General features: G+C 65.9%; 108 protein-coding genes, 1 tRNA gene and 2 pseudogenes (2 of these 111 running past the window's edge). 26 read left to right on the top strand and 85 right to left on the bottom strand.

What is annotated here, in order from left to right; translation table 11 throughout:
* The 7 genes and pseudogenes from FHU31_RS22930 to FHU31_RS22900 all read right to left on the bottom strand — a co-directional run.
* Positions 1-243: the 5' portion of a hypothetical protein gene (locus tag FHU31_RS22930; RefSeq protein WP_167161184.1), read on the bottom strand. 156 nt of this gene lie to the left of the window's left edge; the window shows 243 of its 399 coding nt (coding positions 1-243); the start codon lies at positions 241-243; the stop codon falls past the left edge of the window.
* A gap of 83 nt (positions 244-326) precedes the next feature.
* A complete protein-coding gene (locus tag FHU31_RS22925; RefSeq protein WP_208411145.1) occupies positions 327-1328 on the bottom strand; it encodes an ABC transporter ATP-binding protein in 1002 nt (333 codons plus the stop codon).
* A gap of 312 nt (positions 1329-1640) precedes the next feature.
* A complete protein-coding gene (locus FHU31_RS22920) occupies positions 1641-2480 on the bottom strand; it encodes an alpha/beta hydrolase-fold protein (RefSeq protein WP_234901626.1) in 840 nt (279 codons plus the stop codon).
* A gap of 105 nt (positions 2481-2585) precedes the next feature.
* Positions 2586-2696 (bottom strand): annotated as a pseudogene (locus tag FHU31_RS31640) (CAP domain-containing protein); the annotation flags it as partial.
* 2 nt (positions 2697-2698) lie between these two features.
* Complete coding sequence (locus FHU31_RS22910) at positions 2699-3445, bottom strand: hypothetical protein (RefSeq protein WP_167162726.1); 747 nt, start codon at positions 3443-3445, stop codon at positions 2699-2701.
* Positions 3446-3568: 123 nt separating this feature from the next.
* Positions 3569-4612, bottom strand: coding sequence for an LLM class F420-dependent oxidoreductase (locus FHU31_RS22905; RefSeq protein ID WP_167163011.1), 1044 nt, complete (start codon positions 4610-4612; stop codon positions 3569-3571).
* A 34-nt stretch (positions 4613-4646) separates the two neighbouring features.
* Entirely contained in the window at positions 4647-5222 is a 576-nt protein-coding gene (locus tag FHU31_RS22900) for a TetR/AcrR family transcriptional regulator (RefSeq protein WP_167162724.1), read from the bottom strand.
* 117 nt (positions 5223-5339) lie between these two features.
* On the opposite strand from FHU31_RS22900, the gene FHU31_RS22895 reads away from it, so the two are divergent.
* The gene (locus FHU31_RS22895) at positions 5340-6389 is read left to right on the top strand and encodes a phosphotransferase family protein (protein WP_167162723.1); all 1050 of its coding nucleotides are present in this window, start codon (positions 5340-5342) and stop codon (positions 6387-6389) included.
* 9 nt (positions 6390-6398) lie between these two features.
* On the opposite strand, the gene FHU31_RS22890 is transcribed toward FHU31_RS22895, so the two are convergent.
* Positions 6399-7061 (bottom strand): TetR/AcrR family transcriptional regulator, encoded by a 663-nt coding sequence (locus FHU31_RS22890; protein WP_167162721.1) that lies wholly within the window; start codon positions 7059-7061, stop codon positions 6399-6401.
* Positions 7062-7297: 236 nt separating this feature from the next.
* Between FHU31_RS22890 and FHU31_RS22885 the strand changes: the two are divergent.
* Positions 7298-7810: pseudogene (locus tag FHU31_RS22885) on the top strand (CAP domain-containing protein); the annotation flags it as partial.
* Positions 7811-7825: 15 nt separating this feature from the next.
* A complete protein-coding gene (locus tag FHU31_RS22880; protein WP_167162719.1) occupies positions 7826-8602 on the top strand; it encodes a maleylpyruvate isomerase family mycothiol-dependent enzyme in 777 nt (258 codons plus the stop codon).
* A 28-nt stretch (positions 8603-8630) separates the two neighbouring features.
* Here FHU31_RS22880 and FHU31_RS22875 read toward each other — a convergent pair whose 3' ends face one another.
* The 4 genes from FHU31_RS22875 to FHU31_RS22860 form a co-directional block, all read right to left on the bottom strand.
* A complete protein-coding gene (locus tag FHU31_RS22875) occupies positions 8631-9482 on the bottom strand; it encodes a PaaI family thioesterase (RefSeq protein WP_167162717.1) in 852 nt (283 codons plus the stop codon).
* 68 nt (positions 9483-9550) lie between these two features.
* The gene (locus FHU31_RS22870; protein ID WP_167162715.1) at positions 9551-10840 is read right to left on the bottom strand and encodes a protoporphyrinogen/coproporphyrinogen oxidase; all 1290 of its coding nucleotides are present in this window, start codon (positions 10838-10840) and stop codon (positions 9551-9553) included.
* A 56-nt stretch (positions 10841-10896) separates the two neighbouring features.
* Complete coding sequence (locus FHU31_RS22865) at positions 10897-11166, bottom strand: cytochrome C oxidase subunit IV family protein (protein WP_167162713.1); 270 nt, start codon at positions 11164-11166, stop codon at positions 10897-10899.
* Positions 11166-11774, bottom strand: a complete 609-nt coding sequence (locus FHU31_RS22860) for a cytochrome c oxidase subunit 3 (RefSeq protein ID WP_167162711.1) — start codon at positions 11772-11774, stop codon at positions 11166-11168. Before FHU31_RS22860 ends, FHU31_RS22865 begins: the two co-directional genes overlap by 1 nt.
* Positions 11775-11932: 158 nt before the next feature.
* Here FHU31_RS22860 and FHU31_RS22855 point away from each other — a divergent pair, with 158 nt between their 5' ends.
* The 6 genes from FHU31_RS22855 to FHU31_RS22830 all read left to right on the top strand — a co-directional run bounded on the left by FHU31_RS22855 (position 11933) and on the right by FHU31_RS22830 (position 19067).
* Positions 11933-13087, top strand: a complete 1155-nt coding sequence (locus FHU31_RS22855) for an acyl-CoA dehydrogenase family protein (protein WP_167162709.1) — start codon at positions 11933-11935, stop codon at positions 13085-13087.
* 7 nt (positions 13088-13094) lie between these two features.
* Positions 13095-14510, top strand: coding sequence for a phosphotransferase (locus tag FHU31_RS22850; protein WP_167162707.1), 1416 nt, complete (start codon positions 13095-13097; stop codon positions 14508-14510).
* Positions 14511-14565: 55 nt separating this feature from the next.
* Positions 14566-15216 carry a TetR/AcrR family transcriptional regulator gene (locus FHU31_RS22845; RefSeq protein WP_167162705.1) on the top strand — a complete coding sequence of 217 codons (651 nt, stop codon included), beginning with the start codon at positions 14566-14568 and terminating at the stop codon, positions 15214-15216.
* Positions 15217-15290: 74 nt separating this feature from the next.
* A complete protein-coding gene (locus FHU31_RS22840; protein ID WP_167162703.1) occupies positions 15291-16442 on the top strand; it encodes an acetyl-CoA C-acetyltransferase in 1152 nt (383 codons plus the stop codon).
* A 3-nt stretch (positions 16443-16445) separates the two neighbouring features.
* Complete coding sequence (locus FHU31_RS22835) at positions 16446-17597, top strand: acyl-CoA dehydrogenase family protein (protein WP_167162701.1); 1152 nt, start codon at positions 16446-16448, stop codon at positions 17595-17597.
* Positions 17598-17795: 198 nt separating this feature from the next.
* On the top strand, positions 17796-19067 hold the full coding sequence (locus FHU31_RS22830; RefSeq protein WP_167163007.1) for a cytochrome P450: 1272 nt from the start codon (positions 17796-17798) through the stop codon (positions 19065-19067).
* A gap of 79 nt (positions 19068-19146) precedes the next feature.
* Here the strand turns inward: FHU31_RS22830 and FHU31_RS22825 are convergent, their stop codons facing one another.
* The 16 genes from FHU31_RS22825 to FHU31_RS22750 all read right to left on the bottom strand — a co-directional run bounded on the left by FHU31_RS22825 (position 19147) and on the right by FHU31_RS22750 (position 35654).
* The gene (locus FHU31_RS22825) at positions 19147-20334 is read right to left on the bottom strand and encodes an acetyl-CoA hydrolase/transferase C-terminal domain-containing protein (RefSeq protein WP_263988118.1); all 1188 of its coding nucleotides are present in this window, start codon (positions 20332-20334) and stop codon (positions 19147-19149) included.
* An 11-nt stretch (positions 20335-20345) separates the two neighbouring features.
* Positions 20346-21938 carry an FAD-dependent oxidoreductase gene (locus tag FHU31_RS22820; RefSeq protein WP_167162699.1) on the bottom strand — a complete coding sequence of 531 codons (1593 nt, stop codon included), beginning with the start codon at positions 21936-21938 and terminating at the stop codon, positions 20346-20348.
* Between the two features lie 73 nt (positions 21939-22011).
* Positions 22012-22197: a ferredoxin gene (locus tag FHU31_RS22815; RefSeq protein WP_167162697.1), complete on the bottom strand. Its 186-nt coding sequence runs from the start codon at positions 22195-22197 to the stop codon at positions 22012-22014.
* The gene (locus tag FHU31_RS22810) at positions 22197-23597 is read right to left on the bottom strand and encodes an aldehyde dehydrogenase family protein (protein WP_167162695.1); all 1401 of its coding nucleotides are present in this window, start codon (positions 23595-23597) and stop codon (positions 22197-22199) included. Before FHU31_RS22810 ends, FHU31_RS22815 begins: the two co-directional genes overlap by 1 nt.
* Positions 23598-23604: 7 nt before the next feature.
* On the bottom strand, positions 23605-24396 hold the full coding sequence (locus FHU31_RS22805; RefSeq protein ID WP_090364194.1) for a coniferyl-alcohol dehydrogenase: 792 nt from the start codon (positions 24394-24396) through the stop codon (positions 23605-23607).
* A gap of 13 nt (positions 24397-24409) precedes the next feature.
* Positions 24410-25669 (bottom strand): cytochrome P450, encoded by a 1260-nt coding sequence (locus tag FHU31_RS22800; protein WP_167162693.1) that lies wholly within the window; start codon positions 25667-25669, stop codon positions 24410-24412.
* Positions 25669-27204, bottom strand: coding sequence for an acyl-CoA synthetase (locus FHU31_RS22795; RefSeq protein WP_167162691.1), 1536 nt, complete (start codon positions 27202-27204; stop codon positions 25669-25671). Before FHU31_RS22795 ends, FHU31_RS22800 begins: the two co-directional genes overlap by 1 nt.
* A gap of 3 nt (positions 27205-27207) precedes the next feature.
* On the bottom strand, positions 27208-27612 hold the full coding sequence (locus FHU31_RS22790) for an SCP2 sterol-binding domain-containing protein (RefSeq protein WP_167162689.1): 405 nt from the start codon (positions 27610-27612) through the stop codon (positions 27208-27210).
* Between the two features lie 221 nt (positions 27613-27833).
* The gene (locus FHU31_RS22785) at positions 27834-28544 is read right to left on the bottom strand and encodes a hypothetical protein (RefSeq protein ID WP_167162687.1); all 711 of its coding nucleotides are present in this window, start codon (positions 28542-28544) and stop codon (positions 27834-27836) included.
* A gap of 139 nt (positions 28545-28683) precedes the next feature.
* A complete protein-coding gene (locus tag FHU31_RS22780) occupies positions 28684-29499 on the bottom strand; it encodes an HpcH/HpaI aldolase/citrate lyase family protein (RefSeq protein WP_167163003.1) in 816 nt (271 codons plus the stop codon).
* Positions 29496-30818, bottom strand: coding sequence for a phytoene desaturase family protein (locus tag FHU31_RS22775; RefSeq protein ID WP_167162685.1), 1323 nt, complete (start codon positions 30816-30818; stop codon positions 29496-29498). Before FHU31_RS22775 ends, FHU31_RS22780 begins: the two co-directional genes overlap by 4 nt.
* 30 nt (positions 30819-30848) lie before the next feature.
* A complete protein-coding gene (locus FHU31_RS22770; protein ID WP_167162684.1) occupies positions 30849-32009 on the bottom strand; it encodes an acyl-CoA dehydrogenase family protein in 1161 nt (386 codons plus the stop codon).
* Between the two features lie 2 nt (positions 32010-32011).
* A complete protein-coding gene (locus tag FHU31_RS22765; protein WP_167162682.1) occupies positions 32012-33223 on the bottom strand; it encodes an enoyl-CoA hydratase-related protein in 1212 nt (403 codons plus the stop codon).
* Positions 33213-33665, bottom strand: a complete 453-nt coding sequence (locus FHU31_RS22760; RefSeq protein WP_167162680.1) for a MaoC family dehydratase — start codon at positions 33663-33665, stop codon at positions 33213-33215. Before FHU31_RS22760 ends, FHU31_RS22765 begins: the two co-directional genes overlap by 11 nt.
* 19 nt (positions 33666-33684) lie before the next feature.
* Positions 33685-34650: a DUF7064 domain-containing protein gene (locus tag FHU31_RS22755; protein ID WP_167162678.1), complete on the bottom strand. Its 966-nt coding sequence runs from the start codon at positions 34648-34650 to the stop codon at positions 33685-33687.
* Positions 34644-35654, bottom strand: coding sequence for a phosphotransferase family protein (locus FHU31_RS22750; protein WP_167162676.1), 1011 nt, complete (start codon positions 35652-35654; stop codon positions 34644-34646). The genes FHU31_RS22755 and FHU31_RS22750 overlap by 7 nt, the downstream gene beginning before the upstream one ends.
* Before the next feature lie 180 nt (positions 35655-35834).
* On the opposite strand from FHU31_RS22750, the gene FHU31_RS22745 reads away from it, so the two are divergent.
* Positions 35835-36857 (top strand): MBL fold metallo-hydrolase, encoded by a 1023-nt coding sequence (locus FHU31_RS22745; RefSeq protein WP_234901552.1) that lies wholly within the window; start codon positions 35835-35837, stop codon positions 36855-36857.
* On the opposite strand, the gene FHU31_RS22740 is transcribed toward FHU31_RS22745, so the two are convergent.
* The 13 genes from FHU31_RS22740 to fabG all read right to left on the bottom strand — a co-directional run bounded on the left by FHU31_RS22740 (position 36854) and on the right by fabG (position 50028).
* Positions 36854-38563, bottom strand: a complete 1710-nt coding sequence (locus tag FHU31_RS22740; RefSeq protein ID WP_167162674.1) for a class I adenylate-forming enzyme family protein — start codon at positions 38561-38563, stop codon at positions 36854-36856. The genes FHU31_RS22745 and FHU31_RS22740 overlap by 4 nt on opposite strands.
* On the bottom strand, positions 38560-40161 hold the full coding sequence (locus FHU31_RS22735) for a class I adenylate-forming enzyme family protein (protein WP_167162672.1): 1602 nt from the start codon (positions 40159-40161) through the stop codon (positions 38560-38562). Before FHU31_RS22735 ends, FHU31_RS22740 begins: the two co-directional genes overlap by 4 nt.
* A gap of 8 nt (positions 40162-40169) precedes the next feature.
* Positions 40170-41030 carry an SDR family oxidoreductase gene (locus FHU31_RS22730; RefSeq protein ID WP_167162670.1) on the bottom strand — a complete coding sequence of 287 codons (861 nt, stop codon included), beginning with the start codon at positions 41028-41030 and terminating at the stop codon, positions 40170-40172.
* 85 nt (positions 41031-41115) lie between these two features.
* Complete coding sequence (locus tag FHU31_RS22725) at positions 41116-42318, bottom strand: acetyl-CoA acetyltransferase (RefSeq protein WP_167162668.1); 1203 nt, start codon at positions 42316-42318, stop codon at positions 41116-41118.
* Positions 42308-43663 (bottom strand): OB-fold domain-containing protein, encoded by a 1356-nt coding sequence (locus FHU31_RS22720; protein ID WP_167162666.1) that lies wholly within the window; start codon positions 43661-43663, stop codon positions 42308-42310. The genes FHU31_RS22725 and FHU31_RS22720 overlap by 11 nt, the downstream gene beginning before the upstream one ends.
* Entirely contained in the window at positions 43663-44868 is a 1206-nt protein-coding gene (locus FHU31_RS22715; RefSeq protein ID WP_167162664.1) for an acetyl-CoA C-acetyltransferase, read from the bottom strand. The genes FHU31_RS22720 and FHU31_RS22715 overlap by 1 nt, the downstream gene beginning before the upstream one ends.
* Positions 44865-45119, bottom strand: coding sequence for a hypothetical protein (locus FHU31_RS22710; RefSeq protein WP_167162663.1), 255 nt, complete (start codon positions 45117-45119; stop codon positions 44865-44867). Before FHU31_RS22710 ends, FHU31_RS22715 begins: the two co-directional genes overlap by 4 nt.
* A gap of 9 nt (positions 45120-45128) precedes the next feature.
* Positions 45129-45662: an aromatic-ring-hydroxylating dioxygenase subunit beta gene (locus FHU31_RS22705; RefSeq protein ID WP_167162661.1), complete on the bottom strand. Its 534-nt coding sequence runs from the start codon at positions 45660-45662 to the stop codon at positions 45129-45131.
* Between the two features lie 5 nt (positions 45663-45667).
* Entirely contained in the window at positions 45668-46936 is a 1269-nt protein-coding gene (locus FHU31_RS22700; RefSeq protein ID WP_090364166.1) for an aromatic ring-hydroxylating oxygenase subunit alpha, read from the bottom strand.
* Positions 46933-47718 carry an enoyl-CoA hydratase/isomerase family protein gene (locus FHU31_RS22695; RefSeq protein ID WP_167162659.1) on the bottom strand — a complete coding sequence of 262 codons (786 nt, stop codon included), beginning with the start codon at positions 47716-47718 and terminating at the stop codon, positions 46933-46935. Before FHU31_RS22695 ends, FHU31_RS22700 begins: the two co-directional genes overlap by 4 nt.
* A complete protein-coding gene (locus FHU31_RS22690; RefSeq protein WP_167162657.1) occupies positions 47715-48518 on the bottom strand; it encodes an enoyl-CoA hydratase/isomerase family protein in 804 nt (267 codons plus the stop codon). Before FHU31_RS22690 ends, FHU31_RS22695 begins: the two co-directional genes overlap by 4 nt.
* On the bottom strand, positions 48515-49285 hold the full coding sequence (locus FHU31_RS22685; RefSeq protein ID WP_167162655.1) for an enoyl-CoA hydratase/isomerase family protein: 771 nt from the start codon (positions 49283-49285) through the stop codon (positions 48515-48517). The genes FHU31_RS22690 and FHU31_RS22685 overlap by 4 nt, the downstream gene beginning before the upstream one ends.
* Positions 49282-50028, bottom strand: coding sequence for a 3-oxoacyl-ACP reductase FabG (gene fabG / locus FHU31_RS22680; RefSeq protein ID WP_167162653.1), 747 nt, complete (start codon positions 50026-50028; stop codon positions 49282-49284). The genes FHU31_RS22685 and fabG overlap by 4 nt, the downstream gene beginning before the upstream one ends.
* 114 nt (positions 50029-50142) lie before the next feature.
* On the opposite strand from fabG, the gene FHU31_RS22675 reads away from it, so the two are divergent.
* On the top strand, positions 50143-50940 hold the full coding sequence (locus FHU31_RS22675; protein ID WP_167162651.1) for an SDR family NAD(P)-dependent oxidoreductase: 798 nt from the start codon (positions 50143-50145) through the stop codon (positions 50938-50940).
* A gap of 5 nt (positions 50941-50945) precedes the next feature.
* Here the strand turns inward: FHU31_RS22675 and FHU31_RS22670 are convergent, their stop codons facing one another.
* Genes FHU31_RS22670 through FHU31_RS22625 form a run of 10 tightly spaced genes read right to left on the bottom strand, consistent with a single transcriptional unit; the run spans position 50946 to position 61412 of the window.
* Positions 50946-51530 (bottom strand): Rv1363c family protein, encoded by a 585-nt coding sequence (locus FHU31_RS22670; protein ID WP_208411144.1) that lies wholly within the window; start codon positions 51528-51530, stop codon positions 50946-50948.
* Positions 51531-51569: 39 nt separating this feature from the next.
* Positions 51570-52154: an Rv1363c family protein gene (locus FHU31_RS22665; protein ID WP_167162649.1), complete on the bottom strand. Its 585-nt coding sequence runs from the start codon at positions 52152-52154 to the stop codon at positions 51570-51572.
* The gene (locus FHU31_RS22660) at positions 52118-53593 is read right to left on the bottom strand and encodes an MCE family protein (RefSeq protein WP_167162647.1); all 1476 of its coding nucleotides are present in this window, start codon (positions 53591-53593) and stop codon (positions 52118-52120) included. The genes FHU31_RS22665 and FHU31_RS22660 overlap by 37 nt, the downstream gene beginning before the upstream one ends.
* Positions 53594-54679 carry a virulence factor Mce family protein gene (locus FHU31_RS22655; protein WP_409371252.1) on the bottom strand — a complete coding sequence of 362 codons (1086 nt, stop codon included), beginning with the start codon at positions 54677-54679 and terminating at the stop codon, positions 53594-53596.
* A 50-nt stretch (positions 54680-54729) separates the two neighbouring features.
* Positions 54730-56013: an MCE family protein gene (locus tag FHU31_RS22650; protein ID WP_167162644.1), complete on the bottom strand. Its 1284-nt coding sequence runs from the start codon at positions 56011-56013 to the stop codon at positions 54730-54732.
* Positions 56010-57371, bottom strand: a complete 1362-nt coding sequence (locus tag FHU31_RS22645) for an MCE family protein (protein ID WP_167162642.1) — start codon at positions 57369-57371, stop codon at positions 56010-56012. Before FHU31_RS22645 ends, FHU31_RS22650 begins: the two co-directional genes overlap by 4 nt.
* On the bottom strand, positions 57368-58396 hold the full coding sequence (locus FHU31_RS22640; RefSeq protein ID WP_167162640.1) for an MCE family protein: 1029 nt from the start codon (positions 58394-58396) through the stop codon (positions 57368-57370). Before FHU31_RS22640 ends, FHU31_RS22645 begins: the two co-directional genes overlap by 4 nt.
* Before the next feature lie 49 nt (positions 58397-58445).
* Positions 58446-59843 carry an MCE family protein gene (locus tag FHU31_RS22635; protein WP_167162638.1) on the bottom strand — a complete coding sequence of 466 codons (1398 nt, stop codon included), beginning with the start codon at positions 59841-59843 and terminating at the stop codon, positions 58446-58448.
* Between the two features lie 4 nt (positions 59844-59847).
* Positions 59848-60687 (bottom strand): ABC transporter permease, encoded by an 840-nt coding sequence (locus FHU31_RS22630; protein ID WP_167162997.1) that lies wholly within the window; start codon positions 60685-60687, stop codon positions 59848-59850.
* Between the two features lie 14 nt (positions 60688-60701).
* Positions 60702-61412 (bottom strand): MlaE family ABC transporter permease, encoded by a 711-nt coding sequence (locus tag FHU31_RS22625; protein WP_208411315.1) that lies wholly within the window; start codon positions 61410-61412, stop codon positions 60702-60704.
* A gap of 494 nt (positions 61413-61906) precedes the next feature.
* On the opposite strand from FHU31_RS22625, the gene FHU31_RS22620 reads away from it, so the two are divergent.
* Positions 61907-62365 (top strand): nuclear transport factor 2 family protein, encoded by a 459-nt coding sequence (locus FHU31_RS22620; RefSeq protein WP_167162634.1) that lies wholly within the window; start codon positions 61907-61909, stop codon positions 62363-62365.
* A gap of 27 nt (positions 62366-62392) precedes the next feature.
* Here the strand turns inward: FHU31_RS22620 and FHU31_RS22615 are convergent, their stop codons facing one another.
* The 3 genes from FHU31_RS22615 to FHU31_RS22605 form a co-directional block, all read right to left on the bottom strand.
* Positions 62393-63400, bottom strand: coding sequence for a MaoC family dehydratase (locus FHU31_RS22615; protein ID WP_167162632.1), 1008 nt, complete (start codon positions 63398-63400; stop codon positions 62393-62395).
* 84 nt (positions 63401-63484) lie between these two features.
* Positions 63485-64681: an acyl-CoA dehydrogenase family protein gene (locus tag FHU31_RS22610; protein WP_167162996.1), complete on the bottom strand. Its 1197-nt coding sequence runs from the start codon at positions 64679-64681 to the stop codon at positions 63485-63487.
* A 71-nt stretch (positions 64682-64752) separates the two neighbouring features.
* Positions 64753-65376 (bottom strand): TetR/AcrR family transcriptional regulator, encoded by a 624-nt coding sequence (locus FHU31_RS22605; RefSeq protein ID WP_167162630.1) that lies wholly within the window; start codon positions 65374-65376, stop codon positions 64753-64755.
* A 212-nt stretch (positions 65377-65588) separates the two neighbouring features.
* On the opposite strand from FHU31_RS22605, the gene FHU31_RS22600 reads away from it, so the two are divergent.
* Positions 65589-66167: a hypothetical protein gene (locus FHU31_RS22600; protein ID WP_167162628.1), complete on the top strand. Its 579-nt coding sequence runs from the start codon at positions 65589-65591 to the stop codon at positions 66165-66167.
* A 66-nt stretch (positions 66168-66233) separates the two neighbouring features.
* Here the strand turns inward: FHU31_RS22600 and FHU31_RS22595 are convergent, their stop codons facing one another.
* The 3 genes from FHU31_RS22595 to FHU31_RS22585 form a co-directional block, all read right to left on the bottom strand.
* Complete coding sequence (locus FHU31_RS22595; RefSeq protein WP_167162626.1) at positions 66234-66446, bottom strand: CsbD family protein; 213 nt, start codon at positions 66444-66446, stop codon at positions 66234-66236.
* A gap of 370 nt (positions 66447-66816) precedes the next feature.
* The gene (locus FHU31_RS22590) at positions 66817-69555 is read right to left on the bottom strand and encodes a cation-transporting P-type ATPase (RefSeq protein WP_167162994.1); all 2739 of its coding nucleotides are present in this window, start codon (positions 69553-69555) and stop codon (positions 66817-66819) included.
* A gap of 120 nt (positions 69556-69675) precedes the next feature.
* Positions 69676-70428 carry a DUF899 domain-containing protein gene (locus FHU31_RS22585; protein WP_167162624.1) on the bottom strand — a complete coding sequence of 251 codons (753 nt, stop codon included), beginning with the start codon at positions 70426-70428 and terminating at the stop codon, positions 69676-69678.
* A gap of 92 nt (positions 70429-70520) precedes the next feature.
* On the opposite strand from FHU31_RS22585, the gene FHU31_RS22580 reads away from it, so the two are divergent.
* Positions 70521-71255, top strand: coding sequence for an MgtC/SapB family protein (locus FHU31_RS22580; RefSeq protein WP_167162622.1), 735 nt, complete (start codon positions 70521-70523; stop codon positions 71253-71255).
* On the opposite strand, the gene FHU31_RS22575 is transcribed toward FHU31_RS22580, so the two are convergent.
* Positions 71231-72679 (bottom strand): MFS transporter, encoded by a 1449-nt coding sequence (locus tag FHU31_RS22575; RefSeq protein WP_167162620.1) that lies wholly within the window; start codon positions 72677-72679, stop codon positions 71231-71233. The genes FHU31_RS22580 and FHU31_RS22575 overlap by 25 nt on opposite strands.
* 45 nt (positions 72680-72724) lie before the next feature.
* Positions 72725-74896, bottom strand: coding sequence for an excinuclease ABC subunit UvrB (uvrB, locus tag FHU31_RS22570; protein WP_090364208.1), 2172 nt, complete (start codon positions 74894-74896; stop codon positions 72725-72727).
* An 80-nt stretch (positions 74897-74976) separates the two neighbouring features.
* Here uvrB and FHU31_RS22565 point away from each other — a divergent pair, with 80 nt between their 5' ends.
* Both FHU31_RS22565 and FHU31_RS22560 read left to right on the top strand, forming a co-directional pair.
* Positions 74977-75480, top strand: a complete 504-nt coding sequence (locus tag FHU31_RS22565) for a ribonuclease FAU-1 family protein (RefSeq protein WP_263988122.1) — start codon at positions 74977-74979, stop codon at positions 75478-75480.
* 11 nt (positions 75481-75491) lie between these two features.
* Positions 75492-76037 carry a hypothetical protein gene (locus FHU31_RS22560; protein ID WP_167162619.1) on the top strand — a complete coding sequence of 182 codons (546 nt, stop codon included), beginning with the start codon at positions 75492-75494 and terminating at the stop codon, positions 76035-76037.
* A 7-nt stretch (positions 76038-76044) separates the two neighbouring features.
* On the opposite strand, the gene coaE is transcribed toward FHU31_RS22560, so the two are convergent.
* From coaE to rpsA, 3 genes are all read right to left on the bottom strand, one after another.
* Positions 76045-77208, bottom strand: coding sequence for a dephospho-CoA kinase (gene coaE / locus FHU31_RS22555; RefSeq protein WP_167162617.1), 1164 nt, complete (start codon positions 77206-77208; stop codon positions 76045-76047).
* Between the two features lie 30 nt (positions 77209-77238).
* Positions 77239-78465, bottom strand: coding sequence for a zinc metallochaperone AztD (gene aztD / locus FHU31_RS22550; RefSeq protein ID WP_208411312.1), 1227 nt, complete (start codon positions 78463-78465; stop codon positions 77239-77241).
* Positions 78466-78585: 120 nt separating this feature from the next.
* Positions 78586-80028: a 30S ribosomal protein S1 gene (gene rpsA / locus FHU31_RS22545; protein ID WP_090364112.1), complete on the bottom strand. Its 1443-nt coding sequence runs from the start codon at positions 80026-80028 to the stop codon at positions 78586-78588.
* A 151-nt stretch (positions 80029-80179) separates the two neighbouring features.
* Here rpsA and FHU31_RS22540 point away from each other — a divergent pair, with 151 nt between their 5' ends.
* Positions 80180-81334 (top strand): PrsW family intramembrane metalloprotease, encoded by a 1155-nt coding sequence (locus FHU31_RS22540; RefSeq protein ID WP_167162612.1) that lies wholly within the window; start codon positions 80180-80182, stop codon positions 81332-81334.
* A 10-nt stretch (positions 81335-81344) separates the two neighbouring features.
* Here the strand turns inward: FHU31_RS22540 and polA are convergent, their stop codons facing one another.
* Positions 81345-84005 carry a DNA polymerase I gene (gene polA, locus FHU31_RS22535; RefSeq protein ID WP_208411310.1) on the bottom strand — a complete coding sequence of 887 codons (2661 nt, stop codon included), beginning with the start codon at positions 84003-84005 and terminating at the stop codon, positions 81345-81347.
* Positions 84006-84051: 46 nt separating this feature from the next.
* Positions 84052-84942 (bottom strand): LysR family transcriptional regulator, encoded by an 891-nt coding sequence (locus FHU31_RS22530; RefSeq protein ID WP_167162608.1) that lies wholly within the window; start codon positions 84940-84942, stop codon positions 84052-84054.
* Between the two features lie 71 nt (positions 84943-85013).
* Between FHU31_RS22530 and FHU31_RS22525 the strand changes: the two genes are divergently transcribed.
* Positions 85014-86135 carry an FAD-dependent monooxygenase gene (locus tag FHU31_RS22525; protein WP_167162606.1) on the top strand — a complete coding sequence of 374 codons (1122 nt, stop codon included), beginning with the start codon at positions 85014-85016 and terminating at the stop codon, positions 86133-86135.
* The gene (locus FHU31_RS22520) at positions 86132-86803 is read left to right on the top strand and encodes an alpha/beta fold hydrolase (RefSeq protein WP_167162604.1); all 672 of its coding nucleotides are present in this window, start codon (positions 86132-86134) and stop codon (positions 86801-86803) included. The genes FHU31_RS22525 and FHU31_RS22520 overlap by 4 nt, the downstream gene beginning before the upstream one ends.
* A gap of 5 nt (positions 86804-86808) precedes the next feature.
* Here the strand turns inward: FHU31_RS22520 and FHU31_RS22515 are convergent, their stop codons facing one another.
* Positions 86809-87192: a hypothetical protein gene (locus FHU31_RS22515; RefSeq protein ID WP_167162602.1), complete on the bottom strand. Its 384-nt coding sequence runs from the start codon at positions 87190-87192 to the stop codon at positions 86809-86811.
* A gap of 182 nt (positions 87193-87374) precedes the next feature.
* Between FHU31_RS22515 and FHU31_RS22510 the strand changes: the two genes are divergently transcribed.
* From FHU31_RS22510 to FHU31_RS22500, 3 genes are read left to right on the top strand one after another with little or no spacing between them, the layout of a single operon-like run.
* On the top strand, positions 87375-87812 hold the full coding sequence (locus tag FHU31_RS22510) for a Zn-ribbon domain-containing OB-fold protein (RefSeq protein WP_167162600.1): 438 nt from the start codon (positions 87375-87377) through the stop codon (positions 87810-87812).
* Complete coding sequence (locus tag FHU31_RS22505; RefSeq protein ID WP_167162598.1) at positions 87809-89008, top strand: lipid-transfer protein; 1200 nt, start codon at positions 87809-87811, stop codon at positions 89006-89008. Before FHU31_RS22510 ends, FHU31_RS22505 begins: the two co-directional genes overlap by 4 nt.
* Positions 89009-89011: 3 nt before the next feature.
* Positions 89012-89233, top strand: a complete 222-nt coding sequence (locus tag FHU31_RS22500; RefSeq protein ID WP_167162595.1) for a DUF167 domain-containing protein — start codon at positions 89012-89014, stop codon at positions 89231-89233.
* On the opposite strand, the gene FHU31_RS22495 is transcribed toward FHU31_RS22500, so the two are convergent.
* The 11 genes from FHU31_RS22495 to FHU31_RS22445 all read right to left on the bottom strand — a co-directional run bounded on the left by FHU31_RS22495 (position 89223) and on the right by FHU31_RS22445 (position 100025).
* Positions 89223-90818, bottom strand: coding sequence for an ATP-binding protein (locus FHU31_RS22495; RefSeq protein WP_208411142.1), 1596 nt, complete (start codon positions 90816-90818; stop codon positions 89223-89225). The two genes, FHU31_RS22500 and FHU31_RS22495, sit on opposite strands and share 11 nt — an antisense overlap.
* Before the next feature lie 125 nt (positions 90819-90943).
* Complete coding sequence (locus FHU31_RS22490; protein ID WP_167162592.1) at positions 90944-92263, bottom strand: sensor histidine kinase; 1320 nt, start codon at positions 92261-92263, stop codon at positions 90944-90946.
* Positions 92245-92664, bottom strand: coding sequence for a response regulator (locus FHU31_RS22485; RefSeq protein ID WP_263988120.1), 420 nt, complete (start codon positions 92662-92664; stop codon positions 92245-92247). The genes FHU31_RS22490 and FHU31_RS22485 overlap by 19 nt, the downstream gene beginning before the upstream one ends.
* Before the next feature lie 32 nt (positions 92665-92696).
* Positions 92697-93371, bottom strand: coding sequence for a response regulator transcription factor (locus FHU31_RS22480; protein WP_167162590.1), 675 nt, complete (start codon positions 93369-93371; stop codon positions 92697-92699).
* 96 nt (positions 93372-93467) lie between these two features.
* Positions 93468-93974: a hypothetical protein gene (locus tag FHU31_RS31265; protein WP_208411339.1), complete on the bottom strand. Its 507-nt coding sequence runs from the start codon at positions 93972-93974 to the stop codon at positions 93468-93470.
* A gap of 140 nt (positions 93975-94114) precedes the next feature.
* Positions 94115-94864, bottom strand: a complete 750-nt coding sequence (locus FHU31_RS22470; protein WP_167162588.1) for an ABC transporter ATP-binding protein — start codon at positions 94862-94864, stop codon at positions 94115-94117.
* The gene (locus FHU31_RS22465; RefSeq protein WP_167162585.1) at positions 94851-95687 is read right to left on the bottom strand and encodes an ABC transporter ATP-binding protein; all 837 of its coding nucleotides are present in this window, start codon (positions 95685-95687) and stop codon (positions 94851-94853) included. Before FHU31_RS22465 ends, FHU31_RS22470 begins: the two co-directional genes overlap by 14 nt.
* On the bottom strand, positions 95684-96874 hold the full coding sequence (locus FHU31_RS22460) for a branched-chain amino acid ABC transporter permease (RefSeq protein WP_167162583.1): 1191 nt from the start codon (positions 96872-96874) through the stop codon (positions 95684-95686). The genes FHU31_RS22465 and FHU31_RS22460 overlap by 4 nt, the downstream gene beginning before the upstream one ends.
* Positions 96871-97908: a branched-chain amino acid ABC transporter permease gene (locus FHU31_RS22455; protein WP_167162581.1), complete on the bottom strand. Its 1038-nt coding sequence runs from the start codon at positions 97906-97908 to the stop codon at positions 96871-96873. Before FHU31_RS22455 ends, FHU31_RS22460 begins: the two co-directional genes overlap by 4 nt.
* Before the next feature lie 95 nt (positions 97909-98003).
* Positions 98004-99215 carry a branched-chain amino acid ABC transporter substrate-binding protein gene (locus tag FHU31_RS22450; protein ID WP_167162579.1) on the bottom strand — a complete coding sequence of 404 codons (1212 nt, stop codon included), beginning with the start codon at positions 99213-99215 and terminating at the stop codon, positions 98004-98006.
* A 198-nt stretch (positions 99216-99413) separates the two neighbouring features.
* Positions 99414-100025, bottom strand: coding sequence for a two-component system response regulator PdtaR (locus tag FHU31_RS22445; protein WP_167162577.1), 612 nt, complete (start codon positions 100023-100025; stop codon positions 99414-99416).
* A 117-nt stretch (positions 100026-100142) separates the two neighbouring features.
* On the opposite strand from FHU31_RS22445, the gene FHU31_RS22440 reads away from it, so the two are divergent.
* Positions 100143-100219: transfer RNA gene (locus FHU31_RS22440), tRNA-Leu, on the top strand.
* Between the two features lie 61 nt (positions 100220-100280).
* Here the strand turns inward: FHU31_RS22440 and FHU31_RS22435 are convergent.
* The 9 genes from FHU31_RS22435 to FHU31_RS22395 form a co-directional block, all read right to left on the bottom strand.
* The gene (locus FHU31_RS22435) at positions 100281-102389 is read right to left on the bottom strand and encodes a cellulase family glycosylhydrolase (RefSeq protein WP_167162575.1); all 2109 of its coding nucleotides are present in this window, start codon (positions 102387-102389) and stop codon (positions 100281-100283) included.
* A gap of 733 nt (positions 102390-103122) precedes the next feature.
* Positions 103123-105099, bottom strand: a complete 1977-nt coding sequence (locus FHU31_RS22430) for a glycosyl hydrolase 53 family protein (protein WP_167162573.1) — start codon at positions 105097-105099, stop codon at positions 103123-103125.
* Between the two features lie 981 nt (positions 105100-106080).
* Positions 106081-106572, bottom strand: a complete 492-nt coding sequence (locus tag FHU31_RS22425) for a Dps family protein (protein ID WP_167162571.1) — start codon at positions 106570-106572, stop codon at positions 106081-106083.
* Between the two features lie 47 nt (positions 106573-106619).
* The gene (locus FHU31_RS22420) at positions 106620-108371 is read right to left on the bottom strand and encodes a DUF2339 domain-containing protein (protein ID WP_167162569.1); all 1752 of its coding nucleotides are present in this window, start codon (positions 108369-108371) and stop codon (positions 106620-106622) included.
* A gap of 44 nt (positions 108372-108415) precedes the next feature.
* Positions 108416-109108 carry a response regulator gene (locus FHU31_RS22415; RefSeq protein WP_167162567.1) on the bottom strand — a complete coding sequence of 231 codons (693 nt, stop codon included), beginning with the start codon at positions 109106-109108 and terminating at the stop codon, positions 108416-108418.
* On the bottom strand, positions 109069-110208 hold the full coding sequence (gene macS / locus FHU31_RS22410) for a MacS family sensor histidine kinase (RefSeq protein ID WP_409371251.1): 1140 nt from the start codon (positions 110206-110208) through the stop codon (positions 109069-109071). The genes FHU31_RS22415 and macS overlap by 40 nt, the downstream gene beginning before the upstream one ends.
* A 5-nt stretch (positions 110209-110213) precedes the next feature.
* Positions 110214-110966 (bottom strand): amino acid ABC transporter ATP-binding protein, encoded by a 753-nt coding sequence (locus FHU31_RS22405; RefSeq protein ID WP_167162986.1) that lies wholly within the window; start codon positions 110964-110966, stop codon positions 110214-110216.
* Positions 110967-110995: 29 nt separating this feature from the next.
* Positions 110996-111880 carry an amino acid ABC transporter permease gene (locus tag FHU31_RS22400; RefSeq protein ID WP_235632691.1) on the bottom strand — a complete coding sequence of 295 codons (885 nt, stop codon included), beginning with the start codon at positions 111878-111880 and terminating at the stop codon, positions 110996-110998.
* A gap of 32 nt (positions 111881-111912) precedes the next feature.
* Positions 111913-112815: an ABC transporter substrate-binding protein gene (locus tag FHU31_RS22395; RefSeq protein WP_167162565.1), complete on the bottom strand. Its 903-nt coding sequence runs from the start codon at positions 112813-112815 to the stop codon at positions 111913-111915.
* A gap of 199 nt (positions 112816-113014) precedes the next feature.
* On the opposite strand from FHU31_RS22395, the gene FHU31_RS22390 reads away from it, so the two are divergent.
* The 3 genes from FHU31_RS22390 to cydB form a co-directional block, all read left to right on the top strand.
* The gene (locus tag FHU31_RS22390; RefSeq protein ID WP_167162563.1) at positions 113015-113620 is read left to right on the top strand and encodes an HdeD family acid-resistance protein; all 606 of its coding nucleotides are present in this window, start codon (positions 113015-113017) and stop codon (positions 113618-113620) included.
* 104 nt (positions 113621-113724) lie between these two features.
* Positions 113725-115173 (top strand): cytochrome ubiquinol oxidase subunit I, encoded by a 1449-nt coding sequence (locus tag FHU31_RS22385; RefSeq protein ID WP_167162560.1) that lies wholly within the window; start codon positions 113725-113727, stop codon positions 115171-115173.
* A 10-nt stretch (positions 115174-115183) separates the two neighbouring features.
* A protein-coding gene (gene cydB / locus FHU31_RS22380; RefSeq protein WP_167162558.1) for a cytochrome d ubiquinol oxidase subunit II crosses the window boundary here: on the top strand, positions 115184-115343 show its start. 881 nt of this gene lie beyond the right edge of the window; only the first 160 of its 1041 coding nucleotides appear in the window; its start codon is at positions 115184-115186; its stop codon lies beyond the right edge, outside the window.

Here is a 115343-nt window from a genome sequence, read left to right as displayed (position 1 = left end):
GCGCAGTGCGGTCTCCTCATCACTGCCGACGAATCCATTTATCCACGCCCACAACGACGCCACGAGGGCAGGAGGCAGCGTCGCGCCGTTGCCCACGAATCGTTCGAGAAGTTCTCTGATGGCGACGTTCTGCTCGCCCGCGCCGATCTTGACGCACAGGCATGAATTCACCGCGTCCGCGAGGAACGGCTTCGCCGATCCCAGGAGAGCCCAAGCAAATTCGTTCTCGTCAACTGTGTTCATCACCGCACTCCGAGTCATCGGACGGTTTCGGGTACGGTCAGCACGAGGCGGATTCGCCACCAGATAGGGCCTGACCGCCCGCATCACAGCGTGATCGCCGCGGCCGGGGTGCCGTCGAGATCGTCGAGGATCGCGGCCTGCGCGGCCGGGGGCAGGGTGTGCAGGATCTCGCGCACCCGGGCCTGACGACGCGCCACACCCTTACGCTCAGGCATCCCCGGCGTCGCAATCAACTGCGGCGGCACACCCTCGATCTCCTCCACACCACCATCACTCTGACCGGCATCCATCATCGCCTGCTCAGCCGCCGCAGTCGCCTCGTCCTTCTCCTCCGACATACCGATCGGACCAATCCGACGACCATTGAGGAACTGCTTGACCACCGGCTCCTCCGAGGTCAACAACACCTCACGCGGACCGAACATCACCAAATGCTTACGGAACAACATCCCGATGTTGTCCGGCACCGTCCGCGCAATATTGATGTTGTGCGTCACGATCAACACCGTCGCATCGATCTGGGCGTTGATATCGATGAGCAACTGCGACAAATACGCCGTACGCACCGGGTCCAGACCCGAATCCGGCTCATCACACAAGATGATCTGCGGGTCCAACACCAACGCCCGCGCCAACCCCGCACGCTTGCGCATACCGCCGGAGATCTCACCGGGGAACTTGTGCCCATCGTTGGGCATACCCACCAGTTCGAGCTTCTCCATCACGATCTTGCGGATATCAGACTCGGACTTCTTCGTATGCTCCCGCAACGGGAACGCCGTGTTGTCGTAGATGTTCATCGACCCGAACAGCGCGCCGTCCTGGAACAGCACACCGAACAGGGTGCGGATCTCATAGAGCTCCTTGGCCGAGCACTCCAAGATATTGGTCCCATCGATGACGATCGAACCCTTCTCCGGGCGCAACAGACCGATCAACGACTTCAAGAACACCGACTTACCCGTACCCGAAGGGCCCAGCAACACGCTGACCTCACCCTCGGGAACCTTCAGCGTGACGTCTTCCCAAATCTTCGACGACCCGAACGACTTACTCAGTCCAGTCACGTCGATTGCGACACCCATAGGAAATCCTCTCGTGTTCTTGTCAATTCGGAGGCGCGAGCCTCAGATGCAACCACTGACGCACGGATCGGTGGGAGGCACCGCAACCCCGGGATCTCCCGCGGGAAGCTGCGTGGTCAGATCGACGTCCCCATCGAGATCCGGGGCCATCGGAACGAAGTGGCACAGCAGCGAGACCGCCATGCTGCACGGCGAGTCATTCGGAGCGGCATGTGCGGGCCAGGCCGTCGCCAGGGCAACCAGACATCCGAAGACGGCAAGGGATGACACTTTCACCGGCCGAACCACGTTTCTCTCCTTTGGTTGCGCGCACTAGGCGATGGTGGCCGCCAGGTCACCGGACATGGCGGCCAGTTGCGGGCCCCAGCTGCTCCAGTCGTGCTGGCCACCGGCAGGGAAGTCGAAGTGCCCGTTACGGCCGCCCATGGCACGGTACTGCGAATAGAAACTGCGGTTGCTGCCCTGCGCCTGATCGCAATACCCGATCATCGCCGCCGGATCGCTACAGGTCAGCGTCTGCGGGCTGAACACCCAGATCCGGGTGTTGTTGTCCACCAACAACTGCCCATGCACGTCGGGGTCATGCCACTTCCACCGCCCGAACTGCGCCGGGCCCCACATGTCCTGGGTGTTGACCCCACCGAACTGCGCCATACCCGCGGTGATCGCACCATTGAGAAACGTGTTCGAGGGAGTCAGGAAGCCCGACATCGAGCCCGCATAGCGGAACCGGTCCGGGTGGAACTCCGCCAGCGTCAGCGCCGCCGTGCCGCCCTGGGCCGCACCCACGACACCGTGCCCGGTCGGGGCCAGGCCCTTGTTCGCGGCCAGCCAGTCCGGCAGCTCCTGAGACAGGAACGTCTCCCACTGCAAGCTGGCGTCCTGCTCCCAGTTCGTGTACATGCTGAACGCACCACCGGCCGGGGCGGCCACCGAGATGCCCTTACCGGCCAGGGTGTTGAACGCGCCGGCATTGACCCAATTGCTCACCCCGGGTGCGGCGTTGAACGCGTCGAGGAGGTAGACCGCGTGCGGACCACCGGCCTGAAGGGCCACCGGGATATCACGGCCCATCGCCGCCGACGGCACCTGGACGTACTCGATCCCGTCCGCTTTCGCCTGCCCCGGAGAACACAGGCAGACGCCCACCATCAACGCGAACAGGTTCCGCAGCAGCCGACTGGACGTGCTCATCGCCACCCTCGTTTCCATCGCGGTACAGACGGTGCGTATTTCGCCTCCGGCATCGAGCAGCGCTCAGACAGGGGGGTATGCCGGCGGCGGGTACACACCACGAAGCGCCCACGGCAACCAGCTGAAGAAATACTCAAGTTCATCACTCGCGTCGTAGTCGGGACTTGGATCCACGGCTATGTCTCCGATTCGAGGCGCCGCAATGCACGGAACGCGCAGGGCGTCACCACGGCGATGAGCACGAAGAACATGACGAACACTGCCCAGAAGTTCAGGGCGCCATGCCATGCGAAGGGACCGGTACGCGCGAAGGGAATGAAGACGAGCGGCACGTAGACAGCGGCGGTCAGAAAGCAGATATAACCGACCCAACGCGGAAACAGCGGCCGGTCACGTCGATCCATCAAGATCGCGATACCCAAAGCCACGCTCTGCAGGAAGGAGAACATCCACGTCAGATCGAAGAACAACCAGCCGAGGTCGTACAACGTCTGGATGGTTTCGGCAGACCTCGTTTCGACCCGGAAGGCCGCCGTCTGCCACACGATCGCCGGAACCACGGTCACCACGCCCGTCATCAATCCGCCGATGAGCTCCGTCATCGACAGGGGCCCCATCGGACCCTCCATCCGGCCGACGAGCTTCGACAGGACGATGCTCCAGGTGTAATAACACGGGGCCCCAACCGCCATGAGCACCATGCCGATTCGGATCGAGGTCTGATGCTCGTGGAAGTACGCGGCGATGCCGGCCGCGTCCAGGTCTTCACTCGGTGGCGGCCAGAAGCCCGCGAACACCGCGAATCCCAGCAGCCCCAGGCCGACATAGACACAGACCGACCAGAGGCCGACGCGAAGCAGTCGATAGTCGGCCCGCTCGGTGGAAGCCCGACCGTTGACCGCCGGGTTCAGCGTGGATGTCACAGTTCCTCCTCATGGTTCTGCCGTGGCTTCTTCGGGCGCAGGGCCGAAGAATGACAGCTCGACAAACGGACCATAATCGAATCTTGGATAGAAAAGGTGCAGAACGGTCGTTTGACGCGTTCGTCAAATCAAGAAGCCCCGGACAGTGGCCATGTCATCGAGCCTGCGCGCGTGTGAATCCGCAACGGGATCAGCCAGCACACAGGTGACCCCGGCGGCGTGTAGCGCCGCGACCCGGTCCCGCACCTGCGCCCGATCGCCGATCAACGATATGGCGCGTGCGAACTCTTCCGGGACAGCCTCAGCTGCTGCCGATTTCGATCCGCTCAGGAACTGCCTTTGGATCTCGGCGGCTTCCTTCTCATACCCGTACCGCGCGAAGAGCGTGTTGTAGTAGTTCTTGCCGGCGGCCCCCATTCCGCCGACGTACAGCGCGACATTCGCACGGACGGCGTTCAACGCACTCGTGGTGTGGTCGGGATCGTCGGAGATCAGCAGCGGGCACTGGACGCTGATGCCGAGATCACCGAGTCCATCGTGACGACCGTTTCGCCCTGCCCGCAGGGCGTCACCGAATGCGCGGTCCGCGCGTTCGGGGTGGAACAGAATGGGCTGCCACTCGTCGAAGATCTCAGCGGCCAGTTCGACATTCTTCGGCCCTATCGCCGCCAGCGACATCGGGATCCGGTCCCGCACCGGTGTGCCGATGATCTTCAACGGCTTCCCCAGGCCGGACCCGCCCGATGCCTCGTCCAACGGCAGCGTGTAGTGCTTACCGCGATACTCACTGGGCTCGCGCCGCCAGATCTTGCGGCAGATCGCGACGTGTTCGCGGGCACGTTCGACGGGCGCGTCGTATCTGACCCCGTGAAAGCCCTCGATGACTTGGGGGCCTGACGCACCGATCCCCAAGACGCATCGGCCACCACTGACATAGTCGATACCGGCGGCGGTCATGGCCAGGTTGGTCGGTGTCCGCGAAAACATCGGCAGGACACCGAAGGCCAATTCGGTGTGACGGGTCTTGGCCGCGACATAGCCCATCTGACTGACCGCGTCCACGCTGTACGCCTCGGCGATCATCACCCGCTGCAGACCCGCCTGCTCGAATTCGGGCAGCCTATCGACGACGGCCGCGAAATCACCTCCGTAGTAACGCAGGGGCATGCCCAGCCTCACCGCACCATCTCCTTCGTCATCGTCAACAGGGCGCCCCTTCGAGAATGGTCAACAGATCCCGAAAGATCGCCTCCAGACCTTCGAGGTCCGGCGCCACGGCAGCCTGCTCATAGCCGATGAGCAGATACAGTGCCGCGTCCGCGAAGCGGTGTGCCCGCTGGTCGTCGTCGGTGATCTGGCGGGCGGAATCGAAGACGACCTGTCGGCGCAACATATCGACTTCTGCCTGCACTCGGCGCACATCGGGGTCGACTCGACTCCAGGCGCGAATGGCACTCTCGGCGGTATGGTCCAACCGCAGCGCCACGTCCACCAGTCGCTCGATGCGCCGGTACGGATCGGGTTCGCCGCGCAGAAGCTGCAGCTGGGTGAGTGTCGCTTCGTTCTTCCAGTGGTCGATCACCTGAGCGCGGTATTGCGCCCAACCGTCGAAGAAATGGTAGAACGAACCGCTGGTCACCCCCAGCCGGCTACACACCTCTGCAAGCTTGAGTTCGAGGTGTCCCCCGTCGGCGAGCACCTCCAATCCGACAACCATGTAATCCTCACGCGTCGCGGACTTGTGCACACGCCCCCGCTCGGACGCCACCGTTGCCATGATTGTATTCTAATCTACAGTAAATAATATGCGTCGCTTTCGAGGCGGTCCTGACCCGATGAACGGCGGCCGCGACGCACCCAACCGCTTGGACGCCACCACAGAAGGGCTGACGGCATGGTTCTGCACGAGAACACCCCGCCGATATCGGCGCCCGGTATGTGGACAGATCCTCCGGCCACTGCGGAGTGGCTCGAGCAGCACGTTGCCGAGATCACCTCACCGGTGACGATCCAGAGGGTGGGAATCGGGCAGTCGAATATCACCACACTCGTGACCGACCACGTCGGACGCCAATGGGTGATGCGTGAACCGCCACCCGGCGATACCGCGGGTAAAGCGCACGATGTCGTCCGCGAGGCGCGCATCCTCGCGGCCCTCGCGGATACCGACGTGCCGGTTCCCCGGGTCGTCGGTACCGGCACGACTCTGTCCGGGTCACCGTTTCTGATGATGGAGCGGATGGCCGGCGCACCGCTGGAAAGCGAGGCCGATGCCAGGGCCTTGGCTCCCGGCGAGCGGCGCAAACTCGGCGTCGCGGTCGCGGAGACCCTGGGCCACCTGCACCGTCTGGACCCCGCGAGGTTGGGTATCGCGGCATCGAGCAGCCCCTACCTGGTCCGGCAACTGCGCCGGGTGTCTGCGGCGTGGGAGCGGGTGGGCGCCGCGAGCCGCCACGATCGAGACTGGCAGGCCGTCTGTCGTGGGCTGTCGCAACGGCTACCTCAGCGGTCACCGGCGGTCATCATGCACGGGGACTACCGGCTGTCCAATCTGCTGGTCTCCGGCGGGCGCGTCACGGCAGTGCTGGACTGGGAGTTGTGCACCGTCGGCGACCCCTTCGCCGATCTCGCGTGGCTGCTCGACGACTGGCGACCGGCCACCGAAGCCGCGATCGTGATGCCGTCACCGACGCGTGCGGGAGGCTTCCCCGATCGCGACGCCATGGTGGCGGTGTACCGGGATATCACCGGCTTTGCGGTCGATGACCTCGACTACTACCGCGCATTCTCACAATGGCGGGCCGCCAGTCTGCTCGAAGGTGTGCGAGCCCGGCGGCTCGCCGGGGTGATGGGATCCCACGCGGCCGTTGACCCGACCGCCCTCGAACACTCGATCGGCGTACTCCTGACCTCCGCGGCGGGACACCTCGCCCGTACCGCCTGAGGAGAAGAGCTAAGCGGGAGCGGTCTCCGCAAGCCCGTGACGGATGACCGACTGCGCGTTGGCAACCACCGCCTCCACCGAGCCACGTCGCGGATTCCACCACTCCACAGCCCAATTCAGCGCACCGAGCACCAACATCTGGGCGATGTAGAGATCCAACTCCGGCCGTAGCAGCCCTTCGCGTGCCACGTCATTGATCAACCTGCGCCAGATCTCGCCGTATCGCTCCTCTTCGAGGACCTGGCGCTTGCGAATGGCTTGGGGAACCTGCCCGGCGTTGCGAATCGCAGCGGTGGTGTAGTGCGAGATCTCGAGTTCGTGCCTCAGGTGCGCCTCGACCGCGATCAGGAGCTTCTCCAGCGGGGCGGTCCCATCGGGGACCTCGTCGAGGATGGCGGCGACGTGTGCCCGCATATCGGCGATACCCGCCCACATGACCTCTTCGATGAGTTCGTCGCGGGACGGGAAGTAGTAGTAGATCGCCGGTGCCTGCAGGTCCGCCTCGGCCGCGACATCGGTGAGCCGCAATCCGGCATATCCGTGTTCGGACAGGACATGAGCGGCGGCGTCCAAGATCCGCGAACGCGTCAACGCCGATTTAGATTCCGGGACCGGCGGGCCGGAAACCGCCTCGTCGGCGTCAACGGGCAGCCGGGAGCTTTGCCTGGGCATCCGCTCATGATACGGCGGAAATGACGAGCTCACGGACGTCGGCCACGATTCGGACGGCGTGCCCCGCCACGGACTGCCCAGAGCGCCGTCGCACACCCACTCCCGCGTTGATGCCACAAACATCAACAAAACTTAATTTCTAGTAGAAAATGCTTGACCTTGGCACATCTGTTGCGCACAGTTGACGCGTGATCTCCACAACAGGATCGGGTGCGGGCATGGTGGCTCACGTGCCCATGGCGCGCTGTCGAGCACGGCGCCGGCGCACGCCGGCCCGCACGCCCCGCCGCGCAGCGGCCGCAATCGGGTTGGCGACGGCAGTGGCTACCGCTGCCGCAGCACCGGCACACGCCGACAATCGTCGGTTCAACAACAGCGTCATCGCCGATGTGTACACCGTCCAGCACCAGGCCGGGTGTACGAACAACGTGGTGGCGAACCCTCAGTTGCAACTGGCCGCGCAATGGCATGCCGTCGACGTCCTCAACAACCGCCAACTCGGCGGTGATCTCGGGTCGGACGGCTCCACACCCCAAACACGCGCAGACGCAGCGGGATACCACGGCGTCGTACAGCAGACGGTCGCCATCAACCCGGCCTTGGCCATGAGCGGTATCGAGTTGATCAACCAGTGGTACTACGACCCCGGCACCCTGGCCATCATGCAGAACTGTGCCAACACTCAGATGGGGGTCTGGTCGGAGAACAGCCTGGACCGCACGGTGGTCGTCGCACTCTACGGCCATCCCGCCTGACGGTCAGCCGTGACACTCGATCGAGTTGCCGCGCTCCGCGACGAGCGCACTGCGCTGTTGACGCTGTGCGAGAGCTTCACCGAAGAGCATTGGTGCACCCCGAGCCGGGCAGCCGGATGGACCGTGCAGGACGTCCTCGCCCACATGGGATCTGGCTGCCACGCGATGTTCACCGCTGCCGCTCCACGAATGCTCTTCAGCCGTGACATCGAGTCCACCAATGACGACATGGTGGACGTGCGCCGCAGTTGGTCTCCCGCGCAGGTGCTCGGCGAGTACCGCATCTGGAGCGCACGTGTCATCCAGGTGGCAGGCGCATTATCCCGCACCCCAATGGCATTCGTGCCGATCAGGCTTGCCGAGCTGGGTCGCTTCCCCCTCCGGATCCTGCCGGCGGGGGCGCTCACCTTCGACCACCACGCCCACCTTCGGCACGACATCCTGCCTGCCCTGGACCTACCGGATCCCGGTACCGATGCCAACCGGATGGACGTCGTCATCGAGTGGATGTTGGCGGTGCTGTCCAATCAGATCCGAACATCGGCTCCGTGGATGGACAAGCCGATCGCACTGACACTGCGGGGTATCGGAGGTGGTGTCTGGACCGTGCGGCCATCCGGAAGCATCGTGCGGGGTGACGAACACGCCGAGGTGATCGTCGAGGCCACGGCGATCGAGTTTCCGGAATGGGGAACCACGCGGGTTTCCTGGCGCGAACGCGATGTGTCCATCATCGGCGATCAGGACTACGCCAGCCGATTCCTGGACCAGCTGAACGTGGTGTGACAGGCTGCGAGTTCGCCGCCCGTGCGTCTCACCGGGTGTCAGGTGAGAGCCGCGCGGTCACCGTGGATACCGTGCACAGTTCACCCCGACCGCCGCGCCCCGACACCTCGACCACCGCCGAAGACCGTCCGATGTGGTGGAGTCGGGCGACTGCGACGAAGGGTGCATCGGCCACGACGGGCCGTAAGTAGTTGGTGTGTACGTGTGCCGTTGCCAGAGCGGGGTTTCGGGCGCCGACCGCCGCGGCCGCCGCCAGTTCGGTGACACAGGCCGACACCCCGCCGTGCATGATCCCGAATCCGTTGACCCAGTTTCCGGGATCGGCCAGCGAGATCTGTACGCCCTCGGCGAGGTGGTGAACGTCGATACCGAGCACCGCCTCGATACTGATCGCACCCGTGCCGACACTCGACGCAGCCTCCGTCACGACCACGGGATCCTGTGCGGTGGCCGCGAAGAACACCGTGCGCGTCGTTCCCACCGCGACCAGATCGCCGGCACCGGTGGTGATTCGGCACTGCACGAAGGCCTCCGACCCCTGGACGACCTCGACCGCCTCCGCGAACAGACGACCGCCGACGGGAAGTTCACCGATCACATCCAGCGTCAGCTCGGCGGTCAAGGACCAGGTGTCGGGCGGGCGGCGCACGTACGGCAGCTCGCCGAGGATATGGTCGGCCAACACCATCAGCGCGCCGGCCAACGGCCGCCCCTGGGCGTCACACGCCCAGGAAGGGACGACGTAGGCACAGCGGTTTCCCGACGCGGTCGGCGCACAGTCCCGAAGTCCGAAGCGCGCTTCGACCGATCCCGGATCGTCGATCGTGCACCACTGCGTGCGAGCCTCGACACGGGTTGGCAGGTGGCGGTGATCAGTCAAGGGGCATCCTCAATGAAGGGTGATAGGTGCTGAGATACCACAGAATTGCGGGCGACGGTGGCCGGTGGTCACACCGACTCTCCGAGAAGACGCCGGGCGGCACGCTCACCGCTGACCACCGCGGTCTCCACACCCAGGTGCGCCAGGTAGTCCCCGGCAATGCCGATGCGTGCCGGCATCTTGTTCCGGAGTTCTTGCATGGCGCGATAGTGCCCCGGCGGACAGATCGCCAGCGCACGCTCGATTCCGAAGACCTCTGCGACCGGATCCGGGAATCCCTTGCCGAGGGTCTCGCCGACATGGCGCAGCGCAGTCTCGATCAACTCGTCGTCGGTGAGTTCTCGGGTGGCTGCGCTGGAAAAGTACGAGTTCGTCATACACCCGCCGGCCGGTACCAATTGCGATGTCGCCGAAGTCTTCACGATGGTCCCCAACAACGGACGAGGTCCGGCGCCGATCGGCAGTAGCATCTCGAATTCGTTTGCGGGCCAGGGATTTTTCACCCACCGCAGATTGACATGGGCCATCGACGCATACGGGGCAGATCTGAGCGCCTGCACCTCCGTCGCCCCCAGACCGGACTCGAGTAGACCGGCGGCGCGCGCAGCGTCCGTGGCGACGATCACCCCGTCGACACGCGACGTCTCGCCCTGCGCGGTGGATACCACCACCTCGGCACCGTCGAGATCCACCGCCACCACCTCGACCCCGAGGCGCACGTCGACATTTCTTGTCAGTGCGGCACACACACTGCCCATACCGTCACGTGGCAGGAAGAACTTGGCAAGGTGCGCCCGCTTCATGATGCCCTGCAGGTATGGCACGGACAGGTCCCGGCAGTCGGTGCCGAACGACGGCTCGATCAACGGACGAACGAAATATTCGAACGCGTTGTCGCCCAGCCTGGTCCGCGCCCACGTCTCCATGTCCTCGCCCCGGTCGAAGTCCGCGAGGCTGTCGGTTTCGAACGGATCTGGGGCCGGCCCGGCAATCGCCAGCACGGCTCGCAGCGCCAGACGTGCTTTGTCGCGGAACGACAACATCGGAAGTTTGAAGAACGACGGTACGTAGTCATATCGGATGGGATGCAGGTTGCTGCCATCCCACAGACCGGCAAGAGGTGACCATGGTGTCAGCAGATCCGGTGTTCCGCTGTCCGCCAGCAGTTCGATACACCGCGTATACGAGTTGAGCATGTAGATCGCGCCCAGTTCGACCCCGAAACCGTCGCGCTGCACCGTCTGGGTGCGGCCGCCGAGATCGTCCGAAGCCTCGAAGAGAACGACATCATGCCCGGCCCGACTCAGCACAAACGCCGCAGCGCTGCCCGCGGCTCCCCCGCCCACTACCGCGAACATCCGTTCCTCTCAATGTCGAGTTATCTCGTGCCGGCAGAATCACTTCCGTCAGCGGATTACGCCAACAGATACAGACCGATCAACACCGCACCCACCACCACGTTCCACACGCCGAAGACCGCCTTCAGCGCAACCGGCGCTTCGCGGATCTCCATGAAGTACCTACCCACGAAATGCACCTTGGTGAAGGCGATCACGATGATGCTGATGGCCGCGTAATGCTCCGGCAGCTCGTGCCCGACACCCAGAACCCAGGACGCCAGCGTCGCTGCGATCAGAGCCAACCACACCGCGGTGATACGGTCGCGCAGAAGTGTTGTCAGCATCATTTCACCAGGTACAGGAGTGGGAAGATGACGATCCACAGCAGATCGACCATATGCCAGAAGCACGCCGCGCCTTCGAGATAATCCCGTTCGCGGCCCACCAGGACCGGCTTCCGCGTCAGCTTGACCATGAACCCGAGGAGCGCCAGACCGATGGCGACGTGGAACAGGTGCAACCCGGTCATCACGTAGAAGTACATGAAGAATTGATTGGTGGTGGGCACCAGATCGTGGGAGATCTTCACGCCGTACTCGATGGCCTTGTTGACCACGAAGATCCCACCACAGGCCATGGCACCGAAGATCAGCCGGCGGGCAAGTTGGTGGGCGTTGTGGCGTACCGCGCGGACCGCGGTGACCACCAGCAGCGAGCTGGTCAACAGCACCAAGGTGTTGACCACGCCGAAAGTCTGATTGAGCGCGAGCTGGGAGTCGTTGTAAAGCCCGGGATCTTGGCCGCGGTAATACAGGAACACGCCGAAGAGCACCGCGAACACCGTCATGTCGCCGAAAAGGAAGACCCAGACGCCCTCCTCGGCCGGAAGCCGGCGTTCGGGTTTCTCCACTTCTGCCGTGGCGTCGGTGGGCTGCATTCGCGCCGATGTCATCGCACCCGGGCCAATACCACTGCGCTTCGGTCAGCCTCGTCGTTGTCGCTGCCGGTGGCAGGCGTCCAAGTTTTCACTGTCGGGCACCCCTTCGTCGTCGATGCGGGCCGATGGGCAATAATTTAACATGAAATAAAAACGAGGGTAAGGTGCGTGCCATGCTCAATCAGCTCAGTGATGAAGAGGCGTTCCTGGTCCAGACGGTGCGGGCTTTTGTTGATCGTGAGGTCAAGCCGTCGGTGCTGGAGGTGGAGCATGCGAATGCTTATCCCGAGCGGTGGATCGAGCAGATGAAGCAGATCGGGATTTTCGGGTTGGCGGTGCCGGAGGCTTACGGCGGTAGCCCGGTGTCGATGCCGTGTTATGCCCAGGTCACCCAGGAGTTGGCGCGGGGGTGGATGAGTCTAGCCGGGGCGATGGGCGGGCACACCGTGGTGGCGAAGTTGGTGACGTTGTTCGGTACCGAGGAACAGAAGCAGCGGTATCTGCCGGCGATGGCCACCGGACAGTGCCGGGCGACGATGGCGTTGACCGAGCCGGGTGGGGGTTCGGATCTGCAGGCCATGAGCACGGTGGCGCGTACTGAGGGTACGGAGTTGGTGATCAGTGGGGCCAAGACGTGGATTTCGAATGCGCGGCGCTCGGATCTGATCGCGTTGTTGTGTAAGACCGATCCGTCGGCGCAACCGAAGCATCGGGGGATGTCGATCGTGTTGGTCGAGCATGGGCCGGGGTTGACGGTGTCGCGGGATCTGCCCAAGTTGGGGTACAAGGGGGTGGAGTCGTGTGAGTTGGCTTTCGATGGGTATCGGATCGGGGTGTCGGCGATCTTGGGGGCGCAGCCGGGTCGGGGTTTTGCGCAGATGATGAAGGGGTTGGAGACCGGGCGTATCCAGGTGGCGTCGCGGGCGTTGGGGGTGGCCACGGCGGCGTTGGAGGATTCGTTGGCGTATGCCCAGCAGCGGGAGAGTTTCGGGCAGCCGATCTGGAAGCATCAGTCGATCGGTAATTATCTGGCTGATATGGCCACCAAGTTGACCGCGGCGCGGCAGCTGACCTGGTATGCCGCGCGCATGTATGACAGCGGGCAGCGCTGCGATATGGAGGCCGGGATGGCCAAACTGTTCGCGTCCGAGGTCGCGATGGAGATCGCGTTGAACGCGGTCCGCATTCATGGCGGGTACGGGTATTCCACCGAGTACGACGTGGAACGTTATTTCCGGGATGCCCCGTTGATGATCGTCGGGGAAGGCACCAACGAGATCCAACGCAACGTCATCGCCGCCCAACTGGTCGCCCGCGGCGGACTCTGACGACGCCGTGACCGACAGAACGATCGAGCACAGCACAGACGCTCGCTGGGACGGACTGGAGGCGCCCTGGCCGACGCTGTTCGCCTGGGTGGAGCGTACGACCGGTGGTCGAATCCTGGAATGGAAACGGCAGGCCCGCTGGCGACCGGCGTGGTTTCTCACCGTGGAGATCGATGGCGAGATGCGCCGGCTCTACGCCCGCTGTCAGCGCGAAGAAGCCATGCCCTGGACGCGGACGCTCTCGCTGCGACGCGAGTTCGACATCATGCGGGTGTTGTACGACGAAGGCGTCACGGTGCCCGCTCCCCTGGCGTTCTGCGAGGAACCCGAGGCGATTCTGATGGCCTCGGTCGATGGGCGGGATCGATTCGACGAACGCGACGACCCACGGATCCGCGACCTGGTCATCGCCGACTACGTCCGCCGGCTCGTTGCGGCTCATCGGCTCGACACCGGTCCGTTCGAGGCGATCGGCCTGTCCAAGCCGTCGACACCTCAGGACATCGGATACATGGGGTTCGGACTGTCCGAGAAGTGGTACCGCGAGGTCAAGCCCGCCCCCGACCCGGTCATCGAATTCATCGTCGCCTGGCTTCATCGCCATGTTCCGGCGCACCGGCATGACGTGTCCTGGATCCATTTCGACGCAGGCCAGTTCCTCCATGCCGAGGAACAGGTCACCGCGTTGATGGATGTCGAGTTCTCTTGTCTGGGCGATCCGATGGCCGACCTCGGTGCGATGCGGATGCGCGATACCGCCCAACCCATCGGCGACCTGACCCATGCCTTCACGGTCTACGCGCATGAGAGCGGCCAGCCGATCGATCGCTCTGTGGTGAATTTCCACGCGGTCCGCTTCGCCTTGCTCACCGCGATGCTCTCGGCAGGCACCCGCGCAGACCCGCCGGCCGAGTTCGATCTCGCCCAGTGGCAGGCATGGTCGTTGATGTCACTGACGGTGTGCCTGGAGATCATCGCCGAAGAGAGCGGCTTCGAGCTCGACCCGCCTCCGGCGCTCACGTATCCGGCCATCCGAAACGATCCGGCTCACCTCGCCGTCCAGCGGATCGTCGACGACGTCTTGGCCGACGAGAACCTCGACGATCACACGGGATTCCGCCTCCGGGTGGTGCGAGACCTGCTCCCCGGACTACAACGCAGCGCGCAGGCGATGTCCTGCGTGGACGCACTGGACCAAGTCGAGGCCGACGAACTGCTCGGCTTCGCACCGCGGGACTGGCGGCAGACCGATGAGGAACTGGAGGACTTCGTTCGACAGCACGGGGCCACCCGTGAGACCGAGGTCGCCCGGTTGCTGGCCCGGCGGGTACGCCGACAGATCGACCTCATCGAGCCCGGGATGCGCGACGTCCGCGAATTCCGGGTACAGCGCGTCGATTGGGCTGCGATACCGACGAAATGAGACACCACCTCCCGCGCCTTAGGACATGACAGGGTGGCGCTCCTATCATCGACCCATGCCCGCGAAACTGCCAGCACCCGAGTCCAGCGACACCAAAGCGCAACGGACGCGCACGCGCATCCTCAACGCCGCCGCCCAGGTACTCAGCGTCAAGGGTTACGCGGGCACCCGGCTGACCGATATCGCCGACCAAGCCGAACTCCGTGCGCCTGCGATCTATTACTACTTCAAATCGCGCGAAGACCTCATCGAAGAGGTCATGTTCTGCGGGATCAGCGACCTGCGCACCTATCTCCAGGACGCCCTTGACGCGCTGCCGCCGGATACGGCACCCATGGACCGCATCATGACTGCGGTCGAATCACATCTGCGCCATGAGCTCGAGTTGTCCGACTATGCGCGGGCATCGATCCGCAATTCCGGGCAGATCCCCGGGCACCTGAAGACTCGCCAGAAGAAGGAAGAGGCCGCCTACGACCGGATCTGGCGCGGGTTGATGAAAGACGCCGCGGCCGAAGGCCAGATCCGTGCCGACCTGAACCCTCCACTCGCCCAGGCCTTGGTTCTGGGCGCCCTCAACTGGACTGCCGAATGGTGGCATCCGCGGCGCGGCTCCGTCGAGACAATGGTGTCCAACGCACAGGTTTTCGTGAAACACAGCCTGAGCCCGGTTCCCAAGAAGCAACGCACCACACGGCGCCGCTGAGCCGGCCCCTGGCACCACAGCCCGGCGCGGAATCCGGTTTACAGTATTTTTGATTCTATGTTAAATTATTTTCCATGACTGAGGCTTATATCGTTGACGCAACTCGAACCGCAGTGGGCCGTCGCAAGGGCGGCTTCGCGGGATCACATCCGGCCGACATGGCCGCGCATGTGATCAAGACTGTCGTCAACCGTCACGACATCGATCCGGCCGCCATCGACGACGTCATCCTGGGGTGCCTGGACAACATCGGATCCCAGGCCGGCGATATCGCACGCACCGCCGCCCTGGCTGCCGGCCTGCCGGAATCAGTACCCGGCGTGACCATCGATCGCCAGTGCGGATCCGCCCAGCAGGCAGTGCATTTCGCGGCCCAAGCGGTCATGAGCGGCACCTCCGATCTCATCGTGGCCGGTGGCGTCCAGAAGATGAGCCAGTACCCGATCCTGAGCGCTTTCGCCGCCGGCGAGCCGTTCGGATCGACCGATCCGTGGACGGGTTGCGAAGGCTGGCGGGCCCGCTACGGCGACCAGGAGATCTCCCAGTTCCGCGGCGCCGAAATGATCGCGGAGCAGTGGAAGCTCAGCCGCGAAGACAACGAGCGTTTTGCGCTGGCCAGTCACCAGCGCGCGCTCGCCGCGATCGCGGAGGGCCGCTTCACCCGCGAGATCACCGAGTTCGCGGGGATCAGCGTGGACGAGGGACCGCGTGCCGACACTTCGCTGGAGAAGATGGCGGGGCTGCCGACCCTCGTCGAAGGTGGCGTCCTGACGGCCGCTGTCGCCAGCCAGATCTCCGACGGCGCCGCAGCACTACTGGTGGCCTCGAAGGCCGCCGTCGACCGGTTCGGCTTGACCCCTCGCGCTCGCATCCATCACATCTCGGTCCGCGGCGCGGATCCGGTGATGATGCTGACGGCGCCCATCCCAGCCACCCAGCACGCGCTCAAGCGCGCCGGCATGTCCATCGACGATATCGACACCGTCGAGATCAACGAGGCTTTCGCGCCCGTGGTGTTGGCCTGGCTGGCCGAGCTGGGGGCCGATCCCGCGAAGGTCAATCCCAACGGCGGGGCGATTGCCCTGGGGCACCCGATCGGCTGCACCGGCGCGCGACTGATGACGTCCATGCTGCACGAGTTGGAGCGCACCGGGGGCCGGTTCGGCCTGCAGACCATGTGCGAAGGCGGCGGCCAGGCCAACGTCACGATCATCGAACGGCTGTAGGCGATGAAGCGTTCCCTCTACGACGCCGACCACGAGGCCTACCGCGAGACCGTTCGCGAGTTCCTGGCCAGAGAAGTCGTTCCCCATCAGCATGATTGGGATCGCGACCGCTGGATCGACCGTTCGGTCTTCGCCCGCGCCGCCAAGTCCGGTATCTACGCGCTGCAGATCCCCGAGGAGTACGGCGGGGCCAGCGAGGCCGACTACCGCTACCGCATGGTGGTCTGCGAGGAGATCGCCAGGATCAACGCACTGTCGTTCGGCCTGACGGTCAGCCTCCAGGATGACCTGGTCCTGCACTATCTGCTCGATCTGACCAACGACGAGCAGAAGGCACGCTGGCTGCCCGGTTTCGCCGCAGGCGAGCTGATCGGCGCGCTGGCCATGACCGAACCCGGCGCGGGCAGCGATCTACGAGGTATCCGCACCACCGCGCGCCTCGACGGTGACAACTGGATCCTCAACGGCCAGAAGACGTTCATCTCCAGCGGGATCATGTCCGATGTCGTCGTGGTGGCCGCGCGGACCAATCCGGACGGCGGGTCCAACGCGCTGAGCCTGTTCGTCGTCGAACGCGATACCCCGGGCTTCGAGCGTGGCCGCAAGCTCGACAAGGTCGGACTCCCCGCCCAGGACACCTCCGAACTGTACTTCCGCGATGCGGCGGTACCGGCGCAGAATCTGCTGGGCGAGGCAGGTAAGGGCCTGCAGTACCTGATGAGCCATCTGCCGCGGGAACGACTCGGGGTCACCGCGAAAGCGATGGCCACCACCCGGGCGATCTTCACCATGACCGTCGAGTACTGCCAGAGTCGCCACGCGTTCGGCGGCCCGCTGACCGACAAGCAGCATGTCAGGTTCGAGCTGGCCGAGATGTCCACCGAGATCGATATCGCCGAGGCCTACACGGACCGGAGTGTGCTCGCCTACAACGCCGGCGAGCTCACGCCCGTCGATGCCGCGAAGGGCAAGTGGTATCTGAGCGAATTGCAGAAGCGAGTCATCGACCGGTGCTTACAGTTGCACGGCGGTTACGGGTACATGCTCGAGTATCCGGTGGCACGGGCCTATCTCGATACCCGCATCCAGACGATCTACGGCGGCACGACCGAGATCATGAAGGAGATCATCGGTCGCGATATCGCCGCGTCCTGAAATCGTGACCAGTTGCGCGGGCCGAGGTGTCACTCGGTCCGCGCAGCTGCGTTCGGGGCTCCGCGCCGGCCCGACTTCGTCAACTTCCCCACCCGACAGCATTTTCGAATCTACAATAGAAATATCTCAACCATTCGACATGAGGAGTGGACGGTGTCCAGCAGCCCAACGGATTCGGTGACGCAACAGGCAGCCGACATGCCGCCCACCGATACCCCAGATCGACCATTCGACCCCGTCGACATCTCTCCGAAGGCGTTCTGGGCGCTCTCCGCCGAGGAACGCGACGTCTCGTTCGCCGAACTCCGTCGGCGCGCGCCCGTGAGCTGGCAACCGCCCGCCGAAAGCGACCTGGCACCGCCGGGAATCCCTGGCTTCTGGGCGGTCACCACACACGAGTTGATCCGTGAGGTCAGTACTCACCCCGAGCTGTTCTGCTCAGGTCAGGGCATCCAACTGGAGGATGTGCCCGACGAATTCCTCGAAGCGGCATCGTCATTCCTGGCCATGGACGGTCCGCGGCATCTCACCTTCCGCCGGTTGATGAGTGCGTCGTTCACCCCCAAACAGGTCAAACGTATCGAGGAGCAGATCCGCGAACGCGCCGCCACGATCGTCGACGAGTTCTTGGCCAAGGGCGAGGGCGACTGGGTCGAGAATGTCAGCAAACAGATGCCGATGCACACCTTCTACGACATGGTGGGGCTGCCGCAGGACCGCCGGGAAGAGGCGGCCCACTACGCCGATGAGCTTGCCGGCTGGAACGATCCCGATATCGCCGCCGGCCGCACGGCGGCCGAGGTGATGAACGACGCGTTGGTGGGCAACCTCAGCATCGGCCTGGACTTCGCCGAAGCCACCCGTGCCTGCCCGCGCGACGACATCTGGTCCAACCTGGTGTCGGCACAGGTGGACGGTCGCGACCTCACCGACGACGAACTGGCCTCGATGTTCGTGCTGATGTCCTTCGCCGGCAACGACACCACACGCACGACCCTGTCCCTGGGTGTGAAGGCGTTCGTCGACAACCCCGACCAGGTGGCCCACCTGCTGGAGGACTTCGAGGGCCGCATCGACGCGGTCATCGACGAGGTCCTGCGGTGGGTGACACCGGTGATGACCTTCCGCCGCACCGCCACCCAGGACACCGTCTTGGGCGGCCGGCAGATCCGCCAGGGTGAATGGGTGGTGATGATCTACTCATCGGGCAACCGCGACGACGCTGCTTTCGCCGACCCCTGGACATTCGACATCTCCCGTAAGCCCAACCAGCATGTGGCCTTCGGTGGTGGGGGTCCGCACTACTGCCTCGGCGCATTCCTGGCCAGGATGCAGATCCGGCACATGCTGGACCAGATCCTGCACCGGCTCCCCGATCTCCGACTGGACGCCCCCGACATGTTGGTGAGCAACTTCGCGGCCGCCGTCAAGCGCATGCACGCCGGCACAGGCTGCCCCGTCCAGCACTGACGAAATACCGCCGTCGGCAACCGATCTGACATCGGTTGCCGGCGGCGGTATCGCTTTGCAGCATCGTGGGATGGCCGGATCAGGCCGCGAGCTGGAAGAGCCCCTCGATCAGGCGGCGCCGTTCGGGCCACCCGGCCGAACGCAGATCGACGTGGCCGGCCTCGGTGACGATCACCTCCACATCGTGGGCCGGCGTCGACGCCGGCCGGCTCAACGCCTCGACAAGCGTTGAGCGGCCGTTGAATTGCGCCGGCACTGCGATGATGGACAATCCCGATCGGTTCATCCGGGCTGCCGTGCAATAGTCGGGGTGGCCCCCGATTCCGCCGACCACCTTGGCGCCGACGCCCTCGACGTTGACTTGACCGAACGGATCGATCTCGATCGCGGTATTCACCGCCACGAACGGCGCACCCCGGGACAGCCGGGTGACATCGTGGCTGTGTTCGATACCCCGCAGGATCGGCCGACCGTCGGCCCATCGGTACAGCTCGGCGCTTCCGAACAGGTAGGTCGCCGCCGGCTCACCGAGGAGCAACCCCCGCCGTTCCAGGTCCATCACCGCATCGGTGAGCAGACCGGTGTCGATGGCCAGTGCCTTGGTGCAGCGCTGCAGCAACGCGGTACCGAGCTGACCGGGCCCGCACTGGAGCCGGGCGCCTTCGGGGATGAGGTCGAGCACCCGGTCGGCCAGGACATCGTGGATGGCCTCCGCCGGCCGCGACGGCAGATCTGCAGGGGCATCGCCGGCGCGGCCGACGATCGTCACCGCCTCCGATGACACCGGTTTTCCGGCGCAGGCCGACGGCGCCCCGTCGTCGAGTACGGCCCACACCGGCACGCCGATGTCGACGAGCGTCTGCTGCCACGACACCTCGGTGCAGAACTGAAAGCCGCCGTCACGTCGGGTCATCCGGGTGAGCAGCACGTCCGGACGCAGATGGGAACCCAGTAGTGCGGGGATGGCGGCCATGCTGGTGGGCACCGCACTGGTGACCGGGCTGGGAAGCAACGTCCGCACCCCCCAACCCGGCATGAGGGTGACGATCCGGGTAAAGGCCTCCGGGGTGATCCCCAGCGGCGCCACCGGGCTCCAGCCCAACACCAAGGTCAGGCCGAGGCCGCCGGCCGCGTACGTGCTCAGCACCTCGCCGACGGTGGAGCCGTCGTCGAGCATGTTCGCCGCGCCCACACCATCGCCGAGGGCGATGACGAGATCTCGATCGCCGGCGCGACGCAGCAGGGCGGGCAGTTCCGTCGTTGACACCTCGGCGATTCCTAGCAGCCCACGGCGGCTGCGGTGAGCAGGGCCCTGCGGTCGACGACCTTGACCCGGGGTCGCGAGGCCGCCGCACCCAGCTGTCGCTCGGCGGCATCGATACGGCGCCAGCCGGCCAGGTCCACCACGGTCACGCCGTGCGCCGCGAAGTCCGTGGCATCCAGCCCGGTCCGGGAAGCCGGGTCCGGCAAGCTACCGGCCCGGGCATCGGCCAGGAGGTTCGTGACGGTCTCCCGCGCACACAACCGGTTGGTGCCGATGACACCTCGCGGGCCGCGTTTGATCCAACCGGTGACGTACACCCCCGGTACCGCGACACCGTCGCGGATCACCCTTCCGCCCTCGTTGGGAACGACACCGGCGGCCTCGTCGAAGGGCAGCCCCTCGATCGGCGTGCCGCGATATCCGATGGACTTCAGCACCAGCGCCGTGTCGATCGAGACGACGCCCGCGCCGCCGTCCACTTCCAGGGCCTGTACGCCATCGTCGCCGACGACGCGCACCGGCCGGGTACCGAAGCGCAGCACGATCCGCTTGTTGCCCGCGGTGCGCGGCCGCTGCGCGTACTCACCGACGATATCGAATTTCAGGGCACGCTCGTGATCGTCGGGCCGCGCTCCGAGCTCTCCCTCGACCACCACATCCACGCCCGGTAGCCCACCAAGGGCCAACAACTCCCCCACCGAGAACGCGCCGTCTGCCGCACCGCGGCGGCCCAACAAGACGACTTCACGGACGTCACCGGCAGCCAGCTGGTGCAACGCATGCTCGGCGATATCGGTGGCCGCCAACTGATCCGGGTCCATCACCAGTACCCGTGCCACATCCAGTGCCACGTTGCCGTTGCCGACGATCACCACGCGCGAACCGGCCAGGTCGAATCGCCGCTCGGCATGATCGGGGTGTCCGTTGTACCAGTTCACGAACTCGGCGGCGCCGATGGTCCCCGGCAGCTCCTCCCCGGGGATGCCCAGCTCGCGAGTCGTGGAGGCGCCCACCGCATAGATCACCGCGTCATGCGTGGCCATCAGCTGCTCGTGGGTGACGTCTTGACCGACCGCGACGTTGAAAAAGCACGTCACGTTGGGGCTGGCGAGCGCCGTCTCGAAGACCTGTACGACGTCCTTGGTGCGTTGGTGATCGGGCGCCACGCCGAAACGCACCAGGCCGAACGGCGTTGGCAGCCTGTCGAAAACGTCCACCTGCACTCCGGTGGTGCGTGCCAGATCGGCCACGGCGTAGCACGCCGCCGGGCCGGCGCCCACCACCGCCACCCGCAGGGAGTCTCGTCCCACCGGAGCCGGGGTCCAGTTCGCCGGGATGGGACGGATGGCCAACGGCTCGGTGGCAAAGAAGTCGGCATTGATCGTCTTGAATCGTTGCTGAGATTCCGGCAGATCGTCCTCGTGGTAGATCGCGCCGACGGGGCACACCGCGACGCACGCACCACAGTCCACACACGATGCCGGATCGATGTACAGCATCGGTGCGGCCGCGCCGGCCTGATCGGGCACGGGCCGGATGCAGTCGACAGGACATACGGGAACGCAACTCGCATCAGTGCAGCAGTTCTGGGTGATGACGAAGGCCATTGCCTTGTGCAACCTCTCCTGTGGTCTTCGAGGGAATGCGGGAACGGCGCACCGACGGTGTGCCGGACGTCGGTCAGCCGTCGATCGAGATGGCACCGGTCGGACAGTTCGCCACGGCTTCTTGCGCCATCGCGACATCGTCTTCCGCGCCGCCGATCACGTGTGCCTGTCCGTCGTCCCCGACCTCGAACACGGTCGGTGCCGTCATCTCACACATTCCGATTCCGGAGCATTTGGTTCCGTCCACGCGGATATTCATCAGAACAGCCTTCTCATGAGTTTCACGGCCCGGTCCGTGTAAGGCGGATAGACGAGCGACAGGTCCGGCCGCGCGGTCTTGGCCAACACGGCACGACGGTGGCTCAACGCCTCGAACCCCCAACGGCCGTGGTACTGCCCCATCCCGCTGGCACCGACACCGCCGAACGGAAGCTGCGGAACCAGGCAGTGCATGGCGATGTGGTTGATCACGGCGCCACCGGAAGGAATGGCGTCGATCAGCGTGCGGCCCAACCGCTGCGAACCGGTGAAGACATACAGCGCGAGCGGTTTGGGTCGTGAGTTCACGAACTGCACGGCGGCCTGGGTGGATTCCACGCTCATGATGGGCAGCAGCGGGCCGAAGATCTCATCCGCCATCACAGGGTCGGTAGGCGCCGGATCGCGGATGACGGTCGGTTCGATGGTCAGTGCGTCGGCATCTGCACGGCCGCCGGCGACGATCGTCCCGGTGGTCGTGTCGATCAACCCGGCAAGCCGGTCGAACTGCCGCCGGTTGACGATCCGCAGACCGCTGGTGTGTTCCTGAGCCCGAAACGCCGCAACGGCGGCGATGACCTTATCGGTGAAGCTGTCGGCCACAGCCTCTTCGACCAGCACGTAATCCGGCGCGATGCAGGTCTGTCCGGAGTTCATGAGTTTGACCCACGCGACACGGCGCGCCGCGACATCCAGGTCGGCGTCGGCAGTGACCAGCACCGGGCTCTTGCCGCCCAGTTCGAGTGTCACGGGAGTCAGGGTGGGGGCCGCGGCCGCCATGATCTTGCGGCCGATCTCGGTGCCACCGGTGAACAACACGTGATCGAACCCTTGCGCGATCAAGTTCTGCGTGGTTGCGCCGTCTCCCTCGATCACCCTGATTGATTGATTGTCAAGGTATTTGGGAATGAGTTCGGTCAGCAGTTCCGAAGTGGCCGGCGCGAGTTCCGAGGGCTTCAACACCGCACAGTTGCCGGCCGAGATCGCGGCGACCAGCGGGGCGACGCTCAGATAGAACGGGTAGTTCCACGGCCCGATGACAAGCACCACACCCAACGGGTCGTACTGCACCCAGCCTCGGCCGGGCAACTGCGCCAGCGGAAGTGACTGCCGGTCGCGGCGCATCCACTTCTTCAGATGCTTTCGCGCATAGGCGGCTTCACCTTTGGTGGAGGCGATGTCGCCCAGCCAGGCTTCCACCGGCGGGCGGCCCAGGTCATGGGCCAGGGCGTCGGCAATCGCCGGCTCCTGCTCGTCGCACAGCGCCTCGATGGCTGCCAACTGGTCCAGGCGCCACCCCAGCGGCTTGGTGCGGCCGGTCGCGAACGCGCGCCGTAGCTCGGGCAGCACGATGCATTCGTTCGCGGCACCCGAAGTGTCAGTTACTGCTTTCAGCGTCATCGAGGCCTCAGAATTCCGGCTTCGGGACCACGCCGGTGCTGACGGCGCCGGTGAGGCCGCCGTCGACCGCCAGGGCCTGCCCGTTCACCCACCGCGCGGCGTCGGAGGCCAGGAAGAGCACCACCGAGGCGATATCGGCGGGGTCTGCGTGCCGACCGAGGAGTTCCTTGACCCCGTCCAGGGTGTCCTTGCCCATCGACTCCTCGAAGTCGACCAGGATCGGCGTCTCCACCGGGCCCGGAAGAACCGCGTTGATCCGCAATCCCATCTGGGCCAGGGCCAGCCCCATCGACTGGGTGTACACGGTGCTGACTTCTTTGGAGAAGTTGTAGGCGTTGCCCTGCTGCGGGTTGGCCTTGAACCAGGCGGCGCCCTCCTCGAAGGTGTCGGTGGCCAGCACGTCGCGTATCGCCTCGAGCCGCTCCGGCCAACCGAAGCCGGCGGTCGAGGACACGATGGTGATCGACCCTCCGGGCACGAGCCGTTCGAAGAACGCTTCGCTGAGGTGCCGCACCGCGAGGCTGTTGACCGCGAAGACGAGATCCGCCGGCGCCGTCCCCGGAATACCGGCGACGTTCATGAGTCCGTCGTAGGGCCCCTCCAGGGTCTCCAGGGCCGCGTCGATACTGCGCGGGTTGGCGAGGTCGACCTCGATATGGCGAGTGACCTTGGCCTGCGGCTGATTACGATCGAGGCTGGTCACTTCGGCACCGGCAGCCAGCAGCTGCTCGGCGACGGCGTGGCCGATACCGGAGGCGGCCCCGGTGACGACGTAGTGCTTTCCCGAGTACTCGGTCATGGTGGTTCTCCGGTCAGTCGAGGGTGTAGGGCAGGGATTTGACGGCGTGCACGAAGTTTCCGGTCAAGAACTCGGGGTCACCGACCCGTAGGTTGGGCGCTCGGTGGACCAGTTCCCGGAAGATGGCCTCCAGCTGCATCTTGGCCAGGAAGGCACCCATGCAGAAGTGCGGTCCCCCGCCGCCGAAACCGACGTGTGCGTTCGGCTCCCGGGTGATATCGAACTCGTGTGGATTGGCGAAGGCGCGCTCGTCCCGATTGCCCGATGAGTACATCATCAGCACCCACTCCCCTTCGCGCACCAACTGGCCGCACAGTTCGGTGTCCTGGGTGGCGGTTCTGCGGAACGTCATGACCGGACTTGCCCAGCGCACGAACTCCTCGATACCGCGCTTGATGTGGCCGTCGAAGTCCCGTTCCAGCAATGCGCGCTGATGCGGAAACTGTTGCAGGGCCATCGTGGTCAGCGTCACGGTGTTACGGGTGGTGTCGTTGCCGGCCACCGAGAGCAGCACGAAGAACGCGCCGAGTTCCTCATCGGTGAGTCGGCGACCGTCGATCTCGGCCTGCACCAACAGCGACATCAGGTCCGATGTGGGATGAGCGCGACGCTGCTCGGCGAGTTCGAGCCCCGTCGTGAGCAGCCCGACCAGGGATTCGTTGAGGACCTCGCCCGATTCGCGTCCGGCGGCCACATCGGCATCCGCCCAGGACACCATGCCGTCCGCATGGTGCGCCGCCTCATCGCGGTACTCCGCAGGCAGCCCGATCATCTCGTAGATGGTCCACATGGGCAGCCGCTTGGACACCTGCTCGACGAAGTCACCGCTGCGCGTCTTGAGCAGGTCGGTCACGATCGTCGCGGCCTGGACCTTGATCTGGTCCTGGATCTTGGCCACCTGGCGTGGCGTGAACACCGAGCTGATCAGCCGGCGCAGGATGGAATGCTGGCTGCCGTCCATCGCCAGGAAGGACTGTGCGGCGTCCAGAATGTCTTCCGGCACCGCCTCGATCATCACGCCTTGGCCCGAGCAGAACAATTGCGGGTTCTTGCTGATGTAGGCGATGTCCTCATTGCGGGTCACCGCCCAGAGACCGTCGATCTCGGCTTCCATCAACGCGCCTTCGATCGGCGCGTGCCAGCTCAGCGGCCGTTCGTCGCGCAGGATCGTGAATGACTGCTCGCGTTCGTCGGCGGTCTTGGCCCAGAAGCTCAGCGGGGAGATGCTGACGGGATCGTATTCCCTGGCGGTGGTGAGCATTTGGGTGTTCATCAGGGTGCCTCCGCGTAGCGTTGTTGGAGCTTGCGTTTGGCCAGCTTTCCGGTCGCCAGCCGTGGGAGTTCGCCGACGAAGTCGACGCTGCGCGGCGCCTTGTAGTGCGCGATCCGTTCACGCACATAGTCGATCAGCTCCGCGGCCAGCTCTTCGGAGCCCGACCAGCCGTCCCGCAGCTCGATGACGGCCTTGACCTGTTCGCCCATCTCGGGGTGCGGCACACCGATGACGGCGACATCGGAGACCTTCGGGTGCAGCGCCAGCACGTTCTCGATCTCCTGGGGGTAGATGTTCACCCCGCCGGAGATGATCATGAACGCTTTGCGGTCGGTCAGGAACAGGTACCCGTCTTCGTCCAGGTATCCCACGTCACCCACGGTCGACCAGTTGTCGTGGCCGGGATGTCGTGCACTGGACGTCTTTTCCGGGTCGTTGTGGTACTCGAACGGGGCCTGTTCGCGCTCGAAGTAGACGGTTCCGACGTCGCCGGGGCCGAGTTCGACGCCCTCGTCGTCACAGATGTGCAAGGTGCCCAGCGCTGCCCGGCCCACCGACCCTCGCTTGTTCAGCCATTCAGGGGTGGTCACGACCGTGACGCCGTGGCCCTCGGTGGCGCCGTAGTACTCCACGAGAATCGGTCCCCACCAGTCGATCATCGCCTGCTTGACATCGGGTGGGCACGGCGCGGCGGCATGCACCGCCAGCCGCAGCGTCGACGTGTCGAAGGAGTGCCGCACGTCCTCGGGCAGCTGCAACATCCGGATGAACATGGTGGGCACCATCTGGGTCACGGTGATGCGGTGGGCCTGGATGGCGGTCAAGGCGGCGGTCGCGTCGAACTTCTCCATCAAGACCACGGTGCCGCCGAGGGCGTGCACACCGCCGCACCACTTCAGGGGTGCGGCGTGGTAGACGGGCGCCGGGGACAGGTAGCGGTCGCCGGCACTGATACCGAACGCGTGCGCCAGCATGCCCACCAGAGGGTCACCGGGCTCGTCGACCTGAAGGTCCAAGAGGACGGGCTTGATCCCCTTCGGCCGTCCGGTCGTCCCCGAGGAGTAGAGCATCTCGGTCCCGCGAGGCTGGTCCCGCAGAGCCTCGAAACGATCGTCGATGAGGACGTCGTAGGGCTGATGACCCACGATCTGGCCACCGAAGGAGTACCGATACCCGACCTGAGGTGTCAGCGCGACGATCTCTTCGGCCAGGTCCCGGACCCCCGCCGAGGCGAACAGCACACGCGCGCCGCAATCACTGACGATGTAGGCCGCCTCGTCCGCGGCCAGGTGCCAGTTCACCGCGGTGATGTACAGACCTGAACGAATGGCAGCCCAATAGACCGCGAAGGCTTCCACCGTGTTGTCCGATAACAGCGCGATCACATCGCCGCGACGCAGACCCATACCGTGCAGGGCGCTGGCGATGGACGCCGAACTCCGCTCCAGCTCGCCGTAGGTCAACGTCCGGCCCGACTCGGCCATGATCACGGCCGGACGTTCCGGATCCGATATCGCGTGGATTCCCGGGAACATCGGTCAGGCCAGCAGGTCGTCGCGGCCGTCGGCCTTGAGACGTTCGATGTAGGACGGGTAGAGCTTCTTGCCGAGCGGCGCCAACTTGAGCAGGCTGGCCACGTTTCCGTCGACCTTGATCTTCTTCTTGGCCATCGCCAACGGCAGATTCACTTTGCCCTGCCAGTAGGCGCTACCCGTATCGGCGGTCATCGACATGGTGGCCATCGGCTCCGGGCCCCCGTCGAGGCCTTCCTGGACCACCTTGTTGGCCATATCGATCAGGACCACGGCCTCGGGATCGGTGAAATCGAACGCGACCACGAGGCCGGTGGCTTCGAGCTTGGGGCCGATCTCGGGATCCACAAAGGCGGCTTCGAAAATGCCGCCGATGTACTTCGTGACCTCGGCCGAACTGGCGAACCCCATCGTTCTCCTTAATTTACGTTTGATTCAAAACTTATGTTGGCCCACACTCACCCCAGGGCTGAGACCATGGTCACATCAACGTTGCCATAAGTCAACTTATGGTCGCGCCGATGTGCGCTTGCCCCACTGCGTCCGTCGGCCACCCGCAGAGAAGATCCGCCACGCCGAAACCATGTTGCCGCACAGATCCTTTGAGCACATTCCCTAGGGATACGCCGCCCTCAGGCGGGCACCGCCCTACTCGGCGATTCCTCCGGGTCGACGTCCTTCAAGGCCGCCGCCCGCAGGACCAGGCCCATACCGACGAGGAAAACGGCATAGGTGGTCAGCGCCAGCCAGAAGATGAACACACCTCGCCACGAGAACGGCCCGCTGTGGAAGAAGAAGGCCAGCGGGTCGGGGATGAACGACGCGGCAATCCAGAAGTTCATATAACCGACCCAGCGGGGCAGCGTCGCACGCCGATCGCGCAGAATCGCCGTACCGATGGCGATGTTCTGGATGATGAACGGCGCAATGGGCGTGATGAACAACAACCAGGAGATGTCGTTGAGCGTGACCGTCAGCTCCGGGTTGCGGTCCGGGCGAAACGCGATGACGGCCATCAGCAGCATCGGCAGCAGGAGAAGGACACCGGTGGCCGCACCCGTGACCAGCTGAATGAAGGTGAGGATCGGGTGCCGCCCCTCGATCCTCAGCATGCGGTAGCCGATCAGCCCGATTAACGGAAAGACCAGGCAGATGCCGAGTTGCGCGATCACCAGGCCGCACAACACCCGGGTGTCGTTCGCGTAGAAGCTCACCACCTGCTCGGTGGTACTGGAGGACCCCAGCGGGATCGGCAGGACGCCGGCGATGAGCCAGCCGCACAGCGCGACGATCACGGTTGCGGGGCCACACCAGGCACAGATGAGCTGGATACGACGTGACATGACAAACACCCATCTGCCGACAAATTTTATTCTCAATTAGAAGATAGGACTTGTGAGCGTGCGCACACAAGACCCCTGGACAACTCGGGCGGCGCCGCCGCCACTCGATCCGGCCCCACTCCTGGCCGACGGCGCAGCGTCAGCGGGCACGCAGGAGTATTCGCTCCGCACGGGCAAGCACCGGCTTGTCGACCATCTTTCCGTCCACGACGCACACCTCACCACCGACCGCCTCGTCGACGACCTTGCGTGCCCAGTCCAGCTCTTCGGGTGAGGGCGCGAACCGCTGGTTGACGGCTGCGACCTGGCGCGGATGGATACACAGCTTCCCACCGAAACCCAGACGGACCGCGTGGGATATGTCGTCGGAGAGCATGCCCATATCGCCGAGTTCGGTGGTGACCCCGTCCAGCGGGGCGGCCCGTTCCGCGGCCGCCGAACCGAGCACCACGGCACTTCGGGCGTACTGCAACGCTTGATGCAGGTCGGGGTCCACACCGAGTTCAGCGCCGAGGTCGATGCTGCCGAACGCGGCGCGCACCACGGTGTCCACCGCACAGATCGCCTCGGTGGCATTGACTCCCGCCGCCGTCTCGATGAGCGCGACCAGCGGTGTCCCCGGCGCCAGCTGCTCGGCGATGCTCTGTAGCTGAGAAGCGCTGTGCGCCTTGGGCACCATCACTGCGCACTTCCACTGCGCCAGCATCTGCAGATCATCGGCGCACCACGAGGTATCGGTACCGTTGACCCGCACCAGCACCTGGACGCCGGTGCTCAGAAAGTCGCCCACCGCCACACGCGCAGCGTCCTTGTCGCCGACGGCGACGGCGTCCTCGAGATCCAGCACCGCGATATCCGCACCGCTGGCGACGGCCTTGGCGAAGCGGTCGGGTCGGTCGCCGGGGACGAACAGGACGCTGCGCGCAGCGGCGATGCGACCGGCAAGGCTGCTCAGCGCAGCACCGCCGGCTTATGGGAGGCAACGATCTTGTCCACCACCAGCTTTGCCGTCTCCGCGCACGCCGTGGTGCCACCGTTGGCATATTCCTTGACGCCGTCACCGACATTCCACAAGCCCTGGAAAGGGGTTTCGTGGGTCAGGTCGTATCCGGCGACCGCACGCTGCGGAGGCCAGTCATCTCGCGTGACGGCGATATTCAGGATGCGCGCACGCCGATCGAAGTCCTCGATGTTGTCCCGCAGGTCCTGCAGCAGGAATTCGGTCTCCGCCGCCTCATCGAAGTCACCGGTGGGATTCTTGGGCACGGCGGTACCCGCGTAGAGATTCCAGCCCTCCGGCGCCATCTCGGGACAGACATCGGTGAAGTTGGCGATATAGGCCAGTCGGCGTGATTTCGCGAAGCTGAGCATGCCGGGTACGTCGATGAGACGCTCCTGGCTGGCGAAGTTCACCGTGATCATCGACGTCGGGCGATCGGCCGCCTTGACGAGATCCTGATAGTCCGGCGGAACGTTCTCCTCACCGATCAGCTCGACGGTGCCGGCCGGGCCGATATCGCTGACCACCACGGGCGCGTCGATGCGCACCGTCTCGCCGTCGCGCGTGACGTCGATCCCGGTCACGACGTCACCGTCACCCTTGTGGATCTTCGTCACCGGCGTCGACAGCCAGATCTGTCCACCGTTGGCCACCACGGCCTCGGCCAGCGCGCGCCAGATGCCGATGGTGCCCTCGGGATGGAAGCCGAAGCGTTTGAACGCACTCTTACGGGTGAAGTAGGTGAGGAAGACCCGCGCCGGCAGATCCTCTGAGCCCACCGCGAACACCGAGGCGCACATGTTCCGGAAGATGCCGTGCACGCCTTCGTTCTTGGTGTACTTGGACACCCAGTCGGCGGTGGACAATTCGTCTTCGGGCAGACCGGAGTCGTTGCGAGCGGCGCCGATTCCCTTGACCAGCTTGGCGCCCTGGCGGGTCAGCTTGCCGAGCAGGAAACCCCAGCCGCCGCCGGTGACATCGACATCCTTGCCCGCGATCCGGTACAGGATCGGCGGTTGCGGCTCGCGGATGTCGAAGCGGGCCCCCACCTCGTTGCAGGTCTCTTGGGTGATACCGCCGACCTCGATGACGATGGCACCGTTGTTGACCTTGAAGCCGTCGATATCGTCGGTGGAGGCACGACCTCCGACCTTGTCGAACCGCTCCACCACCAGGGTGCGGTAGCCGAGTTTGGTCAGGCGAGCGGCGGTGAAAAGGCCACCCGCACCCGCGCCGATCACCACGGCGTCAAATGTGTGTTCTGCTGACGTCATCGTCATTCTCCTTGGGTCACGTGTCAGGGGTCAGTACGAGCGGGGCAGGCCGAGCGAGGTCTGTGCGACGAAGTTGAGCACCATCTCCCGGCTGACCGGGGCGGTGCGCATCAGCCGGGTCACGAACCACAGCTCCGAGAGCCCGTACTCGTGCGAGAGGCCGTTTCCGCCATGGGTTTGGATCGCCTGATCCAGCGCCTTGAGAGCTGCTTCGGATGCCGAGAACTTGGCGATGTTCGCTGCTTCGCCGGCGGGCTCACCCGCGTCGAACTGCTGGGCGGACAGCGCGGTGGCCAGGCGGCTCAGCTCGACGGCGATGTGGCTCTCGGCCAGCGGATGGGCGATGCCCTGATGGGCGCCGATCGCGGTCGACCACACCTTACGTTCCTTGGCATAGGCGACGGCCTTGTCGATCGCGTACCGTCCGACACCACCACAGATGGCACCGACCAGGATCCGCTCGGGGTTCAACCCGTCGAACACCTGTCGCAGCCCGTTTCCGGCCTGTCCGATCAACGCCTCCGCACCGACCTCGACCTCGTCGAGAAAGACGGTGAACTGCTTGTCCGGCGAGACGATCGAGGTGTCGATCTCCTGATAGGACAACCCCTTCGAGTCAGTCGGCACCACGAACAGCGACAACGTGGACTTCTCCGGTGTGGACAGGTCGCCGTCGCGGGCCACCACCAGAAGAGCGTCGCACTGATCGATGGCCGAGATGTAGTACTTCGAACCCGAGAGCACCCACCCGGTGTCGGTTTTTCGCGCCGTCGTCTTCACATTGTGGCTGTTGGAGCCCGCATCGGGCTCGGTGAGACCGAACGCCATCTTCTGGCTGCCGTCGGCGATCCCGGGCAGCCACCGCTGCTTCAGCTCCTCGGAGCCATGGATGGCGACGATGCTGCCGCAGATCGCCGGCGAGATCACCCAGATGAGCATCGGCATCCCATGGGCGGCAAGTTCTTCGACCACCACGACCGCCTCGGCCATACCCCCGCCGCCACCACCGTAGGCCTCGGGCAGATGAACCCCGAGGAGGCCGGCGGCGCCGAGGTCCTTCCAGAGTTCCTCGATACCCTCGCCCGCCCGGCCGCGCTCCAGAAAGTACTGCTGCCCATAGCGACTGGCGATACCCGCCACGCTCTCCCGGATCGCCTTGTGCTCGTCAGTGTCCTGAATGAGCCCTGCCATGATCATCGTCCTTCGAAAGTCGGTGTCCGCTTCTCGGCGAACGCGGTGAACGCACCCGCCGCATCGCGGGTGATTCCTGTCTTCTTGGTGCCGCGCAATTCCGCGGCGAGCTGTCCGGTGAGGTCGTTGCCCCAGCTCTCCCGCAACAACGCCCGCATCGTCGCGAACGCGACAGTCGGCCCTTCGGCCAGCTCCCGAGCCAACGCCGCGGCACGAGCATGCAGTTCGTCGGCCGGCACGATCTCGTTGACCAGGCCCCACTCGAGGGCCTCCTCGACACTGATCGGCGTATTACGCAGATACGCCTGGGCAGCCCGGCGCGGTCCGATCAACCGTGGGAGGTGATAGGTACCGCCGCCGTCGCCCGACAGCCCGATGGCGGCGAAGGCGGGAACGAACCGGGTTCCGGTGGCGGCAATCACGAGGTCGGCGGCATAGACGAACCCCATGCCACCGCCGGCCACCGCGCCGTGCGCCGCCGCCACAATGGGCGCTTCGATCCGACTCAGGATGTCGAAGGCCTCGTGGAACGGCCAGATCATCCGCTCGAACAGCCGGTCGTAACCTTCTCCCCCACCTTCCAGGAAGTACGAGATATCACCGCCCACGGTCAGCGCCGGGCCGCTACCACTGATCAGGACGGCGCGCACCGAGGGATCAGCGGCGATGCGGCGGGCCACCTCCAAGAACTCCTGGGCCATCCGCAGATTGATGGCGTTGCGCTGTGCGGGGCGATTCAGGCAGATCGTCGCCACCCCGTCTTCCACCCGGAAGTCGATGGTCTGCAGACGGCCGTCGCCCTCGAGTGCGGCATGCCAGGCTGCGGTGTCGGTCAGCTGGTTCAGTGACACGATGCGACCGTCGCCGTCGAACGACAGGATGTGGACGAAGGCGGCCTCGAGTTCGCCCCCCGAGCGACGAGCACTGCCACGATAGGTGCCAGTCACCACCAGCCGGCCGTCTTCCAGTGTCTGGAAGTCCTCGGCCACGGCACGTGCCTTGAAATGCTCACCGATACGCCACCACAACTTCGCGCGCATGGCATCGGGTCCCACATGGGTACCCCCCATGCCCAGCGGCAGACCCTGTGCGGCGTGGCCGACGAAGTCCGCCGCCAGAAGCTGATTCAGTGCGTCCACGTCACCCTTGGCCAGCGCCTGGTAGAGCCGTTCTGCCGTGGCGACTTTCGTGTCCCTGGTGAGCTCAACCGACATAGCGGACAATCGATTCGATCACGGCGGCCGGCTTGGCAGCGCCTTCCACCTCGACGGTGGTCACCAAAGTGGCCTGCACCGCCGCGTCGAGCTTGTCGATCTGGGTGATGCGCGACGAGGCCCGAAGCTTGGCGCCCACGGGCACCGGGGTGATGAAGCGGACCTTGTTGAAGCCGTAGTTGATGGCCATGGTGACGTTGTCCACCCGGTACAGATCGTGCATGAATCGCGGCAGCAGCGACAACGTCAGAAGCCCGTGCGCGATGGAACCGCCGAACGGCCCGGATGCGGCCCGCTCGGGGTCGACGTGGATCCACTGGTGATCGTCGGTGGCATCCGCGAACACATTGACGCGCTGCTGGTCCACCTCGACCCAGTCGGTCGGGCCGAGTTCGGCCCCGTGCGCTGTCTCGAACTCCGCGAGATCCTGAAAAACCCTCATGCCGTGCGGGATCCTTTCTTTAGACGTGCTCTCCGACGGGTTGTCCGTCGTGTATCTGGTCGAGGTACTCGGCCATTCCGTACAGTTCGCCCTCGCCTTCGCGATGCCAACGGATGGCGGATTCGACGATGCGGGTACTCGCCGATCCATCGGCACTGCGATGTCTGAGTGGGACCGAGGACAGCGCCTCACCGCGCAGTCGCCAACGCCGCTCCCCGGCAACGAGGGTGACGTCGATGCGCTGCTGAAAACCGTCCTGGTCGCGCACGGTGGTAATGGTGACGTCGTCGCAGCGATGCACGTCCGCACCGTCGAAGACGAATCCCCCGCACCGGCTACTGCCATCTGGGTCGCCAAAATACGCGGCCATGAAGCCGAATTCGGCGGTGCACCCGTGCAGCCACCGGTAGAACCAGGGGGCTTGCCACGACCGCGGCCCCCAGGAGTGGTCGCGCAGGCCATGCCCCAGCACCTCGTAGGCGTGTGCCCCGATCTCCAGACGACCGGTCACCGCACAGAGTTGTTCGTAGTGGTTGGGGGCGAAGGACTGACCTGCGGACTCGAAGGTCTGCTCATGCGGTGCGGCGATGGCGCGGTAGCGCAGGTGAACCTGCGCTGACACCAACGGACTCGAGGTCAACGCCGACTTCGGATCACGCATCACCCGAGGGTCGGCCAGCACGGAGACCTCACCGGCGAACCGAATTCCGATCTCCACCATGGGCTGCACCACCTCGACCACCAGGCCACCGGCGTCCATCGCGGCATTGGTGGTCACGGCCGGGCGATCGAATCCGAAACCGACCGCCCCACCCGGAAGGTAGAGGCAGACCGTGCGCTCCCCGATGCCTTCGTTCGGCCGGTTCGCGAGTCGCAGAAACCCACCGAGACCGGTCGCCGGATCGTGGAACTCGAAGTACATCGACTCGTTGAAATTGTGCTCCGGCCCGACCACATGGGTGTAATCGTCCTGCGCCACTACCATGTTGGCCTCCTCAACAACGAAGCAGCCTCGATGAGGCTGAAGGTGATCTCCTCGTCGACGCTTCCCAACAGCTGACGTGACGCATCGGCGCGGCGCCGGGTTTCGGCCGCCTGCAGAAGCGTCGCCGAGGTCCAGTAGGCCAGTGCCCGATAGAAGGTCACCTCATGCAGATCGATGTCGGTCCGGTCGGCATAGAATCCGGCCAGTTCCTCTCGTGACGAGAAGCCGCCGATCCGCGTGGGACTGAGCGGGCAGCCGATCGGCTCACCCGGTGCACGCCAGCTGTTGAGCAGCCACGCCAGATCCATCAGCGGATTCCCGGCCGTGCAACGCTCCCAGTCCACAACCGTGCGGACCTGCGCGTCCTCCCGGGTCACGATGTTGGCGAGCCGGTAGTCGCCGTGCACCACCCCGACCCGGGACTCCCGCATCGGTCTGCGGGCGAGCAGCCTGGTGCGCAGGGCGCACCAGGCCGAATCGTGCACGCTGCTGGTGCCAAAGGACATCCAGACATCCGAAACCGCGGCGATCTGCCGGTCCAGGTGCGACGAGCCGAACACCGGCAGTCCGATGACCCGCGGATCCACGGTGTGCAAGCCGGCCAGTGTGTCGATGATGCTCTCGCCCAGCCGCCGACGCTGAGCCGCGTTCAGACGCGACGCCTGGATCTCGTCGTCGAGGACCACACCGGGCACGAACCGCAGCACCATGAAGTGCCTGCCGCGTTGTTGGCCGTAGCCGACGACCTGCGGAACCGGCCGGCCGGCGGCCCGCAACCGCGTCAGCAACGTCGCTTCGCGGTCGAAGGAGCGCGGGTCGGGATTGATCCGCTCCCGCAACACCCACTGCCGCCTGGCTTGATCGGTGACCAGCCACGTCGCGTTCGTGCAGCCGAGACCCAACCGGGTCACCGTGACGGGCCCGTGTGGCCCCTCACCCTTGTCGGCCAGCCAACTCGCCAACACCCGTGGCCGCCCCGAGACCGGCCGATCGTATGCCGACACACGCGGCCGATGCGGCGATCTGATGACCATCGCTGCCGCCCTCCTGCGCGCTGACAATATTTTTTCGAATGCGGCCTCGACCGCCCATAGCGGGGTTCATCACGCCTATATCGCCACGCTAACATACTTTTCTAGTTGCTGTTAAATTTTGTACAGCACAGCAGAACGGGAGCAACGCACATGTCACAGTCATCCGCCGAGATGAGCACGAGCACGGAGAAGGTCACCGATACCGTCACGTGTGTCGCGTTGCCACTGCCCCTACCCGACCTCCAGGTGGTGAATTCCTATGCCGTGCAATCGCCCGACGGGGTGACCCTGATCGATCCGGGGTGGGCCTATCCGCAATCCGAGACGATCCTCCTCGGCGCACTGGACAGCCTCGGATATTGCGCGCGCGACGTACGGCGAATCGTGGCCACCCATCAGCATTGGGACCACTACTCCCTCGGCGTGAAGTGGCGCGATCAATACGGCATCGAACTGCTGCTGGGCCGCGAGGAGCAACACAGCATCGCGGCCTTCTTGGCGCAGCCCGACGTCGTCCACCCCCATCAGGTGGGCATACTCAGAGAAGCCGGCGCACCCGATCTCGCCGCCGAAATCGATTCTCTGGACTGGGAACCCTACGAACGGGATGTGGCGTTCGCCCCGCCGGATCGCTGGCTCGACGATGGTGACGTGATCGACTGCGGCACCACGCAGATCGTCGTACGTGCCACACCCGGTCATACTCGGGGGCACATCGTCTTCGAGGACACCCACCAGGGTGTGATCTTCACCGGAGACCATCTCCTGCCCCGCATCACGCCGTCGATCGCGTTCGAACGAGCGCCCGGGAAACTCCCGCTACGCTCCTATATCGACTCGCTGAACCTGGTGCTGCGACTGCCCGATGCCCGGATGTTGCCCGCGCATGGCACGACCGCACGGACCACGCATGCCCGCGCCCAGGAGTTGCTCGAGCACCACGAGACCCGACTGCGCCAGATCGGCGATCTGGTCGCTGCCGGAAGTTCGACGGCGCTGCAGGTGGCCTCGGAGATGCGGTGGACCCGCCGCGAACGGACGCTCGACGAGTTGGAGATCGTGCACCGCATGACCGCCGTGCTCGAGGTGCAATCTCACCTGGACTTGCTCGAGGTGCGCAATGTGGTGACCTGTTCGGTGGTGGACGGCGTCCGGCACTTCGCCGTGCGCTAACTGGTCAACTGTTGCACCAGGCGGTACTTCTGCACCTTCCCCGTGGGCGTGGTCGGCAGGTCCTGCGCGCGATAGAACACGACGCGTTTCGGGACTTTGAACCGCGCCAGCTTCTGCCGGCACAGAGCGAGCACATCCTGCTCGGTGAGCTGCCAGCCGGGAGCGGGAACCACCACGGCACAGCCGATCTCACCCCACCGCTCATCGGAGAGCCCCACGGCGAAGACCTGACTGATGCCGGGATGCCCGGCCAGCAGGTCTTCGATCTCCTTGGGCATGACCAGTTCGCCGCCGCTTTTGTAGAGCTCTTTGCTCCGGCCGGTGACCCGAAGATAGCCGTCGGCGTCGACACATCCCAGGTCCCCCGAGTGCAGCCACCCGTCGCGAAGGGTGCGTGCGGTGTCCTGCGGGCGATTCCAGTACCCGAGCATGGCCGTCGGTCCGGCGGAGAGCAGCTCACCTTCGACCCCGGCCGGCATCGTCTCGCCGGTATCGGGATCGACCGCGCGATAGCTCACGAGCGCGTCGGACCCGGGCACACCGGCCGCACCAGCCAGCTTCGGCTTGCCCACGGTCCCGCAGAGCACGTCGAGCGGATCCTCGGGCAGGGTGAGTGTCATGGCCCCGCCGCATTCGGTCATGCCGTAGCCGGTGACGATCTCGGTGACACCGAAATCCCGCGTGACCTGCGGCCAGAGCCATCGTGGAGCGGGCGCGGACCCGCACAGGACGGCCTGGAGTGAGCTCAGGTCGTAGTCCCCGCGCACCGGGCTTTCCACCATCGCAACCGCCATGGTCGGCACACAGAGCAGATCGGTGGCGCGGTGCTCGGCGATACCCCGGAAGTAGCCCTCCGCGCTGAACGTCGGCTGCAGGATCACCGCTCCCCCGACGAACATCACCGACAACAAACCCTCGACATAGCCGAACATGTGGTAGCAGGGCAGCGAATACAGGATTCGACGTCCGTCTTCATACGCGCGGGTGAGGGCGGATGCGTACGCGGTGCGCAGCACCGCATCGTGGGTCACCACGACGCCCTTCGGGGCGCCCGTGGTACCCGAGGTGTAGAGCATGTCGCCGGCAGACAGCGGGTCCACGGCCTGAATCGACGATGCGGCGGGGCCGTCACCTCCGAGGTCCGCCAGCGACCGCACCGACAGCGCACCGCGCCGAGGTTCACCCCCGGTGTCGAGAACGACGACCCGGCGCAACTCCGCCAGACCGTCCGCGCCGGCGTCCCGGTCGGCGAAGCCCGGCGAGTGCCAGCCCGGCACGATGGTGTCGAGCATGTGCTGATAGTCCAATGACCCGAACTCCGTCATGGTGACCAGCACGCGGCAGCCGGAATCCGCCAGTACGAAGGCCAATTCGTTCTCGCGGTAGAGGTAGTTGAACGGGACGGCGATCGCCCCGACGCACGCGATCGCGAACTTCACACTCACGAACTCGGGGTAGTTGGCCATCAGCATGCCCACCCGGTCGCCGGCCCGCACCCCGAGGGCGAACAGGCCGGCGGCGAGTCTGCGGGATTCCTCGGCCACCTCGCGATAGGTCATCGTCGCCGAGTCGGCAAGCACAAAGGGCCGCGACGGATACCTCTCGGCGCACGCGTCGAGCCAGCCGGCCAGACTGACCGGCCGCCATGAGGGAAATCGGTGACGTAGCACCTGGCGACGTTCCTCGATCGACCGCCGCACGGTCACAGTTCGTGCAGTTCGTGCTCGAGAATGGCGTCGCGCAAGGCGAACCGCTGCACCTTACCCGTCGGCGTCCGCGGGAACTCGTCGACCAGGAACCATCGAGCCGGCACCTTGTAGGAAGGCATGCGCGTGCGGACATGGTCGATCAGGCGATCCCGCAGGCCTTCGCGGTTCCCCTGGGCCACCCGGCATGCCACCGCGACGATCTCACCCATCCGCTCATCGGGAAGTCCCACGGCGACCACGTCGATGATCTCGTCGTGGTCGGCGATGATGGACTCCACCTCGGCGGGTGAGATGTTCTCACCGCCGCGGATGATCAGCTCCTTCAGCCTGCCGGTCACGGTGAGGTAGCCACGATGGTCCATGGCACCGAGGTCACCGGTGCGCACGAATCCGTCCGGGTCGAGAGCACGTGCGGTCGCCTCCGGATCGTGCAGGTACTCGACGAACTGCTGATACCCGCGCGCACAGATCTCCCCTACCTCGCCGACTCCGACGGTGGCCCCGGTGTCGGGATCGATGATCTTGCAATCCAGGTGGGGTAGTTGCCGCCCCACCGTGTTCAGCTGATCCTGCGGACTGTCCCCCGGACGGGTGAGCGACAGCACCGGCGCCAGCTCGGTCTGGCCGAACAGGTTGTACACGTGCGCCCCGAAGACCGAGGCCGCACCGTCGATCAGATCGGCGGCGACATTCGAGGCCCCACCCATGATGACACTCAACTGCGTTGCGGGCATATCGATCTCACGCTGGCGCCGCAACAGGGCGTGCAGCACCGTCGGGACGTAGAACAGCACCGAGACGTTCTCCCGGCGTATCGCTTCCAGCGCCTCGTCCGCGGCGAAACGCTCGCACAATACCGAGGTGCCCGCCAACCAGAGCGGCCCCAGGGTGGCGATGACACACCCCGCGGTGTGGAACAACGGCAACGGATTGAAACACCGCGCCTTGGGGGGTGCCCCCGTGGCTTCCATCGTCAGTTTGGCCACGTTGACCAGGGCCCGGTGGGTCAACAGCACACCCTTGGGGCGACCGGTGGTACCCGAGGTGTACTGCAGCATGACCGGCGAGTCAGCACTGATCTCGGGTGCCGAGGCTGCTGCCGCCGGGGCCAGCCACACCTCACGTTCTGACAGCGAGATTCGCCGCAGACCAGGGATATCCGCGCACACGCGCTCTGCGACTTCACCCATCGCGTACCCGCGGCTGACATCGGCGTGCAGCAACACATGGGCACGGCTGTGCCGCAACGCGTAGTCGAGTTCGTCGTCGCGCAGCACCGGGTTGAGTGCGACCAGTACGGCCCCGGCCAGTGCGGCGCCGTACTGGATCACGGTCCACTCGACGAGGTTGGGGGCCCACAAGGCGACGTACTGGCCGGGCTCCACCAACGTCGACAGCGCCGCTGCCACCCGACACGCTTCGCCGAAAAGGGCTGCGTACGTGAGCCGTTCGATATCACCCGTACCGTGCCGGACGCCGATCACGGCTTCGGTGTCCGGGTGATCTGCGGCTCGCGCCGCGAGCAACCCACCCACCGAATCGTCGATGAGCGGCACCGAGCGATCGCCCTCCCGGTACGCCGGCGCAGATCTCATGGTGTCGCTCAGACGGGGTTGCTGCCGAGCTTGGCGTCGGACATGTCGCTGATCTGCGACCACTTCGCCGTGATCTCCGCCAGGCTGGGCTGGGCGGTGAAGGTGACGCCGTCGTTCTGGAACTGCGCCACGCGCTGCACCAGGCCTCCGCCGACGACGAACACCGATGCGGTGTCCTCGTTCTCGGCAGAGACCAGATAGCCGACCGCCGGAGCGACGAGTTCGGGATTCAGCTTGTCCAACAACTCCTGCGGGGCGATGTCGGCAGTCATCCGGGTCGCCGCCATGGGCGCAATGGCGTTCGCGGTGATGGAGTACTTCGCGCCTTCGATCGCCAACGTGTTGATCAGACCGACCAGACCGGCCTTGGCGGCCGCGTAGTTCGCCTGGCCGAAGTTGCCGTACAGGCCGCTGGTGGAGGTCGCGACGACGATCCGGCCGAACTTCTGCTCGCGGAAGTGCGGCCACGCGGCACGGATCACGTTGAAACCACCGTAGAGGTGCACCTTCTGCACGGCGTCCCAGCTGTCTGCCGTCATCTTGTGGAAGGCGCCATCGCGCAGGATGCCGGCGTTGCTCACCACGCCGTGCACCGCGCCGAACTCGTTGAGCGCGGTGTCGATGATCGCCGCCGCACCACTTTCATCGGCCACGGAATCGTAGCTCGCCACTGCCTTTCCGCCGGCGCTGCGGATCTCCTCGACCACGGTGTCGGCGGCCTGGGTTCCCGCGCCGGAGCCGTCCCGAGCGCCACCGAGGTCATTGACGACGACGAGTGCGCCGTTGGCCGCCAGGAACCGGGCGTACGAGCGCCCCAAGCCGTTTCCCGCACCCGTGACAACGACAACCTTGTCTTGAACACCCGACACTTGAACTCCTCCGTTAACTGTGCTTTGCGATTGAATCTAGGTTAGAAAAAAGTCTCGCGTCAAGGCAGTCGCAGCGCGCCGCCCCCTACTGGAGCCGGCGCGGCTCCCGTGACACCACCGATACGAACGACACGCACCCACCGGGCCGCCCACCGAGATTGTGCGTCAGCGCGGTGTGCGGATCGGCCAGCTGTCGTTCGCCGGCTTGCCCACGGAATTGCAGCCACGCCTCGTAGAGCATGCGCAATCCACTGGCGCCCACCGGGTGACCGAACGACTTCAACCCGCCGTCGGGATTGACCGGCAGCCGTCCGCCCGCGTCGAATTCGCCCGCCAGCACGTCCTTCCAGGCCTGCCCGGTGTCGGAGAACCCCAGGTCCTCCATCAACACGATCTCGGTCGGTGTGAAGCAGTCGTGCACCTCGGCCAGCGACAGCTGCTCGGCCGGCCGCTCGATTCCCGCCTGGGCGTAGGCATCTTTGGCCGCCTTCACCACCTCGGGAAATGTCGTGTAGTCATACGCCGAGTCCATCGATCCACGCGTCGATCCCGCGATCAGCGACAGCGCCTCGACGTACATGGGTGTGTCGGTGAACTCGTGTGCCCGCTCGGCGGAGACGATCAGGGCGCAGGCCGCACCGTCGGACACACCGGAGCAGTCGAACACCCCGAGGCGGCCGGCCACCTTCGGGGCACCGTCGATGGTCTCGCGGGCCACCGGGGAACGGAACTGCGCCTTCGGGTTTCGCGTGCCGTTGTCGTGGTTCTTCCACGCGACGTGTGTCATCGCGGCCCGCATCTCGTCGGGATGCACGCCGAAACGGTCGCAGTAGGCGGGATCGAGCAACGAGAAAGCGGCCGGCGCGGTCATCGAGATCTCCGGCGCGGTACCGTCGCCCGGCGGGTCCTGACGTAACAGCCCCGAATAGCCCGAGTCCTTGAGCTTCTCCACACCCACTGCCATCACGATGTCGTAGGCGCCCGCGGCGACGGCGTAGCACGCATTGCGGAATGCCTCCGAACCGGTGGCACAGAAGTTCTCGACACGGGTGACCGGTTTGTCGTCGCTACCGATCGCGCGGCTCAGGGTCAGACCGCCCAGGCCCGAGCTCAACGTGCCGAGCCAGTAGGCGTCCACATCCGCGCGACCGACCTGGGGCACACCGGCAAGGCATTCCTGGTAGGCCTCGAGGATGAGGTCATCGGTGGAGGCGTCCCAGCGTTCGCCGAACTTGCTGCAGCCCATGGACACGACCGCGACCTTGCCTGCGATTCCGTTACTCGGCACTGTCCTGCACCGCCTTCCAGAAGTAGTCGTGCACACCGCCGGCGGTGAACAGCCGCCGGAAGGAGAACCGAACCCGGCTGCCGACGTTCAACTCCGAGGGTCGGGCATCGGCCACCTCCAGGGTGCACCGTCCGCCGCCGTCGATGTCGATCACGGCCTGCACCATCGGCGGCGACGGCGAGAACGCCAGCCTGTCCACCGTGTAGGTGACGACCGTACCGGCCAACTGCCCGGCCGCGACGTCGACCATATCGTCGACCGCGGCGCACGATCGGCACACGCGCGTCGGCGGCAGATGGGTGAAACCGCAGTGCGTGCAGCGTGATCCGGTGAATCCGAACTTCCATCGCTGCGATCGTGCGGCCGGTGGCGCAGCAGCCCGATCGGGTTCGGGCCTGCGCGGCGATTCCCGTTCGACGAGTCCGCGCCACGACAGGTAGGTCAGGTGCGGCACCGGGAGTCCGCCACCGCGCTGCGCGCTGAGCGCTGTGCGCTGACGAGCCCCGGTGAGCGCGGCAGTGGTGCGGAAGACGACGGCGTCACAGCCGTCCACGGCCGACAGCAGCAGGATGGTCTCGCCCGGTTCGGCGGTATCGAGGGCGCCGGCCAGGGCGATGAGCGGATCGGCGGCACCGGTGTGCCCGACGGGCGAGGTGATGACCGATTTCTGGCCTTTGACCAAGGTGGCGGCGCGCTTGACCACAGCCGTGTTCGGACAGGCGAGGACGACGTGATCGGCATCGGCCAGGCCGGCCGCATCCAGCGCCTCGCGCGCGGTCGACCGGATCAACGCGCTGTAGCGCTCGGCCCCGAACCGTTCCTCCCACTGGTACCCGGTGGTGGACGCCGGATCCCGCCACCGGTCCAGGAACTCGTCGGTCTGCGAACGGGCTGCGAGAATCTCGGCGATCGGGTCGCCGTCGCCGAACCAGAGGGCCGCCGCGCCATCGCCGCCGGTCTTCTCGTCGGCCGACCCCGGTTTGCCGACGCGCACGTCGGCGGCGATGACCAGTCCCCCACCCCGCGCGCAGGCGAGCAATCCGGCGATGGCGCTGCGGGCCGTACCGCCCAGATCGGCGGCCAACACCTCGGTGGGCAGACCGAGTGCCGCGTGCACCGCGCTCGCGTTCGTCTTGTCGGCGTAGGCGGGCGTGGTGGTGGCCAGGTAGAGCGCACCCGGGTGCGCACCTGGCTTCACCACCAGGCCGGCAGCGCTGACGGCCATGGTGGTCGAGTCTTCGTCGTACGAGGCGACCACCCGGTCACCCTTGCGCAGGCCGATATCGGCTGCACTCAGTCGATGACGGGGCAGGTAGCTGCCGTACCGCAGCAATCCGAACGTCACTATGCCCCCCTGAACACGGCAGCGATCCCCTGCCCGCCGCCGATGCACATCGTCTCCAGGGCCAGCCCCCCACCGCGGCGCCGAAGTTCGTGAAGCATGGTGGCCAGGATGCGCACGCCGGTCGCCCCGATCGGGTGGCCGAGCGAGATGCCCGAACCGTTCACGTTCAATCGGTCCTCGACATCGGCCGGCTTGAGCCCCCACCCGGACAGCACCGCCAGCACCTGGACGGCGAAGGCCTCGTTGATCTCGATCAACGCGAGGTCATCAAAGGTCAAACCCGTTCGGCTGAAAAGCTTCTCGACCGCGCCGACCGGCCCGATCCCCATCCGGGAGGGCTCGCAACCGACCGCGGCCCAGCCTTCCAGGAATCCGATCGGTTCCAGGCCCAGCGACTCCAGCCGATCCTCGGCCACGACGAGACACGCGGCGGCGGCATCGTTCTGTTGGGCGGCATTCCCCGCGGTGACGGTGCCACCCGGCTGGACCGTACGCAGTCGCGCCAGGGTGTCGATGGTGGTGTCGGGCCGCACGCCCTCATCGGCGACCACCACGATCGGATCACCGCGCCGCTGAGGCACCTCCACGCTGACCAGTTCGTCGTCGAAGAGGCCGTTGTCCTGTGCCGCGACGGCGCGTCGATGGCTTCGCACCGCGAACTCGTCCGCAGCCGACCTGTCGATACCGTAATCGGAGGCGAGATTCTCCGCGGTTTCGATCATTCCGCTGATGGGACCGAACCGCCATACCGGCTGCGACAATTCGCGCCCACGGTCCAGGCGGTCGTAGAGCATCTGGTTACCGGACCGCGAACCCCACCGGGCGGTGGTGGTGTAGTGCTCGATATTGCTCATCGACTCCACACCGCCGGCCAGGACGACATCGGCCGCACCGGTCTGCACCGTCATCGCTGCCGTGATGACGGCTTGCAGCCCACCACCACAGCGACGGTCGATCTGCAGGCCGGAGACGGTGATCGGCAATCCGGCGTGCAGGGCCGCCCACCGACCGATACACGGGGCCTCGGAGTTGGCATAGGACTGCGCCATGACGACGTCTTCGATGACCTCGGGATCGATACCACTCTGGGCGACCACGGACTTGATGACGTGCGCCGCGAGGTCTTCGGCCCGAAGCGGCCGCAGGCTGCCACCGAAGGTGCCCACCGGTGTGCGCAGCGGCGCGACGATGGCGGCGCGCCTCATTTGTCGCCCCGCCAGCGATCGGCCGACGGGTCGAGCAGGCTGTTGAGCCGCTCGTCGGGTAACCACACGATGGTCTCGAGTTCGAGTGCGTCGAGGAAACGCACCCGGCCCGTGCGCAGGTCCACCAACTTCAGCCGTGGCGAATTGGCCTGGTCATCGATGCTCACGGCGACCTCGGCGAACTCGCTGCCGATGACGGCACCCACCCCCGGAATCGTCACCGGTGCCGACTCGTCGAACTGGATTCCCATGAATGCTCCTTAGATGAGGAAGCTCAGTGACGGCACCGGCTGGTCGGCGTCGACCAGCTGCACCTTCTTGTACGCCAGCCGCATCTGCCCATCGACGAGGCGCAGACGGTAGGTGACCCGGCCGCCCCAGATGTGGTTGCCGCGCGGGCGCGATTCGACGACAAGGAAGTTCGCCCCGACCTCAAGATCGAGGGAGCCTTCGGGATTCGGTCGCCCACCGAGGAATTCGATGTTGGAGATCAGCCGTCGCAGATGTGACGGCGGAGCCTGCGCGTACCGGCGCCCGGTACGCACTTGTTTGAGCCTGGTCGAGATTCGGCTGCGGTTGTCGTAGATGATCGACATCTGACGCGTGGGGTCGGATCCGCCTGAGTCGGCAGGCACCCAGTACAACGCATCATCGGTCCAGAGGGACTCCCACGCGTCGTAGTTGTTCTCGTCCGCGTAGCGCGCCTCGCGGTAGAGGAACTGTTCGACGGCGAATCGATCGAACTCCTCGGGCGCCGCCTCGAGCACGTCCGAGCCGTGCAGTGACGTGGTCACGGTGCTCAGTCCCTTTCCATCAGCGTCTTGTAGTGGGACCAGAAGCCGCGCATCCCCGTCTCATCGGTATTGGTACCGATCTTGAATCCGTTCTCGTCGACGGTTTCGCGGTTCATCCCCCGGCGCACATCGAGCCACTCCGGGGTCAGGGCGGCGATGCCCTGCTGATTGCGCTCATACATCTCGGTGTCGTCGGCGAGCAGCATGCCTGCCGGTCCCACCGAGCCGATGCACTGAGAAACCATGCGGCGATTCAGTTCTGGCGCGCCGGCCAGTTGGACCGCGGTGGCGTACTGCACGCACTGGTCCACCGCGACCGGCTGGATGTTGAAGACCTGAATTTCGGCGATGAACAGGTTCGGGAAGATCATCACGTGCGGCGCGCCTTCGATGAGGATCTGCTCGGCGGCCTCCCCATGCTTGGCCCGCATCGCGGCAACGTAGTGGGGCACCCGTGATTCGGTGGTGCCGAACCAGCGCATCGGCTCGGCGTACTTGCGGAACTCCGGCCGCAGGTCGTTCTCGCTGTGTCCGCCGCCGAGGTCTCGGGTCACCGCGGTCGAGGAGTCACTGTAGAGCGGGCCGATGGTGCTGCCGGTGACGCCGAAGATGGATCCGTGCACGAACTGGGGGTGGTAGCCATCGGTCTCGTTCTCGGCCAGCAACTTCCAGTTGGCCTGCGCCTTGTGCTGAAGCCAGCCGGCGGTGAGTTCCACCCGGCCCTCCGGCGACAGCCGGGTCAGCCGGTCGATCTCGCCGGCGGCGGCACCCAGATGCTCGACCAGCGACGGCCCGTCGGGTGCAAAGCTGCCGAAGACGAAGCCGCCGTAGGAGTCCACGCGCGGTACCCGCCCCATCGCGAGGTCCAGCTTACGGTCGCCGTAACCCTTGAAGAACGGAAATCCGATGAGCTCGCCGTCATTTCGGAAGGTCCAGCCGTGGTACGGGCAACGGAAGGTGCTGGAGTTGCCCTTGGCGTCATCACACACCTGGTTGCCACGATGAGCGCACCGATTGAGCAGCAGGTGCACCTCGCCGTCCCGGTCCCTGGTCATGATGACGTCCTGGGGTCCGAGCTTCTTGCGCACGTAGTCGTTGGGCTGGGCGACCTCACTCTCGTGGCCGACGAACACCCAGGTGCGGTACCAGATCTTGGCCAGTTCTTCGGCGTAGATCGAGGCATCGGTGTACAGCGTGCCGTGCACCTTCTCCGGCCGGATCAGCCGGTCGTACCGGCTGCCGGTGTCCGCTGAGGGATCGATGACAGAGGTCATGAGTGAACTCCTTGTCGTGGGCCGAACGAGGGTCGCCGCTTCTCGCCGAAGGCGGCGACGCCTTCGGCGAAGTCGTCGCTGCCGAACAGTCGTGCCTGATGCGCGGCTTCGTGATCGAGAACCTCGACCGGAGGCAGCGTGGGACTGATGGCCAGCAGGGCCTTGATGACGCCATAGGCCTGCGCAGGTCCCGCGGCGAGCCGGTGCGCGTCGACGTGCGCGGTCGCGAGAGCCGCGCCGGGTTCGGTGGTGGCGTCGACCAGCCCCCAACTCTCGGCAACCCGTGCGTCGATCGGTTGCGGGAGCAGCAGCATCTGCCGGGCACGGGCCGTGCCGACACGACGTGGCAGCGACGCGAATGCGCCCATGTCGCCGGCGAGACCGACGTTGGTGAAGGTCGTCGCGAAACGGGCGTCGCTGCCGGCGACGACGCGGTCGCAGGCCGCGGCCAGCGCGGCGCCCGCACCGAATGCGGCGCCTTCGACCGCGGCGATGACCGGTTTCGGCGTGTTCCAGATCGCCCGGATCACGCGCTGTGCCAGCTGCGCGCGGTCCATGGCCTCGGCTTCGGACATGAGCTTCATCGTGGAGATGTCACCGCCCGAGCAGAATGTGCTGCCCGCACCGGTGAGGATGATCGCCCGCACCCCGGCGTCGGCGTCCGCCGATTCGAGGGCATCGGCCAGTTCCAGCCGCAGCGGGATGTCGATCGCGTTGCGCACCTGCGGGCGATTGAGGGTGAGGGTGCGCACGGCGCCGTCATCCTCGATGAGGACGTTCATCGCCCGGTGAACTTCGGTGCTCGCCGTTCGATGACGGCGCGAAGCCCCTCCAGGGCATCGGCTGTGCCGGACAACTCCGAGACGGTGCGCGATTCCTCCGGGAGCCGCTCCTCGATCGAGGCACCGACACCCGACCACACCAGCCGTTTGGTGGCCGACAGTGCCTTGGTGGGCATCGCAGCCAGCTCGGCGGCGATGGTCTCGGCGCGATCGGTGAGGTCGGCATCGTCGACGACCTCGGTGATCAGTCCGATCGCCGCGGCCTCGGTCGCAGTCAACGTGGGGTTGGTGAGCAGGATGCGCAGCGCCTGCCGCAACCCCACCAGCTGCGTGAGAGTGACCGAGGACCCGCCATCGGGTGCCATCCCGACCCGCACGGCCCCGGAGAAGAACTTGGCCGACTGCGCGGCGATCACAATGTCGGAGGCGCAGACCAGTCCGAGTCCGCCGCCACCGGCCGCGAACCCTTGTACGGCGGTGACCACCGGTACCCGCAGTTGGATGAGGGCAGCGGTGGCCAGCTGCAGCCAGGCGGTGGCTTCGCGCAGGTAATCCGGCAGCGCCTCACCTTTGGATTCGAAGGTGTGAATGTCACCGCCGGCGCAGAAATTACGGCCTGCTCCGGTGAGCAGCACCACCGTGACCGCGGGGTCGGCGTGGCAGGCGAGCACCGCCTCGTGCAGTGCCTTGAGGGTTTCGACGTTGAGACCGTTCGACGTGCCGGGGCGGTTCAGCCGGATACTGGCGACACCGTTGGGCGCGACCTCTCGTAATACTGCGGCGTCGATCGCTGTGGTCATGCCTTGACCTCTCTGTTCTTGAATGCCGATACCCCGGCTTGGCCGGCCTGACCGCCGATCCGCCACACGACGGCATCGGTCTCATCGGCGTTTGCGATGTCGAAATCCTTGTTCAGACCATCGGTCACCAGCCGCTTGACGGTGGTGAGAGCCGAGCGGTCACGTCCGGCCAGTTTCGCCAGGAACACTTCGACGGATTCGTCGAAGGTGTCCGCGGGAAAGCTCTTGTAGGCCAAGCCCAAGTCGACGGCAGCCGAACCGGTGATCTTGTCGCCGGACAACAGCAGCCCCAGGGCCTGCTGCCGACCGAGCAGGCGCGGCAGACGTGCGGTGCTCCCCCCGCCGGGGATCATGCCGAAGTTGATGTGGTTGTCCGCGATTCGTGCCTCGTTCGCGACCAGCACGATGTCGGCGGCCTGCATCAGCTCGAAGCCACCGGCCATGGCCACACCTTCGACAACTGCGACAACCGGCACCTTCGCGCGGGTGATCGCCTCACAGGCGGCTTTGAACGAGGTGAACAACGTCCGCAACTCGGCGGAGCCTTCGGCACGCAACCTCTGGACTTCGTCGAAATCGCCTCCGGCGCAGAAATTCCCGCCGGCCCCGCGGATCACGATGACATTGACGTCCTGGCGGTCGCCGAGCTGGTCGATCGCGCTCTCCAGCGCATGGCCGAGCGCGACGTTGATCGCGTTCATCCGATCCGGCCGATTCAGCGTAATGCGCCCGATACCGCCTTCGATATCGGTGAGAACAGATTTCACATGTACCTCCCGCCACCCACTTCGATCACCGTTCCGGTGATGTAGCTGGACAGTTCTGAGCCCAGGAACACGACGGCACCGGCAACCTCGCCCGGTTCGCCGGCACGCTTCATCGGCACATCGGCCTCGCGCTGAGCGAAGACATCCGGGGGCATGGCCGCGGTCATCGGCGTGCGGATCAGACCGGGTTGCACCGCATTGATCCGCACATTGTGGTGGGCCACCTCTTTGGCGGCGGCCTTCGTCAGTCCCACGATTCCGGCCTTGGCGGCGCTGTAGTTGGTCTGGCCGGGATTACCCGACTTCCCCGACAGCGACGAGATGTTGACGATGCTGCCGGACTTCTGCTCCCGCATCACCGCCGAAGCCTCACGGATACCGAGCCAGGTACCGCGCAAGTGCACCGTGATGACCGCGTCGAAGTCGGCGACCTGCATCTTCTTCAGGGAGGCGTCACGCGTGATGCCGGCGTTGTTGACGAACACGTCCAGGCGGCCGAAGTCGCGACACGTGTTCGCCACCAGCGTCTGCACCTGGTCTTCTGCCGTCACATCGCACACCGCGCCGACACAGTCGAGATCCGGGGTGGCGATGTCGCCTGCCGCACGGGCCGTGGCGTCCCCGTCGAGATCGGCCAGCACCACCTGTGCTCCGTGCTGATGCAACGTGCGCGCGATCTCGAGGCCGATCCCCTGGGCGGCGCCGGTGACCACCGCAACCTTGCCCTGCAGCAGTTTCTCCATACCCGTCTCCCGTCGACACCTCCGGCATAGACAAATCTAGCCGATATTTCTAATCTAGGTTAAATCAAGTGGCTACGGTGATTCAACAGGCCACGTCGAGGAAGAAGGACCACCATGGATCTGGGACTGTCAGGAGCACGGGTCGTCGTGACCGGCGGCGCCTCCAACATCGGCCGGGGAATCGTGCACGCATACGCCGCCGAGGGCGCCCGAATCGTGTTGAACGACATCGACGAACCTCAGGCCAAGAAGGTGCGGGACGAGGCCCTCGACCTCGGAGCCGAAGCAGTGGAACTGGCCATCAACGATCTGACGACCCCCGGGGGCGCGGAGGACACCATCGGCCTGGCGGTCACCACCTGGGGTGGTGTCGATGTGGTGGTCAACAACGCCGGCTGGAGTGTGCCCGGTTTCGTCGCCACCGATACCGATCGCGACAAATGGCAGCGCACCATCGAGGTGAACTTCTACAGCGCGGTGGCCACCACCCAGGCGGCCATCGGCCCGATGAAGAACGACGGCGGTGGCGCGTTGGTCTTCATCGCCAGCGACGCGGCGTTCGGTCAGATACGCCAGGGCATCTACGGCGCGTCGAAGGCCGCCATGGTCGCGTTCGCGCGTACCACCGCACGTGAACACGGCCGCCATGGAATCCGCTCCAACATCGTCTGTCCTGGTCTGGTGATGCCGGAGAGTGCCGACGCCGTGGGCGCCTCCAGCCTCTGGGCCGTGGGCGAAGACGAAGTGTTCAACCCCAACCAGATCGAGTTCATGCTCAAGGACACCCCGATGCGCCGGTTGACGACCGCCGAGGATGTCGCTCGGGCGGTGCTGTGGTTCTCCTCGCCGCTGGCCGCACGCCAGGTGACCGGGCAGATGATCTCGGTGAGCGGCGGCTACACGATGCCGTGACCCGGTCAGATGGGCTCGAACGAGGAGATCAACCACTGCCCATCGACCTTGTCCAGACCGACCCGCACTGATGAGGCGGTGTCGGTGGGCGCATCGGTACCGACGATCGACGTCTGATTGACGAAGACCAAGACCTCTGCGTGGTCGCCGGTTGCCGAAATCGAGCCCGCTGCAGGTACGTTCGCGATCGCCGAGATCTTCTTCTCCCGAGCGCCGGGGATCACCACATCATGGATCAGCTTTGCGTAGGAGTCACGGAACGCGCCCGTGAGCCGCGCCTGAGCGGCGCCGAGCGTCTGCTCGACGGTATCCGGCTGGTAGGAAAGCAGCGCGACGGTGCCATCGCGGGCGGCCTGGACCGACGCGGTCGCGGCCGCCCGGGCATCCCGCGAGGATCCGTCCACCCACTTCAACCATCCGGTGACGCCGCCGAGTACGACCACAAGCAGCGGCACCACGATATAGGCGACGACCTGCCGCCATGACATACGGTTCTTTGCCACCGAATTCGTCGAGGTCGCCGGCTCGCTTTCCTCGTCGATGAGGTCGGCGGATGAGGTCGGCGCGCTGGTCATGCTGGGGGCGGTCACGGGTATCCTTCTCGCGGTTCGGAACTGATGATGAAGTGCCTAGGGCACGAAGGCGACGTTGGATACCTTGACCTCGTTCCCCAGCCTCTGTACCGAGATCCGCATCCGCCACGACCGAGGCCGTTGTTCTGTCCCGTCGGCGACAGTCGTCTTGACGCTCACCGCGACCAGTACCTGCGCGTCCTGATCGGTCTCGGACTCGATGCCGGCCGAGACCACCGTTCCCACGGACTTCGACTGCGTCTTCTTCACCACCTCGATGAAAGGCTCTGCGCGATTGTTGAAGTCGTCGTAGAACGCGCCGGTCGCCGAGTCGAGAATGCGCTTCACATCGCCTTCGACCTCATGGTGATCGATCGTCGTGAGATCGGTCGCGGCTTGCCGCGCCACGTCGACAAACGATGTCTGCCGTTGGTCGAGCTGCCGGGACTGATGGGCCCGCACACCGAGCCAAGCCCCCAGCGATGCCACGCCGATGGCGGCGAGGAGACCGCCCACCAAGGCCAGCTTTGCCGGGTCACGGCGCCATGTGCGTGATGCGCCGTCCTGGTCCGGCGGGTACTCCGCGGTATCCGGGGTTGCTGTCGTCACTTCGGGTTCGGCGGCATCATCATCGACTGCCATGTCTGCTCCTGAGCGTTGTGGGCCAGGTTGGCCTGGGTGTAGACGTGGCCGTCCGGACCGAGGTAACTCCCCGTCGCCGGGTCGTACTGCGCCACGGCGATCGGCGGCGCAACCGGGCCCGGCGGCGCGGCACCCGATGTGCCGGTAGGTGCCGTACCCGGCCCCGCCGCGGGCGGCAGCTGAGGAATCGGCTGCCCGGACAACGTCGCGTTGGGGTCGCCCTTCCAGTTGAAGCCGTCGTTGAGGGGGACGTAGTTCTCGTCGCTTTCACACATCTTCACCGTCGGCGCGCGCTTACCCGGACGCGTTTCGCACGGATAGTTGCGCGCACCCCGCACGTTGAATTGCGAGTCCTGCGGTACCCGGCAATAGAATTCACCGGCCGGGCGGTCCGGATAGTCGGTGAGACTGGTCGTCCGGGCCTGCTGTGGCGGGAGATAGCCGGTCAGGCATGGTGGCGGCAGGTTGAGGTTCAGGTTGAAGCTCAAGAAGGCACCTTTGTACGCCTGCTTGGTGTTGCGGTTGGTGACGCCTGCACCCTGTACCACCTCGACCGCCGACGGGGCGAGAACCAGGAGCTGTTCGATATTCGGCTGATAGGTCACCGCCACGTCGCCGATCGTGACCAGGTTCGCCAGGACCACCGGCAGGGTGGGCTGCAACCGGTCGAACAACTGCCGGACCTGATCTGCCGCCTCCGGGCCGTCCTTGAGGATCCCCCGGACCGACGTGTCCTCGCGCTTCAGTTGCGATGTCACCGATGCCAGGTTCGCGGCCCAGTTCTCGATCGAGCCGGCGGTCGCGGTCTGCGAATCGAGGATGGGTCTGGAATTGTCGATCAGATTGGTGAGGGAGTCGAGATTCTTGCGTGCGTCGATCGCCAGCGTGGTGGAGCCCTTGACCAGTCTGGCCAGATCCGGTCCCAATCCCCCGACCGCGGTGGCCGCCTCACCGACCGCCGTCTGCAGGTTGTCACCGGGGATCGCGTCCAGCCCCTTGTCCGTCGCCGCCAGCAGCGTGCTGATATCAGGAGGGACCGAGGTGCGATCCCTCGGGATGACATCGCCTGCCTTCAGCGGACTTCCGTCCCCGTGCGGCAGCAGGGCGACGTACTGCTCACCGATCGATGACGCACTGTGCACTTCGGCCGTCAGGTCGCCGGGAATAGGGATTCCGGATTTCAGCGCAAGATCGGCGACCACGCCGTTGTCGTCGAGGCGGACATCGGTCACCTTGCCGACCTCGGTGCCCCGGTAAGTGACGTTGGCGTTCTTGTAGAGACCTGCGGCCGCGGGCAACTCGACGGAGACCTTGTACTGACCGACGCCGAACAGCAGGCCGGGCAGACCCATGTAGTTGAAGATCATGATGGTCCCGCCGACCAGCGTGATCACGGCGAAGAACGCCAGCTGGATGAGGACTCGTCTGCTGAGAACCATCTAGGGCCCCTGATTCAGGTGGTACGGAATGATCAATGGATTGCCTGAGGTGTACGGACTCGGCAATTGACCGATGGTGCGGCCCCATTGCATTTCGAGTTCGGTGAGGTTGCCCTCCCACCGCGTGCCGGTGAGGAAGGACGAGTCGAGCCGGCTCAGTGTCAGGTCGATGATCGCGGTCAGGTTCGCGTAGTCACCGCGGAACCACTTGCTCAGCGTCTCCTTCGCGAAGGGGTACACCGAGAAGAAGCTCAGGGAACGGGTGAGTGCAGGTCCGGAGTCGGCCAGCGACTTCAGCACGGGGCCGATGTCCTTGAGTTCCTGGACCAGAGCCTCCTTGGTCTGGTTGGCCGAATCTGCGGCCAGTGCACTGAATTTGCCGAGCTGATCGAGGGTGTCGGCCAGCTTGGTGCGTTCGTCTTTGAGAACCGCCAACGCATCCGGGATGGTGTCCAGCGCTTTGTCCACCACGGGCCTCTGCTCGGCGAATCCGGAGACCAGATTGTTGAGGCTGTCGGTGGCGGCGATGATGTCGTCGGTCTGAGCATTGGTATTCCGCACGAACGTATCGAGTTGAGTGATCAGACTTCTCAGATCTTTCTCACGTCCGGCGAATGCCGTGCCGAATGCGGTGGTGATGTCTTGTATCTGGCCGATACCGCCGCCGTTGAGCAGCAGCGATACCGCGGCCAACGTCTGTTCCGTCGACGGGTACCCACCCCCGGATGCCAACGGGATCAACGACCCCTCGTGCAGTCGGCCCTCGGCCGGTTCGGCGACCGGTGGCGCCAGCTCGATGTGCAGTGAACCGAGCAGGCTGGTCTGGCCGATCGTCGCGGTCGCGTTGGCGGGCAACTTCACATCACCGTTGAGGCGCATCGTCAGCAGAGCGTGCCAGCCCTGGCGTTCGATATTGGTCACCGTGCCCACGTTGACGTCCCCGACCCGGACGCGGGAGTTCTGCTGAATGTTGTTCACGTCCGGCATCTGCGCCTGGATGGTGAAGGCTCCGGGCCCGTCGCCCTCGGTCCCCGGCATGGGCACGGAGTTCAAACCGTGCCAACCCCCGCAGCCGGTGAGCAGCATGGACAGCACAGTCACCGCGATCACCGCCGCGCCGAGACGCCTGGGCGCCGTCATGAGCCTGCTCCGGCGGGAACCATCATTCCCGGAAGTCCTGCCGCGGGATCCGGTTGAGCCGCCTCGGCCGGCAGCGGCGCTGCGGCGGCTGGGGCTGCCGGTGACGGCGGGACGTAGTCGGGACGCATCCAGTCCTCGCTGTAGGTCACTTCGTTTGGCCGGGCGGTGGCGCCGACGATGGGGTTGCCGCCGATCGGGAAGAAGTTCATCTGGCGGTTCTTCACAATCGGGGCCAGATACTGCACGCACAGCTTCGACGATTGCTCGGCGTTGAGTCGTGACGCGGCCTGGACCGCACCACAGATGAAGCTGATCGGATCGCTGAAGTTGTTCGTCGACAGGGCGCCCGACAACGTTCCCTGCGCCGGCTGATAGATGTTGATGAAGTTCTGCAAGACGGTCGGCGAGATGTGCAGCAACTGCTTGACATCGTCGATGCTCTCGGTGACCGTCTGCGACACCGCACCCAGTTTGTCGGAGGTGGTGCCCAGTGATTCCTTGTTGTCTGCCACGAATTTCGACACTGATCGCGAGACATCGCTGACATTGCGCACGGCGTTGCTCACCTCATCCGGGTCGTCGGCGAGAGCCCCGCTGACCGACGCGAGATTCTGGTTGAGCTGCTTCATCAGACCCGAGCTGTCCTGCAGCGCCGAGACCAGCAGTGACAGATTCCGCAGCGTGCTGAACAGGTCGCTGCTGTGGTCACCGAGCGCCGAGGTCGCCTGGGACAACTTGACCAGAGTGTCGTGGATGCTCGCCCCACGACCGCGCAGGTTGTCGGCGGCGGTGTTGACCAAAGACCCGAGTGTGCTGGTACCGCCGGGTTCGGTGGGCTGCAGCATCTCGGTCAAACGCTGCAGCTGGGTACGGACATCGTCCCATTCGACCGGGACGGCGGTCCGCTCCCGCGGGATGACGGCCCCGTCGGCCAACGTCGGTCCCGCCGTGTAGGCAGGCGTGAGCTGAATGGCCCGGGCGGTGACCAGCGAGGGCGCGAGAATGACCGCCTTGGCGTCGGCCGGCACCTTGTACTTGTCCTGCACCCAGAAGCTGACCTTCGCCCGCTGCGGCTCGACGTCGATCCGGTCGATCTCGCCGACCGGGACGCCGAGGATGCGGACTTCGTCACCGACGAAGAGACCGTTCGTGTTGTCGAAATAGGCCACGACCTGGGTGCGCGAGATGTTCGTCGTCGCCGGGATGACCACGACGAGCCCGGCGATCAGCAGTAGTGCAAAGAGGGCCACCACGGCAATGCGGATGCGCGGTTGGGTCATTGGTGTTCTCCTGCAACGGGAGTGCCGTCGGGACCGATCTCACCGGGCGCGGGCTGGTAGACAGCGCTCGGAGTCGGCTCGGGCACGGACACGTGGCCCGGGGATTCGGGCGCCGGTGGACCGGGCGGGGGTCCGCCGGGCGCCGCCGGCGGACCGGGGTCGCGGTAGGGATAGCACCCGGGACCGGGCAACGGGATGCCCGGCGGCCCGCATTGCTGATCGCCGGGCTTGCCGGTGATGGCATCCGGGATGGTCATCCTGGGCTCGCCACTCTGCCCGGTCCGCGGGAACGGAACGGGAAGTGCCGGGGTGCCGGGCTGGCCGGTCTGGGGGTCGGTGCGCTGGGAGGGCGCGAGCACGTGCGGGTCCAGGCCGAGATCCGAGAAGGCGGCGTCGATGAACGGCTGAACGAACTGCCCCGGCAACAGGTTGGACAGGTAGGCCTTGAAGAACGGACCCGATGCCACCGACTCGCCGAGTGCGAAGGCGTACGACGTGAAGCCCTTGATCGACTGCTGGACTTCGGCTTTCCGATTGGCGACGATGGTCAGCGCGCCGTTCAGCTTGTCCAGAGCCGGTTTGAGCGTGTCACGGTTGTCACCGATGAACCCGTTGATCTGGGCCGCCAGCGCCGAGATGTTGTTCGAGATCTGATCCAGCGCGGCGCGCTGACCCTCCAGTGCGATCAGCAACGCGTTGGAATCACGGACGAGTTGGACGATCTTGTCACTGCGCTCGGCGAGAACGCTGGTCGCCTTGTTCGCGTTGGCCAGCAGGTTGCGCAGTTGGTCGTCACGGCGGTTGAGGGTGTCCGAGAAGCGACCGACACCGTCCACGGCGAGCCGGAGGTCTTCCGGGGTATTGCGAAAGGTGTCGGCCAGTGTGGACAGCGAGGCGGACAGCTGATCGGTGTTCAATCCGCTGATCTGAGCCGTGATGTCGCCGAGCGCATCCGGCAGCTGATATGCCGAAATGGTGCGCTCCAGCGGGATGACGTCCTTCTGCTCTCCGTCACCGCGCGGGGTGATGTCCAGAATCTTGGACCCCAGCAGGCTTTTCGTCTTGACCGCGGCTTCGGTGCGATCACCCAGGTGCACATCGTCGTCGACCTGGAACCGGACGAGAACCTTTGCGCCGTCTAGGGAGATGCTCTCGACCTTGCCGATCTTGAATCCGGAGACCTGCACCTCGGCACCGGACGTGAGACCACCCGCTTCGGCGAAATAGGCGGCGTAGCTGGTCTGCGCGGACACCAGGGGCAGCTTGTCGTAGTTGAGGACACCGACGCCGATCGCCGTCACCGCGACCACTCCGACGGCACCGATGATGAACGGGTTTCGTTCTTGGAATGCCTTCATCGCGGAGTGCACCTCCCCGAATCCTGGCCTGCCATCTTGACGTAGACGGGCTGTCCACCTTTACCGTTGAGCTTCAACACCAGATCGCAGATGTAGAACGAGAAGTAGTCGCCGTTGAGGCCCTGCCGTCCCAGAATTCGGTACGACTCGGGCAGGGTCGCCAACAGATTGTCGACGTAGTCGTGGTCGGCGACCACGATGCCGGCTGTCCGGTCGGTCTCCTTGACCGTGGTGGCCAGCGGCGGCCGCGCCTGGGCCAAGAGATCGGCGATACTGCCGGCCGCGGCATTCGAATACGCCACGGCATTGCTCAGATCGCCTTTTCGCGATTCGAGGGTGTGCACGATCTCCGACAGCGAATCGACTGCGGTGCCGAACTTCTCCTTCTGATCGCCGAGGGAACCGAGCACGGTGCTGAGATTGGTCACGACCTGGCCCACCAGTTGGTCGCGGTCGGCCAGGGTGTTGGTCAGTGCCGCGGTCTGCGAGAGAAACGAGCCGACCGTCGCGCCCTGACCTTGTAGCGCCGAAAGTAGTTGTCCGCTCAGCGCATTCACCTGGTTGGGATCCAAGGCGCGGAACAACGGCCGGAAGCCACCGATCAAGGCATCCAGGTCCAGGGCGGGTGAGGTGCGGTCGACGGGGATGGTGGCGCCGGGCTGCAGCAGCCTGGGTGACCCGGTGCCCTCTTCGAGAGCCAGGTAGCGACCGCCGATGACGTTGTCGTAACGGATCGCCGCGCGGCTGCCTTCGGTCAGCACGACCGAGTCCTGCGCGGTGAACTCGACGGTCACCGTGCTGTCCTTGTTCAGCGCGATGCGCTTGACCTTGCCGACTTCGACACCGGCGATGCGCACGAAGTTTCCGTTCTCCAGTCCGGTCACATTCGTGAACGCCGCCCGAAACGTCCGTGCCTCGTCGAAACGGAACTGCGCGAAAATCGTGAGCAGTGCGAACATTCCCAGTGCTGCCACGATCACGAACACGGTGAGCCGCCAGGCTGCGCCTGACAGGTTGTCTCTCACGTCGTCGGCCTCTCACTGTTCGTCTGATGGAGTCGTGTCATGGCTGTGCTCATCCCGGTGGCTGCGTCGACGGATCCGGCGCCGGGCCGCCGATCCCCGGAGGGATGGGCGCCTGGGCATCCGGCGGCGCGGGTGGCACTCCGGGGAAGAGCGGCGCCCCGCCGGGTCCGTACTGCGCAGCGCCGTAGGGCGGTTCCCATGGCGAGGTGGGACCTGGGGCCGGACCACCCTGGTAGCGGATGCTCGGAGGTTCCGGCACGGCCCGGGTCACCGGGAAGAAGTTGGCCCACCCCGGGAAACCGATTCCCGGATTGGGTCGGTTGTCCAGTCCAGTACCGAACCCGGTGTTGGTGACGAGGGTGCGTACCGGCCAGTTCTTGGCCACATCCGGCAACGATCCACAGCCCGGTTTACCCCCGGGGCCGCCCTTGGCCCCGTTGATCGGGAGGTTGTCGGGATATCGGTAGGGATCATCACCGAGGAGCAGCGCGGCGTCGACGATCAGCGACTTGCCGTTGGCGCCACCGGTGTAGTCCGCCTGGCCGAAATCGATCGCGTTCTTTCCGCCGAGGAACAGACACGTCAACTCGGGGTTGTACTTGTTGAACAGACCCGTGGTGGGACGCAGGACGTTGATCGCATCGACGAGGTTGTCCTTGTTCGGACCGAGAAGTTGGGTGCCGCTCCGGGAGAACCCGATGACGTTGACCAACAACGAATCCAGTTGGTGCGCCTGGGACGCCACCGTGGTGCTGGTGGTGCCGGCAGCGTCGAGGATCCGGATGAGGTCCGGTGCCGCGGCCGCATAGGTGTCGTTGAAATCTCTGAACGCGCGCCAGTCCTGCCCGATGGTCTCCGACCGCGCGTTCAGGGCGGTCAGCACTTCATTGGCCGACGTCGTGGCCTCGCCCATCCGCGGACCCTGACCACGCACACCCTCGGCAACCGCCGAGAGCACCGAATTCAGCTTCGCGGGATCGATCTTCTTGATGACGCCGACGAGGTCCTGGAACACGGTGTTCACCTCGGTGCTCACGTTCTGGGACTGCAGCACCGCACCGGCCGCCAGCGCTTTACCCGACGGGTCCTCGGGGTAGATCAAGTCGACATACTTGGCCCCGAAGACCGTGGTCGACGCGATCCGCGCCACCACGTTGGAGGGCACATAGCGGACCTTGTCAGGGTCCAGCTCCAGTCGCAGACTCACCGGATCTCGCCCCCCGGCGATCGACCCGACACGCCCCACCTGCACGCCGCGCATCTTGACTTTCGCGCCGACCTCCATCACCAGGCCGGCGCGATCGGAGGTGAGGGTGACCGGAACATACTGCCGGAACGAGCCGTTGAACAGCGCCCAGGTGAGGGCGATGCATCCGACGGTGAACACGATGAGAATCGCTGTCCACCAATCGGGGTGGATCCGAGGTTCGCCTGCTCGACGCGCCATCTGCTCAGCCCGCCAGGTTGAAGTTGCCGGACTGCCCATAGATGGACAGCGTGACCAACAGGGTGACGAATACGGCGACGACCAGTGAGGTCCGCGTGGCCCGACCGACCGCTTCACCCACCCCGGCGGGGCCCCCGGAAGCGGTGAAACCGTAGTACGTGTGGACGAGCATGATGACGACGGCGGTGACCACGGCTTGGACGAACGACCAGATCAGGTCGGTGGGAATGAGGAAGGTGCGGAAGTAGTGGTCGTAGACGCCGGTGGACTGGCCGTATATCACGGTGGTACCGACACGGGCGGCCAGGAAGGACATGATCACCGCGACGCAGTAGAGCGGTATCACCACAACGACACCGGCGAGCACGCGCGTCGTGGCCAGATAGGCCAGCGAACGAACCCCCATCACCTCCAAGGCGTCGATCTCCTCGTTGATGCGCATGGCACCGAGTTGCGCAGTCGAGCCGGCACCGATGGTGGCGGCCATCGCGATGGCCGCCGTCAGCGGCGCGATGAGTCGCACGTTGAAATACGCTGAGGCGAAACCCGTCAACGCCTCCACACCGACCTGGGCGAACTGGTTGTAGCCCTGCACGGCAACCAGCGCACCGGTCGAGACGGTGAGAAAACCGACGATGACGACCGTGCCACCGATGACGGCGAGCGCGCCCGTTCCCAGACTCATCTGAGCGATCAACCTGACCAGTTCGGTCTTGTAATGCACGAACACATCCACCGCCGAGCCGAGCGTGCGCCCGTAGAACTGGGTCTGCTCCCCGACCCTGGTCCAGCTCGCGTGCCATGCCCGCGACTGCCGCGACAGCCGCGGGAAACGCTGTCGGATAGTGGTTTTGACGCTCACAGGTTCACCTTGATTCCCACTGCGGTCATGAAGATGTTGATGATGAAGAGCGCGAGGAACGAGAACACCACGGTCTCGTTGACCGCATTGCCGACACCGGCCGGGCCGCCGCCGACGGTGGTGCCCATGTAGCAGGCGATCAAGCCGGCCGTCATCCCGAACAACGTGGCCTTGACGAGGGAGACGACGACGTCCCCGACACCTGTGACCAGGGTGAGTCCGGCCACGAACGCACCAGGTGTCACGTGCTGAAAGAACACGGAGAAGGCGAATCCGCCTGCGAGACCGACCAGAATGACCAGTGAGGACAACAGCAGCGCCACCACGGTTGCGGCCAGCACACGTGGGACCACCAGGGCCCGGATCGGATCGATCCCCATCACGCGTTGGGCGTCCAGTTCCTCGCGGATGGTGCGTGCTCCGAGGTCCGCGCACATCGCCGTGGCGCCGGCGCCGGCGACGACCAGCACAGTGACGATCGGACCGATCTGGGTGACCGCTCCCAGCGCTGCGCCGGTACCCGAGAAGTCTGCTGCGCCGAATTCGGCCAACAGCACGTTGAAGGTGAACACCGTCAGAACGGTGAACGGGATCGACAGCATCAGCGTCGGCAACAGTGACACCCGTGCGACAAACCATGACTGGAGGACGAATTCACGCCACGGGAACGGCGGCCGGAAGATGGCGACAGCCGTATCCAACGCCATGGCGAAGAATCCGCCGATGGCCCGTACAGGTTTCGCCGCGGTACTGGTCTTGAACACCAAGCTCCTCACAAGTTCCCGTCTGAACTGACGGTCACGGGTACGCCGCGCCCGCTCGACCCCGGCCGGCAGTTCGCTGAAGCAAGCACAGCGCGCATCTCCTTCGCCCTCCGGCCGTGGGTCACATCGATAGCCATCGAGTGACGCGGCTCACGGATAGAATCAAACTTAGACTAAAAACGTCAAGTCTGAACGAGGGGCGCACACAGTCCGATTTTCACGGCCCGGCCATCCGCGCAGGCTGACCCCGTTTTGACGCAATCGTCAGAGATCTGGCTACCCAGCCTCGGCGGTATCACTGGTTAACAGCACTAAATTGATTCCCGAGCCGCCACGGCGCCAGCGCCATCCACAGAACGACGCCGACCGCGATCGCATCCGAGATGAAAGCCGCCAAACGACTCCCACATTTTTTGAATCAGTGATAAATTTCTTCGATGGTCAACACCACTCCCCATCCCGCCGCCGACGATTTCGCCGAGGCCTACGGTCGAGCGTGGACCGACGATCCCAATTTGCTTTGCACGTACTTTGCCGAGGGCGGCACGTACGCGGATGTGGCGATGGGCGGAACCTATGTGGGCCGGGAGGAAATTCGGCGCTTTCACCGGTGGATGCTCAGATTCTCGCCTGATTCGCTGATCGTGTTCTCCCATCCCGCCGTGCAGGACGACCGCGCCTACTACGAGTGGACGTGGAGCGGCTCGATCAACGGCCCCCTCCTGCTCCCCAGCGGCGGCCGCGTCGACGCGGCCGGCCGCCACTTCTCGGTCACCGGTATCGCCACCTGCCGGTTCGACCAGGAGGGAAAGTTGACCAGCCATCACGACTACTGGGACGTCGGACTCCTGGTCGAGCAGCTCGGGCAGTCGCTGGTCGCGAAGCCTCGCCCCTGAGTGTCACCGCACGGTCGGGGGCGAAAGTCAGAACATCAGTACGGTGAAGCGCCAGTCGAGCACCTGGCGATCGGTTTCCTCGCCGGCGCCGACGGCATAGACCTGCGACCGGAGATTCAGTCGCCCCCCACGCCCATCCGGCAGCGCGACGGCGTCCTCGACGTGGAGGTCACTGTACAAAGTGTCGCCTTCATGGACCGGACCGGTGTGATCGCAGGAAGCCCAACTCAAGATGCTCGCCACATTGGGCAGCAGTCGCGTCGCCTGCGCCATCGCGATTCCGATGGTGTGGCCGCCGTATACCAGCCGCTGGCCACCACTTCGCCAATCATGGTGAGTGGCAGCAATGTTCAGACTCAACCTGGCCAGTTCCGGCGCACTGCTCACCACGTCACCGGTGCTGCGCATCCGCACGCCCGCCAGGTCGACAGTGAAGTGCGGCCCGGGAACTCGCGACCGGAACGCCTCTGCGTCCCAGTCGCGTGCCGGGTCTGTGACCACCTCATCGACGCCGATCGATGACAAGTCGTCAGCCCGGCCCGTCTCGACGACACCCGGCGACAGGGGCAGCATCGCGCACCGGTGGAAATCGAGGACGAGGCGGTCGCGCTGGTCGACTGTCGTCATCCGCAGCGCCACCAGGCCGGTCGGCGCACGCCCCTCCCGTACGGAGTTCTGCTTCATCCCGACGACTTCGGTGCGGGTGGACAGCGAATCCCCCAGCTCGACAAAGCGATGAAAGGCCAGGCCACGATAGAAGAGATTGGCTTTCACACGCTGGGTCGCCAACGTGCTCTGTCCGATCGCGATATCGGTGACCAGGCACGGATGCGCAAGCGGGCGTGCACTTCCCGTCACCGCGGTGGCCAGTGTCGTGTCGAGTGACAGCCGCATCCGGTCACCCAGGACAGCCTGGTGCAGCGCGGCCGCCCCTTCGGTCAGCGTCATCCGCGGGGCACTGTCGAAAACCTGTCCTACCCGCAGATCATCGAAGAACGGCCCACCCGACACCTGGGCTTGCACATCGTTGTTCATCGGGTACCTTCTCTCCGGCCGCGGCACAAGATTTTAATATAGATTAGAGCGCCGGGCGAGAGGGCCGGGTACCCCACCGCCGACCTATCCGGTCACATCGCGACCGATGAGACGTCGTGCGATGATCCACTGCTGCAGTTCGTTGGCACCTTCGAAGATCTCCAGGATCTTGGCGTCGCGATACATCTCCTCCAGTCGCACGGATTCACCCGTCTCCCCGACCTGGCGAGCGAAGCCCAGCGCCCCGTAGATCTGGATCGCCTCGCGGACGAGATCGTTGGCCAGCCTGGTGCCGTAAGCCTTGGCCATCGCCGCCTCCGGTTCGGCGGTGCGGTCACCGCGATCCACCAGAGTGGCCGCCTTCTGATAGAGCGTGCGTGCACACTCGATCTCGGTGGCGCGTTGCGCCATGACGAACTGCCAATGTTGCATCGCTCCCAGCGGGGCGCCGAACACCTCGCGCGTTCGCAACCGCTCCACTGCCAGATCCAGCGCCGCCTGTGCGACACCGACTCCGGCGGCGCCGATGCCGATGCGCCCGCGCACCAGGGCCGAGAGCGCCACACTCATCCCGCCGCCGTGCGCACCCAGCAGGTTTTCCCGGGGTACCTGCACATCGGTGAACTCGATATCCGCGGTGATCTGTCCGCGATGACCCATTTTCAGATCGGGAGTTCCGATCCGTACGCCCGGCGACGTGAGGTCGACCAACAGCATGGTTGCCCGGTCACCGTGCGCACCGGCGCGCACCAGCACCGACACCCAGCCGGCCGCCACGCTGTTGGTGATCCAGCGCTTTCGGCCGTTCACCACGAACCCGTCCGCCGTTTCCTCGGCGACCGTCTGCAGCCGCACCGCGGTGAGGTCGGAACTGGTGTCCGGCTCCGTGGTGGCGAAGGCGAAGGCCACCCGGCCGCTCACCAGCTCCGGAATGAGCCGGGCCCGCAGCTCATCCGTGGCGAACGTCAGCGTCTGCGGAACCAGAATGCACTGCCCGTCGTACACACCGGCCAGCGAGGACGAATGGTAGGCGATCTCCTCGGCGACCGTGCAGGTGCCGAGCATCGGATGGTTCAAGCCCCGGCCGAACTCGGCCCCGAACGGGACCGCGAACATGCCCTCGTCGGCGAGGCCGCGGAACGCCACCCACGGGAAGCTGTCTGCGGATTCCTCGCGCTGCCCGATCTCGCGCGCGTAAGGGGCGACGCTGCGTTGCACAGCGTCCCGCGCCTCGGCGCGCAACGAGACGATCTCGTCGGGCAACCAGAGATCGTGGGTCATCCGGTCCTGAGTACGGGGAGGTGAAGCGGTCACGAGCCCACATTAGCAGTCAGCATTGACTGGTAATGGACTTAGGTCAGCACCCCCCGGGCCAGCTTCTGCCACAGCGCGAGGTGCACATCCGCATCGGCGTCGCGGTCGTCGATCGCATAGGTGAGCGCCACCCCGCGCATGCTGGTGAACAGCAGCTCGCGGAGGTCGGCGAACCCTGCATGACTGCTGTGCACCGGGCCGAACATCGTCGCGATGACGTGCTCGATCGCGCGCCCCAGTCGCCGCTCGGATGCGGCCAGCTCCGCCCGCAGTGTGGGGTCTGTGCGCGCGGCCAGCCAGAGTTCCATCGCCGCCCAGAAATAGGGTTGCTGAAATGTCCGCCACAACAACACGACTGCGTAGTCGATCCGCTGCGGACTCGCGACCGAGTGCTCGGGCGCGGCGTCGAACCACCGTTCCATCTCGGAGATGCGCTCGACGGCCAGATGCTGCGCGGCGGCAACCAGTAGCTCCTCGCGGGATGGGAAATAGTGCAACAACCGCCCCCGGGAGACACCCGCAAGCCGCTGGATCACCACGGTCGTCGCTCCGCCGTATCCGTACTCGACCAACGCCCGCACGGCCGCATCGAGGATGACGGCCCGGCTGTCGGCACGCCGCACGACATGAGGCCTGCGTTCCGCACGGGGCACTTCATCCATGGCAGCAGCCTACTCATTGCGGTCATGCTTGACTGTGAGATGCCGAGAGATCGGATCGCCGGCCGACTGGTTGCTGCGCGTTCCCCACCGACGCCCGAGTTCGCCACGCCGGGCGCCTGACCTGGCGTTCCAGCGAGAGCGCGGTCATGGGTCAGTAGCTCGGCTACACTTTGACTGAATCGTTAGCTGGATCGGATATTGAGGGGCACGTCGTGCAGAAGTCGAAGCGCCGCTACGCTGCGGCGACGCTGGCCGCCTTCACCCCGTTGGCCGCTGTTTCCGTGATCACTGCCGCGCCCAGTTCTGCCGCGTGCGGCGAGGGCAAGATCGATTTCAACGGCAACTGCGTCGCCGAGACCTGCAACAAGGGTTCCGTGCGCACCGACAGCGGCCTCTGCAGTAGCGCCCTCTCCGAGGCGCTGCGCAAGGCGCAGCCGCCCGCCATCTCGAAGGTGACCCCCGAGCAGTGGGCCAACTCCTACGCCACCCTGGACTCGGTCCGCCGGTTGCCGGGAACGCTCAACGACGTCAACAGCGTCGTGAACGCGGCGATCGACATCCCCACCAGCATCTCCGGTGGGTTGAACGATGTCGCCAGCACGTTCTACATTCTGAATCAGATCGGTGGCGGCGGAAGCCTCCTGAAAACACCTTTCTCGGCGGCCGCCAACGTGGCCCAGGCGGTGCCGTCGGTGGGTGTGCCCAAGGTTGGTCTTCCGAAGCTCAGCATGCCCAAGCTCTTCCAGAACTGCCTGCCCGTCAAGCTCGTGTTCTTCCGCCCCTGCATCTAGATCGACCAGACGAAGACGGGCGGTGCCGGGTTCGTAGCCCGGCACCGCCAGTCTTCTGTCAGGTGATCAGGAATTGCCGGTCAGCTTGTCCTTGACCGCCTCGACGCCGTCCCTGACCTTGTCGGCCGCGTCGGCGATGTGGTCCTTCACCGCTGCGACGGCCTGGTCGACCTGGCCTTCGGCCTGAAGATCGGAATTGTCGGTAGCCGAACCGACGGCTTCCTTGGCCTGTCCCTTCAGGTCCTGGGCCTTGTTCTTCGCGCTGTCGGCGATTCCCATGTCGGGTGTTTCCTTTCGTTGTGGGCAGCGCATCAAAGGTGTTCTGCCCGTTTTTATTTCGACCCGACGCAGACCCCTCGTACCATCTGCGCCGGACGTCTGTGTCAGGTCAGGGCGGACCGCATCTCGCGCGCGGATACCCGTTTGACCAGGAGTTGAAACTCCACATCGTCACCAGCGGCGCGCCGCACCTCCGCCCCGCACCTGCGTGCCAGACGGCACGGTGATGTCCGGCGACGGGAAGCAGCCCGGGTGTTACACGCCGCCATCGGCGAGGACTCCGCCGAGATCACCGCCAGCTGGGGGGGATGACGTGGGGGTGGTGGAACGCCGGTAGCGGCGATGCTGGCCCGCGGTTGTGCCACCACGCTCACGGCTTACAGGGAGCCGATCGAACCACCGACGTCGTTCGCCCGCGCAGCCACTTATCGAGAGCAACGACGCCGCTTGCCGCAACCGCGATGCCGAAGATGCGCAACCACGCGCCGAAGCCGATCGGCGCCGTACTGAAGACCGTATTCATCACCGGCAGGTAGGTGATGGCCAGCTGTGCGACGGCCTGGGCGGTGACACCGAGAATAATCCAGCGGTTTGAGAAGACACCGATGCGCCAGGCTGAGTGGGTCAACGACCGGCAGCTGAACAGATAGAACGCCTCGACGGCAACGAAAAGGTTAAGTGCTGCCGTTCTGGCCTCTGGGAGACTGGCACCGTTGCTGAATTCCCATTCGAATAACCACCACGCGCAGGCGACGAGCAGCGCCGACACCAGCAGAATCCGCGTGACGAGCGCGCGCGTGAGTAGCGGCTCGTCGGGGTTGCGCGGCGGACGAGTCATGATGCCCGGTTCCTTGGGCTCGAACGCGAGCATCAAGCCCAGTGCGATGGCGGTGGTCATGTTGATCCACAGAATCTGGGTGGGCAGGATCGGCAGCGTAGCGCCAAACGCGATGGCCGCCAGAATGACCAGTCCCTCACCGATATTCGTGGGCAAGGTCCAGGTGATGAACTTGGTGAGGTTGTCGAATACCCCGCGGCCCTCTTCGACCGCGGCTTCGATGGTGGCGAAGTCATCGTCGGTCAGCACCATGTCAGCGGCATCCTTGGCGACCTCGGTGCCGCCCTTTCCCATCGCGACGCCAATGTTGGCCTGCCGCAACGCCGGCGCATCGTTGACACCGTCACCGGTCATCGCCACCACGTGTCCCCTGGCCTGCAGTGCCTCCACGAGCCGCAGCTTCTGCTCGGGCGACACCCTGGCGAACACGCTCGCCCCGTCCACGGCGTCGGGATAGTCCTCGGACTTCAGCGCGGCGAGGTCAGCACCGGTGAGAACCGCGCCCGGCATGGGTTCGCCTCCTGCGAACAATCCCACCTTGGTGGCGATCGAGGCGGCGGTCCCTGCGTGGTCGCCGGTGATCATCTTGACCGCGATGCCCGCGGTCTGGCAGGCGGCCACCGCAGACGTCGCCGCTGCGCGGGGCGGATCGAGCATCGCCTGCAAGCCGGTCAGAGTCAGCGAACCTCCAAGCGCACCCTCCTGAAAGTCTTCAGGGTCGATCGCGGAGCGCACCCCGGTAGCCAGCACCCGCAGCCCCCGCGCGGACAGCATCTCGGCCGTCCGCATCACTTCGGCGCGGTCCAGCCGCTGTGGCGTACCGTCGGCGCCCATCTGGGTGCTGCACAGCTCGAGCATCCGCTCCACCGAGCCCTTGACCAGCACGACCTGGTCGCTGCCACCGTCGCGATGCAACGTGGCCATGAATTGGCGTTCGGAGCTGAACGGAATCGCCGCCAGCCGGGGCAGTTTCGCAGCGAGCCGGTCCCGGTCGAGGCCGGCCTTGGCGACGGCCACGAGCATCGCACCCTCGGTGGGATCACCAACGATGTCCCAGCGTCGGCCGTCGTGGGTGAGTGCGGCGTCGTTGCAGAATGCACCAGCCAGCAGCGACCATCGCAGCGCCGCGTTGGCATCTACCGTCACCGGCGCACCATCGCGGTCCCGTAATACACCGTCGGGGGCGTAACCGGTTCCGGTCACCTCAGCGAGGCCGTCGGGGGTCCAGATCACCTGCACCGTCATTTGGTTTTCGGTCAGCGTTCCGGTCTTGTCCGCGCAAATCACCGTGGTACTTCCCAGCGTCTCCACCGCAGGAAGTCGTCGAATGACCGCTCGGCGCTTGGCCATTCGAGCCACACCGATGGCCAGCGTGATCGTGACGGCGGCGGGCAGGCCTTCGGGGATCGCCCCGACCGCCAGCGCGATCGCGGCGGTGAAGGTTTCGACGGCATCCTGGCGGCGCAGCAGCCCGACACCGAAGGTGACCGCAGCCAGGCCAAGGATGGCGATTGTCAGGACCTTGCTGAACCGCGCGAGCTTTGCGGTCAGCGGCGTCGCGAGAACTTCGGCAGCACCCACGAGGCGATGAATTTCACCGAGCTCGGTTTCGGCGCCTGTCGCGACGACGACGCCGGCGCCGTTACCCGCCGTCACCAAGGCGCTCGAATAGGCCATATTGCGGCGATCGGCCACCGGCGTCGCCGCTGGCAGTACTACCTCGTCTTTGCGCACCGGCGCTGATTCCCCGGTGAGCGCCGACTCGTTCACCCTTAGCTCGGTCTCGCGCACCACCCGCAGATCGGCCGGAACCTTGTCGCCGGCCTCCAGCAGCACCAGATCACCCGGCACCAGGTCTTCAGACGGCACGGTGTGCTCATGGCCATCGCGCATCACTTTGGCCTGGGTCTGCACCATGGAGCGTAGGCTCTCCAGCGCGGCCTCGGCCTTGGATTCCTGGATGAAACCCACGATCGCGTTGATCACCACCACGCTGAAGATCACCGCGGAGTCGACGAATTCCTGCAGACCGGCGGTGATGACCCCGGCGACGAGCAGAACATAAATCAGTGGGTGATGAAACTGGCGCAGTATCCGTAACAGCAAGCCTGTACCTACGGTCGGCGGCAACATGTTCGGCCCGAAACGCTCGAGCCGCTCGGCCGCCTCAGCGTTGGACAGGCCGCCGTGTGGATCGGTCTGCAACAGCAGCACCACTTCATGCGCCGGCAAACCATGATGAGCCGTCGTCGGCGATACCGATACCGGCAACAACCTCACCTCCGCGAACGGCACCAACCAATCCCTTGGTTTCCACATTGGTCCAGACAAGCCGGTGTCGACTAGAGCCGTAAGTCACCCGCCGCAGAACGGGTGCGCTCACCGCGATCACTATTCGTGCGGCATACCCGCGGCCAGTCCGCTCTGCGGCCAGCCCGGCGGGGAATCCTCCCAGGGTTCCTGCCGGCCGAACGGGGTGAGATCCAGGAACGGATACCCGACCGCGGTGTGGTCCAGCCCGCGGGCGTACGTCGAATACGTGTGGAACACCGCGTCACCGCGGCGCAGGAAGACGCTCGCCCCGGGCCAGTCGCCGCGCAGGTCACGGTCGGTCCAGCCGTCGGCGCGCAGTTCGTCGAGCGATTTGTAGTTGTACTGCACCACAGCACGTTTCGGGTCGAGCGTGACGCCGAGGTCGTAGGTGAAATCTCCGTCGCGCGAGGAGTACCACGGGAACGTCCACCCGTGGGCATCGCGGTAGCGGGCGATGCTGGCGTACGGTGCCCGCGACACACAGACGAACGTCACCCCTTTCGCGGTCAGCAGAGCCCGGTCCGATTCGGTGAAGGTCAGGTCGGCAGCGGCGGTGCAGCTGGGGCAGCCCTGGTCGATATCGTCGAGCCACATGAAGTGATGGATGTAGAGCTGCTGACGTCCCTCGAACAAGTCAAGGAGCCGGACCTCGCCGTGCGGGCCGTCGAAGCGGTACTCCTTGTCGACCAACACCATCGGCAGCCTGCGCCGCTCGGCGTTCACCGCATCACGCAGGTGGGTGGCCTCGCGTTCGCGTGCCAGCAGCTTCTTTCGCGCCGCGAGCCACTGCTCGCGGGACACCACGTCGGGATAGACGGTGCTCAATGACATCGGTTCGACCTCCTGTGAGTCGTGTCCCAGTACCGACCCGCCCGGACACCGAAACTCATCACGGCAGGCCACACACGGTTTAGGTTGTTCGCATGATTGAGTGGCTGGCCGATCCCCCACTGTTCGGCGGTCCCGGCCAGGGCACCCGCCAGATCGTCGAGTTGTTCGCCGCATTCGGCTTGACCGCGCTGATCGGCTTGGAACGCGAGATCCAGGGCAAGGCTGCCGGGTTGCGCACCCAGACCATCGTCGGCACCGCCGCGGCGTTGATCATGCTGATCAGTAAGTACGGCTTCACCGATGTGCTGGTCGCCGGGACCGTGATGGTCGACCCGTCCCGGGTCGCGGCCCAGATCGTCTCGGGCATCGGCTTTCTCGGCGCCGGCATCATCATCACCCGGCGCGGGGCGGTGCACGGTCTGACCACGGCCGCGGCGGTCTGGGAGTCCGCCGCCATCGGTATGGCCGCGGGTGCGGGGCTGTTACTGCTGGCTGTCACGGTGACCGCCATCCACTTCCTGATCATCGTCGGGTTCATGCCGCTGGCGCGCCGGCTGGCCGCCCGACTGGCAGGGACGGTCCGCATGCACATCACCTACGAGGAGGATCGCGGGGTGATGACGCAACTGCTGGCGGCCTGCGACCGGCGCCAGTGGCAGCTCACGGAGCTGGCCGCCGACCCCGGCGGGAAGCCGCTGGATGCACCCGCCCACCTGGCCGGCGCGATGCTGACGCTGGCCGGCAACGGTGTCACCCAGGCACCGCTGCTGTTGGCCGGAATTCCCGGGGTGACGTCAATCCGTCAGCTCGACGAAGATCCCGACTGAACACCCGCTCGGGTGGCCCGGTATGACGCCACCGCGGTGAGGGCCGCCAGCACGGCGAACACTCCGAACATCCACCGTGCCGCCGCGGCGTCATTGTTCTGGTTGGCGTTGACGATGACACCGGCCAGCCCCGCGCCGAAGGCCCCGCAGATCAGCTGAACCGTGTTGATCGCCGCGGCCGCCGTTGCTCCTTCGGCCGCGTCGTCCACCGAGCCCATCGCCCACGCCGACAGATGCGGCCAGGCCATCCCGATCCCCGTGCCGGTGACGATCAGCGCTGCCGCCCAACCGATCGTGACCGCGGCGGACGCGTCGGCTCGCACACTCAGCGCGACGGATCCGAGGCCGATCGCCATCACCAGCGGCGCGACGGCCACGATGCGGGTCACCGCCTGTCTGCGCTCCACGGACGCGCTGGCGATCTCCCCCGTCGTCCATCCGACGGCCAGGGTGACCCCGAGGAACCCCGCCACCAACGGTTCGAGGTGAGCCAGCCGCTGCCCGAACAACGGCACGTACATGTCGACCATGGTCGCCGCCATCAACAGCCCCAGGGTCAGGTAGATCCATTTCAGCGGCCCGGGCCGGAATGCCGTGGGCGGCAACACCGACGCTCGTGCCGTCCCCGCTCGGGCGAGCCGTCTGTCCACCACGAGGAACGCCGCGACCAGACCCAGCCCCGCGACCAGCAGGACCGACGTGAGCACCGGATCACGCGGGATACCGGCCACGCTGATCGCCAGGGCGGCCGTGCCGAGCAGCAGCAGCGACCAGACCGGGATCCGGAGTGCACCCGCCCCGGCCGGCTTGTCCGCCGGGGCGCGACCGGGCAGCGCCAGGGGCACCAGCACGGCCATCGCCGCGGTCAGGATCACCAGGACGCCGAATGCCCAACGCCACGAACCGAACTGGGCGAACAGTCCACCGCCGGCCGGTCCGAGCAGCGTACCCACACCCCACATCGCCGACACGAGCGCCGACGCACGCACCCACAACGACTGCGGCAGAGCCGCATTGATGACGGCGTAGCCCAGGCCGGCCAGCAGGCCACCTGCCGCGCCCTGCACGGTGCGGCCCACCAGCAGCAGTTCCATGGTCGGCGCGGTGGCGCACAACAAGCTGCCGGTGCCGAAAACAGCCAGCCCGGACAGATACGACCAGCGGGGCCCAAGCCGGCTGAGCACCGCACCGACAGTCGTCGCGGCCACGACCGAGGCCACCAGATAGACCGTCGTCACCCACGCATAGAACCGGTGCCCGCCGATCTCGGCGACGGCGCTCGGCAGCAGGCTAATGGTGAGGAATTCGTTGGTCGCATACAGTGCGACACCGCCGGCCAGAACCGTCGACGCACCAAGGTTTTTCGGGCCGAGGAGCTCTCGCCAGCTGCCTGCGGTCACGGATTCGGCGTGTGTCTCGGTCACCGGGAAGACGCTAGATGCTCAACCACGGTTGAGGTCAAGGGAGGCTCATTTCAGCCCGGCCGCGTCCATCCCGCGCAACTCCTTCTTCAGATCCTGAATCTCGTCGCGGATGCGCGCGGCCAACTCGAACTGCAGATCCCGAGCCGCCGTCATCATCTGCTCGGTGAGGTCCTTGATCAGGTCGGCCAGCTCGGCCCGCGGCATATTCGCGGTGTCGCGGCCCTCGATAATGCCGGCGCTGACGGCGCGTCCGGGTTCGCCCTGCGCGCGGCGCCCACGGGAGGCATTCCGGCCCGATCCGCCAACCTGCACCGACTCAGTGTCATCGGCTTCGCGGTACACCTGGTCGAGGATGTCGGCGATCTTCTTGCGCAGCGGCTGAGGATCGATCCCGTGCGCCTCGTTGTAGGCGATCTGCTTGGCCCGGCGCCGCTCGGTCTCCTCGATCGCCTGCTTCATCGAGTCGGTGATCTTGTCGGCGTACATGTGCACCTCGCCGGACACGTTGCGCGCCGCCCGGCCGATGGTCTGGATGAGGCTGCGCGGGGACCGCAGGAACCCTTCCTTGTCGGCGTCGAGGATGGCCACCAGCGACACCTCCGGCAGGTCCAGACCCTCGCGAAGCAGGTTGATACCCACCAGCACGTCGTACTCGCCGAGCCGCAGCTGTCGCAGCAGTTCGACCCGCCGCAGCGTGTCCACCTCGGAGTGCAGGTACCGCACCCGGATACCCATCTCCAGCAGATAGTCGGTGAGATCCTCGGCCATCTTCTTGGTCAGCGTGGTGACAAGCACCCGCTCATCGCGTTCGGTGCGCAGCCGGATCTCGCCGATCAGATCGTCGATCTGGCCCTTGGTGGGCTTGACGTGCACCTGCGGATCGACCAGCCCGGTGGGGCGGATGACCTGCTCGACGAACTCGCCACCGGCCTGCGCCATCTCGTAGTTGCCCGGCGTCGCCGACAGGTAGACCGTCTGGCCGATGCGTTCGGCGAACTCCTCCCACGTCAGCGGGCGGTTGTCGACGGCCGAGGGCAGCCGGAACCCGAAGTCCACCAGATTGCGCTTACGCGACATATCGCCCTCGTACATGCCGCCGATCTGCGGCACCGTGACGTGCGATTCGTCGATGACCAGCAGGAAGTCCTCCGGGAAATAGTCGATCAGCGTGGCCGGCGCCGTTCCCGCGCCGCGGCCGTCGATGTGGCGGGAGTAGTTCTCGATGCCGGAACAGAACCCGACCTGCTTCATCATCTCCAGGTCGTAGTTGGTGCGCATGCGCAGCCGCTGGGCCTCCAGCAGCTTGCCCTGGCCCTCCAGTTCGGCCAGCCGGTCCTCGAGTTCGGCCTCGATGCTGGAGATCGCGGTGGCCATCCGATCCGGGCCCGCCACGTAGTGGGTGGCCGGGAAGATACGCACCGAGTCGACCTGGCGCACCACATCACCGGTCAGCGGGTGCAGGTAGTACAGCGCTTCGACCTCGTCGCCGAAGAACTCGATGCGGATCGCGAGTTCCTCGTAAGCCGGGATGATCTCGACGGTGTCACCGCGGACCCGGAAGGAGCCGCGGGTGAACGCGATGTCGTTGCGGTCGTACTGCACGTCCACCAGCAGCCGCAGCAGGCCGTCGCGGGGCACGTCGTCGCCGACCTTGAGCTCCACCGAGCGGTCCAGATAGGACTGCGGGGTACCCAGGCCGTAGATGCAGGATACCGAGGCGACCACGACGACGTCGCGGCGCGAGAGCAGGCTCGACGTCGCCGAGTGCCGCAGCCGCTCGACATCGTCGTTGATCGAGCTGTCCTTCTCGATGTAGGTGTCCGTCTGCGCGATATACGCTTCGGGCTGGTAGTAGTCGTAGTACGACACGAAGTACTCGACAGCGTTGTGCGGCAACATCTCCCGCAGTTCATTGGCCAGCTGCGCGGCCAGGGTCTTGTTCGGCGCCATCACCAGGGTGGGCCGCTGCAGCCGTTCGATGAGCCACGCCGTGGTCGCCGATTTACCGGTACCGGTGGCGCCGAGCAGCACGACGTCACGCTCCCCTGCCCTGACTCTGCGCTCCAGGTCGTCGATGGCAGCCGGCTGGTCACCGGCCGGCTGGTACTCGCTGACCACCTCGAACGCACCGCCGGCGCGCACGATGCCATCCACGGCGTCGGCGGCAGGCCGGTACTCCGAATGCGCCAGTACGGGATGTTCGGTAGCGAAAGCCATGGTCACCAGGTTAAGCGCGAACACCGACAACTTCATTCCCCACCTGAGCCGCGCTGGGTTACCGTGACGCGGTGCAGGCCATCCACCCGCCCAAACGCGAGATCTTCGACCTCCACGCCCGCACCAACACCGATCCCAAGGGAATCGTCCGGGCGGTGGACGTCTACACGGTGCAGCCGTGGGGTCTGTACATGGCCCGGCCCACGCCCGGCCGGGCCCAATTCCACTATCTGGAGTCCTGGCTGCTGCCGGCCCTCGGGCTACGGGCGACGATCTTCCATTTCAACCCGGGCTTCGAGCGCGACCAGGACTTCTACCTCGATGTCGGCCGGTACACCGCCGGCCCGGATGTCTGGGAGGCCGAGGACCACTACCTGGATGTCGTGGTGCGCACCGGCAAGGACGCCGCCGTGGCGGATATCGACGAGTTGGTGGCCGCCGTGGCGCACGGACTGCTGGACGCGCACGCCGCCGAGCAGGCCATCCGGACCGCGCTGACGGCGGTGGACGCACTGGCCCGCCACGATTACGACCTGGAGCGCTGGCTGACCGGTCGGGATATGCCGCTGACCTGGCGGGCGTAATGTCTGGCGTTATGAGTGTTACCAGGCGCGCAGGACTGGCGGCGGCCCTCTCGGCCGCATTGCTGTGTGCAGGGCAGCTGATACCGGCCGTCGCGGCCGCCGACCCGGAGCCTGCACCCCCGTCCCCGACCCCCACCCAGGCGACGGACCCGGCCGCGGCCCCCGGGCTACTGCACAACATCACCTACAAGGCCAGGGCCGACGGCACGTCGCGCGGTGCGACCGTGGCCTACAAGGCCGACGACCACAACATCAACAGTGAGCAGCCGACGCTGCTGCCCGGGCAGACGTTCGAGATCAACACCGTGATGTCGGATCCGAAGTTGGCCGGGATGGAGCTGACCATCCAGTGGCCGTACGGATCCAATCTGCACTGCGAGATCCTGGTCGACGACCAGACCGTCGTGCAGGCCGATCAGTTCATCGCGCCGCGGGTGTTCCGCGTCAAAGACGATCCGCTGTACGGCACGCTGCAGTGCGGTGCGCCGCTGGACGTCCCGGCCGCCGGTCAGCTCCCGGCGCCGGCACCCACGACGGTCCCGGCTCCGCCCGAATAGTCCCGGGTCAGGACCGCCAGCCGGTGCTGTCGGCCCACAGCCGGGCCCGCCGGTAGTTGTCCAGGAACCACGGCTCTTTGGCGTGTGCGTAGTCGGCGGTGGCCTGCGCGGCACGCTTGGCCGCCAGGTAGTCGGCCCGCACCCCGGGGTTGGCCTTCAGCCAGTCCACGAACAGCAGCGCGAACTGCTGGTTGGGACGGCCCTGCACCCGGATGTGCACATTGGTGGGTCGACCGGGGTCCGCGGAGGCGTGAAACCGCTTGTGCCACAACGCCGTATCATCGGAGTGCGCGGTGTCCGCGGTGACCGACGCGACCTGCGGATAACCGGCGGCCAGCAGCGGTTCGATCAGTTCGTCGGCCACTTCGGGCGCGGCGATGGTGATCTGGATGTCGATCACGTCCTTGCCGTCCATCCCCGGTACCGCGGTGGAGCCGATGTGATCGATCCGCACCGCCCGGTGTCCACACGCCGTGCGCAGTCGGGCCGTGATCCGCTGCGCCTGCTCCGGCCACGTGGGGTCATAGGGCACGACGACATTGTCGCGGGATGCGGGTGAGCCGGCCGTCAGGTTGTGCGCGAACGGCAGGATGCGCTCATACCAAAGCCCCCTTGCCTTTTCGATCAACTCGCCCGACGACCCGGAGTTGTCCAGCCACACGTCGGCGACGGCCCGGCGCTGCTCCTCGGTGGCCTGGGCGGCGATCCTGGCCCGTTCGTCGGCCTCGGTGAAACCGCGGTACTCGATGAGCCGTGCGACGCGGAGTTCGGCGTCGGCGTTCACCACGATCACCAGCGGGAACATCGGCGCCATCTGGGACTCCACCAACAGCGGGATGTCCTCGACGATCACGGCGTCCTCAGAGGCGGCGGCGATCAGTTCGGAGCGGCGGTGCGCCACCAGCGGATGCACGATGCCATTCAGGGTTTGGCGCTTCTCGTCGTCGCTGAACGCCACCGCCGCCAGGGCGGGCCGGTTCAGCGCGCCGTCGGGTTGCAGAATGTCCTCGCCGAACGCCTCGACCAGCCGCGCCAGTCCGTCGGTGCCCGGTTCGACGACCTCCCGGGCGATGACGTCGCCGTCCACGACGATCCCGCCGAGTTCACTGAATGTCGAGGACACCGTCGACTTGCCGGCACCGATTCCCCCGGTCAATCCAATCCTTAGCACCGCCCCAGTCTGGCAGGGTGCGATCGGGGCTCAGCCGCCGACGCCGGTCAACTCCACCGTCGGATGTGCCACCTGCGTCTGCGCCACCGTCGTACCGTCGGACAGGTCGATCGCCACCAGACGCTGGGCTGCCGGGTCACTGACGAAGGCGACACCGTCCTGGATGTGCAGATTGGGCATGGGCGACTGCCACTCGTCGGGCTCAGTCCAGGCGTCGATGGCGGCGATGTGCGCGGTGCGCTGGGCCGTCACCGGATCGAAGACGTGCAGGTGCCCGTCGGTGCCCAGGATGACCGCCTCCCCCTTGGGTCCGCGGTCCAGGGACCGGAAGCTGTAGCTGGCGTCGACGGGCACCACCCGCAGGGCCCCGGTCGCGGTGTCGGTGAGGGTGAACCGGCGGGGCCGCTCCAATTCGGCGTCCGGGTCGGTCTTGTAGTCGCCGAGCACCACCGGTGACACGTCGCTGCCGGCCTGGTTGCCGATGCGGCCATAGGGGTCGGGGCTGGCCACCTTGCGGATAGCGTTGCCCCGCACGATGAGGATGCCGTCCTGGCAGCCGAAGGTCAGCGTCCCACCGGCGGCGGCCGCCTCACCGTGTAGCCCCGGGCAGGTCTCATTGGTGGCGACGGGGACGCCGGTGCCGTCGAGAATGACGGCGCCGGAACGGGTTTCACTGTCTCCGACGCTGACCACGGTGGTGCCGTCGGCGCGTGCCACGGCGACACCGTGATGCGGCGCGGTCACAGTGGCGCTGCGCGCGGCGGTGTCCCCCTTGAGCAGTTTCGCCGGGTCCACCACGTCGACGGCTCCGGTGCCGTCGCTGAATAGCGTGAGCATGCCGTCATGTGCGACCACATGCCCGGGCTCGGCACCGCCGAAGCGGATATCCGTCAGCGTGGGAGGTGCCGTGTAGTGATGCCCGTGGTCGCCGTGGCGGGCGGTCCAGGTGCCCATGTCCAGAACGGCGAAACCGTCGGACTGCGAGACCAGGACGTGGCGACCGTTGGCGGCGGAGTTCAGCCGGACGAAACCGTCGACCGGGATATCGGCGACCTGCTGCAGCGATTCGGCGTCCAGCACGAGCAGGCCGCCGTCATAGCTCAACGCCAGACGCGGTGTGGGTGAGGCTTGTTCGGTCGGCTTGACCGCCATGGCTGTGGTGGTCGCCGCCTCGCTGGATACGGCTTCGGTGCCGGACTCGCCGCAGCCGGCGGTGAGCACGGACAGGGACAGCACGGTAAGAACTCGCTTCGTCATCGACACGCCGGCGAGTCAAACAGTTGTTGAAAATGATTGTCAAGAAGCGATACGTGCATGTGCCGCAACGAAAAACTCCCCGGCTCGTGGTGAGCCGGGGAGTTCTTCTCAGACGATCTGTTACGCGTTGCCCGCGAGCTTCTCACGAAGCGCGGCGAGCTGAGCGTCGCTGGCCAGCGAGCCACCGGTGGATTCCTCCGAGCGCGACGAGCTGCTCGAGGTGGACGGACGTGCCGCCTCCTCAGCCTCGGCGGCCGCGAACTTCTCCATCTGCGCGGTGTGCATCTTGTGCCGGCGCTCGGCCTCGGCGTACCGGGCTTCCCACTCGGTGCGCTGCTTGTCGAAGCCGTCGAGCCACTCGTTGGTGTCGGCGTCGAAGCCCTCGGGGAAGATGTAGTTCCCCTGCTCGTCGTAGCTGTCGGCCATACCGTACTTCGAGGGGTCGAACTCCTCGGTGTAGTCCTCGTTGGCCTGCTTGAGGCTCAGCGAGATCCGGCGACGCTCCAGGTCGATGTCGATGACCTTGACCATCGCGTCGTCGCCGACCTGGACCACCTGGTCCGGGACCTCGACGTGGCGCTCGGACAGCTCCGAGATGTGCACCAGACCCTCGATGCCCTCTTCGACGCGGACGAACGCACCGAACGGCACCAGCTTGGTGACCTTGCCCGGCACGATCTGGCCGATGGCGTGCGTACGGGCGAAGTGGCGCCACGGATCTTCCTGAGTCGCCTTGAGCGACAGCGAAACCCGCTCGCGATCCATGTCGACGTCGAGGACCTCGACGGTGACCTCGTCGCCCACGGTGACGACCTCGGACGGGTGATCGATGTGCTTCCAGGACAGCTCGGAGACGTGCACCAGGCCGTCGACGCCGCCGAGATCGACGAACGCGCCGAAGTTGACGATCGAGGACACGACACCCTTACGGATGGCGCCCTTGGTGAGCTGGTTGAGGAACTCGCTGCGCACCTCGGACTGGGTCTGCTCCAGCCAGGCGCGGCGGCTCAGCACCACGTTGTTGCGGTTCTTGTCCAGCTCGATGATCTTGGCCTCGATCTCCTTGCCGATGTACGGCTGCAGATCGCGGACACGACGCATCTCGACCAGGGAGGCGGGCAGGAAGCCACGCAGGCCGATGTCGAGGATCAGGCCGCCCTTGACGACCTCGATGACGGTGCCCTTGACGGCCTCGTCCTTCTCCTTGAGCTCCTCGATGGTGCCCCAAGCGCGCTCGTACTGAGCCCGCTTCTTGGACAGGATCAGGCGGCCTTCCTTGTCCTCCTTGGTGAGAACGAGGGCTTCGACCTCATCACCCACGGAAACGACCTCATTGGGGTCGACGTCGTGCTTGATGGAAAGTTCGCGAGAAGGAATGACACCTTCGGTCTTGTAGCCGATGTCGAGCAGAACCTCATCGCGGTCCACCTTGACGATGGTCCCTTCGACGATGTCGCCATCGTTGAAGTACTTGATGGTCTTGTCGATCGCGGCGAGAAAGTCCTCGGCCGAGCCAATGTCGTTGATGGCTACTTGCGGCGAGGTGATGGAGGGACTTGGCATGTGGTGGGTTGCTCCGGACAGGTTTACTAGAAGGGACAGAACGATTGATTTTTGCGTACCCGCCGCATCCGCCGAACCCACAGGACACACAGGTACGTTCAAAGGGTACTCGACCGGGTGCACGCAGGCCAAACCCGGTTAACCTGCTGTCGTGCATCCCGCCGCGCAGCCGCCGCATCCACACATCCCGCCGTGGCCCCGCCGGGTCCGCAAAGTCGGTGCGCCGCTGGCCGTGCTGATCGGCCTGGGTGCGGTGACCGGGCTGTTGATCATCCTGCTCACGCTGACCAATCCGGTCGGCGCCGCGATCGGATTCGTGCTGTCCACGGTGGCCATCGCCGTCGTGGTGCTGAGTTACCTGTGGCTGGACCGCTGGGAACCGGAGCCACCGCGACTGCTGCACCTGGCCTTCATCTGGGGCGCGTCGCTGGCGATCGTGGTGTCGCTGATCGTCGAGCTGTGGTTCGACTCGGCATTCGCCCCCGTCGCGGGCCTGCCGGAGGGCTTCGAATCCACCGCGATCCGTGCGCCGCTCATCGAAGAGGCGGCCAAAGGCCTGTTCCTGCTGGTCATGATGACCGGGCGGCGCCGCAACGAGCTGAACTCGCTGACGGACTGCCTGGTGTACGCCGGGCTGGTGGGCGCGGGTTTCGCGTGGCTGGAAGACATCCTCTACATCGCCAACGGCGAATCGGTGTCGGGATCGCTGCTGACCGCCGCGCTACGCCTGGTGATGGCCCCGTTCGCGCATTCGCTGTTCACCACGTTCACCGGTATCGGCGTGTACTTCGCCCTCACACAGCGCACCGCGATCGCCAAAGCGGCGTGCATCGGCCTCGGTTACGTCGCCGCCGTCCTCATGCACATGTTGTGGAACGGCTCGTCGCTGCTGGGTATCGGGACGTACTTCGCGGTGTACGCGCTGTGGATGGTGCCGATCTTCACGCTGGCGATCGCGCTGGGCGTGTACAGCCGCAAGCGGGAACAGCGGATCGTCGCCGAGAAGTTGCCCGGGATGGTGTCCGCAGGGCTGATCACCGCGAACGAGGCGAGCTGGCTGGGCTCGATCCGTACCCGCAAGCAGGCGATCGCCGAAGTCAGCAGGCACAGCGGCAAGCGGGACGGCAAGGCGGTGCGGGACTTCGCGGCCCAGGTGGTCGAGCTGGCCTTCGTCCGGGATCGGATCGACCGCGGGTTCGGCGACGCCAGGGTGCAGGCGCTGCTCCACGAGGAGGCCTACTGGGTGCACGCCGCCCGGGCTTCCGCGCCGGCACTGGGTTGGCTGACGCACTACCGGGTGCACTGACCGCGCGGCGCTAATGCGCTGCGGCATCCCAACTACGCCCATACCCCACCGACACCTCCAGCGGCACGTCGAGCGGGTAGGCATTCCCCATGTGCTCGCGCACCAGCGCTTCGAGGGTGTCGCGCTCCCCCTCGGCCACCTCGAACAGCAACTCGTCGTGCACCTGCAGCAGCATCCGGGAGCGCAGGCCGGCGGATTTGATCGCCTCGTCGACGTTGATCATCGCCACCTTGATGATGTCGGCGGCGCTGCCCTGGATCGGGGCGTTGAGCGCGGCCCGTTCGGCGGCCTCGCGGACGTTGCGGTTGCTGCTGTCCAGTTCGGGCAGATACCGGCGGCGGCCGAGAACCGTTGAGGTGTAACCGTCTTTACGGGCCTGGTCGACGACGTCGCGCAGGTAGTCCCGGATCCCGCCGAAGCGGTCGAAGTACTGCTCCATCTGATTCTTGGCCTCTTCGGTGCTGATCTTCAGCTGGGCCGACAAGCCGTAGGCACTCAGCCCGTAGGCCAAGCCGTAGGACATCGCCTTCACCCGGCGCCGCAGCTCGGGGTTGACCTCGCCGATCGGCACGTCGAACGCTCGGGACGCCACGAACGAGTGCAGATCCTCGCCGGTGTTGAACGCCTCGATGAGGCCCTCGTCGCGGGACAGGTGCGCCATGATGCGCATCTCGATCTGGCTGTAGTCGGCGGTCATCAGCTCGGCATAGCCTGCGCCCACGACGAAACCGTCGCGGATGCGCCGGCCCGCCTCGGTGCGGATCGGGATGTTCTGCAGGTTGGGTTCGGTTGAGGAGAGCCGGCCCGTCGCCGCGATGGTCTGGTTGAACGTGGTGTGAATCCGGCCGTCCGCGGCCGTCGCTGCCAGCAGGCCGTCGACGGTGACCTTCAGCCGGGTGGCGTCCCGGTGAGCCAACAGGTGCTGCAGGAAAGGGTGACCGGTCTTGTCGAAGAGCGTCTGCAGCGCGTCGGCGTCGGTGGTGTAGCCGGTCTTGGTCTTCTTGGTCTTCGGCATCTCCAGCTCGTCGAACAGGACAACCTGCAGCTGTTTGGGAGACCCGAGATTGATCTGCTTGCCGATGACGCCGTACGCGGCCTCGGCGGCGTTGCGGATCTGGTCGCCGAACTCACTCTGCAGCTCCTGCAGATGGGCGGTGTCGACGGCGATGCCGGTGGACTCCAACTCCGCCAGCACCCGCTGCACCGGCAGTTCCATCCGGTCCAGCAGCGACGACGAGTCGATGCGGGCCAGCTCCTCATCGAGGGCGTCGGCGAGGTCCATCACCGCGCCCGCCCGCAGCAGCACGGCCTGGACCGCCTGTTCGTCGACACCGTCATTGTCGTCGAGCAGCGAAAGTTGCTGCTGTCCAGTGTCTTCCGCGCGCAGCTCGCGCTTCAAGTAACGCAACGACAGATCATCGAGTGAGAAGCTGCGCTGGCCGGGCCGCACCAGATAGGCCGCCAGCGCGGTGTCGGAGGTGACGCCGGCGAGTTTCCAGCCGCGCCCCGCCAGGTCGTGCATGGCCAGTTTGGCCTCGTGTAGCGCCTTGGGCGGGCCGGGGTCGGCGAGCCACGAAGCCAGGGCAGCCTCGTCGTCGGGGTGCAGGGTGGTGGTGTCGATATAGCGCCCGTCGCCGTCGTTGGCCACGATGGCCAGCGCCGTCGCGTCCGAGTCGAAGGCTTTATGCGTACCGACCACCGCCAGGCCGAACCGATCGCCGAGACTGTGCTCGGACAACCAGGCCGCGAGCTCACCCGGCACCAGCGCACCCCCGCGGACATCGAAGCCCTGATCGACCTCGGGATCGGCCGAGGCGAGGGTGTCGAACAACCGGTCGCGCAGTACCCGGAATTCCAGGTCGTCGAACAGGCGGTGGATGTGGTCGCGGTCCCACGGCAGCATCCGCAAGGTGTCGGGCGTGTGCGGCAGCGGCACATTTTTGACCAGTTCGGTCAGTTCACGGTTGAGGATGACGTGGGACAGATTGGCCCGCAACGCATCACCGACTTTGCCCTTGACCTGGTCGACATTGTCGACCAGCGTCTGCAGGGAGCCGTGCTCGACGATCCATTTGGTGGCGGTCTTCTCGCCCACCCCGGGGATGCCGGGCAGGTTATCGCTCGGGTCGCCGCGCAACGCGGCGAAGTCGGGGTACTGGGCGGGCGTGAGCCCGTACTTGGCCTGGACGGCGTCCGGAGTGAAGCGGGTCAGCTCGCTGACACCCTTGACGGGGTAGAGCACCGTGACGTCCTCGCTGACCAACTGCAGCGAGTCCCGGTCCCCGGTGACCACCAGCACCCGGTAGCCGGCATCCTGGGCCTGGGTAGCCAGGGTGGCGATGATGTCGTCGGCCTCGAAGCCGTCCTCGGCCAGCACGGTGATACCGAGCGCGTTCAGCACCTCTTTGGTGATGTCGATCTGCCCCCGGAACTCGTCGGGGGTGGCCGAGCGCCCCTCCTTGTACTCCGGGTACTTCTCCTTACGGAAGGTCTGCCGCGACACATCGAACGCGGCGGCCACGTGGCTGGGCTGCTCATCGCGCAGCAGGTTGATCAGCATGGCGGTGAACCCGTACACGGCGTTGGTGGTGAGCCCGCCCTGGGTCTTGAAGTTCTCGGCAGGCAGCGCATAGAACGCCCGGAACGCCAGTGAGTTGCCATCCAGCAGCATCAGGGTGGGTTTGGTGTCCGTCGCGGTTGAGCTCACGGCGTTCACTCTATTCACCGCCACCGACGTCCAGCTGCTCCCGGGCCATCTGCACGAGGGCCCGGGCCGCCGGGCTGACCGGACCCTCGGCCCGCCACGTCAACACCAGGCGGCCGCGCAGCTGCGGCACGATCGCGATGGCGTGCACATCGTCGCGGGCCCGGGCCACCGAGTGGGGCACGATCGCCACACCCAGGCCGCGGGCGGCCAGATCCGCCAGCGCCTCGGGGGTGGCCGCCTCGAATGCCACCCGCGGGCTCACTCCCGCCGCCACGCAGGCGTGGTCGAACTGGCGCCGGATACCGGCACCCCTCGGCAGCGAGATCAGGGGTCGGTCCGCCAGTGCCGCCAAGCCGACCTCGCGGCGCCGCGCCCACGGGTCGTCGGTGCTCACCAGGGCGACGACGGCTTCCTCGGTGGTGGGCAGGACCGCCAGCCCCTCGGGTGTCTCGTCGGCGCCGACCGAGGCGATCGCCACATCGAGCCGACCGGTGCGCACACCGTCGATCACCGCATCCGACGTGTCGGTGGACAGCAGGATCTCCACACCGGGATGGGCCCGGTGATAGCCGGCGAGCAGTCGCGGCATGTCGACATTGTGCGAGGTGACGGTGCCGATCGTGACGACGCCGCGAACAAGCTGGGTCAGCTCGTCCACGGCGGTGCGCGCCTCGCGGACCGCACGCAGGGCGGCGCGGGCGAAGGGCAGCACCGCGTCCCCCGCCGCGGTCGGTCGGACCTCCCGGCGGGACCGATCCAGCAGTGTCTGCCCGAGCTCGCGTTCCAGCCGGGCGATCTGGACGCTGACGGCCGGCTGCGCGACCAGCATCCGCTGCGCCGCCCTGGTGAAGTTGGCCTCCTCGACGACCGCGATGAAATACTCCAGCTGCCGAAGTTCCATAAGCAATGATTATAGTTTCTGTAGCGAGATGGTATTGGACGAATAGCAGCAGGTCCGCGCACCCTTGAGAGATGGACATCCTGATCGCCGGCGCGGGAATCGGCGGGCTCAGCACGGCACTGGCCCTGCACTCGCGCGGCATCCACGCGACCCTCCTCGAGTCGGCCGCCGAGCTGCGCGCCCTCGGCGTCGGCATCAATCTGCTCCCCCACGCGGTGCGCGAGCTTCACGAACTCGGACTCGGCGACGAACTGCGTGCCATCGCGGCCACCCCGGCCACCATCGACTTCTATACCCACGACGGCACGCTGCTCTTCCGGGAACCCCGGGGCATCGAGGGCGGCTACGGCTACCCGCAGTGCTCGGTGCACCGCGGGCGGTTGCAGATGCTGCTGCTGGCCGCGGTCGTCGACCGGCTGGGCCCGGAAGCGGTGCGCACCGGCGCGGCCGTGGCCGGCTTCACCGAATCGCCGGACGGTGTCACCGTGCGCACAGCAATCGGCGACTTCGGCGCGGACATCCTGATCGGTGCCGACGGGATCCATTCGACGGTGCGCTCCCGGTTGCACCCCGGTCCGGATCCGATGCGATGGTCGGGAGCGCGGATGTTCCGCGGGGCGGCGCGCATGCCGGCGTTCCTGGACGCCCGCACCATGGCGATCGTCAAAGGCCCCGACGGGGTCGAGCTGATCACCTATCCGATCGGCGGCGGACTGGTGAACTGGGTGCTGCAAGTCCCGGAATCGGACCCCGCGACACGGTCTGGGGATACCGGCTGGAACACCCCTGCCGACCCCACCGAGGTGGCGTCCCTGATGAACGACTGGCGACTGGACTGGCTGGACACCGCACAGTTGGTGACCACCTCCGATGCCGTGTTCCACTATCCGATGGTGGACCGTGATCCGTTGCCGCACTGGGGTACCCGTCGGGTGACCTTGCTCGGCGACGCCGCGCACCCGATGTATCCGGTGGGCGCCAACGGGGGCTCGCAAGCCATCCTCGATGCCCGTGCGCTGGCCGATGCGCTCGCCCTCGGACATGGCCTCGCCGGCTATGAGGCGCGTCGACTCCCGGAGACCGCCGCCGTGGTACACGCCAACCGCGAGATGTACCGCAGCTCACCGGATGAGCTGGCCCGGGTGACGGCGGACTACCGGCGAAAGACTCTCGCAGACAGGAGTTCCCGATGACCACCTTCGTACTGGTCCCCGGCGCCTGCCACGGCGGCTGGTGCTTCGACGACCTGGCGGCAGCCCTGCGCAAACAGGGCCACCGGGTGCTGGCACCCACCTTGACCGGTGTCGCAGAACGGGCGCACCTCCTGCACGCCGGGGTGAACCTGGAAACCCATATCAGCGACGTGCTGGCCGAACTCGCCGCACATCGGGTGTCCGATGCGGTCCTGGTCGGGCACAGCTACGGCGGCATGGTGATCACCGCGGTGGCGGATCGCGCTGCCGGACAGATCGATTCACTGGTGTTCCTCGATGCGTTCGTACCGCGCGACGGCGAATCCTGCTGGACGCTGACGACTGACGAACAGCGCCGGTGGTACACCGCCGTGGATGCCAGCGGATACGGGGTGCCCCCGCTGCCGTTCTTCGACGAGCGCGCGACCGCGCATCCCCTGGCCTCGCTCATGCAGCCGGTACGCCTGGAAGGTGACCTGTCGGGCTTGCGCAGGCGCGAATTCGTCTACGCGCAACGGTGGCCGACGGAGTCGCCGTTCGCCCCGACCTTCGAGCGCTTACGGGCCGACCCGGCGTGGCGGACGCATTCCCTGGACGGCGCGCACAACCTGATGCGGGACAACCACGACGATCTGGTGCGCATCCTGCTGGAAGTGGCGCGCCGCTAGCCAGGTCAGTAGCCGAGCAACGTGCGGAACTGCTGACCCACGGCCATCGACTGCCCCATCCGCTGCACCCAGCCGTCGAGCGCGGCCTTGGTGTCGGCCGGATCCCAGCCGCGCTCCTGGGACAGGGCAATCATGCCCGCTTCGTCGTTGATCCCACGCGCCTGCGCGTCCCGCGCGAGGTCGGCGTAATCCTGCAGCGAGATCCCGTTGATGGGTGCCCAGATCGGATCGTCGGCTGCGACCGACTTGGTGGACGGCCCACCGAAGATGGCCGGGTCGACGGGTCCGGCGTTCTGCACGTGCACCCTGCCGTCGTGCTGCTGAGCCCAGCCCTGCTGCGCGGCGGCGGCCTCCTTCGCCTTTTCCTTGGCTTTGTCGAAAAATCCCATCGTGATACTCCCCTTCGGCCGGGCCCCGGGCGTTCTCGCCGCGAAACGCTGTTCCCGGTCAGTACACGCCGCCGCGATCGCTACCGATCCCAATTCGACGAAGCGGGTCCTGGGTGCATCGAACCCCGAACAGAACTGCAACACGTTTCAGTTTCTCCGCGAAACTGGGTAGTCTGACGCTCGTGCCAGCAGCATCCTCGGAGCCCGCCGTCGAAGGGTGGTTCGCCACCGACGACTCCGGTGCCACTCACCTGATCGGGGCCACGTGCCCGCAGTGCGCCACCTACGTCTTCCCACCGCGGGCCAACAACTGCCCCAACCCGGCGTGCGACAGCGACGTGCTCGAGCAGGTTCCGCTGTCTCGGCGCGGCAAGGTCTGGAGCTACACCGAGAACCGCTACGCACCGCCGCCGCCGTACCCGGCCACCGACCCGTTCGAGCCGTTCGCGATTGCCGCGGTGAAACTCGCCGATGAGGGCCTCATCGTGCTGGGCAAAGTGGTCGAAGGCACCCTGGCCGCCGACCTGAAAGTCGGTATGGAGATGGAATTGACCACCATGGTCCTGTTCACCGACGCCGAGGGCGTCGAGCGGATCACCCACGCCTGGAGAATCGCATGACCCCGGAACCCGTGTACATCCTCGGCGCCGGTATGCACCCGTGGGGCAAATGGGGCCACGACTTCACCGAGTACGGCGTCGTCGCCGCCCGCGCCGCGCTGGCCGAAGCCGGCCTGGACTGGCGTCAGATCCAGATGGTCGCCGGCGCGGACACCATCCGCAACGGCTACCCCGGCTTCATCGCCGGCTCGACGTTCGCGCAGAAGTTGGGCTGGAACGGGGTGCCCGTCTCCTCCAGCTACGCCGCCTGCGCCAGTGGCTCCCAAGCCCTGCAGAGCGCCCGCGCGCACATCCTGGCCGGATTCTGCGATGTCGCCCTCGTGATCGGCGCCGACACCACCCCCAAGGGTGCGTTCGCCCCGGTCGGTGGTGAGCGCAAGAACGACCCCGACTGGCAGCGGTTCCACCTCATCGGCGCCTCCAACCCGGTGTACTTCGCACTGCTGGCCCGGCGTCGGATGGACCTCTACGGCGCCACTTTGGAGGACTTTGCCCAGGTCAAGGTGAAGAACGCCCAACACGGTCTGAGCAACCCGAATGCCCGCTTCCGCAAGGAAGCCACCGTCGAGGATGTGCTCGCCAGCCCAGTCGTCGCCGACCCCCTGCGTCTGCTCGACATCTGCGCCACCTCCGACGGCGCTGCCGCACTGATCGTGGCCAGCAAGAGCTTCGCCGAGAAACACCTCGGCTCGGTCGCCGGTGTCCCGTCGGTCCGCGCGATCAGCACCGTCACCCCGCGCTACCCCCAGCATCTGCCCGAACTTCCCGATATCGCCACCGACTCGACGGCGGTCGTCGCCGCACCGGAACGCGTGTTCAAAGACCAGATCCTCGATGCCGCCTACGCCGAAGCCGGGATAGGCCCCAGCGACGTGGATCTGGCCGAGGTGTACGACCTGTCCACCGCATTGGAACTGGACTGGTACGAACACCTGGGCCTGTGCGCCAAAGGCGAAGCCGAAGCACTCCTGCGCAGCGGCGCCACCACCCTCGGCGGCCGGGTCCCGGTCAACGCCTCCGGCGGTCTGGCCTCCTTCGGTGAGGCCATCCCCGCGCAGGCCATCGCGCAGGTATGCGAGCTGACCTGGCAGCTCAAGGGGCAAGCCATCGGCAGGCAGGTCGAAGGGGCCAAGGTCGGCGTGACCGCCAACCAGGGGCTGTTCGGACACGGCTCCTCGGTGATCGTCGCGCGGTAGCCAGTGATCACCGTCCTGGTCAAGCCGGGAAGCCGCAAGGGCCCGCTCGTCGAGGTCGGCGCCGAGGGCCAGCTGACCATCTACGTCGCCGAACGCGCGGTGGACGGAAAAGCCAATGCGGCGGTGACCAAGCTGCTCGCGGCACATCTGGGCGTGCCGCGCAGCAGCCTGGAGTTGGTGTCGGGCGCGACGGCGCGGATCAAGCGGTTCCGCGTCAACACCTGAGCGGCGACACCCCGAGCAGGTCGGGCTCCCCCGTCTCGGCATGCCGGTCCCGGGCGTACTGGCGCATCGTCTCGGAGAGACGGTAGCGCGTTCGCCCGCAACGGGTTTCGGCCGACAGCAGCGATTTGTCGACCAGCGACATGAGCAGGTCGACCACCTGGAAGGCACACACGTCCCCACCGACGGCGACCGTGCGGGCGGTGTGCATGTCGAATCCGCCCGGAACCACGGAAACCCGCCGCAGAACGGCCTTCTCGTGTTCGTTGAGCAGCGTGTAGGACCAGTCGATACAGGCCTTCAGGGTCTGCTGGCGGCGTGCCACCGTGCGGCAGCCGCCGGTCAGCAGGCGGAACCGGTCGTGCAGGCTGCCGATGATCTCATCCAGCGTGAGCGCGCGTACCCGCGACGCCGCGAGTTCGATGGCCAAGGGCATGCCATCGAGTCGGCGACAGATCTCCCGCACCACCTCGGTGGCGTGGGTGTCGAGGACGAACTCGGCGCGGGCGCGCTGCGCGCGTTCGGTGAACAACGCGACCGCGTCGTCATCGAGCGACATCGACGGCACCCGCCACACCTGCTCACCGCCGACCGCCAGTGGCTCCCTGCTGGTGGCCAGCACGGTGACGTTCGGGCAGGACCGCAGGATCTCCCCGACCAGCGCCGCGGCGGCGTCCAACAGGTGTTCACAGTTGTCCACGACCAAGAGCAGGCGCCGGTCACCGATGGTGCGCGTCAACACATCCGGGGTGGCGCAGCGGCCGCGCGGATCGGACAACCCGAGTGCCTGGGCCACGGCTTGCGGCACCATGTCGGGGTCCGTCACCGCGGCAAGCTCCACGCACCGGACCCCGTCCTCGAACAGCTCCGCCGTGTGGTCGGCCGCCGCCACGGCGAGCCGCGTCTTGCCGACGCCGCCGGCGCCGGTGAGGGTGAGCAGCCGGCACTCCGCCAAGAGCTTCGCGATCTCCGCGAGTTCGCAGGACCTGCCCACGAACGAGGTCAATTGGACTGGGCGCCAGTGGAGTACGTCGTCTCGGTCGGCGCGCAGTGGGGGGACGTTGATGCTCAGGCTGGGGTGGCACAGTTGCGATACCCGCTCCGGGCGCGTGATGTCGCGCAGCGGATGGCGGCCCAGGTCGATCAGCCAGGCGTCCTCGGGCAGCGACTCACCCGCGAGGTCGGACGTCGTTCCGGACATCAGCGTTTGCCCACCCACCGCGATATCGCGCAGCCGGGCGGCGCGGTTGATCGTCTGTCCCATGTAATTGCCTTGGTCGCGCAGCTGGATTTCCCCGCTGTGCAGACCTATCCGCAAGCGGATGGGCGCCAGCACGGCCTGCTGCAGCGCGAGCGCGCAGGCCACCGCGTCGCTGGCGCGGGTGAAGGCGATGACGAAGCTGTCGCCCTCGCCCTGCGCCGTCGGGCACACTCCGCGATGGACGTCGACGAGTTCGGACAGTGAACGGTCCAGTCCCGACATGGCGGCCGCCATCGCTTCTGGCTGCACCTCCCAGGACCGGGTGGAACCCTCGACATCGGCCATCAGCAGCGTCACCGTGCCGGTCGGCAGAACGGTAGTCGACATGCGAACCCCCATGGCTAGAACATTTTGCGAGCCAACTGCTTTCGATGCTGATTCCCCATCCTGCGGGACTCACGCGATGGGGTCTACCGTGCACGCAACACGATCGGCGGTGGTGTATGCACCACTCACGTGGCGGGCAGGGCAGACGGGTCGGGAATGTCGACCGTGGCGACGATCCGGGTGCCACGCCCCGGTGCCGTATCGATGACAAGTTGACCGCCGATCGCCGAGAGCCGGTCGGCCATGTTGGTCAGACCGATCCCGGCAGTCGCGTGATCGAATCCCGGTCCGGTGTCGGCGATCACCAACCGCAGGGTGCGCCCGTCGGCGCCACCGGTGATGGACACGGCGGTGCCGGGGCCGCCGTGTTTGGCCGCGTTCTGCAGCGCCTCGCTACAGCAGTAATACAACGCGGCCTCGGTGGCCGACGGATAGCGCCCGATGTTCTGCAGATCCAGCCGGACGGGTATGGCCGCGTGCGCGCCCAGCGTGGGCAGTGCCTCGGTGAGCCCACCACTGAGCAGCAGCGGTGGATAGATACCGTGGGCGAGTCTGCGGATCTCGGCGATGGCCGTGTCCACCAGATCGGCGGCCTCGGTCAGCAACGGCTGATAGCCATCGCGATCGGCGTTGCGCGCCAACTGAATCAGTACCGACAAGGCGACCAGATGTTGCTGGGCACCGTCGTGCAGGTCACGTTCGATACGACGGCGTTCTTGGTCGGCCGCGGTGCTCAGCCGGGTGCGCGATGCCGCGAGTTCGACAGCGCGCTCGGCCAGGTGCACCTGGGAGGTGCGCAGCGCCGCCGCGTTGTGCCACACGATCGCCATCAGATTCAGGCCGGTGATGCCCAGCCCGAACACGACGAAGGAGGTCTCCACCCACTGCGTGGCGTGCCGGACCGCGTCGTTGGGCGGGATGAAGCGGGCCAGTGCACCGGCGAGCATCAGACAGACTCCGGTCATTCCCGCATACACCAGCCCGCGTTGCCATCGCAGGTACGGCTCGGCGAACGAGGCCGGCAGCAAGGCCATGATTGCCATCACCGCAAGCGTCGGCGGTGAGACATAGACGACGACCAGGACACCGATCCAGTTGCCGATGCACACCAGGGCGATCGACTGCTGGTACTTCTGCTGCGCCGCCAGCCGGATCGCGACGACGATCGCCACGGAGTGCAGGGCCGAGATCCCGCCCAGGACCAGGAACCAGAACGACCGCTGCAACCAGATGTACTGAAACATCGGGAGCAGGACACCGGCGCCGAACCACATGGCGAAGTGGCCGACGAGAAAGACCTGAAAGCGTTCATCCTGGAACCGCAGGATCAGGTCACGATCAAGCGGCGAGGCGGACCGCGTGATGCCGTGGATGAGGATCCTCGGGGCCTCCCACCGTGGCACCGACAGGGTTGCGGGTCCGAGGGTCAGCCGCCGGCTCGCCATATGCGCCTCAGCAGGTCCGGACTCAGCCGCTCCTTGTGCAGATAGGACGCGGCGCCACAGTCCGCAGCCGCGGCGGGAAGGTCTTCGATGTCGTAGGTCGACATCAGGACGATGATCAAATCTGTTCGCACCGAACAGATTTGCCGAGCGGCCTCGATACCTCCCATGCCGGGCATGTGGATGTCCATCAGCACCATGTCGCCGTCACCGCTGCGCATCTGTTCGACGGCGGTTTCGCCCGTCTCACATTCGCCGGCCATGACGAAGTCGTCCATCGCCGCCAGCGTCGCCGCGGTCGCACGACGGAAGCTGGCTTGATCGTCGACGACCCAGACACGTATCTGTTCTCCAGCCACCACGTCATCGTGCCCGAGAGATTTGCTCGGCACGATGGTGTACACACCACTGCTTTCGGGATTCGCGGGCGGCACGATCAGCCGGTCCCACGGTGGTCGAGGAACATCAACACGGCCTTCACCCGCCGGTCAACGCCATCGTCGACGGTCAATTCGAGCTTGGCGAAGATCGAGTTGATGTGCTTTTCCACCGCCCGCTGCGAGAGCACCAGGCGCTGCGCGACGATACGGTTGCTGAAGCCCGTCGCCAGTTCACCGAGCACCTCGCGCTCGCGGGGCGTGAGCCTGCTCAGTGCGGGCGCGGACCGCGGTTGGGCCAGCAGCGCCTCGACCACCAGTGGGTCGAGCACCGTGCCGCCGGTAGCCACTTGCCGCACGGCCTCACCCAGTTCGTCGAAATGCGACACCCGATCTTTGAGCAGGTAACCCCGGCCCGCGGTGCCGCCTTCCAGCAGGCCCGCCGCGTAACCGGGGTCCGCATAGTTCGACAACACGATCACCCCGACGTCCGGATACGCCGCGCGCAGCCACCGCGCCAGCCGGATCCCCTCATCGGTCGAGGTCGGCGGCATCCGGACATCCGTCATCAGGATCGTCGGACGGTATGAGGCGACGAGTTCTGCCGCGGAGTCGTAGTCCTCGGCGACGCCGACGACATCGACCTCGGGCACGGTGGACAGCGATCGCATGACACTGTCACGGACCAGCAGGGAATCCTCCGCGATCACGACCGAGATTCGATCACTCACCATCGGGAGTGTAACCGCGCTGCCGCGCGCAAACCTGCGCTCGCGTATCAGCCTATTTGCGAATTCACGTACACGAGCACATGTTCGGCGGCCAGTCGACTAGGCGGGGAACCAGAAGGGACCCCACCAGAACCCCCACGAGTTGCGCACGTCTGACCAGAAGACGCGTGCGAACGGCGCCCACCACGGGGGTCCCGGCCGCTGCGACGCCCAGCCCGGGACGTTCCCCTGGCCCGGTCCCCAGTTCCAGTCGGGAGCCCAGTTCGGTGGCGCGGGCCGGTCGAACTGACCGGGCGGAAGTGCCGGCGGCCGATCCGGATGCCAGCCGGGTGACCCGTCCCGCGGGGGCCCGCCGGGTCCATTGTCGTGCCAGCCAGGACCGTCAGGTCCGTTGTCGTGCCGGCCGGGGCCACCCGGTCCGTTATTGCCCGGACCACCACCGGGACCGTTGTCACGCCCAGCAGGGCCACCGGGGCCACCGCCCTGGCAGTTCTGCACCCCAGGCGGGCACTGCGGCGCCGCGGTGGCAACTCCGGTGCCGAGCGCTCCGGCGGCCAGACCAGCCAAGACGGCCGAACTCGCCACCACTTTGATGCACCTGTTCATCGGTCTCGCGCTCCATTCACTAAGCCCCAACCGAAATCGAGTCTGCCGATTGGAATTCAGCGCCAGCCATGAGGAACCTGTGCGTCGTTATGAGATACCTGTGCGCAGACTGCGCACAGGCCGACGACAGGCAGGGAGCGTCAGGCCACCCCGAGATACGCCGCCCGGATGCTGTCGTCCTTCAACAGATCGGGGGCATTGCCGCTGCGGGTCACCGCCCCGGTCTCCAGGATGTACGCGCGGTCGGACCTGCTGAGCGCCTGCTGTGCGTTCTGCTCGACCAACAGCACCGTCGTGCCCTGCTTGTTGATCTCGGTGATGATCCGGAAGATCTGCGAGATGATCATGGGCGCCAGACCCATCGACGGCTCGTCGAGCAGCAGCACCTTCGGCCGGGCCATCAACGCACGGCCGATCGCCAGCATCTGCTGTTCGCCGCCGGACAGGGTGCCACCCACCTGGGCGCGCCGCTCCGCCAGCCGGGGGAACGTCGTCATCACCCAGTCGAGGCGCTCGTCATGGTCGCGTTTGGAGTCGAATTTCCTTCCGTAACAGCCCATTTCCAGATTCTCGACCACCGTCATCCCGGGGAACACGCCGCGGCCTTCGGGGGCCTGGATGAGCCCCTGCGTCACCCGTCGGTGCGCTTTGACCTTGGAGATGTCCGTGCCGTCGAACCACACCGATCCCGACGTCAGCGGCCGCAGTCCGGAGATCGCGCGCATCATGGTGGTCTTGCCCGCCCCGTTGGAGCCCAGCAGCGTGACCAGTTCGCCTTCTCGCACCTCCAGCGAAACGCCGTGCAGCGCTTGGATTCTGCCGTAATGAACGACGGCGTCGCGCACCTCGAGCAGGATGGGGCGCGGGTCCGCCGGATCAGAGCTCGTCATCGGGCACTCCCAGGTAGGCGGCAATCACTTTCGGATCCTCCCGGATCTCCGCGGGCAGCCCGTCGGCGATCTTGCGCCCGAACTCCAGCACCACGATGCGGTCGGTGACGCCCATGACCAGCCGCATATCGTGCTCGATCAACAGCACGGTGTAGCCGTCATCCCGGATTGCGCGGATCAGGTCGATGAGCGCGGCCTTCTCGCTCGGGTTGAATCCCGCGGCCGGCTCGTCCAGGCACAGCAGCTTGGGCTCGGTGGCCAGAGCGCGTGCGATCTCCAGGCGACGCTGGTCGCCGTAGGGCAGGTTTTTGGCCTTCTCCTCACCACGGTGCGCGATTCCGACGAACTGAAGCAGCGCGGCGGCCCGCTCGATGGCGTCCTTCTCCTCGCGCCGGTGCCGCGGCGTGCGCACAAGCGCGCCGGGCACCGAGGTCTTGTGCCGGGCGTCGGTGCCCACCACCACGTTCTCCAGAGCGGTCATCTCGCCCCAGAGCCGGATGTTCTGGAAGGTGCGGGCGATGCCGCGGCGGGTGATCTGATGGCGCTTGATCTTGCCCAGCGGTGCGCCGTCGAACGTGACGCTGCCGGCACTGGGCCGGTACACCCCGGTGATCGCGTTGAAGCAGGTGGTCTTGCCCGCCCCGTTGGGACCGATCAGACCCAGGATCTCGCCGCGCTTGATGTCGAAGGACACCGAGTCAAGCGCGGTGAGACCGCCGAACTTGACGGTGAGATCCTTTGTCTCCAACAGTTTCTCACCCTCGGCGGCCTTCACGTCGCGGTGCAGCGCAGCCAGTTCCTCATCGACGGCCGGATCGGTCATGCTGCCGCCTTCGAGTCGTCGGCCCGGCGAAGCAGATTGCGCGCGGATTTGCCGTAGCTCAGTAGTTGCTGGCGTACCGGGAACAGGCCCTGCGGCCGGAAGATCATCAGTACCACCAGCGCCAGACCGAAGAAGAGATACTTCAGATCGCCCAGGTTGATCCCGAGGAAGTGCACCCCGAGCAGCCGGTTGGGCAGGTAGACGATGATGAACGCGCCGAAGACCACCCCCAGCTTGTTGCCCTGGCCACCCAGGACCACGGCGCACAGGAACAGCATGGAGTTGATGATGTTGAACGTCGGCGGCGCCACGTACTGGACCTGGCCGGCGTACAGGGCACCGGAGAGCCCACCGATGGCCGCACCGATGACGAACGCCCACAGCTTGAACTTGAAGGTGTTGACGCCCATGACCTCCGCGGCATCCTCGTCCTCGCGGATGGCCACCCAGGCCCGGCCGACCCGGCTGCGTTCCAGGTTTCCGACCAGAAGCAGCACGATGACGATGAACACCAGACCCAGCCAGAACCACCAGGTGCCGTAGTTGGCGTCCCCCGCCGAATTACCGCTGGAGAACACACCATTGGGCAGATGCTCGTTCTCCCCCAGCCTCGGATACGCGATCTCGTTGAGCCCACGCGGGCCGTTGGTGACATCGGTGAGGTTATCCGCGAGCAGCCGGATGATCTCACCGAACCCGAGGGTGACGATCGCCAGATAGTCGCCGCGCAATCGCAGCGTCGGCGTGCCCAGGATCAGCCCGGCCAGTGCCGTCACCGCCATGGCGATCGGGACACAGGACAACCAGGCCCAGTCCTTGCTGAAGAACCCGTCCGGACCGACCTTGTTCCACGGACTGTCCGGGCTGGTGAGCAACGCGACCGTGTAGGCGCCGACGGCATAGAAACCGACGTAGCCGAGATCGAGCAGGCCCGCCTGGCCCACGACGACGTTGAGGCCGATCGCGATGATCGCGATCATCGCGAACTGCGCCATGGTGCCACCGAAGCTGATTCCCGGGGTGTCCAGGAAGCCCGGGGTGTATAGCGGCAACAGCCCGAGGAGCAGGAACAGCACGGCCCCGAAGATCCACTTGCCCGGACGGCCGAGCTCAGACCACCACTGGCGCAGGCCGTCTCCCGGCGCGAGCACGGTGCGCCGCCAGCCGCCCGTCTGCTGATGAGTCATGCGCGTGCCTTCCCCAGGCTCTCACCGAGTATGCCCGTCGGCCGGATCAACAGCACCAGTACCAGCAGCACGAACGCCACCACGTCACGCCATTGGGTGCCGAACAGTGCCTGGCCGTAGTTCTCCATGATCCCGAGGATCAGACCACCGAGCAGGGCGCCGCGCAGGTTGCCGATACCGCCGAGCACCGCGGCCGAGAACGCCTTGATTCCCAACAGGAATCCGCCCGAGTAGATGATCCCCTGCGGGAGTTTCAGGGTGTAGAGCAGAGCGGCCGCACCGGCGAGCAGACCGCCGATCAGGAACGTCGTCATGATGACCCGCTCCCGCGACACACCCATCAGGGTGGCCGTCGTCGAGTCTTGGGCGACGGCGCGAATGCCGCGGCCGAACTTGGTGCGGTTGATGGCGATATCGGTCAGCAGCGCCAACACGAGCGCGGCCAGCAAGATCACGATGGTCACGTTGGACACCGTCGCGCCGAAGATCGTGAACTGAGTCTTGGGTTGCACCAAGATGATCGGTTGTTGGGCGTTACTGCCGCCGTAGCCTGTGATCAACTTCGGCAAGACGAAGTGCACGAACTCCTGCAGCACGAACGACATGCCGATGGCGGTGATCAGGAAGGTCAGCGGCCGGGCGTTGCGCTTGCGCAACGGGCGGTACGCCACCATTTCCAGCCCGACCGCGGCCGACCCCGACACCGCCATGGCGACCACCATCGCGATCGCCAGATACAACACCGTCAACGCGATGCCCTTGTTGTACGGCGTGCCACTCGGGGTGAAACCGAGGATGATGTCGAGCGCGAAATAGGCGCCGAACATGCCGAGCATGAAGATCTCGGAATGGGCGAAGTTGATCAACCGCAGCACGCCGAACACCAGGGTGTAGCCGACCGCGACGAGTGCGTAGATCGCTCCCCACGACAGACCGTCAATCGTCAACTGGCCGAACCCGTTCACCAGGTTGTCGACGTTGAAGTTGATATTGGCTGCGGTGCAGACGTACTGACCGATGCAATCGGGGGTCATCCGGTGGCGGGCTCCTGGTCGATAAGTGCGGCTGTCTGGAACGAGAACGCGTCCGGAACCGGGGTCCCGGACGCGTTCTGGCGTCAGCGAATTACCTACTGGACCTTGAAGATCCAGATCAGGTTGGTGGTGAGCTCACCCTTGTCGGTCCACTGGTAGTTGCGGGCCACACCCTGGCCGTTGTAGTTCTTCACGAAGTCCAGCAGCGCCGGCCGGGTGATGGCACCCGAGTCGATGCCCTTGAGCAGGATGGTGCCGAGGTCATAGCCCTCCGCACTGTAGGTCCCCGCCTCGGTGTTGAACTTCTTCTTGTAGTCCTCGGCGAACGTGCCGGTGGCCGGGCCGCACGGGCAGGCCAGGATGGCGTCCTTGGAGGCCTCGCCGGCCTGCTTGACGAACTCGGGATCCTTGGTGCCGTCAGCCGAGGAGAAGACACCGGTGTAGCCACCGTCGCGGAGCTGTTGCACCAGCGGGGCCGCTTCGGAGTAGTAGCCGCTGTAGAAGACGGCATCCGGGCTGATCCCCTTGACCTGGGTGACCGCGGCGGAGAAGTCCTTGTCGCCCTTCTTCACCGAGATGTTGCAACCGGAGTCGGCGACCGGGCCCAGGGTGTCGCGCACCGCGGTGGCCAGGCCCAGCCCGTAGTCGGTGCTGTCGTCGATCACACAGATCTTCTTGTAGCCCAACGTGTTCTTCAGGTAGTTGGCCACCGACGGGCCCTGGACGGCGTCATTGGCGAGGCCGCGGAAGAAGGTCTTCCAGCCGTTCTGGCTCAGCGTCGGGTTGGTGGCCGATGCCGTGGCGGCGACGAGTCCGGCCTGGTCGAAAACCGTACCGGTGGCTTTGGTCTCGCCGGAGAAGGCCGGGCCGACCAGACCGATCGTGTACTGGTCGTCCACGATCTGGGGGGCGATGGCCGTCGCCTTCTGCGGGTCACCCTCGGTGTCGAACGGCTTGAGCTGAACCTGGCAGCCGGGGTTGGCGGCGTTGTGCTTGTCGATCGCGAGCTGCACACCGTTCTTGATGTTGATGCCCAAGGCGGCGTCCGGACCGTTGAGCGCACCGGCCATCGCAATGGACACGGGCGGGCAGGTGGCCTTGCCGTCGCCGGCGGGATCGGCCGGAGTGGCACCCGCGGCCGCCTTGACCTCCGTGCCGTTCTCGTCGATCTGGACCTGCTCGACGATCTTCAGGTCCGCCTTCGACGTGCTCTGCTCGGGCGAGGACTGGTTGCACCCGGCAATGCCGAGTACCAGCAGACCAGCACCGCCGAGCGCAAATGCATTCCGTGCCACGCGACTGCGCACGCTTCACCTCCGGGTCATGGATTCCAACGGCATCGACGATGAGCCGCAGGTCGGCCGTTCGCTGATGCCTCGGGTAGACACTAGCCAACCGGTCGCCGGGTTGCGCGATGTTGAACGATTGCCCGCGGCGCGTCGGTACCGCGAGCTGGTGTCGCGCAGGACCGGAAACGCAGTGTTAACCCAGGCCGTCCACAGGGATCAGGCAGAAGACGATTCGCCGCTGGGCGGGTCGAGTGTTTCCAGGACGACCTCGGCGACCCGTTTCATGGTGGTGCGCCGATCCATCGCCGCGCGCTGGATCCATTTGAACGCTTCGGGTTCGGTCATGCCCTGATTGGCCTGCAGCAAACCCTTGGCCCGCTCGACGAGCTTGCGTGTCTCCAGCCGGTCGGACAGGCTCGCCACCTCGTTCTCCAGCGCCGCGATCTCACTGAACCGACTCACCGCGACCTCGATGGCGGGGATCAGATCGGTGATGGAGAACGGCTTGACCAGGTAGGCCATCGCCCCGGCGTCACGGGCCCGTTCGACGAGCTCGCGCTGCGAGAAGGCGGTCAGGATAACGATGGGCGCGATGCGCTTGGAGGCGATCTCGGAGGCCGCGTCGATACCGTCGCGGCGCGGCATCTTCACGTCCATGATCACCAGGTCGGGTTTGAGGCTCTCGGCCAGGTCGACAGCCTCCTGGCCGTCGCCGGCCTGCCCCACGACCTCATAACCCTCCTCGCGCAGCATCTCTGCCAGGTCGAGTCGGATCAGTGCTTCGTCCTCGGCTATGAGGACACGGCGCGGCGTAGGAGCGTCGGTCATTCCGCCATTGTCTCGTGAAGGACGGCGATGAGCGACCTCGGGGTTAAATGGGCGCGTCGGCCCGGGATCTGGGACCGGTCCGGCCATCCTCTATGGTGGTAACCCGCACCAGTGCAGGCCCTCGTATCCCAACTGGCAGAGGAAACGGATTCAAAACCCGTGCAGTGTGAGTTCGAATCTCACCGAGGGCACCAGGACAGACATAAAGAATGAGGGGCCGCGTCGCCGCGGCCCCTCATTTCCTCCCTTGTTTCCCTACTCGGAGCCGCCCGAACCCGAAGATGCGGACGCCCCGGCCTTCGTGCCCCCATCGTCGGACTTGGACGCGGTAGCGGACGTTGCAGCCGCACCGTGGCGAGCCGGCTTGACCGACTTGACCCCGTCGTTGTCCTTGACCCCATCCTTGGGCTTCGTACCGCGCTCGGGGTGACCGGCCTTCGATCCCTCGCGGGTGGCCTTTGCACCCTCGCCGTTCTTGTCGGCTCCGGCACTGCCGGACGCGGCAGCCGGCTTGGGCGTATCGCCGGCCTTGCCATCGGTCGTGCTGTCGGGCTTGGTATCGCCCTTGGCGTCATCCTTCGACGTGCCCGCCTTGGTGGTCTCCGACTCGGTGGTGTCGTCCTTCGTCGTCGTGTCGGGCTTCGTCGTCGTGTCGGGCTTCGTCGTCGTGTCGGTACCTGTTGAGGGAACTTCTGCTTCCTTCGTGGCGTCGACCTTGGTGGTGTCCACCTTGGTGGTGTCGACGGGTTCGACAGCGGTCCCGACCGGTTCGGCCGCCGGTGTCGTGGTCGTCGACTCCTCGACCGTGTCGACCTTCTCGGCCTCGACGGCGGTCGCCTCGGTGGTGACGGTGGTCGGCTCGGTCACCTCGGTGGCGGTGGCCGCCACCTCAGTCGTGGCCGCCTCGGTGGTAGCCGCCTCGGTGGTGGCCTCGGATTCGCCGGACTTGGCCTCTTCACCAGCCGTCGAGACCTTGTCCCCGGCGAGAGCCGCCGACTCCACCGTCTCCGCGGAGACCCCCTCTACCGTGGCCGTGCGGGCAGCGCTCAGAGCCGTCGCGGTGGCCGTCTGCCCGCCGAATCCCTTGAAAATCTGGGTGATCGCGGTGACCACCGAGGTCACGAGGGCACTGATCAGATTCGGCACGAAGCTCAGCACATTGTTGATCAGCTGTCCGAGCAGCTGCAGCACAGATGTCACCGGGTTCGAAGGTTCGGTCGGTGTGGTCGGCTGCAGCGACTGGATCAGCTCTTTGAGGACGAGAGCGATGGGTTTCGGTGTCCCGTCCTCGTAGAACAGCCCGAAGTGTGCCTCATTGTTGTTGAGATCCTCACCGGCCCCCGCAGTGTCCCGTGTGGTGTACAGAAAGATGGGTCCCGCTCCCGCGACGGTCTGCCAGAAGTTGATGAAGTCGGTGATAAAGTCCTTTTGCGCTGTTTCGGAAACCAGGTTCGTCGGAAGCCCGTACTCACTGATCCACAACTTCAGTTGCTCCTGGCCCGGCGCGAGATAGGAATCCATCAGTTCGCGCAGCTGCTGAGCCTGCGACAATGCAACGTTGCCGTCAGAGAATTTCGCATAATAGTCGTAAGGGTGAAATGACAGCGCGTCGAAGTAGCCATTTGCCCCTGCGTTATACATCGCCGTGACGAAGTCGACAGGGTTCATCGTCAAATTGCCCCACGTCGAACCGGCACCCACCACCGCTCCGATCACGGAGATGTCGATGTTGAGCTGACTGGCGGCTTGTTTGAGTGCGGTGTACGTCGCCTTCAACATCGTGGTGTAGTCGACCGGGTCCACCGGATTCCAGAAGATGAAGGCGTTCGGTTCGTTCCAGACCTCGTAGGCGCTGATCTTGTCGCCGTAGCGCAGAGCCACCTGCTTGGCGAAATCGGCGAAGTCGTTGACGTCCGTCGGCTGACCGTTGATCGGCGTCGACTCCGTAGCCCACACCGGCGTCGAGTTGAGCACGCCCAGAATGCCCATACCCTTGGCATTCGCGGCATTGACGATCATGTCGAGCGCGTTCCAGTTCCGGGTGCTCTGCGAGAGACTCGGGTCCTTCTGTTCGATGTTGGCCCACGGCACCAGCACACGAACGTTCGTGACACCGATATCCAACATCGACTGGAGTCGCTGGTCGACGTCCGCCCGGATTGCCTCGATCTCAGCTGCCGTGATGCCCGGTTTGGAGAGGGCGTCGTTCACCGCGTAATACCAGTCCGAGCCCTCGGAAATGCCGACCGTCGACGGGGAGTCGTCAATCGCGGCGACGTTGAGGATGTCGTACGACGCGACACGCTTCACGTCGGGCATGACGAAATGACTTCCGGTCGCCGCGATCATTGCTGTGGCGGTCAACCCTATTACTGCGCGCACCATCACGCCGCGCACCGGTCGAGGAGCATGTCTCCACATTTCGACCACCTCGTTTCTTCTGCAGATCGGGACACCTGTGCCTTGCCTGCACATTGCTCGCAAATTAACTGAACCGACGGGTAATTGCATAACTTACCCAGCGGTAATAAATGCGCCAAAGCGCTTAGCCGAAACTGCGTAATTTAGGCAAACAATTGACCCATGCGGAAATATCCGAATGCGTCCCCATAATCCGGGTTATGGCAAAGGGGCAAACATGGGCGATCGCCGTTCCCGAGAGTGACCCCAGCCCGCGGCGCGGAGCAACCTCGCAGGTTCTAGCTTTGCGCTCGCCACTTCCCGCCGAATGGCGCCTGCTTCGAACGTTCCAGCCGACCCTCCGAGGACCGACTTGGCAAAGTTGAACGGAAGTTCGCTCCACCCCCATGCCCGCCGCCGCGATGACCCGAGGCAACGTTTGCCAGCAGCTGCGTGTCGCCGACCGTTCGGCGCGCCGATCCTGACATGTGGGAGGGGGTCAATCCGGTTGCTGGCCGGCACGTTCCCGGACCGAAGCCGCAGGATGAGGTTCAACGCCACCGGGAATCGGCGAGTGAGGGATCCGAACGCCCACCGGGGCGGGTCACGCGTTCCCGTCGACGGCGGGAACGCGTCCTGCCGGCCCCAAAACGAAGGGCCGCGAGTATGTCGCGGCCCTTCGTTCCTCCCCTGCTTCTCAATCGGCGGATCCGCCGCTTCCACTGCCCGAGGTTGCGCTCGCGGTGTGGGACGACTCCGAAGAATCCGACCCACCGGACGCCCCGGTGGTGGTCGTCGCCCGCGGCTTCGGCTTGGGCCAGCGGAGACCGGGGCGGGACTTGACACCCGTGGAGCCGGACTCGGAACCGTCGGCCGCCGCCGCGGTATCGCTCTTTGCGACGTGACGCGGGCCGAACCGCCACGTCTTACGCGGTCGATCGGCGCCGGACTTGGCGTCGGTCGATGACTTGACGTCGGTAGCCGTCTGGGTGGCGGTGGCGGCCTGGTCGTCAGTGCCGGCCGTATCGGCCGACGTCGCCGGGGTGGTTGCCGGTTCGGTGGCGGCGACCGGTTCCGCTACGGTTGCCGGTTCCGTCACGGTGACGGGTTCCTTCACGACCGGCTCCGTCACGACCGGCTCTGTCACGACCGGCTCTGTCACGACCGGCTCCGTCACGGTGACGGGTTCGGTCACGGTGACGGGTTCCGTCACGACCTCAGGCTGCGATCCCACCTCCGCCGCCGTGGTGGCCGACTCTTTCGCGGGCACCTCGCCGGTCGCCGCCTCCACCGTCGCGGTCTTGGCGACCTCCGACGTCCCCGGGTTCGTCACGGCCTCGGCCGTCGTCGCATCGACGGGCGCGGCCGCGACACTGAGCGCCGACACGGTCGCACCGGCTTTGGCAGCGGTGGTGGTCGACGTCCTCGTGAGCGCCTTCTTCAGATTCGCGAGCGCATTGGCGATCGAACTCGCGACGTTGAGGGCCATCTTCACCGGGGACATGACGACGCCGGCGACGGCGTTGACGATCTGGTTGACCGCCGCGGCGACCTGCTGTGCGAGCGCACTGAGCGTCCCCGTCACCGCGCCCGGGAGCGTCCCCGGGAAATCGATGACCGCCGACGGATTGGCGATCAACTGCTTGACGATCCCCGCTGCGTACTTGGCCACCCAGTTGTAGGTGAACAGTCCGAAGTTGTACTCGGCGTTGGAACTGTTCGGATAGGTGTCGTGGGCGGTGTACAGGAAGATCGGGCCGCCGCCGTCGAACGTCTGCCAGTAGTTGATCAGGTCCGCGATGAACTTGGCCTGCTTCAACTGCTCGGCTTCCGAACCGCCCACCGTCGAATAGCCGTACTCGCTGATCCAGATCTTCAGGTCATCGTCGCCGTTGGCGGCCATCAGTGCCCGGATCGCCTTCACCTGCTGAACGGCGGACAATCCACCGGGCAGGGTGGCGTTGACACCGGAACTGAACGGCAAGCTCTGGCTGTAGGGATGAAACGACAACGCATCGAAGAAGTCCTTGGCGCCCGCCGCGTACATGGCCGCCACGAAGCCCACCGGGTCGACCGACAGGCCCGGGACTCCCCACCCCGCTCCCACTACTCCGCCGATGACCTTGATATCGGTGTTGACGGCCTTGATGGCGGTGTAGGCGGCCTTCAAGATGGCGGTGTACGCCGCGGGGTCCGACGGATTCCACTCGAGGGCACCGTTGGGCTCATTCCAGATCTCGTAGGACGAGATCGCGCCGGCGAAATCTCCCGTGGAGTAGCGATTGGCCACAACCGAGGTGAAATCCGCAAACTGCGAAGCGAATTGGGAGAGCGCCGCTGCCTGATCGGTACTCGGATGGGCACTGCCGATACCGCCACCCGCCCAGGACGGCGCATGACTGATGGACGCGAGGATGCCCATTCCGCGCTTCTGCGCCTCCGACACGATCATGTCGGTGACGGACCAGTTGTACTTTCCGTCCGCGGTCTCGACCGCGTTCCATGGAATGCCGATCCGGACGTCACTGGCGCCCACCGATTGCAGGGCATCCAGCGCCTTGTTGATCAGGGACTGCCGTTCCGCCGTTGTGGTGGCATTGGCCACCTCGTAATAAAGGTAGGACTCGGCTATTCCGACCGTGGCGGCCTGCTCGTCAACGGCGGCCGTGTTCACGATGTCATAGGACGCATGCCTGATGGCTGGCAAGGACACTGGCGACGTGAATTGGCCCGGCGATCCTGCTATTAGTGCCGTTGCTGTCACCGCAATAGCGCAGCGCGTGGCGACCTTTTTGACCGGCTTATGCACGGGCTCCCCCATGGTGACTCCTGTTCCGATGCAGTGCGATTCGATGTCAGGACACGGATATTGCACGCCTATTGACGGTTCCGCCAGTTTTTTCGCGAGATTACTCAAGCGTAATTTTCGGCACCATTCCGACATTCCGATTTCACCAAGTTAGGCAAATTTCCCACGGGATTAAGGACAAACTTATTCGATACGCATTAGTCGACTTATGGCAAAGATTCAGCCCAGAGCAGCTGCGCCTGACTAACAGCCGAAGTGATCCGTATCACAGCAGAATCACAGGCGCGCAACGGTTTCCATACAGCTCAGCACAGCGGCCTTCTTGGCGGCTCTCATCAACGTCCAAGCATGCCGACGTGGCAAACACGCAATCACCGTCGTATGTTCGACGGACATCCACCCCGACACCGTCCTGGACAACATTTGCCGATACCCCTTGGCGATCCGCCTCGGGAGGCCCGATCCTGGCATGTGAGAGACATCGCACTCCGGATACCCGGCCCGGGGCAGGTCGCCCCCTCGCGCGACCGGCGCCGATGGCCACCCCCACGGCCCCCAGGGCCGTCATCGGCATCCTCGCCAGGGGAGATTGTTGCCGGCACAGCAGCCGTGCGGATCCTTCCGGCACCGACCGTCCACCCTCGGCTACCGACACGGTCGACAGTCCACACCGTGCGGTCACGACGGCGCCAGGCACCACGACCGGCGCGAGATCGGGCTCCGTCGTCGGTTGGCTGACGCCGGGGACGAAGACCCCGCCTCGGCCAACGCTATTTCGGGGTCACCACGGCTCAGCAAGCACAAATGGCGACGTGTCACTACGATCCGGCGCCTCGCCGATTCGGCTCACACCTTGCGATTCTCCGACTTGATGAGCCAGGCCAGTTTCTCCAGGCCGTCGATCAACTGGTGCAGGATGTCCGCGGTGGTCGGATCCTCGCCGTCCACCTCGTCGTGTACATCGCGCAGCGTCTGCACTGCGGCATAGATACGTGTGGCGATCAGGTCCACCACCTCTGCCGTGCCGCGCTCGTATGGAGGGAACCCCGGCAGCGTGGTGGTGGCGGCCACGGTGTCGGAACGGCCGTCCGCGACCGCATCGAGTGCCCGCAAGCGCTCGGCGACGGTATCGCTGCCCGCACGTGCGAAGTCGACGAGCTCGTCCAATTGCAGATGGAGATCTCGGAAGTTCGTGCCGACGACGTTCCAGTGCGCCTGCTTGCCCTGCAGATGCAGTTCGATCAGGTCGACCAGGACCTGCTGTAGGTGGGCGCTCAGTGCTGCGGAAGCCTGGAATCCCTTGACATCGGTTTCGGTGCGGCGAGTTGACGTGGTCATACACGGTGCAACCCGACATTTTCTGGAATGATTCCAGAAAATATCGATCAGTTCCGGTGCTGCTGGCTCAACAGCCGGGCATAACCGGCACCCATACCCAGTAACACCAGGCCGACCACGATGAACACGGCCACCCGGAACATGCCGTCGAGCGTGCCCAGGTCGAACACGAAGAGCTTGGCCACGGCAGCGGCGACCAGCGCCATCCCCGCACCGATGGGTAGTGAGCGGTCCTCACGGGCCCGCCGGGCCGCGTAGCCGAACAGCGCTGCCGCCAGGGCGATCCAGCAGATGGTCGCAGCCATCTGCCCGGCCAGGAAGCCGCCCCCAGGGCCCGCTATCAGAACGCCGGCCGTCACGGTGAACACGGTGACGGCATAGACCAGGACGGCCGCGGCTCCGGCCAGCAGCAGTCGCCCGCGGTCACCGTCGAGGCGCGACCGAGCCGCCCAGCACTGCGCGCCCGCGTAGCCACCCAGCAGCACGCTGGAGATCAGCACCGACACCGCGTCCGGTGCCGTGAGCACCGTTGCCGACGTCAAGGTGGCCGGTCCGGCCATCGACAAGAGATATAGCCCCCCGAAACCACCGAACAGCGCCGCGGACCACTGCGCAGCCACGCTGTGCCGGCCCGCCACCACTGCGAGTATCGCCATGGCCAGCAGTACCGGCCCGGCCACCGGTGCGGCGAAACCCACCCCGACGGCCACCAGTGCACAGATGGCCGATAACGCGGTCCACACCTGACGCACCGGCGTCGTCACCCCGGGGATCCGGTGCCCCGACAGCACGAGCGCCAGCACCGCAGCCGACAACGCGGCCGCCATCAGGGCCGCGACCACCTCGTGTACCGCCGCCCCGACCGCCAGCACCGGAAGCGCCCCCGCGGCCGCCAGCAGCGCCACCGCTCCACGATGTGTGCTGTGCGGCAACACCACCAACGCCGATCCCAAGGCAAGGATCGCCGCGAGCGCGCACGCCCCGGCCAGCCACGCATCGTGGCCCGAGCCAAACGCCACGCCCACCAGCGCGAGCATCACCGGCGCGCTACCGGCCGCCGTGCGGGCCGCGAACATCCACAGCCAGTCCCGGCCGATCTGTACCGGCAGCGTCGCCGCCGACAGCGCGAGCATGAAACCCACCAGCAGCAGCGTGATACCACCCGCCACGATCGGCGCCAGCACGATCAACGGCACCAAGACCAGCAGCGCCAGCTGTTCGGTCTCCCAACGCCGCGCCAGCAGCAGCCCGCCGCCGCCCACCGTTGCCGACACCGCCAGCCCGGCCGGCGCGGGCAGCCAGTCGTACATGGTCGTGACCGCAAGAACATCGATATAGGCGGCCGCAATGCCGGTGGCGGCCAGCGCGATGGCGCCCACCGCCCCTCCGGGGCGCGACCGCTGCCACAAGCCACAGGACACCAGGGCGGCCGCCAGCACCACGCCACCGGCCACCCGCACGGGCGGGGCGAGCAGACCGGCCTGGGCGGCGAGCACGACCAGCAGCACCACCCCGATCAGCGTCACCGCGACCCCGGCCGCGGCGAGCGCCTTGCCGATCCAATTCGTCGGCTCCCGAGGCACCGGCGCCGGTTGTGGCAGTGGCAGTGGCAGTGGCTGCGGCTGCGGCTGCGGCTGCGGCTGCTGCGGGTAGGGCCAATACACCGGCGCGGGCACGGCAGGTTGGCCGTTGAGCCGGACACCGAGGTCGTACAACTCGGCGGAGGCACGGGTCAACTGGCCGGCGATGGCGGCGAACTCGGCCGACAGCCGGACGAGAGCCTGCTGGGGTTCGGTCATACCCGCCATCGTGACGCGGGTGCGGATCCAGCGGATGAGTAGGACTACTCGACTTCGGGTTCGCGATCCAGGCCGTGCTCGATCGCATAACGGGCCAGCTCGACCCGGTTGGCCACCTGCAACTTGCGGAAGGTGGCCTGCACGTGGTTCTCCACGGTGCGGTGGCTGAGCGACAGACGCTCGCCGATCTGCTTGGCGGTCAACCCCTTTGCCACGTACCGCAGGATCTCGGTCTCCCGGTCCGTGAGGCTGGGGCCGGCCGGGCCGGGTTGCGGGTTCTGCGCGATCCGCCGGTACTCCCCCAGCACCAACCCGGCCAACCCCGGTGTGAACACCGCCCGGCCCTGCGCGGTGGCGCGGACCGCGTCACCCAGCTCCGCCTTGGACGCGCTCTTGACCAGATAGCCGGTGGCGCCGGCCTTCACCGCCTCCAGTACGTCGTCGCGCTCATCTGAGGCGGACAGCACCAAGACCCGTGACGCCGGCGAGACCGCCAGCACCTCGAGGGTGGCCTGCGCACCGGTGCCGTCGGACAGTCGCATGTCCATCACCACCACATCGGGCTTGACCGCCCCGGCCCGCCGCCGCGCCGACCCGACACCATCCGCGGTGGCCACCACCTCGAACCCGGCCTCGGCCAGATCGCGTGCCACCGCGTCCCGCCAGATGGGGTGGTCGTCGACCACCATGATGCTCGTCATCGCGCTGTCGATTCCCGTGGCACCGTCAGTTCCCATTCCGTCCCGCCACCCTCCGACGTGGTCAGGACGGCATCGCCGCCCAATGCCTGCATCCGTCCCCGAATGGATTTCGACACCCCGACCCGCCCTTCGTTCTCGGCCTCGGCCAGCCGACCGGCCGGGATACCGGGGCCGTCATCGCGGATGCTCACGACCACCGATCCACCGAGGTCCTCCAGGAGCACGTAAGCCTTCGCGCCCGGGCCGGCGTGCCGCTCGACGTTGGTCAGCACATTGACGGCGGCGGCCAGCACCTCGTCGGCCACCCGGGCGTCGAGGTATACCGCGGCAGCGGGCAAGCTCACCGCGACCCGGTCGGAGGCATATCCGCGCAGTAGCGCACCGAGATCAGTCACCGATATGCCCCCGACCTGCGCGGTGTCGGCGACACTGACCAACCGCCGCAGCGCCCGCTCCTGCTCACCGGCCACCTCGGCCAGTTGCGCTGCCTCACCCCCGATCTCGCGACCCCGCCGGGATACCAGGGCAAGCACCTGCATGACACCGTCGTGCACCTGCCGGGACAGGCGTTCGCGTTCGGCCAGCGCCGCGGCCAGGCGGGTGGCCCGCTCCAGTTCGGCGTGCGCGCGCCGGGCAGTGCTGGCCGCCATGCCGACAGCCAGCCCCACCGCCAGCTCGATGAGGATGGTCGGGGTGCGCACCAGATCGACGGCGATGGTGCCCTTCAGCGCCGCCGCGGTGCCCATCACGATCAGACCCGTGACCATGCCCGGCACCGGCCCGGCCAGAATCGCCGACGAGACAACGGCATTGGTGGCCCACAACGTGGTCGGCCAGGCTTGGTTGGCCGACGTCCACTGCGCGGAGGCGACCACCGGCGTGGTGGCCATCAGCACCACGACCACCGCCACCTCGGCGAGCACCCAGACGCGGTTGCGGCCGAACCCGCGCAGATACGCCACCGCGCACGCCACGCTCCACACCGTCAGCACACCGAACAGGACCATGCCGAGCACGGGGCGATCCAGCTCGGAGTTCTTCGACACGAAGAACACGCCCGCGTAGACCCAGCTGAACAGCCTGAACACCTGCGCGGCCCGCCACAGCGGGGCCGCCGGGTCGGACATGCTGCGCACCGCGGCTACATCACCTTGGACAGAAAGGCTTTCGTGCGTTCGTGCTGAGGGTTGGTCAGCACCTCACGTGGAGCACCGCTTTCCACCACGACACCGCCGTCCATGAACACCACCTTATCGGCGACCTCACGGGCGAAACCCATCTCATGGGTGACGACGACCATGGTCATGCCCTCGCTGGCGAGGTTCTTCATCACCCCGAGCACCTCCCCGACCAACTCGGGATCCAGCGCGGACGTGGGTTCGTCGAACAACATCAATTTGGGGCTCATCGCCAGTGCCCGCGCGATCGCCACCCGCTGCTGCTGACCGCCGGACAACTGGGCCGGGTAAGCATCGGCCTTCTCACCGAGCCCGACCTGCGCAAGCAGATCCTTGCCCCGCGCCACCGCGGCGTCGCGCTTCATCCCCTTGACGTGGACGGGTGCCTCGATGATGTTCTCCAGCGCCGTCCGGTGCGGGAAGAGATTGAAATGCTGGAACACCATGCCGATCTCGCGACGCTGCTTGGCCGCGTCCTTCGGGCTCATCTCCAGCAGCTTGCTGCCCCGCTCGCGATACCCGACGAGTTCGCCGTCGACGTACAGCCGTCCGGCGTTGACCTGTTCCAAATGGTTGATGCAGCGCAGGAAGGTCGACTTGCCCGAACCGGACGGCCCGACCAAGACCAGCACCTCACCCCTGCCGATCTCCAGGGTGATGCCCTTCAACACCTGCAGGGCGCCGAAGCTCTTGCAGACCTGTTCGGCCTTGACCATGGGCTGCGCGGGAGCCGAGTTTTCCACTGTCACATTCCACCTGTCCCGGCTTGTGCTTTGGCCAGTGCCTCAAGCTGTTTGGTGGTCAGCTTGCGCGAGGCGCCCCGGGAGAAGTACCGCTCCAGGTAGTACTGACCGACCATCAGCACGCTGGTGACCGCGAGATACCAGGTCGCGGCGACCATCAGCATCGGCACGGGTTCGAAGATCCGGCCACCGATATCGCGCACCGCGATGCCGTACAGGTCATAGGAGTACGGCACGGCCGTCACCAGCGAGGTGGTCTTGAGCATGCTGATGATCTCGTTGCCGGTCGGCGGGATGATCACCCGCATCGCCTGCGGTAACACCGTGCGACGCATGGTCATGCCCCAGGACATGCCCAGTGCCGTCGAGGCTTCGGACTGTCCCTCCGGCACCGAGGAGATTCCGGCACGGATGATCTCGGCCATGTACGCGCCCTCGTTGAGACCGAGGCCGATGACCGCGAGCAGGAACGGAATCGAGAGTGACTGCAGGTTGAACGTGAAGAACGTCGGGCCGAACGGGATACCCAGCTGGAGGTTCTTGTAGATGGTCGGGAACAGGCCCCAGAACACCAGCTGCACGTACACCGGGGTACCGCGGAAGATCCAGAGGAACACCCAGGAGACCCACCGGAACACCGGATTGGGCGAGAGCCGCATCACCGCCAGGATGATGCCGAGCAGGATCGCCAGCACCATCGAATAGATGGTGAGCTGCAAGGTGTTCCACGCACCCTCGAGCAATCGCTGGTCGAACAGGTACTTGCGGTACACCGACCAGCGATAGGCGTCGTTGGTGGCCGCGCCGTAGAGGAACAGCGCGGTCAACGCAACGATCACCGCCGCCCCCACCCACCGCCATGGGTGGCGCAGGGGCACCGCGTGTATTACCGGTGGAGCCTCCGGAGCATCGGTAGTGGTCAGTTGATCGCTCCGTTGATCACCGGTTTGTCGATCATGCCCGGCTCGACACCCCAGTTGGCGGCGATCTGCTTGTAGGTGCCGTTGTCGATCAGATGCTGCAGCGCCTGCACCAGGGACTGCGCCAGCGGCGAGCCCTTCTTCACCGGCCAGCCGTAGGGCGCGGATTCAAAGGTCTCCCCGGCGGTCTCCAGCTTGCCGTTGCTCTGCTTGATGGCGTAAAGCGTGACCGGGGAGTCCGCCGACATGGCGTCGGCCTGTCCCAACACCACCGCGTTGGTCGCGGCATCCTGGCTGTCGAACTTGAGGATGTCGATGGCCGGTTTGCCGGCATCGGTGCACGCCTTGCTCTTGGCAGGCAGTTCGTCGGTCTCCTCGGTGGTGGTGGCCTGCACCGCCACCTTCTTGCCGCAGGCGTTGTTCGGGTCGATCGAGCCGCCCTTCGGCTGGGCCCACTGAATACCGGCCGAGAAGTAGGTGACGAAATCGACCGCCTGCTCCCGCTCCTTGGTATCGGTGAACGAGGACATCCCGATGTTGAAGGTGTCGCCCTGCACCGCGGGGATGATCTTGGCGAAATCGGACTCGCGGAACTCCGCCTGCAGTCCCAGAGTGGCCGCGATCGCGTTGACCAGGTCGACGTCGAAGCCGACGATCTTGCCGGTCTCATCCTTGAACTCGTTGGGGGCGTAAGGAATGTTCACGCCCACCACGAGCTTGCCGGACGACTTGATCGCCTCGGGAACGGTGTTGGCGATGGATTCGACCTTCTCCGCCGACGCGGCCTTGGTCGTGGAGGACGGTGCGGCGGAGTCCTCATTCTTGGCGCAACCCGACAGGGCCAGTGCACCCGTGGCGACGAATACCGCCGCCACGCGCCACACCCTGGTCCGGCGACTCATACATCCAACTGACACGTTTCCTCTTTCCTCGTCGGTGGTCATCCACCTGCGTCGACTTCCGACATCTTTGTGCCCCAAGGCGAAGACGTTAACCACAGTGGCCCCAGCTCGCAGCGCCGGTAACCGAAGGTTAACGATCTTCTGATCATGGTGTGCCGTAATCGTCCAGCGGTGTTTGACGCTGTGGGAGACTGCGCATATGACAACCGTCGCTCCCCCAAGCCTGCTGCCACACCTGTGGAAATCCACCCTGGTCTCGGGCGTTCTCGCGGTGGCACTCGGCGCCGCAGTGCTCGCCTGGCCGAAGATCTCGATCGTCGTCGCAGCCAGCTTCTTCGGCGCCTATCTGCTGATCACCGGTATCGCACAGGTGATCTTCGCATTCAGCCTGCACGTGTCGGCCGGCGGCCGGGTACTGCTGTTCATCAGCGGCGCGGCATCGCTGATCCTGGCGGTGTTGTCTTTCCGTCACCTTTACGACGCCGTGCTGCTGCTGGCGATCTGGATCGGTGTCGGGTTCGTGTTCCGGGGTGTGGCCACCGCGGTCTCGGCGATCAGCGACCCCACCCTGCCCGGCCGGGGCTGGAACATCTTCGTCGGCGTCATCAGCCTGATCGCCGGCATCGTCGTGCTGGCCTCACCGTTCGATTCGATCGCGACGCTGGCCCTGGTGACCGGTATCTGGCTGGTGGTCATCGGTCTGATGGAGGTCGTCACCGCCTTCGGCATCCGGTCGACCTCCAAGAAACTGACCGAGGCGCTGGGCGGAGGACTGAGCCAGGAGCCGGCTCAGTCCTCGTCATGAGTTGTCTGCACCACGTTTTCTACGCGTGCGGACCCTCAGCTACTACAGTGTGTCGTAGTTCTACAAAGCCGTAGAGATACCCGCAGCCCGGGGAGGTGGTGCACATGGATGCGCTAGATGTGTCGCGTTGGCAGTTCGGGATCACGACCGTCTACCACTTCATCTTCGTCCCGCTCACGATCGGGCTTGCCCCGCTCATCGCGGTGATGCAGACGGTGTGGGTCCTCACCGGAAACACCGCGTGGTACCGACTCACCAGGTTTTTCGGGAAGCTGTTCCTGATCAACTTCGCCCTGGGCGTGGCCACCGGCATCGTCCAGGAGTTCCAGTTCGGGATGAACTGGAGCGAGTACTCCCGATTCGTCGGCGACGTGTTCGGGGCACCGCTGGCCCTGGAGGGCCTGGTCGCCTTCTTCTTCGAATCGACCTTCCTCGGGCTGTGGATCTTCGGCTGGTCCAGGCTGCCCCGCCTGGTGCACCTGGCCTGTATCTGGATCGTCGCCATCGCCGTGAACGCCTCGGCGTTCTTCATCATCGCGGCCAACTCGTTCATGCAGCACCCGGTCGGCGCGCATTACAACCCCGAGACCGGCCGCGCCGAATTGACCAGCATCAGCGCCCTGTTCACCAACAACACGGCATGGGCGGCGTTCCCGCACGCCGTTGCCGGATCGTTCCTGGTGGCCGGAACCTTCGTGGCCGGGGTGTGCGCATGGTGGATGGTGCGCACCCCCGACTCGGATGACGCACGCACGATGTATCGCCCGGCAACCATCCTGGGCTGTCTCATCGCCTTCGTCTCCGCGGCCGGCCTGTTCTTCACCGGTGACGCCCAGGGCAAGCTGATGTTCCAACAACAGCCGATGAAGATGGCGTCGGCGGAATCGTTGTGCCACACCGAAATCGACCCGAAGTTCTCCGTCCTCACCGTCGGCACGCACAACAACTGCGACAGCGTCACTCACCTCATCGAGGTGCCCTATGTGCTGCCGTTCCTGGCCGAAGGCAAGTTCACCGGCGTCAAGCTGGAGGGCGTCAAGGATCTGCAGGACAGCTACCAGGAGAGGTTCGGTCCCGGTGACTACCGGCCGAACCTGTTCGTCACCTACTGGTCTTTCCGCGCGATGATCGGATTCCTGGCGGTGCCCATGCTCTTCGCACTCACCGCGTTGTGGCTCACCAGGGGCGGCCGAATACCGCGGCAACGCTGGTTCGCGTGGTTCGCACTGCTCACCCTGCCCACCCCGTTCCTGGCCAACAGCGCCGGCTGGGTGTTCACCGAGATGGGCCGACAGCCCTGGGTGGTGGCACCCAACCCCACCGGCGACCAGCTGGTGCGGCTCACCGTGCAACAAGGGGTGTCCCACAACTCCGCGGCCACGGTCTGGCTGTCGCTGATCCTGTTCACCGCGCTCTACGCGGCGCTCGCGGTGATCTGGTTCTTCCTGCTCCGGCGTTACGTCGTCGAAGGACCGCTCGAGCACGACAGCGAACCCGTCCCACCCACACCACCCGGCGAGGACGATGTCGCGCCGCTGTCGTTCGCCTACTAGGAGGTGCACCATGGACCTGCAGACGTTCTGGTTCATCATCCTGGCCGTGCTGTTCATCGGCTTCCTGGTGCTGGAGGGTTTCGACTTCGGCGTCGGGATGCTGATGGCACTCTTCGGGCGAGCTTCGTCAGGTGACCCCGAAAAGCACCGCCGCGCAGTCCTCAACACCA

Source organism: Mycolicibacterium fluoranthenivorans, from assembly GCF_011758805.1.
GTDB classification, from domain to species: domain Bacteria; phylum Actinomycetota; class Actinomycetes; order Mycobacteriales; family Mycobacteriaceae; genus Mycobacterium; species Mycobacterium fluoranthenivorans.
This window is presented reverse-complemented; position numbering and strand designations above follow the sequence as displayed.

Coding starts and splice junctions, on each gene's coding strand:
- FHU31_RS22925 (WP_208411145.1), bottom strand. CDS start 1,328: ATGGGTGTCGCAATCGACGTGACTGGACTGAGTAAGTCGTTCGGGTCG.
- FHU31_RS22920 (WP_234901626.1), bottom strand. CDS start 2,480: ATGGTGGGCGTCTGCCTGTGTTCTCCGGGGCAGGCGAAAGCGGACGGG.
- FHU31_RS22905 (WP_167163011.1), bottom strand. CDS start 4,612: ATGCCCCTGCGTTACTACGGAGGTGATTTCGCGGCCGTCGTCGATAGG.
- FHU31_RS22900 (WP_167162724.1), bottom strand. CDS start 5,222: ATGGCAACGGTGGCGTCCGAGCGGGGGCGTGTGCACAAGTCCGCGACG.
- FHU31_RS22895 (WP_167162723.1), top strand. CDS start 5,340: ATGGTTCTGCACGAGAACACCCCGCCGATATCGGCGCCCGGTATGTGG.
- FHU31_RS22890 (WP_167162721.1), bottom strand. CDS start 7,061: ATGCCCAGGCAAAGCTCCCGGCTGCCCGTTGACGCCGACGAGGCGGTT.
- FHU31_RS22870 (WP_167162715.1), bottom strand. CDS start 10,840: ATGTTCGCGGTAGTGGGCGGGGGAGCCGCGGGCAGCGCTGCGGCGTTT.
- FHU31_RS22865 (WP_167162713.1), bottom strand. CDS start 11,166: ATGCTGACAACACTTCTGCGCGACCGTATCACCGCGGTGTGGTTGGCT.
- FHU31_RS22860 (WP_167162711.1), bottom strand. CDS start 11,774: ATGACATCGGCGCGAATGCAGCCCACCGACGCCACGGCAGAAGTGGAG.
- FHU31_RS22855 (WP_167162709.1), top strand. CDS start 11,933: ATGCTCAATCAGCTCAGTGATGAAGAGGCGTTCCTGGTCCAGACGGTG.
- FHU31_RS22845 (WP_167162705.1), top strand. CDS start 14,566: ATGCCCGCGAAACTGCCAGCACCCGAGTCCAGCGACACCAAAGCGCAA.
- FHU31_RS22840 (WP_167162703.1), top strand. CDS start 15,291: ATGACTGAGGCTTATATCGTTGACGCAACTCGAACCGCAGTGGGCCGT.
- FHU31_RS22835 (WP_167162701.1), top strand. CDS start 16,446: ATGAAGCGTTCCCTCTACGACGCCGACCACGAGGCCTACCGCGAGACC.
- FHU31_RS22830 (WP_167163007.1), top strand. CDS start 17,796: ATGCCGCCCACCGATACCCCAGATCGACCATTCGACCCCGTCGACATC.
- FHU31_RS22820 (WP_167162699.1), bottom strand. CDS start 21,938: ATGGCCTTCGTCATCACCCAGAACTGCTGCACTGATGCGAGTTGCGTT.
- FHU31_RS22815 (WP_167162697.1), bottom strand. CDS start 22,197: ATGAATATCCGCGTGGACGGAACCAAATGCTCCGGAATCGGAATGTGT.
- FHU31_RS22810 (WP_167162695.1), bottom strand. CDS start 23,597: ATGACGCTGAAAGCAGTAACTGACACTTCGGGTGCCGCGAACGAATGC.
- FHU31_RS22805 (WP_090364194.1), bottom strand. CDS start 24,396: ATGACCGAGTACTCGGGAAAGCACTACGTCGTCACCGGGGCCGCCTCC.
- FHU31_RS22800 (WP_167162693.1), bottom strand. CDS start 25,669: ATGAACACCCAAATGCTCACCACCGCCAGGGAATACGATCCCGTCAGC.
- FHU31_RS22795 (WP_167162691.1), bottom strand. CDS start 27,204: ATGTTCCCGGGAATCCACGCGATATCGGATCCGGAACGTCCGGCCGTG.
- FHU31_RS22790 (WP_167162689.1), bottom strand. CDS start 27,612: ATGGGGTTCGCCAGTTCGGCCGAGGTCACGAAGTACATCGGCGGCATT.
- FHU31_RS22785 (WP_167162687.1), bottom strand. CDS start 28,544: ATGTCACGTCGTATCCAGCTCATCTGTGCCTGGTGTGGCCCCGCAACC.
- FHU31_RS22775 (WP_167162685.1), bottom strand. CDS start 30,818: ATGACGTCAGCAGAACACACATTTGACGCCGTGGTGATCGGCGCGGGT.
- FHU31_RS22770 (WP_167162684.1), bottom strand. CDS start 32,009: ATGGCAGGGCTCATTCAGGACACTGACGAGCACAAGGCGATCCGGGAG.
- FHU31_RS22765 (WP_167162682.1), bottom strand. CDS start 33,223: ATGTCGGTTGAGCTCACCAGGGACACGAAAGTCGCCACGGCAGAACGG.
- FHU31_RS22760 (WP_167162680.1), bottom strand. CDS start 33,665: ATGAGGGTTTTTCAGGATCTCGCGGAGTTCGAGACAGCGCACGGGGCC.
- FHU31_RS22755 (WP_167162678.1), bottom strand. CDS start 34,650: ATGGTAGTGGCGCAGGACGATTACACCCATGTGGTCGGGCCGGAGCAC.
- FHU31_RS22745 (WP_234901552.1), top strand. CDS start 35,835: ATGTCACAGTCATCCGCCGAGATGAGCACGAGCACGGAGAAGGTCACC.
- FHU31_RS22735 (WP_167162672.1), bottom strand. CDS start 40,161: ATGAGATCTGCGCCGGCGTACCGGGAGGGCGATCGCTCGGTGCCGCTC.
- FHU31_RS22715 (WP_167162664.1), bottom strand. CDS start 44,868: ATGAGGCGCGCCGCCATCGTCGCGCCGCTGCGCACACCGGTGGGCACC.
- FHU31_RS22710 (WP_167162663.1), bottom strand. CDS start 45,119: ATGGGAATCCAGTTCGACGAGTCGGCACCGGTGACGATTCCGGGGGTG.
- FHU31_RS22700 (WP_090364166.1), bottom strand. CDS start 46,936: ATGACCTCTGTCATCGATCCCTCAGCGGACACCGGCAGCCGGTACGAC.
- FHU31_RS22695 (WP_167162659.1), bottom strand. CDS start 47,718: ATGAACGTCCTCATCGAGGATGACGGCGCCGTGCGCACCCTCACCCTC.
- FHU31_RS22690 (WP_167162657.1), bottom strand. CDS start 48,518: ATGACCACAGCGATCGACGCCGCAGTATTACGAGAGGTCGCGCCCAAC.
- fabG (WP_167162653.1), bottom strand. CDS start 50,028: ATGGAGAAACTGCTGCAGGGCAAGGTTGCGGTGGTCACCGGCGCCGCC.
- FHU31_RS22675 (WP_167162651.1), top strand. CDS start 50,143: ATGGATCTGGGACTGTCAGGAGCACGGGTCGTCGTGACCGGCGGCGCC.
- FHU31_RS22665 (WP_167162649.1), bottom strand. CDS start 52,154: ATGGCAGTCGATGATGATGCCGCCGAACCCGAAGTGACGACAGCAACC.
- FHU31_RS22660 (WP_167162647.1), bottom strand. CDS start 53,593: ATGGTTCTCAGCAGACGAGTCCTCATCCAGCTGGCGTTCTTCGCCGTG.
- FHU31_RS22655 (WP_409371252.1), bottom strand. CDS start 54,679: ATGCTGCTCACCGGCTGCGGGGGTTGGCACGGTTTGAACTCCGTGCCC.
- FHU31_RS22650 (WP_167162644.1), bottom strand. CDS start 56,013: ATGACCCAACCGCGCATCCGCATTGCCGTGGTGGCCCTCTTTGCACTA.
- FHU31_RS22645 (WP_167162642.1), bottom strand. CDS start 57,371: ATGAAGGCATTCCAAGAACGAAACCCGTTCATCATCGGTGCCGTCGGA.
- FHU31_RS22635 (WP_167162638.1), bottom strand. CDS start 59,843: ATGGCGCGTCGAGCAGGCGAACCTCGGATCCACCCCGATTGGTGGACA.
- FHU31_RS22625 (WP_208411315.1), bottom strand. CDS start 61,412: ATGGCGTTGGATACGGCTGTCGCCATCTTCCGGCCGCCGTTCCCGTGG.
- FHU31_RS22620 (WP_167162634.1), top strand. CDS start 61,907: ATGGTCAACACCACTCCCCATCCCGCCGCCGACGATTTCGCCGAGGCC.
- FHU31_RS22615 (WP_167162632.1), bottom strand. CDS start 63,400: ATGAACAACGATGTGCAAGCCCAGGTGTCGGGTGGGCCGTTCTTCGAT.
- FHU31_RS22610 (WP_167162996.1), bottom strand. CDS start 64,681: ATGACCCACGATCTCTGGTTGCCCGACGAGATCGTCTCGTTGCGCGCC.
- FHU31_RS22605 (WP_167162630.1), bottom strand. CDS start 65,376: ATGGATGAAGTGCCCCGTGCGGAACGCAGGCCTCATGTCGTGCGGCGT.
- FHU31_RS22595 (WP_167162626.1), bottom strand. CDS start 66,446: ATGGGAATCGCCGACAGCGCGAAGAACAAGGCCCAGGACCTGAAGGGA.
- FHU31_RS22585 (WP_167162624.1), bottom strand. CDS start 70,428: ATGTCATTGAGCACCGTCTATCCCGACGTGGTGTCCCGCGAGCAGTGG.
- FHU31_RS22580 (WP_167162622.1), top strand. CDS start 70,521: ATGATTGAGTGGCTGGCCGATCCCCCACTGTTCGGCGGTCCCGGCCAG.
- uvrB (WP_090364208.1), bottom strand. CDS start 74,896: ATGGCTTTCGCTACCGAACATCCCGTACTGGCGCATTCGGAGTACCGG.
- FHU31_RS22560 (WP_167162619.1), top strand. CDS start 75,492: ATGAGTGTTACCAGGCGCGCAGGACTGGCGGCGGCCCTCTCGGCCGCA.
- aztD (WP_208411312.1), bottom strand. CDS start 78,465: ATGACGAAGCGAGTTCTTACCGTGCTGTCCCTGTCCGTGCTCACCGCC.
- rpsA (WP_090364112.1), bottom strand. CDS start 80,028: ATGCCAAGTCCCTCCATCACCTCGCCGCAAGTAGCCATCAACGACATT.
- polA (WP_208411310.1), bottom strand. CDS start 84,005: ATGCTGCTGGATGGCAACTCACTGGCGTTCCGGGCGTTCTATGCGCTG.
- FHU31_RS22530 (WP_167162608.1), bottom strand. CDS start 84,942: ATGGAACTTCGGCAGCTGGAGTATTTCATCGCGGTCGTCGAGGAGGCC.
- FHU31_RS22525 (WP_167162606.1), top strand. CDS start 85,014: ATGGACATCCTGATCGCCGGCGCGGGAATCGGCGGGCTCAGCACGGCA.
- FHU31_RS22520 (WP_167162604.1), top strand. CDS start 86,132: ATGACCACCTTCGTACTGGTCCCCGGCGCCTGCCACGGCGGCTGGTGC.
- FHU31_RS22515 (WP_167162602.1), bottom strand. CDS start 87,192: ATGGGATTTTTCGACAAAGCCAAGGAAAAGGCGAAGGAGGCCGCCGCC.
- FHU31_RS22505 (WP_167162598.1), top strand. CDS start 87,809: ATGACCCCGGAACCCGTGTACATCCTCGGCGCCGGTATGCACCCGTGG.
- FHU31_RS22495 (WP_208411142.1), bottom strand. CDS start 90,818: ATGTCGACTACCGTTCTGCCGACCGGCACGGTGACGCTGCTGATGGCC.
- FHU31_RS22490 (WP_167162592.1), bottom strand. CDS start 92,263: ATGGCGAGCCGGCGGCTGACCCTCGGACCCGCAACCCTGTCGGTGCCA.
- FHU31_RS22480 (WP_167162590.1), bottom strand. CDS start 93,371: ATGGTGAGTGATCGAATCTCGGTCGTGATCGCGGAGGATTCCCTGCTG.
- FHU31_RS31265 (WP_208411339.1), bottom strand. CDS start 93,974: ATGAACAGGTGCATCAAAGTGGTGGCGAGTTCGGCCGTCTTGGCTGGT.
- FHU31_RS22470 (WP_167162588.1), bottom strand. CDS start 94,864: ATGACGAGCTCTGATCCGGCGGACCCGCGCCCCATCCTGCTCGAGGTG.
- FHU31_RS22465 (WP_167162585.1), bottom strand. CDS start 95,687: ATGACCGATCCGGCCGTCGATGAGGAACTGGCTGCGCTGCACCGCGAC.
- FHU31_RS22460 (WP_167162583.1), bottom strand. CDS start 96,874: ATGACTCATCAGCAGACGGGCGGCTGGCGGCGCACCGTGCTCGCGCCG.
- FHU31_RS22455 (WP_167162581.1), bottom strand. CDS start 97,908: ATGACCCCCGATTGCATCGGTCAGTACGTCTGCACCGCAGCCAATATC.
- FHU31_RS22445 (WP_167162577.1), bottom strand. CDS start 100,025: ATGACCGACGCTCCTACGCCGCGCCGTGTCCTCATAGCCGAGGACGAA.
- FHU31_RS22425 (WP_167162571.1), bottom strand. CDS start 106,572: ATGACCACGTCAACTCGCCGCACCGAAACCGATGTCAAGGGATTCCAG.
- FHU31_RS22420 (WP_167162569.1), bottom strand. CDS start 108,371: ATGACCGAACCCCAGCAGGCTCTCGTCCGGCTGTCGGCCGAGTTCGCC.
- FHU31_RS22415 (WP_167162567.1), bottom strand. CDS start 109,108: ATGGGAACTGACGGTGCCACGGGAATCGACAGCGCGATGACGAGCATC.
- FHU31_RS22405 (WP_167162986.1), bottom strand. CDS start 110,966: ATGGTCAAGGCCGAACAGGTCTGCAAGAGCTTCGGCGCCCTGCAGGTG.
- FHU31_RS22395 (WP_167162565.1), bottom strand. CDS start 112,815: ATGAGTCGCCGGACCAGGGTGTGGCGCGTGGCGGCGGTATTCGTCGCC.
- FHU31_RS22390 (WP_167162563.1), top strand. CDS start 113,015: ATGACAACCGTCGCTCCCCCAAGCCTGCTGCCACACCTGTGGAAATCC.
- FHU31_RS22385 (WP_167162560.1), top strand. CDS start 113,725: ATGGATGCGCTAGATGTGTCGCGTTGGCAGTTCGGGATCACGACCGTC.